The organism is Burkholderia sp. S171, from assembly GCF_009766085.1.
Lineage (GTDB): Bacteria > Pseudomonadota > Gammaproteobacteria > Burkholderiales > Burkholderiaceae > Caballeronia.
Window position 1 is genome coordinate 130185 of sequence record NZ_LMUF01000030.1, and the last position, 115343, is coordinate 245527.

The window sequence follows — 115343 nt, forward strand, 5'->3', positions numbered from 1 at the left end:
CGCGCGGCGGGCAGATCGCCGAGCCCGAGCGCGCGGGCGATCGGCGCGATGTGATCCCGCAGGCTTTTAGCGCCCAGTGAGAACCACAGCAGCGCGACATGCACGGCGCATGCGGCGGCGAACGGCAGCGCGCTCACGAGAATCCAGCTCACTATTACCGGCGGCACGACGGCCAGCAGCCACGCGAGAATGCCCGCCGGCCGCGCCCGGAAACCCGTATTCATCTTTGCTTCGATACGCGTGGCAAGCCGCCCGAACGCGACCAGCGGATGCCGTGTGTTTGGCTCGCCGAAGATCCGGTCGATCACGACGCCCGCAATGGCGAGCATCGCCGTGACGTAAAAGGAGAGCAGCAGCATGTCAGCCTTTGAGTACGAGCGGCAGGCCGGCAACCATCATGGTCACCTGCGTGCTCGCGGCGGCGACGCGCTGGTTGAGCCGGCCGAGTTCATCGACGTAAAGGCGCGTCACCGATCCCATTGGCACCACGCCCAAGCCGATCTCGTTGCTCACTATGATTACCTTGCCGCGCACGTTTGAAAGCGCGGCGTCGAAGTCGCTGAAGGCTTGCAGCGGCGGGCCGTCGGGCACGCTGACATCGGCGGGGAACAGCAGGTTGGCGAGCCATAACGTCAGGCAGTCGATCAGCACGACGTGACCTTCGCGATCCAGTTCGCGCAGCACGCCGCCCAGATCGAGCGGTGCTTCGACAATCGCCCAATGCGCCGGCCGGCGTTCGCGATGCTGCTCCACGCGCGCGGCAAATTCGGCATCGCCAATACGCGCCGTCGCCACGTAGGTGACGGGCAAGCCGCTGTCGGCGGCCAGCCGTTCGGCAAACGCGCTCTTGCCCGAGCGCGCGCCGCCGAGAATGAAGGTAAGGTCGGGTGAAGTCATCGCAATATTGTACCGGCGGGCGCTACCATAGCGGCTTCCCAGAGAAACGATGGCGACGGAAACCCCATGCAATTTGCACCGCGCGGCACGCTGATGATCCAGGGCACGACCTCCGATGCCGGCAAGAGCACGCTGGTAGCAGGCTTGTGCCGGCTCGCGCGGCGCGGCGGCGTAAGGGTAGCGCCGTTCAAGCCGCAGAACATGGCGCTAAATAGCGCGGTGACCGTGGACGGCGGAGAGATTGGCCGCGCTCAGGCGCTGCAGGCAATTGCGGCGGGCGCGGACGCGGAAATCGACTTTAATCCGGTGCTGCTCAAGCCGACCAGCGATCGCGGCGCGCAAGTGATCATCCACGGTCACGCGCATGCCAATCTGGATGCCCGCGCGTATCACGCGTACAAAACCATCGCCTTCGAGGCCGTTCTCGCCTCGTACGCCCGGCTTCAGCAGCGTTTTGACGCGATTATCGTGGAAGGGGCGGGAAGCCCGGCCGAGGTGAACCTGCGGGACCGCGATATCGCCAATATGGGGTTCGCCGAGCGCGTGGATTGCCCGGTGGTGTTGGTCGCGGATATCGACCGGGGAGGCGTGTTCGCCCATTTGCTGGGGACGCTGGCGTGTTTATCGGAGACCGAAAGAGCGCGGATTCGCGGCTTCGTGATCAACCGTTTTCGTGGCGATATCAGTTTGCTGCAGCCCGGTCTCGACTGGCTTGAAGCGCAGACCGGCAAGCCAGTGCTCGGCGTAGTGCCTTATTTGCATGGCCTGACGCTGGACGCCGAGGACATGCTGCCGAGCCAGTTGCACACGCGGGGCGTGGCCGGCGGCGAGGTGCTGAAGGTGATCGTGCCGGCGTTGCCGCGCATCAGCAATCACACGGATTTCGATGCGTTGCGGGCACACCCGCAGGTGGATTTCTCTTACGTGCGCGCGGGAGTAGCGCCGCCGCCAGCCGATCTGATCGTGCTGCCGGGGTCGAAAAGCGTGCAGCGGGATCTGGCGTGGTTACGTGAAAACGGCTGGGATCGCGCGATCGAGCGGCATCTCCGATACGGCGGCAAGGTACTGGGTATTTGCGGCGGCATGCAGATGCTCGGCCGCACGGTGGATGACCCGCAGGGGTTCGAAGGGCCAGCGGGCTGTGTGAACGGCCTGGGGCTGCTAGATCTCGACACCACGCTCACTGCGGACAAGTTGCTCGACAACGTGACCGGCCGGTTGACCTTAAGCGCTGGCCTCAACCCAGCGCCCGTGCGGGGCTACGAGATACACATGGGCCGCACGACGGGCGCAGCGCTCGCCCGGCCGGCCGTGATGCTCGACGGCGAGCGTCCTGACGGCGCAATTTCCGCCGATAACCAGATCGCCGCGACCTATCTGCACGGCATCTTCGATACCCCGGAAGCTTGCGCGGCGCTGCTCGAATGGTCGGGTTTGCGCGATGCCGAGGCGCTCGATTACCCGGCGCTGCGGGAGGCCTCGCTGGACCGTCTCGCCGATACGCTTGGGCAAGCGCTGGATCTTGACGCCATCGGTTCGATGTTCGCCTGAAGGCGGCTGGGCAGGGCGACAACAACGGCCGGGTACACCATACCTACCCGGTAGAAGCGCCAAGCCCACGTTTGCCGCACGCTCAAGCCTGCTTCCCCGGCACAGCTTCAATACAAAATCAGCTGCGTGCATCGAAACAACGCGATAGTTTTACCCTCGCCATTCGTCACGATCGCGTCCCATACATGCGTGCTGCGGCCCAGATGGACCGCTGTCGCCTTGGCCGTGATGACCCCGTTGCGCGCCGTGCCTAGGTGGTTGCTCTTCAGTTCAACGGTCGTGAAATTCTTCGCGCCCTCGGGCAGATGGGCGATGCAGGCGTAGCCGCAGCAGGTATCGGCGAGGCCTACCACGGTCGCCGCATGCAGGAAGCCGTTCGGCGCAAGCACCTCGGGCCGAACGGTCAGTTTGCCGGTCAGCGTGCCGCTTTCCAGCGATACGAGTTCCACGCCAAGCAATTCCGGCAGGCAGCCGCGCTGGCGTTCCCGCAGGGAGTCAAGGGTAATTTCTGGGCGTAGTGTGGCCATGTTGCGGAGTCCTTGAAGTTAACGTTGAAGTTGAAGTTGAGCGGCGTTGTCGACGCGCATGGATTGAAATAGGCAAATCCGATAGTATCAACGGCTCGAACTTTTCACTTAATGCAGCGCTTACAGCACGCCGGGGATGTCGGGCGTCGAGCGCGGCCGACAACGCGTGGATTGAACCTATGACGGTGATCGTGGTGGCGAATCCGAAGGGCGGCGTGGGCAAGAGCACGCTGTCTACGAATCTGGCGGGTTATTTTGCGGCGAACGGCGAGTGGGTCGCGCTCGCGGACCTGGACAAGCAGCAGTCGGCCCATGGCTGGCTGGGCTTGCGCCCGGACACGCTGCCGAAAATAGAAGAATGGAAAACCGATGTCGATGCGCCGTCGAAGCCGCCGAAAGGTCTTGAGAAGGCGGTTATCGACACGCCTGCCGGGATTCACGGCACCCGTCTTGCGCTGGCGCTGGAACTGGCGGACAAGGTGATCGTGCCGTTGCAGCCGTCCATGTTCGATATTCTCGCCACGCAGGAATTTCTCGTTCGGCTGCAAAAAGAGAAGGCGATCCGCAAGGGCACGATCGAAGTCGGCGTGGTGGGTATGCGGGTGGATGCGCGGACGAAATCAGCGGATCAACTGCATCGGTTCGTGGAAGGGCTTGATCTGCCGGTGCTGGGTTTTATCCGCGATACACAGAACTACGTGCAGGTCGCGGCGCACGGGCTCACCATCTGGGACGTTGCCAAAAGCCGGGTGGAGAAGGATATCGAGCAGTGGCAGCCGATTATTGAATGGGTGTCGAAGAAGTAGCCGTACAAGTAGAAGCAGGCGACGCTCCGGCCATGAAAAAACGCCGGTTGGCTTCATTTCCATGAAGCCAACCGGCGTTTTTTTGCGTTTTCGCAGCGGACTCAACCCGATTCAGGTCCAGTTTTGCGTCGGCACGTGGTCGCGGTTTCCCTTGATACGGTTCTTTTCGTCGACGAACACGAGATCCGGCTTCCAGCCCGCCTTCAGTTCCGCTTCTTCGACCAGCGCGAACGCCGCAATGATCACCAGGTCGCCCAGTTGCGCCCGGCGTGCCGCCGATCCATTCAGCGAAATCATGCCGCTGCCGCGCTCGCCCTTGATGGCATAGGTCGTCAGGCGCTCGCCGTTGTTCACGTTCCAGATATCGATCTGCTCGTTTTCGACCAGATTCGCGGCTTCCAGCAAATCCTCGTCGATGGCGCACGAGCCTTCGTAATGCAATTCGCAATGTGTGACCGTGGCGCGGTGAATCTTCGATTTCAAAAGCGTTCGCTGCATGCGTCTCTCTCTAAATTTTCGCTCAAATTTCCAGATTATCGATCAAGCGCGTGTTGCCCAGCTTGGCGGCGGCCAGCACGACGAGCGGGGTCGCGGTATCGGCCGGGCCGGGCGGCAGCAAGTCCACACGCCTTCTCACCGCGATGTAATCGGGCTGCCAGCCACGCTGCGCCAACGATTCCACGGCTTCTTTTTCTATCGATGCAAAGTCGCGATTGCCGGCCAGCACCGCATCGCGTACGCGATTCAGCGCTTTTGCCAAAACCGGCGCTTCGGCGCGCTCGGCCGTTTGCAGGAAGCGATTGCGCGAGCTGAGCGCCAGGCCGTCGGCGTCGCGCACGGTTTCAGCCGCGATGATCTCGGTGGGCAGCGCAAACTGATGGCACATCTGCCGCACGATCATCAGCTGTTGATAGTCCTTCTTGCCGAAGACGGCCACGCGCGGCTGCACGCACGACATCAGCTTCATCACGACCGTACACACGCCCTGGAAGAAACCCGGCCGGAATTCGCCTTCCAGGATGTCGCCCAGATTGGTTGGCGGATGAACCCGGTATTGCTGCGGCTCCGGATAAAGGTCGGCTTCGGTCGGCGCGAACAGCACGTACACGTTCTCGGACTGCAGCTTTTCGATGTCGTCTTGCAGCGTGCGCGGATATTTATCGAAATCTTCGTTCGGTCCGAACTGCAACCGGTTCACGAAAATGCTGGCAACCACCGGGTCGCCATGCTGGCGCGCCAGCCGCATGAGCGACAGGTGGCCTTCGTGCAGGTTGCCCATGGTCGGTACAAAGGCGGTTCGGTTCTGGCCGCGCAACTGGTCGCGCAGTTCATGGATCGAGCTGATGACTTTCATCTAGCAGGTGTCTCCTGGCGGGCAGCTTTGAAAACGCTGCTCCAAGGGGAAAGAAAGGGGAAGGGCGCTGCGCGGCTTATGCGCAACCTATACACCACGGATGGCTTAAGCCGGCGAATACGCGAGTCTCACGTAGATAGGCGCATACGGCTCGGCCTGAGTGATTTCAATCAGCGCTTCACGCGACAATTCCAGCATCGCGATGAAATTCACCACGACGACGGGCACGCCGCGTGACGCGTCGAAGAGATCGCCGAATTCCATGAAGCGGGCGTTCTGCAGGCGCCGCAGGATTGTGCTCATATGTTCCCGCACCGACAATTCCTCGCGCGAGATCTTGTGATGCTCGACCAGCCGGGCGCGTTTGATGACGTCGGCCCAAGCGGCGCGCAGGTCGTTTGCATCGACGTCGGGGAAGCGTTGCGCGGAGCTCTGCTCGACGTACACCTCTGCCCGGAGGAAGTCGCGGCCCAGTTGCGGCAGGTGGTCCAGGCGCTGCGCCGCGAGCTTCATCTGCTCGTATTCCAGCAAGCGCCGCACGAGTTCGGCGCGCGGATCTTCCGCTTCCTCGCCCGTATCCGCCTTTTTCACCGGCAGCAGCATGCGCGACTTGATCTCGATCAGCATGGCCGCCATCAACAGATATTCCGCCGCGAGTTCCAGGTTGGATTCGCGAATCTGGTCGACGTAGCCGAGGTACTGGCGCGTGACGTCGGCCATCGGGATGTCGAGGACGTTGAAATTCTGCTTGCGGATCAGGTACAGCAGCAAATCCAGCGGACCTTCGAACGCTTCAAGAAAAATCTCAAGGGCGTCCGGCGGGATATACAGGTCGGTTGGGAGCTTCCAGAGCGGCTCGCCGTACAGATGCGCAAACGCCACGCCGTCAATCGTGTTCGGCGTGGAGTCGGTCGCGGGCGCGGCTAGCGCCGCGGCGCGATCATCCTTGCCCGAGTGTCCTGGGTGTCCCGAAGGATGTCCCAGGCGCTCCGGAGCTTGCGGCGCCTCGCGGGCGGCACTCACGTTCAGAAATTCTGGTAATAGACGTAGGGCGTTTGATCGACTCGCGATGTCTTGGCGTCCGAGCGCTCGTCGAGGTCAATAGGCTGCTTGTCCCACAGCAGCGCGCGGCCCTGGCGCTGTTCGGCTTCGAGCGACGGCTTCTGCTCTTTCATCTGATTGATGAACTGGGTGATGTCCGACAGGTACATGATTCGACTTCCGTTGGCTCAGAGCGATTCGAAAACGGGCGCGGCGGAGGCTCAAGCGCGTTGCCGCCATGACTTGCCGCCGTGATTCATCGCAATTTTACCGCAAGCATCCGGGAGCGGAGCGGTTAACCCGCTCGAAGGTCGCGGATAAGCGAAGACATCGGCCGAGCGGTCTACTAAAGCGGCCGGATAGACAAGGGCAAAACCTTGTCAATTATTGATGCAAGCAAGGAACAAGCACGGTAGCGAGTCGTCCAAGGCGCACCTCCGGCATTTTTAGGGGCGGGTGAGCGAAGCGGGGCGACGGTCGGGTTGAACGTTGTCCGATCGGCTAACCCGGCGGTTTTTGGGACAGCCAGCCGCGTCAGTGTGGTGAAATAGCGCCTGCCGGACCAACGCTCGGCGTTTCTAAGCAATGCGCCAGCACCGGGCGCCGGCCGTCCCGTGGCACCCACGCAATCCCATTAATTCAACCCCGGAGGTCACGTTTGGCGGGGCGCCTGTTTGATCCGCTGCGCTTCAAGCGCGGGCAAGCCGATGACCGGCGGCTGACGCCGCCGGTCATCGCGTCGTCGAAGGCGCCTTCCCGTGCGTGGTGGTGGACATCCGTGCGCCGTGTCGTCTGGTCGTTCCACGCGCTGGCGTTGTTCGCCGTGGCCCAGCCGGCGCACGCGAAATACGACGTGGATATCGACGCGCCGCGCAGCGTCCGGGCGCTGTTGAAAGACCACCTCGATCTGTCGCGCTTCAAGAAACGTGATGACATCAGCGACGAACAGTTTGACTTCCTGGTCACGGCCACGCCGCAGGAAGTTCGCGATCTCGTCGCGACCGATGGTTATTTCACGCCGATCGTGCGTACCGACGTAAAGCATGACGGCGATAAAAAATCCGTCACCATCAGTGTCGATCCCGGTCCGCAGACCAAGGTAGCTTCCGTTTCGCTGACGTTCAAGGGCGCAATCACGACCGAGGACCCCGCGCAGGAAAACACCGCGCGCATCGCGTTTTCGGTCAAGGAAGGCGATCCGTTCTCGCAAAGCGCGTGGGACGACGCGAAGAACGCCGCGCTCAAAGCGCTGCAGGCTCGCCGTTATCTCGGCGCAAAAATCTCGCAGTCGAAGGCGCGCGTGAATCCGCGGACGCACATAGCGGATTTGTCGGTGACATTTGATAGCGGCCCGACCTTCACGTTCGGCCCGCTCGATATCAGCGGCGTGCGGCGTTATCCGGAAAAGATCATTCACAGCGTGAACCGGATCAACCCCGGCGACACCTACGACGTCGCGCGCGTGAACGAGTTGCAGCGCCAGTTGCAGAACACGCCGTACTACGCGTCGGTGGCTATCGACGCGGACAACGACGTCACCAAGCCGAATGAAACGCCGATGCACCTGAAGGTCAGCGAGTATCCGTACAACAGCGTGCGTTATGGCGTGGGTTACGCGACAGATACCGGTCCGCACATCCAGGGCGCTTACAGTTACCTCGATACCTTCGGCAAGGCTTATCCGTTCACGATCTCCGGCCGTCTGGACCAGACCCAGCAATACGGCCAGCTGCAGCTCGCGATGCCGCCGGACGGCCGCACGTGGGTGAACAGCGTGCTGGCTTCGTACACGAACACGAACGTATCCGACACGCGTATTTACAGCGCGCGCGTGGGCGTGCAGCGCACGCGCTCGCTGCAGAACATCGACACCACGTTTTCGCTGCTGCTCTACGCCGACCGTCTGACGCAGAATCTTGGGCCGCCGACCTCCAGCCGTGCGCTCGTGCCGTCGTGGCAATGGGTGCGGCGCAATGTGGACGATCCGCTGTTTCCGCGTTCGGGCAACCTGATTCGGGCGGAAGCGGATGTCGCGGTGAAGGGCATCCTCACCGATCAAACCTTCGGCCGCGTTTATACGAACCTGCTGCAATACCTGCCGCTGGGCAAGCGCGACCTGTTCGTGTTCCGCGCTGAGTTCGGCGGGGTGTTCACGGCGGGCAGTTCGAGCGGCATTCCCGCGTCGCTGCTGTTCCGGGCGGGCGGTGCAAATTCGGTGCGCGGTTATGGTTATCAGGCTATTGGTAATGACGTCGATGGCTCCGTCTTGCCGACCAAGTACCTGATGACCGGCAGCACGGAGTACCAGCACTGGTTTTCCCACGATTGGGGCGGCGCGGTGTTCTTCGATATAGGCACCGCCGCCGATACCTGGAAAGAGCGCGTATTCGAGCCGGGCACGGGTTTGGGCGTGCGTTGGCGCAGTCCGGTCGGGCCGGTGAACATTGATATTGCATATGGCTTCAAGAACCGGGACATCCGCCCGTACCTGACGCTCGGGATCGCCTTTTGATGAATTTGCATAGAGTATTTGTTCAAGCATGACCGACCAGAACGGGCACTCTCCCGCAGACCAACCGGACCCTTCCGAGGACCGGGGGAACGGCGCGTCTGAAAACGGGACGCGAGATCCAAAGCCACGGCGCGGCGGCTTGCGGCGGCTGGCCAAATGGCTCGGCGGGTTCGTGCTGGTGGTCGTGCTGTGCTTCGCGCTCGGCGTCGCGATGATCCTGTACGCGCTCAACAGCGAGCGGGGGACGCGCTACGTTTGGCAGGCGGCGACGTCGCTGCTCGGCGGCCAGCTGAGCGGCACGCTCGACGGCGGCGCGATCGCCACCGGCCTGCGGTTGCGCAACGTGCACTGGACAAGTCTCGACGGCAAAGGAACGGATATTGCCGTAGACAGCGTGTCCGGCCGATGGGAACTGACCCGCGCGCCATTGCGTTTCACCATCGATTATTTGCATGTCGGTACGGTCGATGCACGTATTGCGCCCTCACCGAAAGACACCAGCAAGACCGAGTTGCCGCAGGATTTGCGCTTGCCGATCCAGCTTGCCATCAGCGACGTCACGCTTGACAAGCTGCGCCTCCACGAAGGCGCGACAACCACCGAGTTCTCGCGGCTCGCGCTGGACGGACATAGCGACGGCCGTCATCACGAGGCGCGCATCCAGCGTCTCGATACCCCCTTCGGCGCAATCACGGCCGCATTGAAACTCGATGGCGGCGCGCGCCCGTTCCCGCTAACTGGCGATGCCGGTTACTCGGGCGAGGTCAGCGGCGAGGCCGTGCAAGTGGCCGCGCATCTGACGGGATCGCTGGAAAACCTGGCCGCCGATATCAACGCCAGCGGTTTGAAGCTCAAGGGGCAGGCGCACGTCGAGGCTGCGCCGTTCGGCGACGTGCCGCTCAAGCGCGCACTGGTGACCATCGATCACGTCAATCCGCAGGCGTTCAGCCCGAGCGCGCCGTTCGCCGATCTCGCCGTGCGTGCCGAACTGAAGCCCGATCCGGCTACGCCGAACGCGCTGGTGGTGACCGGTCCGGTATCGATCGTGAACGCGAAGCCCGGTTCCGTCGACAAGCAACTGCTCCCTTTGATCGATGCCAATGCGAACGTGAAACTCGATGCATCGGCGCAAATTATCTCTGACCTGAACGTGCGGTTATTGAAGGACGCCACGATTACCGGTGGCGGAACGCTCAAGGGCGGGACGGGCCAATTCGATTTGAAGGTCGCGAAACTTGATCTGAACGCGATCGAATCGACCATCCGGCCTACGCAGTTTGCCGGGCCGATCGGCATCCATCTTGCCGGCGATACACAAACGATCACGCTAGACCTCAACGACCCGAAAGCGGCGCTCCACGCGCAGGGCAAGGTCACGCTCGACGCCAAACAAACCGCGTTTGATGGCGTGAAACTGAGCGTAGGGAAAGGCCGTATCGAACTGAGCGGCGCGCTTCAAAAGGACATACATTCGAGCTACGACCTGAAGGCAAAGCTCATCGATTTCAATCCGCTGCTGCTGACCGATGAACTGGTCGCGAAGCCTCCGCCGAAGGGATCCAAGGCGAAGCCAGCGGCGAAATCCCGGACCATCGAAGCGCGCGTGAACGGCGCGCTTTCCGCGACGGGCGTACTCGCGCCCACGCTCACCACCAAGGCGCAGTTCAAGCTCGGCGACAGCGTCTACGACAACCTTCCGCTCACCGGCGCAGGAACGATCCAGGTCGTGGGAACGCGCATCCTGCCGAGCACGGCGACGCTTTCGATTGCGGGCAATGACGTCGATCTCAACGGCAGTTTTGGCGCGCCGGGCGATCGCTTGCGTTTTCGTATCGATGCACCGCAACTCGAGCGGCTGGGCTTCGGACTGGCAGGGCTCATCAAAGCCGACGGCGATGTCACCGGTTCGTTCGCGCATCCGAATCTGGCGGCTAACTATCAGGCCGACAGCGTGGTCTTCGGCGCGAACCGCGTTGGCCATGCAGAAGGCCGGGCGGAAGCCCGCGACGGGGCGAACGGCGCGCTGGTGTTCACCCTTCAGGCCCGCGATGTCAGCGCCGACGGCGTCGATCTCGCGAGCCTCGACGCGAACCTGAACGGCACGCGCGCGAACCATACGCTCAACGCGACCGCTGTCGGCAAGGTGCAAGGCAACGCGGTCAACCTGACGCTGGCCGCGAACGGCCGCCTGACCGATGCCCGCGACGGCGCGCATTGGGACGGTACGGTCACGCGCTTGTCGAACAAGGGCACGCCGAACGTGAATCTCGACGCCCCGGTGACTGTGAGCTATGCGCCGAATCACGTGGCGCTGGGCGCGACGCGCTTATCGGCGGAAGGCGCCGTGCTCGACTTGAAATCGTTCGCGCTCGATGGCGGGCGCATCAGCTCGGCCGGCCAGTTGACGAACCTCTCGGTGGCGCGGCTGCTCGAAATCCGTCAGGAACTGGAGGGCGGACCGCCGCCCGCCAAGACCGATCTCGTTTTCGATGGCGACTGGAACTTCGCGCTCGGCGCCACCGCAACAGGCTACGCGCAACTGAAGCGGCGTTCCGGCGATGTCTCCATCGACGCCGCCCGCGGCGTGGCGGCGCTCGGCATCACGGATATCACCGCCCGCGCGGACTTTACCGGCGGCAATCGGCTCAACGCGACGGTGCACGCGCAGGCAACGCGGATCGGCGTGATCGATGCCAATGTCCACACGAACCTGGTGGCGCGCGACGGCGTGCTCACGGTCGCCGACGAAGCGCCGCTGAGCGGCGCGATTGACGCGAGCGTTCCGGCGCTGCGCACGACCGGCGGGCTGTTCGGCCCGGCTTATCTGCTCGATGGCCGCCTTGGGCTGAAGCTGACCATCGCGGGGATCGTTGCGAAACCGACGTTGTCCGGCATGCTCACCGGTGACGCGTTGTCGGTCACGGTCATCGATCAGGGCGTGCAGTTGAAGGACGGCGTGATCCGGATTGCGTTGTCGGAGAATCTTGTCGATCTTCAGCAGGTCGAGTTTCACGGCGCGAGCGGCACGTTGCGCGCAACCGGCAAGGTGCGGCTGGATCAGCAGCAGCCGGACCTGACGGCCAGCATTATTGCTGACAAGCTCGAGCTGTTTGCATCGCCTGACCGGCAGTTGCAGTTGTCGGGCAGTGCGTCCGTGGCAAACGCGGGTCTGCAGGGTGGCATGGCGATCGACGGCAAGTTCACCGTCGATCACGCTCTCTTCGATTTACCCGAGCAATCGGCGCCGTCGCTGGGTGACGACGTCGTGATCGTGCGTCCCGACGGCACGGTGAAGGGCGAGGATCAGAAGGTGGTCGCGACGGGTGACAAGCCCGTGGGGGCGTTTGCGCCGCGCGCGAATATCGATATCAATCTCGGCCAGAAATTCCGCTTCCGTGGCGCGGGAGCGGACCTTGGACTAGCCGGGACCGTTACGGCAATGAGCGCGCCGAACATGCCGCTGCGGGCCGTCGGCAACGTGCGCGTGACGCCGGGTTCCACGTACACGGCGTTTGGACGGAAGCTGGGAATCGAAAACGGCTTTTTCACGTTCAACGGACCAGTCACGAATCCTGGCATCAACATTCTGGCGATGCGGCGCAATCAGGAAATCGAGGCCGGCGTGCAAGTGACGGGCACCGTGCAGTCGCCGATAGCCAAGCTGGTTTCAGAGCCGAACGTGCCGGATAACGAGAAGTTATCGTGGCTGCTGTTCGGGCATGGCACGGATCAGGGCAACAACATTGGTCAGCAGAGCGCGATGACGAATGCGCTCGCATTGCTGGGAAGTTCGCAGGGCAAGCGGATTGCGCAGACGTTCGGGCTGGATGAGTTTTCTATCGGGACGAGCGAGGTTGGGCTGACCGATCCGCAAGTCGTGATGTTGTCGAAGGCGATCAATGAACGGCTCGTGCTTGGCTATGAGCAGGGTCTGCAATCGGCAAGCAACGCGATCAAGGCGACGCTGAGCCTGTCGCGGTTCTGGTCGATATCGGCGTATGGCGGCACGTTCCAGGGCATGGATCTGCTTTACACGCGGCGATTCGATTCGTGGTCGCGAAGGAACGGGCCGACGGAGGGGAAGTAGGTCGCAGAACGCATGAACGTTAAAAAAGGCCGTTTCCAACGTGAGTTGGAAACGGCCTTTTGGTCTTGCGTCCGGGCGTGGCGATCAATCGCTCGCCCAGACTTTACTTCACGCGCATGCCCGGCTTTGCGCCGCTATGCGGTTCAAGAATATACAAGCCGGGTTCGGCTTTCTCGTTGTCGGCGGAAGCGGCCAGCACCATGCCCTCCGACAGCCCGAACTTCATCTTGCGCGGCGCCAGGTTGGCGACCATTACCGTGAACTTCCCGATCAGGTCCTGCGGCTGATACGCCGACTTGATACCGGAGAACACGTTGCGGGTTTTTTCCTCGCCGACATCCAGCGTCAGTTGCAGCAGTTTGTCCGATCCTTCGACCGCCGTGCAATTCACGATCTTCGCGATTCGCAGATCGATCTTGGCGAAGTCATCGATGGAAATCACGCCTTCGGCTTCCGGCTCTTTCACCTTCGCTGCCTTCTTCGACGAGGACGCGGACGATGAAGCAGCCGCGGGCGCGGCAGCAACCGCTTGCCCCGGCGCGACCGATTCCCGGTTCGCCGCGATCAGCGCTTCAACCTGCTTCGGATCGACGCGCGTCATCAAGTGCTTGTACGCGTTGATCGGCTGCGAAGAACTGAGCGGCACGGAGACATCTGCCCAGACGAGCGGCGCGATGCCTAAGAACCCTTCCACCGATTCCGCGAGCAAAGGCAGCACCGGCTTTAACGCCAGCGACAGCAAGCGGAATGCTTCCAGGCTCACGCTGCACGTTTCATGCAGGGCTGCCGGGTTGGTTTCGTCCTTGGCTTGGTCCCAGGGCTTCGCGGTATCGACAAACGCGTTGACGGTATCGGCGAGATCCATGGTCGTGCGCAACGCCCGCCCGTATTCCCGCGCTTCGTACAGCGCGGAGATTTGCGGCACGGCGGCGCGCAGTTGCAGCAGCAGCGGATGATCCATTGCGCTGTCCAGCACGCGGCCTTCGAAACGCTTGATCAGGAATCCCGCCGCCCGGCTCGCGATATTCACGTACTTGCCGACCAGATCGCTGTTCACGCGCGCCTGGAAATCTTCCAGATTCAGGTCGATGTCTTCCATCGTGTGGTTCAGCTTCGCGGCGAAGTAGTAGCGCAGCCACTCGGGATTGATCCCGGTATCGATCACGCTTTTTGCCGTGATGAACGTGCCGCGCGACTTGGACATCTTCATGCCGTCGACGGTGAGAAAGCCGTGCGCGAACACGTTTGTCGGCGTGCGATGGCCGGAAAATTCGAGCATCGCAGGCCAGAACAACGTATGGAAGTACAGGATGTCCTTGCCGATAAAGTGATACTGCTCCGTCTTCGATCCCGGCCGGATCCATTCCTCGAAATCGAGGCCGCGCGCATCCGCCAGATTCTTGAAGCTGGCGTAATAACCGACTGGCGCGTCCACCCACACATAGAAATATTTGCCTGGCGCACCGGGGATTTCGAAACCGAAATACGGCGAGTCGCGCGAAATATCCCAGTCGGCGAGTTTGGCATCGCCCTTATCGCCGAGCCATTCGCGCATCTTGTTCGTGGCTTCCTGCTGCGCGAGTCCGCCGACCCAGCCGCGCAGGAAATCTTCGCAACGCGGGTCGGAGAGCCGGAAGAAATAGTGCGTCGAGGTCTTGCGCACCGGTGTCGCGCCCGACACCACCGAATACGGGTTGATGAGATCGAGCGGCTGGTACGTAGATCCGCAGACTTCACAGTTGTCGCCGTACTGATCTTTCGCGCCGCATTTCGGGCATTCGCCCTTGACGAAGCGGTCCGGCAGGAACATTTCCTTGACCGGATCGTAGGCTTGCTCAATATCGCGCGCGTCGATCAGCCCGGCCGCCATCAGCGACTCGTAAATCGATTCGCACAGCACGCGGTTTTCTTCGGCGTCGGTGGAGTAGTAGTTATCGAACGAGATGCCGAAGCTGTCGAAATCGCGTTTGTGCTCTTTCCCCACGCGCTCGATCAACTGCTTCGGCGTGATGCCTTCCTGCTCGGCGCGCAGCATGATGGGGGTGCCGTGGGTATCGTCGGCGCCGACGTAGTAGACCTCGTGACCGTGCATTCGCAGCGAGCGCACCCAGATATCGGTCTGGATGTACTCGACCATATGGCCGATATGAATCTGACCGTTCGCGTACGGGAGCGCGGACGTGACGAGAATCCGGCGATGGCCAGGGGTGGTTGACGCCGCTGCGGAAACGGATGGTGACGAGGTGGGTGCTGACATAAGGCGCTGGCCCTGCGGTTGAAGAATTCAGTGAATGCGTGAAAAAGCGAATCACGATTCTAACAGCCAAGGGTCTTTCGTTCGCACCCGGACACGGGGGGCGGGGCGGTGGAAAGGGCGGCCGGGTTGGCCGGGGCGTGCCTCGCCAAAATTTAGACGAAAAAAAACCGGGGCGATTAGCGGCCCCGGAGCAACAACGACAAGAGGAGAATGGCACGTGGCGGCAAAGCCAGCCACCTACCGTTAAGACAGACACGGACTGCTAGGGCAAAGTTTCAAATATTTTTCGTGTCCGCGTTTTTCTTGCGAAACGAATTGAATCTCTGACCTCGTTTACAGCGTCATTCCCTCTTGTAAATCCACCGTCTTACTGAACCTGACCCGGCTGCGCGGTCGCGCGCAGGTAGATTTCCACGCGACGATTCTGCGCACGGCCGGCTTCAGTGCTGTTGTCAGCAATTGGCTGGGTCTGTCCCATGCCTTGTGCCGACAGACGCTGACCTGCTACGCCGTGGCCAGCCAGATACGAAGCCACGCTTTGTGCACGATTTTGCGACAGCGTCTGGTTATAAGCCGGCTGGCCGGTGCTATCCGTATGTCCAATCACTTGCGCGATCAGCTCAGGATGCTGCGTGAGCGTTTGCGTAACCTGGTCGAGCACCGGTGCGAAACCAGGCTTGATTGCGTAGCTGTTGGTGTCGAACGAAATTGCGTTCGGAATGTTGACCTTCAGCGAACCGTCCGGCTGTTCCGTCACCTGCGTGCCCGTGCCCTTCGTTGCGCCGGTCAGCTTGCCCTTGATGGCCTGCCAGTTGTAGCCGGTGATGCCGCCCGCCGCCGCGCCTACGCCTGCGCCGATGGCCGCACCCTTGCCGCCGCCGAAGATTGCGCCAAGCGCTGCGCCCGACGCCGCGCCAATGCCCGTGCCAACGGCGGCGTTATTGCCTTGCTGGGTTGCGCAGCCGGCGACAAGCGCGCCCGCAATAGCGATTACGGTCAAGCGGGTCATCATTTTCGAGTTCATGTGTTCATTCTCCAGGATACCAATTCAGACAAAGCCGGCACCAACCGCCAGAAGGCCCCCGTAGGGTCTTCCGGCGCGTCGTAACGGCTGCCACTACAATACGGCCAAGGATTCAAGCGATTATAACGATGCGTCCCCGAATCATGGCAGCGTCGGATAGTGCATCGCGCAGTGCTGCGACGCAACGTGGTGCAACAATTCCTTTCAATTTCATACTTTGCGTGCGGAACATTCGATCCGCTAGAGCAAAAAGCGTTCCCCTGGAGTTTCGATGAGTCTTGATCGCGCCCAGATCGATACCGCGCTCAGCGGTTTGATCGATCCGAATACCAGCCGCACTTTTGCGGACACGAAAAGCATCCGCAGCGTGGCCGTGGACGGGGCAAACGTCAGCGTGAACATCGTGCTGGGTTATCCGGCGAAGAGCCAGTTCGACACTATCCGCACGCTGGTCGCGAACGCCGTCGCCGGCGTGCCGGGCGTGGCTGGCGTAGAGGTCACGGTGGCCTCGCAGGTGGTCGCGCACGCGGTCCAGCGCGGCGTAAAGCTGCTGCCGAACGTGAAGAACATCATTGCGGTCGCGTCGGGCAAGGGCGGGGTCGGCAAGAGCACGACCGCCGTGAACCTGGCGCTGGCGCTGGCAGCGGAAGGCGCGTCGGTTGGCATGCTGGACGCGGATATCTACGGCCCGTCACTGCCCATGATGCTTGGCATCACCGGCCGGCCGGAATCGCCCGACAACACGTCGATGAACCCCATGGTGGGCCACGGCATCCAGGCCAACTCGATCGGTTTCCTGATCGAACAGGACAACCCCATGGTATGGCGCGGTCCCATGGTCACGTCCGCGCTCGAACAATTGCTGCGCCAGACCAACTGGAAAGACCTCGACTACCTGGTCGTCGACATGCCGCCCGGCACCGGCGATATCCAGCTCACGCTCTCGCAGAAAGTGCCGGTCACGGGCGCGGTGATCGTCACCACGCCGCAGGACATCGCGTTGCTGGATGCCAAGAAGGGCCTGAAGATGTTCGAGAAAGTGGGCATCCCGATCCTGGGTATCGTGGAGAACATGAGCACGCATATCTGCTCGAATTGCGGCCACGAGGAACATATTTTCGGGGCGGGCGGGGGCGAGCGGATGTCGAAGGAATACGGCGTGCCGGTGCTCGGCCATTTGCCGCTCGATATCGCGATCCGCGAGAAGACCGATGCAGGCCAGCCGACAGTGATCTCGGAGCCGGACAGCAAGATTGCCGAGGCTTACCGGTCGATCGCGCGCAAGGTCGCCATTTCGATTGCCGAACGCCAGCGCGACATGACGTCGATGTTCCCGAGCATCGTAGTGCAAAACACTTAGAGAGCAGCGGGGCACGGGCGATTTTAGCGGCGCGTGTCGCGGTATCATGTCGCCTTGATTGGCGCGGCCAGGTGAACACACGGGGTGGTCGCGGGTCGCCATGAGGATCGCATGAAACAAAGATTCGACGGGCCTGAATCGCGTAGCCTGCCTGCCGCGAGACACCCGGTCCTGAGCCTGATACTGAGTTTAAGCGCTGCTGCAAGCACGACTGCCAGCGTGTTGGCCAGTGTCATGCTGCTCGGCGGCTGCGGCCTTCTGTTCCAGAACCACGAAAAACGTGCCGACGCCACGTTGCAGCCTACCGGCGGCAATACGGTGACCGGGACGGTCACGTTCATCGAACGTGCAGACGGCGTCCAGGTGTCTTACAACCTGTCGGGCATGCCACCCAACAGCGAGCACGCACTGCAGATTCATGAACGCGGCGATTGCATCATCCCGGCATCGGCCGACGTCGGTCCCGTATTCGCGCCCGCGTCCGAACGCAATGACTCGGGTTCCAAGGTCGAAGGCGACCTGGCCAGCATTCGCGCCGACGCGAACGGTACGGCGACGGGTTTCATCGTTGCGCCGGACGTGTCGCTCGACGGCGTGCGTTCGGTGTTGTCGCGGGCCATCGTGCTTCATCGCGACGCCGCCGACACCTACGCCATCGTGCCGCACGGCGCCGGCCCCGCGCTCGCGTGCGGTGTGATCCGGCAGTGATCGCTCATCTTTCAATGAAATCAGGCTGTTGGGGCGCGCGACCCGGCCTGTTGGCATAGCTGCCTTGTGCAGCCGGCCGTGCAGCCGGCGCATCAAGTAAAATACGCGCTTCTCGTCTGGTCTGGCTGGCTTCGGCGTACTTCTGCATTCATCCCGAGTCTCCGGCCACGCCCCGTTTCAAGCCCGGCGGCCCCTCTAAAGCCGCCTCTTTCGTTGGGTAGCGTTCCCTATGAGCATCAAGTCCGACAAGTGGATCCGGCGCATGGCCGAAGCGCACAACATGATCGAGCCGTTCGTGCGCGACCAGGTGCGAGTGTCCGAAGACGGCCGCAAGATCGTGAGTTATGGCACGTCCAGCTACGGTTATGACATTCGTGTGGCAGACGAATTCAAGATCTTCACCAACATCAATTCGACGATTGTCGACCCGAAGAATTTCGACGAGAAATCGTTCGTCGACTTCAAGGGCGACGTCTGCATCATCCCGCCGAACTCTTTCGCGCTTGCGCGGACGGTCGAATATTTCCGGATTCCGCGCTCGTGCCTGACGGTTTGTCTCGGCAAATCCACGTACGCGCGCTGCGGGATCATTGTGAACGTGACGCCGTTCGAGCCCGAATGGGAAGGGTATGTGACGCTCGAATTCTCGAATACGACACCTTTGCCTGCCAAAATCTACGCGAACGAAGGCGTGGCGCAGGTTCTCTTCTTTGAAAGCGATGAGATTTGCGAGACCTCATACGCCGATCGTGGAGGCAAGTATCAGGGGCAAATCGGCGTAACGCTGCCGAAAACCTGACGTTTCTTGACTGTTAGAAACGTCATTGCAACGCTTTTTGAAAGACCGCTGGACTCGAGCACGCACAACTCGGTCAGCGGTCGTTCCATTTGGAGATTCGCCGCATGAAGTTCCGTTTTCCCGTCGTCATCATCGACGAAGATTTTCGCTCCGAGAATATCTCGGGTTCCGGCATCCGAGCGCTTGCTGAGGCGATCCAGGGTGAAGGCGTCGAGGTGCTCGGACTGACGAGTTACGGCGATTTGACGTCGTTCGCGCAGCAATCGAGCCGCGCGTCGTGCTTCATCCTGTCGATCGATGACGACGAATTGCTGCCGTATGTAGACAACGTCGTGGTGGCCGAAGGCGATACGCCGGAGCTGGCCTCCGCGATCGTCGCGTTGCGCGCGTTCGTGCAGGCAGTGCGACGACGCAATGCGGATATCCCGATTTTTCTGTACGGTGAAACGCGCACCTCGCGGCACTTGCCCAACGACATCCTGCGCGAGCTGCACGGTTTCATTCACATGTTCGAGGACACGCCGGAGTTCGTCGCGCGCCACATTATCCGCGAGGCGAAGGTTTACCTCGATGCGCTGGCGCCGCCGTTCTTCAAGGAACTCGTGCAGTACGCCGAAGAGGGTTCGTACTCGTGGCATTGCCCGGGGCATTCGGGTGGCGTTGCGTTCCTGAAGAATCCGCTTGGGCAGATGTTCCACCAGTTCTTCGGCGAGAACATGTTGCGGGCGGACGTCTGCAATGCCGTCGATGAACTCGGCCAGTTGCTCGACCACACGGGACCCATCGCGGCGTCCGAGCGCAACGCGGCGCGCATTTTCAGCGCGGATCATTTGTTCTTCGTGACCAATGGCACGTCGACGTCGAACAAGATTGTCTGGCACGCGACCGTTGCGCCTGGCGATATCGTCCTGGTCGACCGTAATTGCCACAAGTCGATCCTGCACGCGATCACGATGACCGGGTCCATTCCCGTGTTCCTGACGCCGACGCGCAATCATTTCGGCCTGATCGGACCCATTCCGCGCGACGAGTTCAAGCCGGAAAACATCCGCAGGAAGATTGAAGCCAATCCGTTTGCGCGCGAGGCGCTCGCTAAAAATCCGAACGTGAAGCCTCGTATTCTGACGATCACGCAGAGTACGTATGACGGTATCGTCTACAACGTCGAGATGATCAAGGACCTGCTTGGCGACATGCTCGACACGCTTCACTTCGACGAAGCCTGGTTGCCGCACGCCGAGTTCCACGAGTTTTACCAGGACATGCACGCCATTGGCGCGGGCCGCCCGCGTACGGGCGCGCTGGTGTTCGCCACGCACTCCACGCACAAGCTGCTGGCGGGGATTTCGCAGGCATCGCAGATCGTGGTTCAGGACTCCGAGAACAGCACGTTCGATAAACACCGGTTCAACGAGGCGTATCTGATGCATACGTCGACCAGCCCGCAATACGCGATCATCGCGTCCTGCGACGTGGCCGCGGCCATGATGGAGCCGCCGGGTGGCACGGCGCTGGTAGAGGAGTCGATTGCGGAAGCGCTCGATTTCCGCCGCGCCATGCGCAAGGTCGACGACGAATACGGCGACGAATGGTTCTTCAAGGTATGGGGGCCGGAAGCGCTGGCGGAAGAGGGCATTGGCGATCGTGAAGAATGGGTGCTGAAACCGAACGATCGCTGGCACGGTTTTGGGCCGCTTGCCGAAGGTTTCAACATGCTCGATCCGATCAAGGCGACCATCATCACGCCCGGACTCGACGTGGATGGCGAGTTTGGCGAGACGGGAATTCCGGCCGCGATCGTGACGAAATATCTGGCGGAGCACGGGATTATCGTGGAGAAGACCGGGCTGTATTCGTTCTTCATCATGTTCACGATCGGCATTACGAAGGGTCGCTGGAACTCGATGGTGACCGAATTGCAGCAGTTCAAGGACGACTACGATAACAACCAGCCGTTGTGGCGTGTGCTGCCTGATTTTATTGCGCAGCATCCGTCTTATGAGCGTATGGGATTACGGGATCTTTGCGGGCAGATTCATAGCGTTTATCGGGCCAATAATATCGCTCGACTGACCACCGAGATGTATCTTTCCAGCATGGAACCGGCCATGAAGCCGTCCGAAGCGTATGCAAAGCTGGTTCATCGCGAGATCGATCGCGTGCCTATTGATGAACTCGAAGGGCGCGTGACCAGCATTCTGTTGACGCCGTATCCGCCGGGCATTCCGTTGCTGATTCCGGGCGAGCGGTTCAACAAGACGATCGTCGATTATTTGCGTTTTGCACGGGAGTTCAACGAACGCTTCCCGGGCTTCCATACGGATATCCACGGGTTGGTCGGCGAGATGATCAATGGGCGTATTGAGTATTTCGTCGATTGCGTGAAGCTTGAGCGCTGAATCTGACGGCGTAAGAAGGTAGGAATGACAAAGGCCCGCATTCGCGGGCCTTTGTCATTCTGTGGTGCCCGGTTTGCTCCGGCGCTTAGGTAACGATAAACCGGCGCTCTGTCACGCCGGGCTCCGGCAGTGCCTTGGGTGGTCGCGTGAAGTCGGGATCGGCGGCCATATCGTGGAGTGCGTTTTCCAGCGACTCGCATAGTGCCGTCAACGCCAGGTCATTTTCTTCCAGACCGAACGGATCTTCGATCTGCGCCGCGATTGCCTCCAGCGACATGAACGCGTACGCGACCAACAGCGCGAACAAGGGTGTGAGCAAACCCGCTCCATCGACAAGACCGAACGGCAGCATCACGCAGAACAGATAGATGGTCCGGTGGATCATCACCGAGTACGAGAACGGCAGAGGCGTCGATGCCAGCCGTTCGCACCCGCCGATCACCCCTGACAACTCGTTCAGATTTTGCTCAAATGCGAGCACGCCGTAACCGTCGAGCGCGCCTTCGCGAGCACGCGTGCTTGACCATTCGCCGAGCCATCGAAGGATCAAGGCCGAGCGGTATTGCGCTTGAACGACGCGCTGATAAAGCGTGGACGGAAGGCGCGTGGCGAGATCAGGGAGCGGATCGGTTCGGCGCATTTCGTGGCGCAGTGCGTGACCCAGTGCGCCGATTCCCGCGATGAACTCGCGCGTGTCTTCAGGTTTTACGCCGCGCGGCAATGTCAGTGCCTGCCGCGCTATCGAGCGGCCGTGAATCAACAGCGAGCCCCACAGCTTTCGGCCCTCCCACCAGCGCTCATAACTCGCGCTATTGCGAAAGCCGAGGAACACAGCGAGCGCGATGCCGACCAACGCGAAGGGTGGCGTGCCGAGCCCGACCGGATAATTCCGCACATGGTCGTGCATCACGATCGCCGCGACAGACAATATGAAGATCAATGCGAGGCGCGGCAACAGCTGCGGCAGCACGGACCCGCGCCAGACGAACAGCATGCGAAACCAGTTGAGTTTGGGACGGATGATCATGGGCGCGGGTATAGGATGGACAGGGAATTATCCGGGAAATGCTTCGTTCGCTGTCGGGATGTGTCGATCAGTCACGTTGTCCAGCGTGACCAAGTAAGCCGGGAAAAAGGCCGGCAAGAAAATCCGAGCGCTAGGACTGCCCATTCAGTTAACCGGCTAAGCGAATTCCGGCCGATTAACGGTCAGCCACTTCTGGACATCATCGAGAAGCGCCGTTGCGCTCGACATGCATTCGCGCACGGCGGCATCGGTGACGAGATCGCCCGAATAATCGGAAAGATTGCGCTGTTTCCGTAGCGCGTCGAGCACGATCATCCGGTCGGTCGACAAGCCGATGGTGAGCGTCAACGACTGAATGGCGGTCTGGTGATGTCCCGGCCGGCTGGTCAGCGTCCGGAAGCCGTTGGCGTTGAGAGCCAGCATGGACAACTGCATGATGGCTTTATAGGCGGCATCGAAGCGATTCTCCGGGCTCAGCGCGTCGAGTCGCGCGTCCAGCAAATTGCGCTGCGCTGCGACGAGCAGGCGCGCGATTGTCTCGCGGTTCGGCGTTATTGAATCAAGGCTGATCCCCAACAAGTTTTGCAAGGTCATGCTCGTTACCCACCACGTAGATCTTCGGCTTGTCCATCAAATCCAGCACGAACCCGTCCTTGCGTTCGACACTGGCGCGCCATTCCTTTGCCGACATCACTTTGGGATTGATCTCGCGTCCCAGCGTGGCTTGCGCTGCGTACACCTGTCTGACAATCTCGGCAAAGCTGATTTCACCAATGATCATCACGTCGATATCGCTGTGCGCCGTTTCCTCTCCTCGCGCGACCGATCCGAACACGAAGGCGACGTCGATGAACGTGGCACATGGCGCGATCGAATTGGCGATAACGTCGCTTAGCCCGGAGGTTTTCCGCATGATGCTGGCTAGCTCATCGTAAATCGGCGACGCGCGATTAGCCATATAGACCAATTGGTTAGCGCGCCGCTCGGCGACGAGAATGCCGGCCTCGGCGAGCTTGCTGAGCTCTTTGTGAAGCGTGCCGGCGGCGGTGCCGGTCAGACGAGCGATCTCGCGGACATGGAAGGACTCGTCTGGCCGAAGCAACAGGAGTCCAAGAACACGCCGGCGATAGCTATTGAAGAGCGTTTCGGATGGGGAACGTAGCATGATTGGCTACGATCGTAGTCGATTCAGCTACGATATTCAAGAAGATGCGGGAGCGTGTTATTACCCCAACGCCGCCCGAGCCGCCTTCGCTGCCGCCCGAACCTGCTCCGGCGCGGTTCCACCCGCGTGATTCCGGCTCGCAACTGAGCCTTCCAGCGTCAAATATTCAAACACATCCTCACCAATCAAACGCGCCACGTTCGGCAATTCCGCGCGCATTTCATCGAGCGTCAGATCGGCCAGATCGCAGCCACGGTCCACGCAGATCCGCACGGCCAGCGCCACCGCTTCGTGTGCATCGCGGAACGGCAGGCCGCGTTTCACCAGATAGTCCGCAAGATCGGTGGCCGTCGAGAAACCCTGCAGCGCGGCTGCACGCATGGCGTCCGGCTTCACCGTAATGCCCGCTGCCATTTCGGCAAAGATACGGAGGGTATCGGAGACGGTATCGACGGTATCGAACAGCGGTTCCTTGTCTTCCTGATTGTCCTTGTTGTACGCGAGCGGCTGGCCCTTCATCAGCGTCAGCAAAGCAATCAGATGCCCGTTCACGCGACCCGTCTTGCCGCGCGCCAGTTCGGGCACGTCGGGGTTCTTCTTCTGCGGCATGATCGACGAGCCGGTGCAGAAGCGGTCAGCCAAGTCGATAAACCCAACGCGCGGGCTCATCCACAGCACGAGTTCTTCCGAGAACCGCGACACGTGCGTCATGATCAGCGCGGCAGCCGCGGTGAATTCGATGGCGAAGTCGCGATCCGACACGGCGTCGAGCGAGTTCGCGCAGATGCCGTCGAAGCCGAGCGTCTTGGCCACAGCGTGACGATCGATCGGATAACTCGTTCCAGCGAGCGCGGCAGCGCCAAGCGGCAAGCGGTTCACGCGCTTGCGGCAATCGAGCAACCGCTCGCTGTCGCGGCTGAACATTTCCACATAAGCCAGCAGGTGATGGCCGAACGTCACCGGTTGCGCGACTTGCAGGTGGGTGAAGCCGGGCATGATCGTTTCGGCGTTTTGCTCGGCGATATCGATCAAAGCGCGGCGCAGTTCGACCAGCAGGTCGCTAATGCGGTCGATTTCGCCACGCAGCCACAGGCGGATGTCGGTCGCGACCTGATCGTTGCGCGAACGGCCGGTATGCAGGCGTTTGCCGGCATCGCCTATCAGCGCCGTCAGCCGCGCTTCAATATTCAGGTGGACGTCTTCCAGATCGAGTTTCCACTCGAATTCACCGCGTTCAATCTCACCGCGGATCTGCGTCATGCCTTGTTGGATGGACTGAAAATCCGCATCGGCGATGATCTTTTGCGCAGCCAGCATGGCGGCATGGGCCAGCGATCCCTCGATATCGACAAGCGCGAGGCGTTTGTCGAAGAACACCGATGACGTGTAGCGCTTGACCAGATCGGACATCGGTTCGTTGAAGCGAGCCGACCAGGCTTCGCCTTTTTTGTGCAATTGGGACGTCATAGTGATGTTCGTAAGATAGAAACCCGCGGAACTGGCGATTTTACAGGCAATGAGAACGAGCAACCATCGAACGGCGGGAAGGGGACCGCACAGCACGATCGTCGCCGAGCCACGCGCGACTTAACCGCCGGCCACAAAAGAAAAGGGACGCCTCGCGACGCCCCTTTCCACCCAAGCCCAAACGACAACCGTCAAGCTGCCGGAATCACCTTACCCGTATAGACGACCGGGCCGGTCGGCCCATTCGGATTAGGCGATCCGCCCACAGGTTCCACGGACACCGCCAACATTGGATACGCATCCACAGAAGCCGCCTTGAAGCGCGCGGTTCCCCCGACTGGCAGAACGCCAAGCGAAACCGGGTGCCCTGCCTTGGGGAGGCCCCAGAGCTGCATGGACTTGTCCGATGGATCCGACGAACCGCTCAAGCGGCGCACGGTCACTTCGGAAGTCCGGTCGTCCCACGTCACCAGCATCCTTGCGTTCGATTTGTCATCGGCAAGCGTCGCCACATAACCAATCCGCGGTTCTTGCGCGACTTGCGGCGCGGGCACGGGGGCAGGCACGGGCGCGACGGTAGACAACTCGCGAATGGAAACGACCAACGCAATAGCCGCAATGGCCGTGGCGGCGATCGACCAGCCGCGCCAGAACGAGAGGTTCTCGAACCAGTTGGGCTTGGGCCGCGCAACAGGACGAGCGGGCGCCGGAACCGGTGGAACCGGGCGAGCCGCAGTGGCATCGCGCCGGGCGTTCACCAGATTCAAGCGCCGCTCGATAGCCGGCCAGATCTCCGGCGGCGGAGCGACCGCGGCCCCAAGCTCGGTCATCGCCGTTAACCGCAAACGCCAGGTTTCCACGGCCAGGCGAATCGCCGGATCGTGCTGCGAAATAGTTTCAAACCGTCTGCGCGACCCCCCGCGCAGCACGCCGAGCGTGTACTCGGCGGCAAGCTGGTCTACCAGGCCTGCGTGTCGATGCAGATCCATCACAGACCTCCCAGGCACGTTTTAAGTTTTTCGAGGCCGCGCCGAATCCACGACTTCACTGTGCCAAGCGGTACTTTCAAGACATCGGCCACTTCGCTGTGGCTCTGATCACGCAGATAGGCCAGCGCCACGGCTTGGCGCTGATTGGCTTCGAGCCGACCCATGCAGATGGCGAGTTGCCGTGCTTCCTGGCTCATCAACATCTGCTCGGAGGGATCTGCCTCATTTGCCGGCAAGGTATCGTCCAACGCATCGCTCCATTCTGTTTCGGCGCTTGCCCCGTTGGCCTTTTGCCGCCGCAAATAATCGAGGGCCCGGTTGCGGACAATCGCCGCCATCCAGGTCATCGGCGCGGACAGGCCGGCTTTGTAGTCGCCCGCGTATCGCCAGATATTGACGAACGCGTCCTGCAAAACCTCTTCGGCCCACTCACGCTTCACCAATATACGAAGCGCGAGGCCAAACAGTTTCGAGGAAGTTAAATCGTAGAGCGCGCGCAACGCGGCGGCGTCTTCGCTGGCGACACGATCGAGCAGTTGCACGAGGGTGTCGGGGGTCGGGTCGTGCGGGAGTGTTGTTGTCATGGGACCGGTCGGGTGGGCGGCGCGATTGATCTTACCGAAATAATCAGAGCAAACCGCACTGGTTTTTTTGCATCCGGATGCATCCGTTTCGCTTTTACCTACGTAACAACGGATACGAGCTCTGCGGCGCGCGAAACAATCAGCGCTGCACGCAGCTCACCATGTGTCCCCGTTCTCCTCCGGCCCTGCCGGGGAGATACGGCTTTGCCCGGCCGGATAGGTCGGGCATTTTTTTTGCGGCTATCAGTTGGGAATTCCCGCCGCGTCGGCACCCACGAGCATCACGAGTTTCAAATCCTCCCGATGCGCCGGCTTGAACGTAATCTGGTCGAACACCAGACGCCCGCGGGTTGGATGATGGAATTCCCGCGTACCGCCTTCCCGTTCACCGACGTCTTGCGACGCCCAGAAACGCGTGAACGCATCGCTGGCGGCGCTGAGTGAATCGATGAGTGCTCGCGTGGGCGCATCGTTCAGATGGCGGATCGAATCCGCCCGGAACTCCGCCACCAGTCTTCGCGCACGCGTCTCCCAATCTACGATCAAGCTCTGCGCGCCCGGCGCTGTAAAAGTGAAGCTGAGCAGATTACGGTCCTGAACGCCGTCCAGCCAGCCGACGAACAATTCCGCCGCCTGCGCATTCCAGCGCAAGGCGTTCCACTGCCGGTCGAGGACGTAGGCGGGCGCATCGATCAGTTCCACCGATTTCAGCAGCGCTGCCGGCGCGTCCTGCGCCGCTGGATCGGGTTCGGCGGGGTCCCGCTGGGCGGCCAGTTCAAACAGATAGGCTCGTTCGGCCCGTGATAACTGCAACGCCACGGCGATGCGCGCAAGCGCGTCGGCCGAAGCGGACACGGGCCGTCCCTGTTCGATCCACGTGTACCAGGTCGGACTGACGCCGCACAGTTGGGCGACTTCTTCCCGTCGCAGGCCGGGCGTCCGGCGGCGCGGGCCGGGCGGCAAGCCAACGGCCATGGGCGACAGCCGCTCCCGATGCGCGCGGATGAAGTCGCCAAGCGCGCGCGCCGGCGTGGCGTCGAGTGGGGGCGCGGCGTCGGTTTTGCTGGCAGCGGCGGCAGTGGATAACAAGGGCATGAGGCTCAATACGCGCTTTGGAAAGTCCGACAGCGGCTCGGGTAGTTTACATACCAGAATAACCGCCCGACGTGTACCGGTACAAGAGGGCGCCATTGTAGCGTTGCGGCCGGCAAGAAAATACTGACGAAAACCTGTAGCGATGGTGAGATGCGATGACCAAGCTACCCAGACGGCCAAGAATGCCGCGGCGCTTCCGAAATCTGCCCATAACGCTACCTCGCTGCGGAAGCACGCAGCGCATCGAGTGCCCCTGTGGCGATGTAACGAAAAAAGCCGGCTGTGAACTACACAGGCCGGCTTTTTGATGAAGCTCATCACGTCACTACCGCTGCATCACCCCGTATTACGCAACCCCGCGGCAATCCCGTTGATCGTCAAATGAATCCCGCGCCCGAGCCGCACATTGTCATCCCCGGCTCGATGGCGTTTCAGCAACTCCACCTGCAAGTGATTCAGCGGATCGAGATACGGGAAGCGGTTTTTAATCGATCGTGCGAGCAGCGGGTTATTCGCCAGCCGCTCAGTATTCCCGGTAATCTCCGACAACACGCTAGACGTCCGCTCCCATTCCGCCACGATCCGGCCGAACACGTGCTTGCGGAGCTTTTTATCGGTGACAAGTTGCGCGTAACGCGATGCCACCGCGATATCCGTCTTCGCCAGCACCATGTCCATGTTCGACAGCAGATTCGCGAAGAACGGCCAGGTCTTGTGCATTTTCTTGAGCGTGCCGAGACGGCGCGCGCGCTCGGCGGCATCGGGCGATGCATCCAGAAACTCGGTCACCGCGCTACCAAAGCCATACCAGCCCGTGAGAAGCAGGCGGCATTGACCCCACGAGAAACCCCACGGAATCGCACGCAGATCTTCGATTTTGCGTTGCTTTGGATCCTGCAGTTTCCGCGATGCCGGGCGGCTGCCAATGTTCAGTTCGGCGATCTCCGAGATCGGCGTCGATTCGAAGAAATACTCCTTGAAGCCGGGCGTTTCATAAACCAGCGCGCGATACGCGGCCATCGCCGAATCCGACAGCGTCTGCATGGTGGCTTCGAACAGCGGCAACTGCGCCGGCGTGTTCTCGTGCGGCAGAAGCGACGCTTCGAGCGTGGCGGCCACCACGAGTTCGAGATTGCGACGCCCGATCTCCGCATTGCCGAACTTGCTCGCGATCACTTCGCCTTGCTCGGTCGTGCGGATCTGGCCATCGACGGTACCCGGCGGTTGCGACAAGATCGCCTGATAGGTCGGGCCGCCTCCGCGTCCAACCGTGCCCCCACGGCCATGAAAGAGCCGCAGCGTAGTCTTGTGCTGCTTGAACAAGGCGACCAGCGCCAATTCCGCCCGGTACAGCTCCCAGTTCGACGTGAGGAAACCACCGTCCTTGTTGCTGTCGGAGTAACCGAGCATCACTTCCTGCTCGCCGCCTTGCAGTTCGACCAGCTTGCTCACGCCTGGCAGCGCGAAAAAATCGCCCATGATGTGCGGCGCATTGCGCAAGTCCGCGATGGTTTCGAACAGCGGGATCACCATCAGGCCATCGTGCGCGGGGTCTTTGGCATGTCCCAGCCGTCCCTGCAGCAAGCCCGTTTCCTTTTGCAGCAACATCACTTCCAGCAAATCGCTGACCGTTTCCGTGTGCGAAATGATGTAGTTGCGCACCGCGCGCGTCCCGAATTTCTCACGCGTCACGCGCGCCGTTTCCAGCACACCGAGTTCGCTCTTGGCGAGATCGGAGTAATCGAAATAAGGCAGGCGCAACGGCCGCGGTTGTGCCAGCTCGCTCAGCAGCAACGCGATCTTGTCGGCCTCCGGCAGCGCTGAGTAATCGTCCTGGACGCCCGCCCGCGCGAGCAGTTCCGCGATCACCGCTTCATGGATATCCGAGCTTTGACGCAAGTCGATGCTCGCCAGATGGAAGCCGAACACCTCAGCGGCGCGCGCCAGCGGCGACAAACGCGGTGCGGATAAATACTCGCCGTGATGCGCGGCCAGCGATTCGATCAGCACGTTGAGATCGGCTGCAAATTCCGCCGCCGATGCATACGGTTTCGCCGGATGACGGCTACGCGCCGCGACCAGGCCACGCCCGAGCCGCTCATCGGCGCTCGCCACCAGCCGTGCATACACGCCGATCAGCGCGCGCCGGTAGGGTTCATCGATACGATGCGGCGACGAATCTGGCGAAGCATCGGCAAGCGTCGTCAGTGCGTCGCTCGCGCCGGCCAGCAAATGCGACACAGACAACTCTGCGCCCAACTTGTGAACCTGCTCGAGATAATGTTCAAAGATCACCGTGGCCTGGCGCGTGATGGCGTGCACGAGCGTGGGCGCGGTGACGTTCGGGTTCCCGTCGCGATCCCCGCCAATCCAGCTGCCCATTTGCAGGAATGGCGGCAGACGCGCGGGCAGGCCGTGCTCGGCCAGTGCGGCTTCAATATCGGCGTAAAGCGCGGGGATTTCTTCGAGAAACGTCGCGTGGTAATACGAGAGCGCGTTTTCGATTTCATCGGCAACGGTCAGGCGGGCGTCGCGCAGCATCCGCGTTTGCCAGAGCGACGTAACGCGCGAGCGCAGCATGGCTTCGTTGTGCGCCCGTTCGCGCGCGGTCAGTTCCTGATCACGCTCGGCCAGGAGCCGTGCGACCTCGTGCTGCGCATCCAGAATGCTCTTGCGCGAGACTTCAGTCGGGTGGGCGGTCAGCACGGGAACGATGAGCGCGTCATCGAAGAATTTTTGCAGCGTCGCTTTCGCTGATTTCGCATTTGAGCTCGCCTTCAGGCGTTCGATGGCATAGGCCATCGTGCCGGCCTGCGGCGTGGAACCGGCAAGCGCGTGAATCCGGCGACGCCGGTTGTGATGCCGGTCCTCCGCGATATTCGCAAGATGCGAGAAGTAGCTGAACGCGCGCACGACGCTCACCGTCTGCTCGGGCGAGAGCGATTTCAAGCGCTTTTCGAGCGTCTGCGATGCCTCGTTGTCTTCTTCGCGACGAAACTTCACAGCCGTCTGACGAATCGTTTCCACGACATCGAACACCTCATCGCCTTCCTGCTCGCGCACCACGTCGCCAAGCAGGCGGCCGAGATAGCGGATGTCTTCGAAGAGCGGATGGTCCTTGGTGTCGCGCGCGCGAGAAGGGGCCTTGGGGGCTTTGCCATTCTTCACGATTTCCGCGGGCGCGGCAGCAGCGGCGGGGGCGGCAGCGCGGCCGTTCGTCACACGTTTAGGGGTCCCGGCCGCAGCCGTTTTTTTCACGGCGGTGGCGGTTTTGGACGCCTTGGCGACGGTGGCCGCGCGACTACGAACGGCAGGCGCCTTGGCGGGCGCGGCGGAAGAAGCATCCTTCGATACAGCGTTGCGGCGGGGGCGGGCGTTGCGCGCCGATCCGGGAGACGTCACGTTGAATTCCTCTTGAAAGCCAGAGACAGGATACCGAGGGGGCCGAGCGCCAGAAAACGAAAAGGCGCGAGACCGCCGGCCGGTGCGACGTTCGACTGCTTTGCCATGCCTCACTACACCGTAGCGGATGAAACCTGAGATTGCGAAGGCGTCCTGCCGCGGCCACGCGATAAAATGCGGCCCCGGCGATGCCGCGCGATGCGGCACGCCCTTGCTGTCTCCGTCCTGCCGCTTTGCTCGAAGCCACGCGCCGTGGCGCTCCGGCGCGAGGTCCGACTGTAATTAGGCAATGGCGTGCGTGCTACCATTGTTTGTTATCCATCCCGTCATCCGATTGACTCTGCAATGAACTCCGAGACGCCTTCCACGCCACCGCCCGACAGTCTGGTCATTGCCTCGCGGGAAAGCCGTCTAGCCATGTGGCAGGCTGAGCACGTGCGGTTTGCGCTGCACAAATTATATCCATCTTGCGACGTCAAAATCCTCGGAATGACGACACGCGGCGATCAGATTCTCGACCGGACCTTATCGAAGGTCGGCGGCAAGGGCCTGTTCGTCAAGGAACTGGAAGCTGCGCTCGCCGACGGCCGCGCCGACCTGGCCGTGCATTCGCTCAAAGACGTGCCCATGGAACTGCCTGACGGTTTCACGCTGAGCACGATTCTTGAACGCGAAGATCCCCGCGATGCCTTCGTCTCGCCGCACTATGCGTCGCTCGAGGAGCTGCCTGAGGGCAGCATCGTGGGGACGTCCAGCCTGCGCCGCGAAGCCATGTTGCGCATGCAATTCCCTCATCTCGATGTCCGTCCGTTGCGCGGTAACCTCGATACCCGGCTAGGCAAACTTGATCGCGGTGATTACGCGGCAATCATCCTTGCTGCTGCCGGGTTGAAACGCCTTGGCCTCGAATCACGGATCCGCGCCAGTTTGCCGGTCGAAATCAGCCTGCCGGCTGCAGGGCAAGGTGCGCTGGGTATCGAGATCCGCGCCGGCCGCGACAATCTCGCCGCGTGGCTCGCACCCTTGCATCATCATGCAACGGCCGCAGCGGTCGAAGCTGAACGGATGGTGTCGCGCTCGCTCGGCGGCAGTTGCGAAGTGCCGCTCGCCGCCTATGCCGACTGGCGCGACGGCGTGCTGCATCTGCGCGGGTGTGTATCGACTGTCGACGGCACGCGGGTCCTGCGCGCAGAAGGCTCGGCCGCGGCCGCTGATGTACAGGCCGCGCTGGATCTCGGCAGTCGCGTGTCGGCCGAACTTGAGGCGCAAGGCGCAATGGATATCGTCCGTGAGTTGAGCACCGCGAGCGGCGCGCATCTTCCTCCCGCTGCTCCCGCTGCTCCCGTTCCTCCCGCTGCCTCGCCTGCCGACTGATGGCGAGCGCTCAAGGATCTGCCCATTCATCGGCTGGACGGCCAACGCCACGACCAGTCGTTGTAGTCACGCGTCCTTTGGGCCAGTCGGTCGCGTTGCTCGCGCTGCTTGCTCGCGCTGGTTTCGAGTCGATCGAGTTTCCGCTCATCGATATCGGCACGGTGACCGATGCCGCGCCGCTGCACGCCGCGCTCGGCGAGCTTTACGCGCCCGCACCGCTTGGCTTTGCGCTGGTGGTGTTCGTGTCGCCGAACGCAATCGATCACGCGTTTGCCGCGCTCAGTTCAGCGTGGCCTACGCAAATACCGGTGGGCGTAGTCGGCCCCGGCAGCGTGGCGGCGCTCGCCCGGCAAGGCGTGACGGCACCCGCCTATACGATCATCAGCCCGGCGGCCGGCGCGACGGTGACCGAAACACCCACGGACCCTCGTTACGATTCCGAGGCGTTGCATGCGGCTATCGAAGCGCATTTCGGCGCCGATGGTCTCAAGGACAAACGTGTACTGATCGTGCGCGGCGACGGCGGCCGTGAGTGGCTGGCGGACGCGCTCAGTGCTGCGGGCGCGAACGTGGAGAAGGTCGCGGCGTACCGGCGCATCGTGCCGGAACCATCCATGCGCGACTGGGAACGCATTCACGCATTGCTCGCTGGCGAGCCGCACGCGTGGCTGCTGACGAGCTCGGAAGGCGTGCGCAATCTCGAAGAGCTTGCCCGCGAGCATCTCACCGTCGATGAAACCCTCACGCTCAAGCACGTGCCACTCGTCACGCCGCATCCGCGTATTGCCGAAGCCTCGCGGCAAGCGGGTTTTGATAGGATTACGGTGTCCGGCGCCGGCGATGAGCGTATCGTCCAGGCGCTTGCCGGCATCTTCGCTGCAGCATCGGAACCGACCGCGAATCAACGAAAAGCCGAACAAGAACCCGGCGCGCAGGTTGCAAAAGCGCCGGAACATGGATACAAGGCCTCGACGGCAGCGCCGTTCAGCCAATCCAGTCAAACCAACCAGGAGTCCGCGCCGACGGATTCCAGGCCGGCTTCAAACCCGGCTCACCAACCGGCTCAATCACGCATGACTGATTCGATCGATTCAAGTAAAACCGCCCCGCAGTCCGCTACGTCGACTTCGTCGCCGTCGTCGAACCCGCCGAACACACCGTTCACGCCCTACGAGTCTCAGCCAAAACAGCGTGGCGGCGGCGCGGGCACTGCGCTGCTGTGGCTGGTGCTGCTGATTGTCGTGGTGGTCGCGGGCGTGGGCGGATTCATGCTCAACCGCAAGTTCGATCAGCGCGACGCGCAACTCGCGCAACGTTTGCAAGCGAGCGACGCGCAAACGGCCGCGTTGCGTGCACAGGCCGATCAGGCCGCCAGTTCGGTGTCGGTGATCAACACGCAGATCATCCAGTTCCAGGGCAAACTCACCGACGCGCAAGCGCAAAGCCAGGCGCTGCAACAGCAATACCAGGATCTGGCGAGCAATCGCGATGACTGGACGCTCGCCGAAGTCGAGCAGATCCTGTCGAGCGCGAGCCAGCAGTTGCAGCTCACCGGCAACGTCCAGCTCGCGCTGTTCGCGCTGCAAAGCGCGGATACGCGCCTGGCCGCCACAACGGGTCCGCAGATCGTGACGATCCGCAAGGCCATCGCGCAGGACATGGATAAGCTGCACGCAACGCCGTCCACGGATCTCACCGGGCTGGCCATCAAGCTCGATACAGCAATCGATCAGATCGACTCCCTGCCGTTGGCGGGCGAAGCGCCGATCACGCCGGCCACCGCCCACGCCGATACCCCGCGCGACACCGCCTCCATTGCAGCCGCGACCGGCCAGCCAGTTTGGAAAGTGTGGTTGCAGCAGATTGCCAGCGGTATCGGGCAACAGTTGTCGAGCTTGGTGACGGTGCGTCGTATCGATAACGCCGACGCGATGCTTGCATCGCCGGATCAAGGTTATTTCGTGCGCGAAAACGTGAAGCTGCGCTTGTTGTCGGCGCGGTTGTCGTTGTTGTCACGCAGTGAACCCGCGCTCAAGTCGGATCTTCATGCAGCGGACACGGCAATCGGCCGCTATTTCGATCAGTCGTCGGGCAAGGTCAAGGCCGTTCATACGCTCTTGCAGCAGGTCGATCAGGCGTCGCTCGCGGTCACCGTGCCTGATCTCAACGCGAGTCTCGCGGCAGTCCACCAGTTCAAGCGAGGCGGATGATGACGATGCGCGGACTCATCTGGTTTGTACTGCTGTTCGCAGCAGCTGCGGGCCTGGCGCTCGTCGGCGTCTTCGACGGCGGGCAAGTGCTGCTGGTCATGCCGCCTTATCGGGTGGATATATCGCTGAATCTGTTCGTGGTGGCGCTGGTCGTGTCGTTCATCGTGATCTACACCGTGCTTCGCGCCGTTCGCAGCGTGCTGAAAATGCCGCAGCGCGTGTCGGCGTACCGGACCCGTTCGCGGCTCGCGAAGGCAAATGCCGCGTTGCGCGATGCCATCGGCCATTTGTATGCGGGACGTTTTTCCAAGGCGGAGAAGTCCGCACGCGATTCCCTGATCGCCGATGAAAACGCGGGCGCGGCAGGACTGATCGGTGCGAAGGCGGCGCATGAGATGAACGAATATGCCCGTCGCGACGAATGGCTCGCCAAGGTGCAGGACAGCGACTGGCAGGACGCACGGTTGATGGCCACCGCCGACATGCGCGCCGATGGCCGCGATGCGGACGGCGCGCTGGTTGCATTGACCGAGATGCAGGCGCAGGGCGGCCGGCGGCTGCATGCGCAGCAGATTGCGTTGCGCGCGCAGCAGCAGTTGAAGAACTGGGGCGAAGTGCTGAAGCTCGTCAAGACGCTGGAGAAACGCGAGGCGCTGCATCCGGCGGTCGCGGTGCGCTTGCGTCAGGTTGCGTCGGAGAATTTGCTGCGTGACCGCCGTCATAACCCGGACGCGTTGCTGGAGTTCTGGCAGTCGTTATCGGCGACTGAGCGGCAATCGCCTCGTCTTGCGGATCTTGCTGCCGAACTGCTGATCGCGCTGGATCGAAGGAACGACGCACGGAAGATCGTTGAGGAAGCGTTGAATCACAACTGGGACGCGCGCTTGTTGCGGCGGTATCCGGATTGCGCGTCACCCGGCGACGCATTGCCGTTGATTCAGCGCGCCGAAGCGTGGCAGAAGGAGCGCACCGAAGACGCGGACCTGATGTTCACGCTTGGGCGGTTGTGTCTGCATCAGCAGTTGTGGGGCAAGGCGCAGGCGTTCCTGGAGTCGGCATTGAAGCTCGCGGACAACGAACCGTTGAAGATTCGCACGCATCGGGCGCTGGCTCGTTTGCACGAACAACTCGGCGATAGCGAAAAGGCGAGCCTGCATTATCGCGAGAGTGCGTTGGCAATGAACGTGGTTTGAGTTTTACGGGCTTTAAGAAAACCGCGGGCTTCTTTTCTAAAAGAAGCCCGCGGTTTTTTATTGCGGCATCGAGCGGCGGCCAACCGCGTTCGTTTTACGCGCCGCCGCGCCCGGATGCGGCACGCTCGGCGCCACCGGCAATGCAATCAGCGCGGTGTCGTCGGTAGGCGAGAGCAGCGTGTTGAGCGAGAGCACATCGCTATCGGTCAGGCTGGCCGCGGATGCCTTCAGCTTCAGCGAATTGATCAGCGTGTCGTAGCGCGCTTTCGCGAGATCGCGTCGTGCCGAAAAGAGCTGGTCCTGCGCGTTGAGCACATCGATATTGATCCGCACGCCCACCTGATACCCCAGCAGATTCGATTCAAGCGACGTCCGCGCGGATTGTTCTGCGGTTTGGAGCGCGCGGACCTGTGCGAGTCCACTCGATACCCCAAGAAACGCCTGTCTCGCCGATAACGCCGCCGACCGCCGCGCCGCGTCCAGGTCCGCTGCCGCCTTGTCTTCCAGCGCCAGCGTCTGGCGCACGCGGCTTTGCGTGGCGCCCCCTTCGTACAACGGAATGGTGAGCTGAACGCCGACGGTCGCGTTGGAGTAATACGCGCCGTAATTGCCCAGTTCGGCTGTGGCCGCCGGTACCTCTGGCGAGAGCGTATTCGCGCCGCTGCCAAAACCGCCGCCGAAATTTCCACCGAAGTTGCCGGCACCTGCCGCGCCCAGACTGTTTTTCCCGTAGCTTGCGATCAGATCGAGCGTCGGATAGTGGCCGGCCTTCGCCTTCAATGTCTCGCGCTGCGAGTTCGCCACCGCCAGTTGCTTGAGCACGACCTGATAGTTCGCGTCGCGTGCCATGTCGACCCATTGCTGCATGTCGGCGGGAACAGGCGGCGGCAGCGTCACGCCCTGCGCCAGACCGTCCACGCGCGTCACCGGATGCCCGACGATCTGCTCCAGTGCCGCCAGCTTTACCTCAAGGTCGTTCTGCGCCGCAATTTGCTGCGAGATCGCCTGATCGTATTTGGCTTGGGCTTCGTTGGTATCGGTGATGGTCGACTGGCCGACATCGAACGAGCGTTTCGCCGATTCCAGCTGCTCGGCAATCGATGCCTTTTGCGAGCGCACGATTGCCACGCTGTCCTGCGCGGAAAGGGCGTCGAAGTACGCCTGGCCGAGCCGCACGATCAGGTCCTGACGGGCGGCTGCGAACTGCGCCTGCGCGGACGTCAGGGCAATCTGGCCTTGTTGATACCCTTGCCAGCTCGCGACGTTGATGAGCGGTTGCGTCAGCGAAACGGTGTAACCGTTGCTATTGCCCGTCGATGCCGGGAAGCCGCCGCCAAGTTCCGTGCGCTGCTCGCTGGCAGTCACCGACGCCGAGAGTTGCGGCAACAGTTTCGCGCGGGCTTGCGGCAATTGCTCGCTGTCGGCGGTGAGGCCGGCACGCGCGCTCTGAAGCTGCGCGTCGGTTTCAAGCGCTTCGTCGTAGAGCTGATTGAGACTCACGGCCGAAGCCGGCGAGCACGCAAACCCGGTGCCAAGACTGCATAGCGCAAGTGCGAACATCGGGCGCATGCGATTCGTCCGGGACCGGTGATCGGATTGGGGTAGAACGACTAAAACGACAGCGGCCGGATTAGTACGTGGGAACGGCCGGGTCGACCTGACGCGACCATGCATCAATGCCGCCGAACAGGTTGAACACCTGCGTAAAGCCGCGCGATTCCAGGAACATGCCGACTTGCGCGCTACGGGCGCCGTGATGACAGATGCAGACGACCTGCGCTTCGTCGTCCAGTTCTTCGCTGCGGGCGGGGATATCGCGCATCGGGATGGCGACAATGTTGGCGAGCTTGGCGGTTTCGATTTCCCACGGTTCGCGGACGTCGAGCAGGACAGGGGCGGGACGCGATGTATCGGCGAGCCATTCGGCCAGTTCGGGTGCGGACAGATTTTGCATGGGATTCCGGTGAAAATGGTGAGCGACGGCGAGCCGGGCGGCCCGCCGGTGCTACCCGCACACACAAAGGTGCAGCTTGCAGCGTGATGCTTCGGACTCGTCGCGTAACGCCATGGGCGCCAGCGCGAGTCCGAACGTAAAACCTAGCCGTGTCAGAACTTGAAGCGCGACGGATGCACGGCGTTCTTGAGCGGCGGGATCAGCGTTTCGAAAATATCGGCGACGCGGAATTGCTTTTCGTCCACGCGCGTAATGATCTGCGCCTTCATGACCGGCGCGCCGCCGACAAACGCCGCCAGCCGGCCGCCGATCTTCAACTGATCGAGGAATTCCTGCGGCATGACTGGCAGGCCGCCCGAGACGCAGATCACGTCGTAGGGCTCGCCTTCTTTCCAGCCCAGCGCGCCGTCACCGAGCACGACCTGCGCATTCGACACGCCGTTCGCCGCCAGGTTTTCTGCAGCCAGCTTCGCGAGTTCGGGCTCGATTTCGACGCTAGTGACCGAACGGCCGCGTGCCGCGAGTAGAGCCGCCATGTAACCCGAACCAGCACCGATCTCCAGCACGATTTCGTGCTTTTTCACGGCCAGTTCCTGCAGCACCCGCGCTTCGACTCGCGGAAACAGCATGTGTTGGCCGGCGGGCAGCGGAATTTCGAGATCCGCGAACGCGATGTTGCGATACGCGGCCGGAACGAAATTTTCACGCTTGACGATCGACAGCAGGTTCAGGACGTCCTGGTCCAGCACATCCCAGGGACGGATCTGCTGTTCGATCATGTTGAAACGCGCTTGCTCGATGTTCATGTTCAGTCTGCGGGTCGATCGACCGTTGAGGTGGAGTTGACGTAACGAGTTAACGTAAATGCAAGTAAATGCAATGCCGGAAATAAGGCGAAAATCGAGGACAGATTGTAGCAAATAGCCGGCGGCTTTCGCTGGCGCGTGTGGGCGGGGCCGGCGTTGCGATCCTGCAGCGAGCACGGGTCAGTGCGGTAAACGCACGTCCAGCTTGAGCGTGACCAGCCGTGCGATTAATGTGAACCCGGTCGATATCAGCACGTTGTACACCCCTTCCAGCCCTAGCCAGTCGAGTCCGAGATACAGCCAGCAACCCGCGAACGCACATACCGCATACGGGCGCGAATCGCGCAGGATCAACGGCACCTCGTTACAGAGCACGTCCCGCATGATGCCGCCGAATACCCCCGTCACCACGCCCATCATGGCCGCCGTGAACGCGGGCATTCCCGCATCGAGTGCAATTGACGTCCCGGAAATGCTGAATAGACCTAGCCCGATGGCGTCGGCGATCAGCAACGCCCGCTGATCGAACAGGCGGGTGGTCGTGCGCAGCAGGAAAGGCGCAAAAATCGCCATGATGAAGATGACGATCACATAGTCCTGATGCTGGACCCAGTAAAACGGCCGGCGCGACAGCAGCACATCGCGCATCGTGCCGCCGCCAAAAGCGGTGGCAAGCGCCACCAGAAAGGCCCCGACGGCATCCAGCCGGCGCTTTCTCGCTTCGATCAACCCGGAAATCGCATACGCGAAGATCGCGAACGCTTCCATGATCGAGATAGCCAGCGTGAGCCTGGGATGCACGGTCACAGCTCCTTTCGCTGGTCGCGCCGGTGGTCGGAGTCGTGATCTCTGTGAGGCACGTGATCCCGGTCTTGCGGATGACTGTGATGCTGCGGCGAGCTGCCCGGCTGGAGCAGCACCAGCACGGCGCCCGCGCCGCCATCGTGCGGCCGCGCCTGACAGAATGCGATCACTTCCTCTTTCTGCACGAGCCACGCGCGCACTTTGCCCTTGAGCACCGGTTCGCGTCCGATCGACCCAAGTCCCTTGCCGTGAATCACGCGCAGGCAGCGCAGCCCGCGTTTCACAGACTCGCGGATAAATTCCGACAGTGCCTCACGCGCTTCCTCGCGCCGCATGCCGTGCAGGTCGAGTTGCGCCTGCACGATCCATGCGCCGCGCCGCAGTTTGCGCACCACTTCCTGACGCACGCCGTGGCGGCAATAGGAGAGGGAGTCGTCGGTATCGAGCAGGCTTTCGGGATCGAATTCGTCGGAGAGCGCTTCGTGCAGGACCGCTTCTTCATCCAGACGCGTCTGCAACGGCAGCGGTGACGGCGGCACGCGCGGCAGCGGCATGCGGGGCGGGACTTTCAGCGGTTCCACTTCGCCGATCGAACGACGGAACACATCCGCGTCCGCCACGGCTTCCCGCTCGGCCAGCACGGCCGCGGCGCGCTGTATCTTGCGTTTGGCCGCAGTGGCCTCAAGCGAGCTGCGCAACGCGCCGAGTCCGGCGAGGCCGTCGCGTTTCAAGGCTGCCGACAATGCTTCCGGCGTCGGCGCAGCGGCCTTCGGCGCAGCGGCGGCAGCGCCCGGCGCGGCGTCGCGCGGGCGTTTCGGCTTGGGTTCGTTCGGATGGGGCAGGTTCTTGGGCATTGCACGGCGGAAGAAAATGCACGGCGGCGGAACATGGTTCAGCCGCTATCGGAAACCCTTTTTAACATGGGAAGAGGAAAAATCGGCGGGGCGGGCGTTTTCTGACCCATTTTCATCCGGCGACGACCGCGCTCAAAATGAAAACGCCGGCCGATCCAGGGGATCGTAACCGGCGTTCTTTGTAATCGGCATACCAACACGGCAATACCGACGCGTATTCGAGCGGCGCAGAAATTCTTGTTACTCAGACGCCGCCTCTTTCGCCGCTTACCGCTCCGCTTCGGCGCTCATCGAGTGCACGGCGGGGTTTTCGTCGATGCTTTCAAGATAGCGCTGCGCATCGAGTGCGGCCATACAGCCCGTGCCGGCACTGGTGACAGCCTGGCGATAGATATGATCCTGCACGTCGCCGGCGGCGAACACGCCCGGAATGCTCGTGCCCGTCGCGTTGCCTTGCAGGCCGCCGTGCGTGATGATGTAGCCGTTTTTCATCTCGAGCTGGCCGACGAACAGGTCCGTATTCGGCTTGTGGCCGATCGCGACAAACACGCCTTGCAGCGCTACGTCGCTGGTCGTGCCGGTGTCGGTGCATTTGATGCGCAAGCCGGTCACGCCGGAAGCATCGCCCGTGACTTCGTCCAGCACGTGGTTCCACTTGATGTCGACCAAGCCTTCCTTTTCCTTCGCGAGCAAGCGGTCGATCAGGATCGGCTCGGCGCGAAACTTGTCGCGCCGATGAACTACCGTCACCTTCTTGGCGATACCCGACAGGTACAGCGCCTCTTCCACGGCCGTGTTGCCGCCGCCGATCACGGCGACTTCGCCGTTCTTGTAGAAGAAACCGTCGCAGGTTGCGCAAGCAGACACGCCCTTGCCCATGAACGCTTCTTCCGACGGCACGCCCAGATATTGCGCCGATGCACCCGTCGCAATGATCAGCGAGTCGCAGGTGTACTCGCCCGAGTCGCCGATCAGGCGGATAGGCCGTTCGGTCAGCTTGGCGGTGTGGATGTGATCGAAGACAATCTCAGTGTTGAAGCGCTCGGCGTGCTCCAGCAAACGCTGCATCAGTTCCGGGCCTTGCACGCCCAATGGGTCGCCGGGCCAGTTTTCGACGTCGGTGGTGGTCATGAGTTGACCGCCCTGCGCCAAGCCCGTGATCAGCAACGGCGACAGGTTGGCACGCGCCGCGTAGACAGCGGCGGTGTAGCCGGCGGGGCCGGAACCGAGAATCAGCACTTTTGCGTGTTTGGGCGAAGACATGAGAGCAATCCGTTGTGGTTAGGGCCGAACCGTTGATCCGCGGTGATCCGCCTTGATCTGATAAACGATTCATATCGGCTTGAGCGCGCGGACGGTGGAAAGTCGCTCGTGGCGGCGAACCGCATGCCACGCACTGCTGCCGATGACCTGTAGTTAGGTGCGAATTCGTCATTATAAAGGGGCTAAAGAACGCTCGCCGAATGATCCTTTCAATCGCAGCCATAGCGCGCTCCAACGCTCGCAGCGTGTAACTCGTGTGTTACAGGGTGAAACCGCAGACCATTTTTGCTCGATCATCGCAACGCAGCGTTTACAATGCGTCATTAAACCTGTCGACCCGACGCACGCCGTGTGGCGGGTCAGAAAGCCTTACGGATCAATGGCAAAAGCTACCTATTCTGCAAGCGCGCAGGCATTGCCGCACCGCATGTCGCGCCTTTTCACCGAGATTCGATGGATCCTGCAGGTCGCGCTCGGCGTGTTCCTGCTCATGGCGCTGGTGAGCTACAGCCGCCACGATCCAAGCTGGACCCACGCCGCCCAAGTCGACCAGATCGCCAACTGGGCCGGCCGCGTGGGCGCGTGGACAGCAGACATCCTGCTGCTTTTGTTCGGCTTGTCCGCTTACTGGTGGGTCGTGTTGCTGGTGCGGCGGATCATCGCGAATTATCGGCGGATCACGAATCACGAGGCGGCAGATGAAGCGCCGGCGAAAGATCGCACGTGGCTGGCCGAGGCGTTCGCGTTCGTACTGGTGCTGGTTTCCAGCGACGGGATTGAAGCGTTGCGGATGTGGTCGCTCAAGGTGCAGGTGCCCCGCGCGCCGGGCGGCGTGATCGGTGAGGCGGTTGCGCACGGCGTGTCCCATGCGCTGGGTTTCACCGGCGCGACGTTGTTCCTGCTGATCGCGCTGGCGATCGGTTTGTCGCTGTATTTCAACTTCTCCTGGCTGTCCGTCTGCGAAAAAACCGGCGACGCCATCATGGCGACCATCACGGGCGCAAGAATGCGCCGTGAAGCCGGCCGCGACCGCAAGCTGGGCGAAGTGGCGGCTGAGAAACGCGAAGGCAAGGTCGTGCGCGGGCGCGTGAAGATCGAGGAACAAGAGCCGGTGATGATCGTGCCGCCAGTCACCCCGGCTAAATCGGCACGTGTGGAGAAGGAAAAGCAGGTGCCGCTTTTCACCGATCTCCCCGGTGACTCCACGCTGCCGCCGCTCGCTTTGCTCGACGCCGCGCCGGAAGTGAAGGAAACCATTTCCGCCGACACACTCGAATACACGTCACGGCTGATCGAGAAAAAGCTGAAGGATTTCGGCGTCGAAGTGTCCGTGGTTGCCGCGTACCCGGGCCCAGTCGTGACGCGCTACGAAATCGAGCCAGCAACTGGAGTGAAGGGCTCGCAGATCGTCGGGCTGGCGAAGGATCTGGCGCGTTCGCTGTCGCTGGTCTCCATTCGGGTGGTCGAGACCATTCCGGGCAAGAATTTCATGGCGCTGGAATTGCCGAATCAGCGCCGCCAGACCGTGCGCCTGTCCGAGATCCTCGGTTCGCAGGTTTATGCCGATGCCGCTTCGCCTCTGACCATGGGGCTGGGCAAGGATATTGGCGGCAAGCCAATATGCGCCGACCTCGCGAAGATGCCCCACTTGTTGGTGGCGGGCACCACGGGCTCGGGCAAGTCGGTGGGGATCAACGCGATGATCCTGTCGCTGTTGTACAAAGCCACCGCCGACGAAGTACGCATGATCCTTATCGACCCGAAGATGCTCGAAATGAGTGTCTACGAAGGCATTCCGCATTTGCTCTGTCCGGTCGTCACCGACATGCGGCAGGCCGGCAACGCGCTCAACTGGGCGGTGGCCGAAATGGAACGCCGTTACAAGCTGATGAGCAAGATGGGCGTGCGTAATCTGGCGGGCTTCAACAACAAGATCGACGAAGCCACCAAGCGCGAGGAGAAGATTCCGAATCCGTTTAGTCTCACGCCGGAAGAACCGGAACCGCTTAACCGCTTGCCGACCATCGTGGTCGTGATCGACGAACTCGCCGACCTGATGATGGTGGTCGGCAAAAAGGTGGAAGAGTTGATCGCGCGGATTGCGCAGAAAGCGCGCGCGGCCGGGATTCACCTGATTCTCGCTACGCAGCGGCCATCGGTGGACGTGATCACCGGGTTGATCAAAGCCAACGTGCCCACGCGGATGGCGTTCCAGGTGTCGTCGAAGATTGATTCGCGGACCATCCTCGATCAGCAGGGCGCGGAATCCTTGCTCGGCATGGGCGACATGCTTTATCTGCCGCCGGGATCAGGGTTGCCCGTGCGTGTGCACGGCGCGTTTGTATCGGATGAAGAAGTGCATCGCGTGGTGGCCAAGCTCAAGGAGCACGGCGAGCCGAACTACATTGAAGGCATTCTCGAGGGCGGCGTGCTGGGCGATGGCGAGGACGGTGCGCCAGGCGCTGCAGGCGCGGGCGGAGAAGGCGAAGCCGATCCTCTCTACGACCAGGCCGTCGAAATCGTGATCAAGAACCGCCGCGCGTCGATCTCGCTTGTGCAGCGGCATCTGCGGATCGGTTATAACCGGGCAGCAAGGCTGCTCGAGCAAATGGAAAATTCGGGACTCGTTTCGTCGATGTCCTCGAACGGCAATCGCGAAATCCTCACGCCGGCGCGTGAAACCGAATAAGGTTATCTGGAGAGTTTTTATATGCAGTCAGTTTTGAGATCGGCTTTGAGAGCAACGTTGCGGTCGAGTAGCCGCACAGTCAAAGCCGTCGTTTTCGGCGCTTCCATGTTGCTGGCGTCGCAGGCTTTCGCAAGCGGTACCGAGCAATTGAAGGCGTTTATTGCGCAGGTTCACGCGGCGCACGGCAACTTTGTCCAGCGTGAGGTGAAGGCGCCGAGTAAAGCGGCGGCATCGGCTACGCAGGGCATGGCGTCGCGGCTCGGCGGCACGTCGAGCGGTACGTTCACGTTCGCGCGGCCGGGCAAGTTCATCTGGTCGTACGACAAACCGTACGCGCAAGTGCTGCAGGCTGACGGCGACAAGCTCTACGTCTACGACAAAGACCTGAACCAGGTCACCATCCGGGCGCTGGGCAATGCGCTGGGCGCGAGTCCGGCTGCAATTCTCTTCGGCAGCAACGACCTCGACAAGAATTTCACGTCGCGCGACGCGGGCGTGAAGGATGGCATCGACTGGCTGGAACTGACGCCGAAAGCGCAGGACACGCAATTCCAGCAGGTGGGTATCGGCTTCAAGAACGGCAATCTCGAAGCGATGGAACTGCACGACGTGTTCGGCAATGTCACCTTGCTGACGTTCTCGAATATCGAGAAGAATCCGCCGCTGAAGGCCGATCAGTTCAAGTTCATCGTGCCGAAGGGCGCGGATGTGATCAACGGCTGACGTAGTAAAGGTGGATCAGGCAGGCTTGCAAGGCAGGCGAGGGGATCTGATGGTCATCACGCTTGAACCCCTCGCCCAACGCTACATAATTCACCGCGTGATTCTGCGCTCGCCCGGCCGAGTGAATCTACACTCGATTCAGCGACTGAATCTAAGCTCAATTCACCGCTTAAAATTCCGCTCCAGTCAGCGACCGACTTAACGCTCGACTGACCGGCTGAATTTACTCTCGATTCACCCACTACGTCGCTGACGACTGTTGCTGCTCCCGGCGGCCGCCCACCAACGCCAGATACGCCAGCGCCCCCACCACAAGCGCAGGCAGCGTGGCGCCGAGAGTCGGCAGCCACTGATTGATCGCGTGATACGCCGCGATTCCCAGCGCCCACGCAACAAACCCGCTTACGTGCCAACCGCCGGAGAACCCGTAAGGTCCGCGCGGATCGGTGAGCGCGGCGATGTCAACGCGACGTTTTCGCACGATAAAGTGATCCACCAGCACCACGCCGAATAGCGGCGCGAACACCGAGCCGATCAGCAGCAGGAAGTTCTGGTACTTGCCCATCTGCACGAGCAGTGCGATCAGCGTGCACAACGCGCCGAACGCTGCCGACAGCAACGGCACGCTGGCCTTCGCCCAGAACGTGCCGGTGGAAACGGCGGCCGAATGAATATCGGCGAAAGCGTTGTCGATTTCATCGATGAGAATCAGCAGCAGCGCAATCCCGCCCGCCGCCTGGGCCAGCGCGACGGTCAGCAGCGCATCGCCGCCGCCGGCCGCGAGGCCGTAGAACGCGCCCAACGCATAAAACCAGATGTTCGCGATTCCATATCCGAACAGCGTGCCGCGGAACGTGCCGCCCGCGCTGTTCCCGAAACGCGTGTAATCGGCGATCAGCGGCAGCCACGACAGTGGCATCGCGACCACTAGGTCGATACCCGCGCCGAACGGCATGTCACCCGTGCCGGGGCGGTTCATCAGCGCGCCAAAGTCTTGTTTCGACAGCAGATTCCACGTCAGCCAGCCCGCGCCCCCGAGCAGCAGCCAGATCCCCCACGTGCGCAAGAAGCGCCGGACGAAGGACAACGGTCCGGTGATCGCGAGCGTTGTCGCCAGCACGCCGAAGATCAAGGTCCAGATCAGCGGCATGGAGAGGCCGAATGATTGTTTGGCGAGGGCATCGGCGGAATCGCGCATGACGATGATTTCGAACGAGCCCCAGCCGACCAGTTGCACCGCGTTGATGACCGCGGGCACGGACGCGCCGCGCAGCCCCAGGGTAGGGCGCAGCGACGACATGGCCGCCAGGCCCGTGTCCGTGCCGATCACGCCCGCGAGCGCCAGCAAGACCACGCCAATCACCGTACCGATCACGATGGCCGCGAGCGCGTGCGGCAGCGACATGCCCGGTACGAGCAGCGCCCCGGCCTGCGCCACCAGCAAGCCGATACCGAGCGAAAACCACAACGCGAAGGCGTCCGATGTGCCGAACGCCCGGCGCGCGGCGGGGACCGGCAGAAGCGGCGCGTAAGTCGATGCGCCGGTTTCGCCGGCCGTGGCTGTCGTGTTCTCCGTCGTGTTCCCGGTAGTGTTTCCTTGTCCCATTCGCGTTTCGTCCTTATTTGTAGGGCTTGGCCCGGTTCATGCGCGTTTCTTCGGTTCGTCCGCGGCTGTCATAATTGCCAAATTGCGTCACCCGTTGCGGCTCGATTCGCGTTTTTTCGAGGCGAAACGTTCATTTTGAAGCAACGCCAGCGTCCGTCTCGAAAAGCGCACGATTATCGCTGTCTTTGCGCAAATTGCACCACCCGACCTATTTGGAAACCCTCCAGAGCGCCATGTTCGAAGAAAACCGTGCCAATGTTCCGCTTGCCGAGCGTCTGCGCCCTCGCACTATCGACGAGGTTATCGGCCAGAAACACCTGCTCGGCGCCAGTAAGCCGCTGCGTGTCGCGTTCGAGTCCGGCGAAGCGCATTCCATGATCCTCTGGGGGCCGCCGGGCGTGGGCAAGACCACGCTCGCGCGCTTGATGGCGGCGGCGTTTCACGCGGAATTCATCTCGCTGTCGGCGGTGCTGTCGGGCGTGAAGGACATTCGCGAGGCGGTCGAACTGGCGCAGATTCATCGGGCGAACGGGCATCAGACGCTGGTGTTTGTTGACGAAGTGCATCGCTTCAACAAAAGTCAGCAAGACGCATTCTTGCCGCACGTGGAGTCGGGCCTGTTCGTGTTCGTGGGCGCGACGACCGAGAATCCATCGTTCGAGGTGAACAGTGCGTTGCTGTCGCGGGCGGCTGTTTACGTGCTGAAAAGCCTCGAAGCGAGCGAGCTCACGGAGTTGCTGGACCGGGCGCAAGGCGAACTGGGCGGCCTCACATTTACCGATGAAGCCCGCGACGCGCTGATCGGTTCCGCCGATGGCGACGGCCGCAAGCTGCTCAACAATCTCGAGATCGTCGCGCGGGCGGCGGCGCAGCAGAAGTCGACGCATATCGACGGCGCGTTGCTGGGCAGCGCGCTTGCCGAGAATTTGCGTCGTTTCGACAAAGGCGGCGACGCGTTCTACGACCAGATCAGCGCGTTGCATAAATCGGTGCGCGGCAGTAATCCGGACGCGACGCTTTACTGGTTTTGTCGAATGCTGGATGGCGGCGCTGATCCGCGTTATCTGGCGCGGCGCATCGTGCGCATGGCATGGGAAGACATCGGTCTCGCCGATCCGCGCGCGGGGCGGATCGCGCTCGATGCCGCCGAGACCTACGAGCGGCTGGGCACGCCGGAAGGTGAACTGGCCTTGGCGCAGGCGTTGATTTATCTGGCGGTCGCGCCGAAATCGAATGCGGGCTACAAGGCCTATAACGAGGCGCGGCGGTTTGTCGGCAAGGATCAGTCGCGCGGGGTGCCGGTGCACTTGCGAAACGCGCCCACAAAGCTGATGAAGGAGTTGGGCTACGGGCATGAATATCGTTATGCCCACGATGAACCCGATGCGTTCGCGGCGGGGGAAACGTATCTGCCGGACGGCATGCGCCACCCGCACTGGTACGAGCCGACGCCGCGCGGCCTGGAGGGCAAGATCGGCGAGAAGATGGCGAGGCTGGCCGAGATGGACGCGCAATGGCGGCGCGAGAACAAAGGCGAGAAGAAGTGATCGCCGCCGCGTGGAGCGACATTGTTTATAAATAGCGTAGTGATCAATTCCAAGACAGGTTTTTCTGGAACGGAAAACGCCTCGAACGTCAGGCCGAACGGCTAACGCGGTCAAAGCGCGCCAATAACCCTTCGGTGCTGAGCTAAAATCGCGGATTCGTACTTACTAAGAACCGGCCCTGCCATGCTCGACATTCAACTTCTGCGCAAAGACCCCGACGCTGTCGCCCAGCGCCTGGCCCAGCGCGGCTACACCCTCGACGTCGCTGCGTTCGCGGCACTGGAAACCGAACGTCGCGAGATCCAGACGCGGACCGAAGAACTGCAGATGCGGCGCAACACGTTGTCGAAGCAGATCGGTGGAATGAAAGGCCGTGGCGAAGACACTGCTGCCGTGATGGCGGAAGTGGGCGGGATTGGCGACACCATGAAGGCGTCGTCGGCGCAACTCGATGACATCCAGAAACGCCTCGCCGATCTGATGCTCGGCGTACCGAATCTGCCGCACGAAAGCGTGCCGGTTGGCCGCGACGAGACGGAAAACGTAGAGCTGCGCCGCTGGGGCACGCCGCGTTCGTTCGATTTCGAGGTAAAGGATCACGTCGATGTAGGCGCGCCGCTCGGGCTCGACTTCGAGACTGGCGCCAAGCTTTCCGGCGCGCGCTTTACGCTACTGCGCGGTCAGATCGCACGGCTGCATCGCGCGCTTGCCCAGTTCATGATCGACACGCACACCGAGCAGCACGGCTACACGGAGGCGTACACGCCGTATATCGTGAATCCGGAGATTTTGGTCGGCACGGGGCAGTTGCCCAAATTCGCTGACGACATGTTCCGGGTGGAGAAGGGCGGCGAGGAAAATACGGTCACGCAATATCTGATTTCGACTTCTGAGATTTCGCTGACGAACACGGTGCGCGAAAGTATTCTCGAAGCCGCTGCGTTGCCGGTGAAGCTCACCGCGCATTCACCCTGCTTCCGCTCGGAAGCGGGCTCGTATGGCCGCGACACGCGTGGCCTGATCCGCCAGCATCAGTTCGATAAAGTGGAAATGGTGCAGGTCGTATCGCCGGAAAAATCGTATGAGACGCTCGACGAAATGGTTGGGCATGCCGAAGCAATCCTGCAGACGCTCGAACTGCCGTATCGTGTGATTACGCTGTGCACCGGCGACATGGGATTTTCGGCAACGAAGACATTCGACCTGGAAGTCTGGCTGCCGGCGCAGAATACTTATCGTGAGATCTCGAGCTGCTCGAACACTGAAGCATTCCAGGCTCGCCGGATGCAGGCGCGTTTCCGGAACGCGCAGGGCAAGCCCGAATTTGTTCATACGTTGAACGGGTCGGGACTGGCGGTCGGGCGCACGCTCGTTGCGGTGCTTGAGAACTTCCAGAATGCGGATGGATCGGTGACGGTGCCGGCGGTTTTGCGGCCGTACATGCGTGGTGTCGAAAAACTGGAAGTGCCGAAAGCGGAATAAGCGGCGGATTGAGCCGGCGTGTTGTAACCGGCTCACAAAAAGGGGGTTGGAAATCGATTCCGAGTCGTCTATAATCTTTCTCTTCGCCGAGCATCGACCCGCTCAGCGAAGGCCGCAAAAGGCTGTAATAGCCTGCTAAACGGTTGCAGTAAATGGAAAGGTGGCAGAGTGGTCGAATGCGCTGGACTCGAAATCCAGTGTACGTTTAGGCGTACCGTGAGTTCGAATCTCACCCTTTCCGCCAAATACAAAAACCCCCGCTGATCGCAAGATCAGCGGGGGTTTTGCCTTTCTAACGCCGTGCAATCTGCTGAGGGCCTCTCTGCCCCGTGCGTTTTCGTTAGCACTTCGGCAGCAAGCGTTCTATATCGAAGGTCGACTTGCCGTCGGGATTTTTGCCGGCCGAACTCCGCGACAGGTTATTCGATGTCCTGCAGGCCCAGTTGTCCGGTTTCTCGAGACTGGGCGTCTGCCGGCTCGACCCATCGTCGGTGCCGGATGCGGGTATTGGGCCGGTTTCGGGCTGGGACGTCCCCATAATCGAGGGCGGCCGATACACATGCACAGGCGCCACAGACAGCGGGACGGGAGTGTCGGCGAACGGAGCGGCGGGGTCAGTCGCTTGCGCATCTGCGATAAAGCAAAGCGATCCAGCAGCCACGGCTGTTGTCAGCAAGCGCATGCGGACTTTGAGAGCGAAGTGGTTCATGCGTGTACTTCCGTTGTGAGAATCCGGTGGCGGCTACGGTGGGAATATCCAGGGAAAGGGGGCGTGTTCCGTAAAATGAAAACGCGATGTCACTTTTTATCTCTGCGCGCCGCAGCGTTATATCGATATCCGATTCAAATCGTTAATTCGTTGCATTCGATTAAATTAACCGCCTGAGTGTTCTATTGGTCATCGTTGCAAATAAAGAACAAAATCATAGTGACATCCTTCTCTTTTGGCTGTTCTGAAATGAAAGGTTATCAATAATAACGCCAGGGCAGTTAATTAGGATCGCTCTTATTGGTTCTGTACGCCGCTGCAATTTAGTCTTTCGTTTCGTTGCGAGATTCAGATCAATAAAAATTATGTGAAATCAAATTCACAATGAATGTGCACGAAAGTGGCAATTAACGTTGCTTTCCGATTTAATGTTATGCATCAATCCCCATGTCCAACTTTAAGAAACTTTTCGCCACATTGGTCATCGCCCTGACCGGCATTTCGTGCGCTCAAGCAAGCGAGTTTGCTGGCCCCTATGCCGGTATCAAGCTGGGGGAGAACTGGTCTGACGCGTCTGGCGTTATCAACAAACCGTCCCATGCCACGTTTTTTCCTGGCTTGACTGCAGGCTACGGGTTCGACGTAAAGCAGTTCGTGATCGGCGCAGAAGTGTTCGCCGATTTCCATCACGGTTCGACCACCTATAAAGACGCCGGTATCGATCTCAAGGTCGGAATGCCATTCAATACGATCATGCCCTACGCGCGTTTAGGCATGACGGGAACCTGGCCTAATGCGCGCCTTCATGGCGGCGTGGGCGTTGAATATAAGTTCATGAAGCAATTAAGCGTCGCAGCTGAATGGACCGCTGATTCAGACAGTCATGAAGGAACCAAGCGCAGTAATAACAGCGTCACCGTCGGAGTTCACTACTACTTTTGATGATTTAAGGTTTGGTTTAATGGTATTAAAAAATCCCCGGCGAATCATTATTCGCCGGGGATTTTATTTGGCTCATGCCAATCAAAATTCAGGTTGTACAGCGCGCTATATCGAAGCGCATTTCCGGCTCGGGCAATCCGCCATAATCTTCGGAAGATTTTTGCACCTTCACCGTCGACCCGTATTGCGATGGCGTGAGCGTGACCAGCCATGCGTTCGGGCCAACCAGCAATTCCGAGGCGCTACCCAGCTTTGACGTCGACACCGAAGGGAGTTTGTCCTCGAGGCAATTCAGCACGTCACGAGGCTGGCGGTGCGACGACACATAGATCACCGGACTCGATGCGCGAAGTTCAGGGACGCTCGCGGAACTACACGCAGCAAGCGCAAGCACAGCCGCAAACAAGGATGTGAACGGGACAACTCGGCGTGAAGGCATAAGCAATGGCGTCAGTAGAAACAGGGCAAGAAACTAGGCAACATCAGGACAGAAACAGCCGCAAATCAGGGGCCAAAACAACCGTCGCACCTCACGCTAAGCAAACTGAATCAAGCCGGACCAAGCCTAAAGCATGACGTTGCTGAGCTGCAAGGCAATCGAACACGCCATCGGAGAAAGGCCGAAAAAAGAGCAGAAAAGCGTCCGATGCTATCATCGCCGGCATCCTGAAATAATGCGTCAGCGATACATCGATATCGCGCGCCGACACACCAACGCTCCATGGCCATTACACTCAAGTCGCCTGCCGACATCGAAAAACTGCGTATTTCCGGGCGCTTGGCCGCAGAAGTCCTCGCGATGATCGGCGAGCATGTGCAGCCGGGCATCACCACCGAAGAGCTGGATGCGATCTGCAGCCGGTTCATTGTCGAAGAACTGAAGGCGATCCCGGCGAACGTGGGATACATGGGTTTTACGAAGACCATTTGCACGTCGGTGAATCACGTGGTCTGTCACGGTATTCCCAGCCCTCGGGCGCTGAAGGACGGCGACATCATCAATATCGACGTCGCGATCATCAAGGACGGTTATTTCGGCGATACCAGCCGCATGTACTACGCGGGCACGCCGAGCCGTGAGGCCAAACGGCTGTGCGACACGACGTATGAAGCAATGGTCGCCGGCATTCGGGCGGTGCGTCCGGGCGCGACGCTGGGCGACGTGGGTTATGCGATCCAGACCGTGTCGAACCGTGAAGGCTATTCGATCGTGCGCGAGTATTGCGGACACGGCATTGGCCGCGTGTATCACGAGGATCCGCAGGTGCTGCATTACGGACAACCGGGGGCCGGATTGCGTTTGAAGCCCGGGCTGGTTTTCACCATTGAGCCAATGGTCAATGCGGGCCGCGCTGCAACGCAGCAATCGCGTGATGGCTGGACGGTGACGACGAAAGACCGGTCGCTGTCGGCGCAATGGGAACATATGGTCGTGGTGACCGACGACGGCTTCGAATTACTGACACCGTGGCCTGACGGCACCGGCGAATACGCAGCGCCCTAATGCACGCTGAAGCACCGCAAAGCGCCATAAACGAGCGGGTGGTGGGCCGGGAGATCCACGGTGAGGGCGCTTCGTGCATCGACTGCAATAATGATTTGACTCGTTCGCCTGTTCGGTTGAAGCTATTAAATAGACCAAGCCGGCTTAAGAAAGCTTAAGAAGCTTGTGAAAGCTTGAGAGAAAAACACCCGCATGAGTCCTTCACTAACTGTTCGCAGGATCACCGCGCATCAAGGTGCAGTCCTGCGCGAGCTTCGCACGGCCTCATTGCGCGAGGCGCCTTACGCGTTCGGTGAGACGCTGGAGGAGGCCTTGTCCGCCGACGTCGCGAGCTTCGACGAAACGGCCGACCGCCACGCGAATTCACCCGTTACCGCGTCGTTTATCCTGTATACCGAAGGTCATCCAGCGGGTTTGGTCGGTGCGTTTATCGATGAAGCGGCTGAGCCGCGCGCATTCGTCTACGCGTTGTGGGTGGCTCCTGCTGTGAGGCATCTGCGGGGTGGCGAGTTGCTCGTGAATGCCGCTACGCAATGGCTCGCGGAGCGGCGTGTGCACGACGTCTTTGCCTGGGTCGCGGACGAAAACCGCAACGCCATGCGTTTCTACGAGCGCCTGGGCTTTGGTCCTACCGGTGAACGGCGCCGGATTCCAGCGCATCCCGAGGAATATGAAACGCTGCTCGTGCGCCGCGTGATCGATCAAACGAGCGATCAAATGAGCGATCACGTGACCTGAGCGCATGACTTGAGCATCTGATCCGCCAGCATTCGTCGCGGCGGGATTGGCCACGGCTCGCGTGGCTTGGTCCGCCCCGGCTCATCTCGCCGTCCCCTGTCTCGCTTATCTCGTTTCACATCATGCTGCCTGCGGTCGGGCGGCAATCTGAAATTTTCCGTTTGCTTGCGCTCACGCCTGTAAAATACGCAAAATTTTTGGCTTTACCTATGTCGCTCAAAAAAACGCCCTTTTTCGAATTGCGCAGCGGCTCTGTCGACACGCTTTTGTTTGTCGTCAAGACTACCGACCTCGACGCGCTGCGAACGGAACTCACGCGGCGCTTCGAAGCGACTCCCGAGTTTTTCGCGAACGATACCGTCGCCATCGACGTGCGCCGTCTGGCTGCCGACGAGCGGATATCGATCAGCGAACTCGCCGCGTTGCTCGACAGCGTACGCATGCGCCCGATCGGTGTAGTTGCATCGGGGGACCAGGCATGGGCGTCTGAAGGCGCTCTGCCGTTGCTTGAAGCACGCGACCGGCGCGGTGCGCCAAAGCCGTCGGTGGACGCGGGCGTCGAGAACACCGAGGCCGCCGCTGTGATCGAAGCGGCCGTGGCGCAAACGCCTGCGCCCAGCGCACCGCTGCCGAAGACGACTATCATCGACCGGCCGTTGCGGTCGGGCCAGCAGGTGTATGCGAAGGGCGATCTGGTCGTGCTGGGGCTGGTGAGCTACGGCGCGGAAGTGATCGCGGAAGGCAACATTCATATCTACGCGCCGTTGCGTGGCCGGGCGCTCGCGGGCGTGCACGGCAACCTCGACGCACGCATTTTCTGCACGTGTCTGGAGCCGGAACTGATCTCCATTGCCGGCATCTACAGGACGATGGAAACGCCGCTCGGCCCCGACGTTTTGGGCAAACCGGTGCAGATCTGGCTCGACGAAGAAAAACTGATGATCGAACCGCTGCGTCTGACCTGAGAGGCCTGAGAGGTATCAGCCAGGCGCGCTTGATGGGGACAGCGCGCATCAGGACAGGACGCCAGCGGATTTAATTGACGAACACAAGGTACAGGAATGGCAAAAATCATTGTGGTGACTTCGGGCAAGGGCGGCGTCGGCAAGACGACCACCAGCGCGAGCTTCGCATCGGCCCTCGCGTTGCGGGGGCATAAAACGGCTGTTATCGACTTCGATGTCGGCCTGCGCAATCTCGATCTCATCATGGGCTGCGAACGCCGCGTGGTGTACGACCTCATCAACGTGATCCAGGGCGAAGCGAACCTCAACCAGGCGCTGATCAAGGACAAGAAGTGCGAGAACCTGTTCATCCTGCCGGCCTCGCAAACCCGCGATAAAGACGCGCTGACGCAAGACGGCGTCGAGAAGATTATCAACGACCTGATCGCGATGGACTTCGAATACATCGTCTGCGACTCGCCGGCGGGGATCGAATCGGGCGCGTTGCTCGCCATGCATTTCGCCGATGAAGCATTGATCGTGACGAATCCGGAAGTGTCGTCCGTGCGTGACTCGGATCGCATTCTCGGCATTCTTTCGTCGAAGACGAAGCGCGCGATTGAAGGCAAGGAGCCGATCAAGGAACATCTGTTGATCACGCGATACAACCCGAAGCGCGTGAGCGAAGGCGAGATGCTCTCGCTGACCGACATCCAGGAAATTTTGCGGATCGAACTGATCGGCGTGATCCCTGAATCGGAAGCGGTTTTGCATGCGTCCAATCAGGGTCTGCCGGCCGTGCACCTCGATGGCACTGATGTAGCTGAAGCCTACAAGGACATCGTTTCGCGCTTTCTCGGCGAAGAAAAGTCCCTGCGCTTCACCGACTATCAGAAGCCAGGTCTGTTGCAACGCATCTTCGGCAACAAGTAAGGGGACGCAATGTCGATTCTTTCGTTTTTGCTGGGCGAGAAAAAGAAGTCCGCTTCGGTCGCGAAGGAACGCTTGCAGTTGATCATCGCGCACGAGCGAGCGGGCGGACATGCGCCCGCCGATTATCTGCCGGCGTTGCAACGAGAACTCGTTGCCGTGATTTCCAAGTATGTGAAGATTTCTAGCGACGATATCCGGGTAAGCCTCGAACGTCAGGATGATCTCGAAGTACTCGAAGTGAAGATCGAAATTCCATCGGTTTGAAGGTGGATGACGGTTTGAACCAGCGCTGAAGGTTTCCTTGGCGCGTAGCATCCAAAGGCCGGAATCGCTTGATTCCGGCCTTTTCACATTCGCGCTTGCACCTTTAAGTCGCATACGTGACTTACATCAATATTCCGTTGCAGTTTAGCCATCGCGGTTACACGAGCGCTGTCGGCTAAACGGTGTCCTCGCGCATTGAGTGTGTATCGCCAGTACAAGGCGACCAACTCAAGAGGCCGATCATGAAAATACGTTTGTTCATTGCCCAAGCGGCTATGGTTCTGGCCGGCGTTGCGGCAGTAGCCGGAAGCGCGTCGGCTGAAGTGATTATCGTGGCGCCGAATGCGCCGCCGCCCATGCGCATTGAATCCGTCCCGCCGGCACGCGTGGGTTACGTGTGGGACAACGGCCACTGGCGCTGGGAACATGGCCAATACGTGTGGAATCCGGGGCATTGGCAAGTCGAACGCGTGGGGTATCACTGGGTGCCGGGACACTGGATCGCACGCGGCGGTGCATGGCGCTGGATGGCCGGACACTGGGCTTGAGCCTGACGGCTGCAATACGTCGCTAGCCTCGCGGGCGGCCCGTTAAACGCCGCCCGAATCCGATGAACCCGTTCAGGAGTTCCACATGAAAACCAGACTATTGATTATTGGCTTCCTCGCAACCTTGCTGGCTGGTTGTATTGTCGTGCCGGCGCATCCGTATGCTTACCATCCGGTGCCACGCATCTACGTTTATTAAGTTTGCCTGAGCTTTATTTGGTGACCGGCTCTTCGTCTTCGACGGGTGTTTCCGGCACTTCGGGCGATGCCCGGGGCACGGGCAAGGGCAGTGGAGTCATGTAGCGCTCAGCCAACGCTTCGTAAAGCGGCGGCGAGAAGAAGCGCGACACCCGGCTCGCAATCAACGCGGTTGCCATGAGCGAAATCACCAGCGCATGACCGTTGATCATTTCCATCACGATCACGAACGACATGATCGGCGATTGCGTGACGGCGGCCAGATAACCCACCATGCCGAGCGCAATCAGCATCGACAACTGCATGTGGCTGAAGACCATATGCAGCACGTTGCCGAAGCCTGCACCAATCGATAACGACGGCGCGAAAATGCCACCCGGAATGCCGGGCAGGTACGAGCCGATCATCGAGACCATCTTGAGCAGCGGATACAGCGGCGAGAGCTGCTCGTGGCCTTCGAGCAGGCCGCGGGCCTCGGCGTAACCGCTGCCGAAGGTCGTGCCGCCCGACACAAGCCCGACCACGGCGATGATCAAGCCGCAGAGCGTGGCGAACACGACCGGGCGTGTTGCGTGCATTTCGCGCAGACGCGCCGGAATCCATTTGGACGTATTGAGCAGCAACCAGCAAAACACGCCGCCCGCGATACCCGTCACGATGGCCGTGAGCAGCACGGCGACCGCCAGCAAACTCGGGAAATGCGCGCTGACCTCGATCGTGCCGAAATAGGTGTAATTGCCGTTCAGGCCGAGCGCCACGATACCCGCGAGGATGATCCCCGTGATCAGCACGCCGCTCGTACGCGCTTCGAAGCTGCGCGTCAGTTCTTCGATCGCGAACACAATGCCGGCGAGCGGCGTGTTGAACGCCGCGGATAACCCCGCCGCCGCGCCAGCCAGCACGAGTTGCCGTTCGATGCGGGCATTTGAGCGGGGAAAGAGCCGTCGCAGGTTGTACATCAATGCTGCGCCGACCTGGACGGTCGGACCTTCGCGGCCGATGGTGAAGCCACCGAGGATCGCGATGAACGAGATCCCCATCTTGGCGATCAGGATGGCTGGCGACAGCAGCCGGGTACCCAGTCCGGGCGGACTGTGCAACACGGCGATAACCTGTGGGATGCCGCTGCCTTCCGAGCCCCGAAAGAACTTTCGCGTGAGCCAGACGGACAACGCGGCCACTGCCGGCGTCAGGATCAGCGGCAACCAGACATGGTCGTGCTGAACGGCGCGAAACGCGTTATAGCCCCAGTCGATGAGCTTCGCGTACAACACCGCGATTAGTCCGACCGCGATTGCGCCAACCCAGAATATGCCGTAGCGGTACCAGAGGCTGCGCGCACGTCGAAGCGTAAATCGGGGGAGAGAGCGTAAAGCGCGAATCATGTGCAGTGAGCCATGCGACCGGCTGTCGGCAAAGGAGTGATTATACCGAGTTGTCGCAATAATCCAGCCGATTGGTGCCTGCGATTTCCACCTTGAACGGGCTTTGGAAAAGAAAATGGGGCGCGGCTCTGAGCCGACGCCCCAAAACACTCTCGTCGGGGTGGCGAGAGCGGAGAGAAGAACGTAATTAACAAGTAATGTTTTATTCAGGTTTTTGAATGACACGCAAACGTTTCAACGATAACCCAGGGTGTTTGAAAGTTTTATCGATTACTGTATTAGGCGGGACGTGAAGCGCTTACTGAAGCTCAGGTTGTCATTACTTCGAAAGCGACTACGGCGGCGATGGCGCCCGCATTTGCAATCAGCGCCTGCAGCACGATCCCGCGCCAGCTTGTCGTCCGGAAACGCACGGCCAGCATGAGTGCGGTGAAAAGCGCAATGGCGATTATTGCAACAACATCAGCACTTTGAAGATGAATGCGCATGACGCTGGCCTCACGAATGTTCAGACTTTGTTGAGTGTTTGTTGAGTATAGGCACCGCGTGCCGGTACGCAAGTTGCGCCAAAATAGTCAATGGCCCGGTGCTTGCATTTATCTAATGATCTGATGGGAATTTTCCGGGCGCTGTCCGTACTAACCCGAGTTGGCGTTTTCCCGCGCAGGGCAAGCCTTATCGACGGAGCTGCATTTATGAATTCCCCGAATCGCCGTTCTCTCGAAGTGGATTTTTTCCGGGGACTCGTGCTGCTGGTGATTGCCGTCGATCACATTTCGGGAAGCGTCTTATCCAAATTTACACTCCACAGTTACGCGTTCTGCGATTCCGCAGAGGTTTTCGTGTTCCTCGGGGGATACGCATCGGCAGCCGCTTATACAACGCTGGCATCGAACCGGAGTCACGGGGCCGCGCGCCGGCGCTTCCTGAAGCGTAGCTGGGAGATTTATCGGGCGTACCTTTTCACGGCCGTGATGATGCTGTTGGGCGGCGCGTTGCTGATGTGGCTGCGCATCGACACCCCGATGATGCAGATCACCGAATGGCCGTCGTTCCTGGCGCGACCGCTGGGGCTGACGTTTGATGTCGCGACGCTGCGGCATCAGCCGTATTTATCGGCCGTATTGCCCATGTACGCCATGTTCGCGCTCGCCGTGCCGTTCGTGGTGCCGCTGGCCGAACGCAAGCCGGTGGTCGCGCTGTTCGGCAGTCTTGGCGTATGGCTTTTTGCATCGTCGCTCGCGCAATGGCTACCCTCGGCGTACGCGGAAGGGTGGTCCTTTAATCCATTCGCGTGGCAACTGATGTTTGCGCTCGGTATTTTGGCGCGCGTGCAGCCGATCCCCGCCGAGTTTCACGATTCGAAAACCGCTCGCTGGATGACCCGAGCGGCAATTGCCGTGTTCCTGACGTTTGCGTTCGCGAAGCTGTTCCTGGAGACGCAAGCACCGCCCGGATACATGAAGCAGAACCTGGCGAGCCTGCGCATTGTGAGTTTCGTGGTGATCGCGTGGCTGTTCGCTCAGGCGGTGCACGCCGGATGGATCAAGGCGCTGGCGAAGAGCTTGCCGAGCGTGGTTAACATCGGCAAGCAGGGGTTGGTATGTTTTATTGCTGGCGCGTGCATGTCGCTGGTTATCGACACAGCGTTGCGAGTCGTGTCGCTCGGGCAATACCAGTGGATAGCGGGGCTGAGCGGCGACGCCATCGCGATTGGCAGCCTGATCTGGCTGGCAGCGTTCTGGCGTGACCGTAAGGAGGCGCGGCTGGAGATGCAGCGGACGCGTCAGCCGAAACATCCGGCAGTTCCGGCGCATGCTTCTAACCGGCGTGACCGATGAGAGAGTGAGTGCGAAACATGCGCGCCGATGAGCTTTACAAGTCTCGCCGGCACGCAAACGCGCTACGAAAGCTTGATGTCCCGCGTTTCCCGCATACACAACACGCCGAGCAGGCTGATCGCTGCCGCGACCGATACATACCCGCCGACCCACGCCAGACCGCCGCGATTCGCCAGCAATTGCGCGATGTACGGCGCCACCGACGCCCCCAGGATCCCGCCCACGTTATACGCGACACCCGCGCCGGTGTAGCGCACGTTGGTCGGGAACAACTCGGGCAGCAACGCGCCCATCGGGGCGAAAGTCACGCCCATCAAGAACAGTTCGATGGTGAGAAACAGCGCGACCGCGTAGGTGTTGCCGCTGCCAAGCAGCGGGGCCATGGTGAAGCCGGACAGAATAGCCGCGATACACCCCACGATCAGCACCGGGCGGCGGCCGAATTTATCGCTGGCTAATGCGGAAAGCGGTGTCGCGATCGCCATGAAAATCACCGCGAAACACAGCAGGCCGAGGAATTTCTCGCGCGTGAAATGCAGCGTCGAGACGCCATACGAGAGCGAGAAAACCGTCGAGATATAGAACAGCGTATAGCAGACGATCATCGCGATCGCGCCGAGCATCGTTGGCTTCAGGTACTGGCCGAACAGCGTCGCGATAGGCACGCGCACGCGTTCCTTTTTCTCGATAGCCTCACGGAACGCCGGCGTTTCCGCAATTTTCAGACGCACATAGAGTCCCAGCGCCACCAGCACCGCGCTGACGAGGAACGGCACGCGCCAGCCCCAGCTACGGAATTGTTCATCGGTGAGCGAGAGCGCCAGCCCGAAGAACAATCCATTCGATGCCAGGAAACCCACCGACGGCCCGAGTTGCGGGAACATGCCGAACCAGCCGCGCTTGTTCTGCGGCGCGTACTCGGTGGCGAGAAGCGCTGCACCGCCCCATTCGCCGCCGAGCCCGATGCCCTGACCGAAGCGCAGGACGCACAGCAGCACCGGCGCGAGGCTGCCGATGCTTGCATAGCCCGGCACGAAGCCGATCAGCGTGGTCGACACGCCCATCACGAGCAGCGACGCGACGAGCGTTGATTTTCGTCCGATGCGGTCACCGAAATGGCCGAAGATAAACGAGCCGATCGGCCGCGCGATGAACGCGATACCAAACGTCACGAACGCCGACAGCGCTTGCGCGGCGGGCGAGCTATGCGGGAAAAAGACCGGGCCGATAACCAGTGCAGCGGCGGTCGCGTAGACATAGAAATCGTAGAACTCGATCGCCGTGCCGATAAAACTCGCGAAGATCACGCGGGAAGTGCTCATTTTCGCGTCGCTTGTGGGCGATGCGGGTAAGGAGCCCGAGGGTGAGCCCGATGGTGAGGCTGATGACATGGCGTCTCCGGTTCGCCCTTCGTGTCGCGTCCATGAATGGGAACGCGCGTCGGGACACTTTGTATTGAATGCGCAGCGTGTAGCGTACAACGTGCAACGGGCGCTGGGCGCTCGAGGCGGTGTAGGGCGATAAAACGAACGGCGTTGGACTGCGCGCGGTATGTCGCGGAGTCGGACGGTCAGGCGCGTCGATCAAGCGCTGGATGGGCGACGACGACGGCTTTGCCGGCATGGCCGGCGTGGGGTATCGAAAATTATAACGACCGTGCGCCGCGGCCGGCAAGGAAACCGTATTGCTGAGTGCACCAATAGTTCCGCTGGTTCCGTTTAATCGATGGTGGTTGCTTGTGGTGAATGGACGCTGCGTAGCTGGAACTGGCCGTTATCGTTGAAGAGCCAGTCTTCGAACAAATCGAGGTGGCCGTTGCCGTCGAGCAGGCGCGCGGGCGGTGTAGGCAAGGGCGATGAGCGTCGCAGCGACGCGAGAGCGGTGGCTTCGGCTTCGTCGTCGCCATTGGTCCGGTAGACCGTTGACCGGATCACGCGGCCGTTGCGGTCCACGGTGAACGCGACCACGACGAGCGAGCGCAGCATCGCTTGCGGCGTGCCCTTGAGTACCAGCGACGGATTGTGATCAAAGATGTGTTGCGCGACGCGTACCTTGTACTGGTCGAGCGTCGCGCCGCTCACGGCGGCGGCCGGTTTGGGTTCGAGCGCGCTGGGCGGCGGGGTGATCGTGCAGGCGGCGATGGCTGCCGCGATCGATAAGGTCAGCGCGATGCGCGCGATTTTCAAACATGAGGTCATGGCAGGCGAGGCTCCACGAATTCGTTGCACTCATACTTAACAATACGCGGCGGGTCCGGGTCTTGCTGCCCCATTTTGCATGTCCACAGCATTTTGATGCGCAAGGAGAGAACCATGAGCAGCGATTCTACTGATCTGAAAAAACCGAAGCCCGCCGAGCATAGCGATAACGAGGCAAGCAAGATGCCCGAGCGCGCCGATGACGACCGCAAACAGGCTCCAAGCGATAAGCCCGGAAAGAAGCCAGGAGAGGGCGAGCCGGATGTGGGGTGAGGTTTGGTGGCGTGTTTGGGTACGCTAGCCCCGCATCGGTGACGACGCGGGGTTTTTTATTGAGCTAGATTTAATTTTCGTACTAACAAAAAATGACGTTGCTTTTGAGTTTATGTTAGTACAATAATTGGATGGGAATTATCTACGACAGCGCGAAGCGCGACAAAACCTTTAGTGAACGCGGACTGGACTTTGAGCTTGCTGCCGAGGTTTTTGCGGGCTTGACGCTGACGCAACAAGACTTGCGCTCCGATTACGGGGAACAACGATTCACGACTGCGGGCTGGTTACACGGCCGGATTGTCGTGTTGGTTTGGACACCCCGCGGCGCGGACCGCCGCATCATAAGCATGAGGAAAGCAAATGACCGCGAAACTAAAAGACTCACCCCGCATTTGGGTTGATCCCGACGATGCGCCCGAAATCACCAATGACTGGATCGCTGGCGCGGAGTTACGCGCCGGTGGGAAGGTGGTTCGGCGGGGGCGCCCTCCAGGCAGCACGAAGACACCGACCACTGTCCGCCTGGACAACGAAGTGCTCGAAGCGTTTCGCGCAACCGGACCGCGTTGGCAATCGCGCCTGAACGCTGCGCTCGCCGACTGGCTGAAGACCCACTCGCCAGACGAACTGCCGGTGTGATGCGCCTCACTCCGATCTTTGTATATACAAAAAGCCTAGTCCAGAGCGAATTTTGTATATACAATTTGATCGATGCAAGTCTCCTTCGATGTGAATAAGAGCGCCCGTAACATCGCTGAACGCAGTTTATCGTTCGAACGGGCTGCAGAATTCAATTTCGAGACAGCGTTGATCGGCACTGACGACCGGCGTGTTTATAGCGAAGTACGGTACGTCGCTTTGGGTTATCTCGACGAACGCTTGCATGTTCTCTGTTTCACTGAAACCCATGATGGAATCCGTGTAATCAGTTTTCGGAAGGCTAATTCGAGAGAGGTGAATCACTATGCCAGCACGTAAGCCCATGATTGATGAGAGTGGAGAAGTACGCGAACTGACGGCCGCGGACGTCAAAACGTTCAAGCGCGGAGGCGCTGCATTACCCGCATCGCTGCGGGCGAAGACGGGCGTTCGCGGTCCTCAAAAGGCGCCAACGAAGATTCCGCTATCGCTTCGACTTTCGCCGCAGGTCGTGGAGGCGTTTCGCGCGTCGGGTGAGGGGTGGCAGACGCGAATCGACGTGGTTCTGGCCGACTGGCTCAAGACCCATTCGCCGGACGAACTGGCGGTGTGAATGGCTTGGTGCGGGGGCGGGGAATTTGAAGCAGAGGGTTGCAGACAAGCCGGGGTGCTGTTTTTGGCGGAAGCGGTGAGATTCGAACTCACGGACGAGTCACCCCGTCGCTAGTTTTCAAGACTAGTGCCTTAAACCGCTCGGCCACGCTTCCACGCTTTACAGACAAACTTCACACACAGCAACACCGGGAAAAGTGCGCTCAAACCGCGCCGCACCTCTCCGGCAAGGCGCGTATTGTAGCGCAACTTTCTCTCGCGTCCAGCACGCGAAACCGACTCACCCTTCCAGCGACCGGGTTGCCCGCAAACCGGGAAACAATCGCATCCATAGCAACGCAACGGCGATCGTACCTACGCCGCCAATCAGCACCGCAGGCACTGCGCCGAACAATCCCGCCGTCATCCCCGACTCGAACTCACCCAACTGATTCGATGTTCCGATAAACAGCGAATTGATGGCGCCCACACGACCGCGCATGTCGTCGGGCGTTTGAAGTTGAACGAGCGACAGGCGCACGACGACGCTGATCACATCGGAGGCGCCTAGCGCGGCCAGCGCGATCAGCGAAACGTACAGGTTCCGCGATAACCCGAACACAATCGTCGCAATGCCAAACGCGATCACGCCGCCGAACAACGCCGTCCCCGCCCGCCTTCGCAACGGAAAATGCGCGAGATAAATCGATCCGGCCAGCGCGCCAACCGCAGGCGCCGCGCGCAGGACGCCGAGCGCCCACGGGCCGGCATGCAAGATATCGCGGGCGAAAACGGGCAGCAATGCCGTTGCGCCGCCCAGCAATACCGCAAACAGATCCAGCGATAACGCCCCCAGGATCACCGGCTTGCGTCGAATGAAGGCGATACCGGAGAAGAGCGATTCGAAGGTCAGCGGCGTGCGCATGCGCACCACTTGTTCGATCTTTATCGATGACAACACCACCGACGCCCCGATGAACGCCACCGCCACCGCGCCATATACCGTAAGCGCCCCGAGGCCGTAGAGCAGACCACCCATTGCCGGTCCGAGGATCTGCGCTGTCTGGTTCGCCGACGTCGACCACGCGGTCGCGTACTGCAATTGGGCGCGTGGAATCAGGTTGGGCAAGAGTGCGGCCATCGATGGCGACTCGAACGCGCGTGCCGATCCGGCAATTGCCGCGATCAAATAGATCAGCCCCTGGCTGGGGACCCCGCGCCACGTCGCCACGCACAGCGTCAACGCGGCCACGCCTTGAATCGCCTGACAGATGAACGCGATCGTGCGCCGGTCGTAGCGGTCGGCGACATGGCCCACCACCAACGTGAGCATGAACATCGGCAGGAATTGCGAGAGGCCGACGAGCCCGAGCGCGAACGCACTGTGCGTGATCGAGTAGATCTGCCAGCCGATTGCGACCGACATCATCTGGAACGCAACCGATGACATCACCCGTGCGCTCCAGAAGAGCGCGAAAGGCCGGTGCCGCATAACGGAACCGGCGGTCAGACTAGGGGCGGGCGCGTCCAATTTAACGTTCTTCCTTGATTTTTATCGACGGCGTGTCCCTGAGAAAGAGCGCCTGCAGATCATTGAGAAAATCCTGTCCGCGCTGCGTTGGCGCAATGCGTTCAATGTCCCGCGTGATCAAGCCACGACGTTCCGCTTCGACCAGTCCCGTTTCGATTGCTGACATCGCGAGTCCAGTTCGTTCGTTAAACGAATGCACCGGAAATCCTTCCACGAGCCGCAACGTGTTGAGCATGAATTCGAACGGCAGGTCGCGTGGTCCAACCTCATGCTCTTCCTGCACTGCGGCGCCGCCGAGCGCTTCATCCATGTACGTTCCCGGATGTTTGTAACGCACCTGGCGCACGATTTTCTGCGGAAACGACAGCTTCGTATGTGCGCCCGCACCAATGCCGAGATAGTCGCCAAAGCGCCAGTAGTTCAGGTTGTGCTGGCTCTTCCTGTGCGGCTTCGCATAAGCCGACACCTCGTAGCGCTCATACCCCGCTGAAGCCGTGCGCTCGTGAATCCAGTCCTGCATGTCGGCGGACGCGTCGTCGTCAGGAACGGGCGGCGGGTACTTGGCGAACATGGTGTTCGGTTCGAGCGTCAGGTGATATAGCGACAAATGCGGCGGCGCGAAACTGATAGCCGTTTCAATATCCGCCCGGCATTCGTCGAGCGTCTGCTTGGGCAGGGCGAACATCAGGTCGAGATTGAAGTTATCGAAGTTCTTTGCCGCTATTTCCACCGCCTGGCGCGCTTGCGTTGCATCGTGAATCCGGCCGAGCGCCTTCAAATGCTGCTCATTGAAACTTTGGATACCTATCGATAAACGGTTCACGCCGCTTGCCCGGAACTGCGCAAACTTCGCGGCTTCGAACGTGCCGGGGTTGGCTTCGAGCGTGATTTCGGCATCGGCGTCGAGCGGCAGCAGCGCGCGGGCATCGGAGAGCAGGCGGTCCAGTCCTTTCGCCGACAGCAAACTCGGCGTCCCTCCGCCGATAAAAATAGTGTGCACCTGGCGGCCCCAGACCATCGGCAACGCGCGCTCGAGATCGGCGCGTAGTGCATCGAGATATCGATCCTCGGGAAACGTCTCGCCCTTCCATTCGTGCGAGTTGAAATCGCAATACGGGCATTTGCGCACGCACCACGGGAAGTGCACGTACAACGCCAGCGGCGGCAGCGACGTCAGCCGGATACTGCCCGGCGACGTGAACGCCTTGATCACGTTGATCGCCTGAGGACCGCTCGAACTGGCCGTCACGATATTTCCTTCAATCGCGCCAGCAGATGCCGAAGTGCAATCGCCCGATGGCTGTTGGCGTTTTTCACGGCGGGATCGAGTTCGGCGGCGGTTTGTCCGAGCGACGGCACGAGGAAATGCGCGTCATAGCCAAAGCCGTTCGCTCCGCGCGGGGTATCGATGACTTCGCCGTGCCAGCGGCCTTCCGCAATCAGCGGTTCGGGATCTTCGGCATGACGCACCAGCACGAGGACGGAGAAGAAATACGCGCGCCGATCTGATTCACTAGCCAGATCCTTCGCGAGACGCGCGTTGTTCGCGGCGTCGCTTTTCTCGCCGCCGTTGAGCAATTGCGCATAGCGGGCCGAATACACGCCCGGTGCGCCGCGCAACGCATGCACGCAGAGGCCAGAGTCGTCGGCCAGCGCCGGCAATCCGGTCGCCGCCGATGCATGGCGCGCCTTCGCCAGCGCATTCTCGATAAACGTCACATGCGGTTCCTCGGCCTCGGACACACCCAGCTCGCCTTGCGTCACGAGGTCGATGCCCGCGGTGCTCAGCAGTGCTGCGAACTCGCGCAATTTCCCGGGGTTATTGGAGGCAAGAACGACGCGTCCCAAGGCGCTAACCGCAGAAGAATCAGACACTGAGCAACTCCAGCGCGACCTTCTGCTTCGCAATCAATGTTTCAATACCACTTTGCGCCAGATCCATCAGCGCGTTCATTTCGGCGCGTGTGAACGGTACGCCTTCGGCCGTTCCCTGTACTTCCACGAAACCGCCTGCGCCGGTCATCACGACGTTCATGTCGGTGTCGCACTGCGAGTCTTCGTCGTAGTCGAGATCGAGCACCGGCTGGCCGTTGTACACGCCCACCGAAATTGCCGCGACGAATTGATTGATCGGCGATTCCGCGATTTTGCCGGCGGCCAGCAGCTTGGTGACGGCATCGTGGGCCGCGACAAACGCGCCCGTAATGCTGGCCGTGCGCGTGCCGCCATCGGCCTGGATCACATCGCAGTCGATGTGCAGCGTGCGCGCGCCCAGCTTGTTCAGATCGAAGACGGAACGCAGCGCGCGCCCGATCAACCGCTGGATTTCCTGCGTGCGTCCAGTTTGCTTGCCGCGTGCGGCTTCGCGGTCGTTACGGGTGTTCGTGGCGCGCGGCAGCATGCCGTATTCGGCGGTGAGCCAGCCTTGATCGCGGCCGCGCAGGAATTCGGGCACGCGCTCGGAAATGCTCGCGGTGCAGATCACTTTGGTATCGCCGAATTCGACGAGAACCGCCCCTTCCGCATGCTTCGTGTAGTGCCGCGTGATGCGCACATCGCGCAATTGGTCTGCGCTACGGCCGCTCGGGCGGTTAAACGGGGCGGACGGGTTCAGCGTGGAGTCGGTCATGGAGGAGGCAAAGTGAAAGAAACGCAGTGAAAGGAGCTTCGGCGCACGGTAAAAAAAGCGTAAAAAAACGCGCCAAGGTTCGAATTTTATCCGCAATCGGAGTGAGCGTCCGTCGCGCCTTTCCGGGTTCATCCCGCGTTGATCCGCGCGCGCCGCGTTGCGGCATTGCGTTTCCCCGGGCGGGATCGGCAAAAATGGGATAATGCCAGCTTCCTCGCCCGGCCAACATTGCCTGCCATTTCGCGCAGCTTCACGCCGGGCGTTTCGAAGCGAACTGGCCGTGCCGCGCGAGTAGCGAGCAGTAAGCAACACGCGAGCAACACGCGAGCCGCCACGGCCTTCAATTACGGACGCGACAATGATCTACAGCATGACAGGCTACGCCAGCGCGACGCGCGAAGTAGCGTCGGACGGCGCGGGCGCCAATGGCTCGGGCGTGGGGGTATCGGTGGAATTGCGCACGGTGAATTCGCGCTTCCTCGACATGAATTTCCGCATGCCCGAAGACGTGCGCGTCTGCGAGCCGCAATTGCGCGAAATGCTGATGAACAAGCTCTCGCGCGGCAAGGTCGATATCCGCATCAACCTGAATCGCGCAGAGCAGACGACCATTGCAGGCGTGCTCAATCGCGATGCGCTGTCGCAACTCGCCGCGCTCGAACGCTCGGTGCTGGATATTTTCCCCGATGCCGAGCGCATGCGCACCGGTGAAATCCTGCGCTGGCCGGGCATTTTGTCGGAGAGCGGCGTGTCGGCGGAAACGCTGCGCGACGCGGTTCTGGCATGCGGCAAGCAGGCGATTGCCGAACTCATCGATGTCCGCGCCCGTGAAGGCGCCGCGCTTAGCTCCGTGCTGATCGCGAACGTGACGGAAATGGAAGCGATCGTGGCCAAGGTCACGCCGCTCGTGCCGGAACTGATCACGAAGCATCAGCAGAAGATTGTCGAGCGTTTGCAGGACGCGCTTGGGATTGCGTCGCCGGAAGGCACGCAAACCAGTATTCCACGCGAGGAAATCGCGGAACGGATTCGCCAGGAAGTGACTATTTACGGCATCCGTATCGACATCACCGAGGAATTGCAGCGTCTCTCCGCGCATCTGGCGGAAACGCGCCACGTACTGCAAAAGGGCGGCAAAGTGGGCAAGCGGCTCGACTTCATGATGCAGGAGCTGAATCGCGAAGCGAACACGCTCGGGTCGAAGGCGGCGGCGAAAGAACTCGCGGATTCGTCGATGACGCTCAAATTGCTCATCGAACAGATGCGCGAGCAAGTGCAAAACCTGGAGTAACGCCGCCATGAACGACGCACAACGCAACACCTACGCCGGGGTCTATCCGGGCAACCTGTTCATGGTCGTGGCGCCGTCGGGCGCGGGCAAGTCGACGCTGGTCAACGCGCTGCTCGCGCAGGATCAGGCAATCCGGCTGTCCGTGTCGTACACCACGCGCGAACCGCGTCCGGGCGAGCAAAACGGCGTTCAATACCATTTCGCTTCCGTCGATGACTTCATGGCGCGCCACGCCGCCGGCGAGTTCCTCGAAAGCGCGGAAGTGCACGGCAACTACTACGCCACGTCGCGCGTGTGGATTGAAGAGCAGATGAAAAGCGGCCACGACGTGCTGCTTGAAATCGATTGGCAAGGCGCGCAACAGGTCAAGAAACGCTTTCGCAATGCGGTGGAAATCTTCATCCTGCCGCCGTCACTGGATGCGCTGGAAGAGCGCCTGAAGAAGCGTGGCCAGGACTCGCCGAACGTCATCGTGCGGCGTTTGCTGGCCGCCGGCAGCGAGATGGCGCATGCGCCGGAAGCGGAATATGTGCTGATCAACGAGAACTTCGAGCGCGCTCTCGGCGAATTGCAGTGTCTCGTTGCGGCCACACGGCTACGTTTCGGTTCACAGTACGCCCGTCATACGCAGTTGTTTGTCGAGTTAGGCATACACTCGCCGCACGCCGAGTGAACGGGGCTTTCCGGTCACATAAGGTAGAATGAAGAACATATCGAGAAGGAATCAACCATGGCCCGCATCACCGTCGAAGACTGTCTGAAAATGATCCCCAATCGCTTCGAGCTCGCGCTCGCAGCAACGTATCGCGCGCGCCAGCTCGCTCAAGGCCATACGCCGAAGATCGAAAGCCGCGACAAACCGACTGTTGTTGCGCTGCGCGAAATCGCAGCCGGTCAGGTCGGCGTTGAGATGTTGAAGAAGGTTCCGGTCTGATTACGGGTCCGGACGTCTACGCGCATTGTCACTAACCGCGTCAGCAAACCACGGAGGCGGCCATGAATCCTGTTCCATCGTCCGTCTCTGTGGACCCGCATAACGACGTTCTTAGCACCGAGCCTCATTCCGGGGCACATGCTGAAAACCACGCGCACGATCATGACAACGCTCATGATGCCGACTCGCCCTCGGCGGCGCGCAAGTACATCGACGCAGTTCTCGAACAATCGTTTCGCCATCTGTTCGGGCCGACTGCCACACCGGAAAAGCCGCGCCGCCACGACGTCGTTTCCATTGCGAAACTGACCACCGAGCTGGCCGCGTACCTTTCGCCGGAAGAAATCAAGCAGGTCAAGCTGGCTTTCCATTTCAGCGATGAAGCCCATCTTGGGCAATATCGTCAAAGTGGCGAGCCGTACATCACGCATCCGGTTGCGGTCGCGGAAATCTGCGCCAGCTGGAAACTCGACGATCAATCGATCATGGCGGCGTTGCTGCATGACGTGATCGAAGATCAGGGCGTGACGAAGACCGAAATCGCGGAACGCTTCGGGCCGAAGGTTGCAGAACTGGTCGATGGCTTGTCGAAGCTGGACAAGATGGAGTTCCGCAATCGCGAGGAAGCGCAGGCGGAAAATTTCCGCAAGATGCTGCTCGCCATGGCGCGCGACGTCCGCGTGATCCTCGTCAAGCTGGCGGACCGGTTGCACAACATGCGCACGCTGGGTGCGGTGCCACCGGAGAAACGGCGTCGCGTGGCGCGTGAAACCATCGACATTTATGCGCCTATTGCGCATCGGCTTGGGTTGAACAACACGTATCGCGAACTTCAGGACCTGAGCTTCGCGAACTTCAATCCGCATCGGTACGCCACGCTCGAGCGCGCCGTGAAGGCTGCTCGCGGCAACCGGCGCGAAGTGGTGGGCAAGATCCTTGAAGCGGTCCAGCGCACCATTGCGGACGCGAAAATCAAGGCCGACGTGACCGGCCGCGAGAAAACCATTTTCAGCATTTACAAGAAGATGCGCGACAAGCAGTTGTCGTTCTCGCAAGTGCTCGACGTCTACGGCTTTCGCGTGGTCGTGGATACGGCGCTCGAATGTTATACGTGCATCGGCGCGCTGCACGCGCTCTACAAACCGGTGCCGGGCAAGTTCAAGGATTACATCGCCATTCCCAAGGTGAACGGCTATCAGTCGTTGCACACCACGCTCGTGGGCCCGTTTGGTGCGCCAATCGAGTTCCAGATCCGCACGCGCAAGATGCACGAAATCGCGGAAGCGGGCGTGGCAGCACATTGGCTCTACAAGAATGGCGGCGCGGATCTGAACGATGTGCAAAAGCGCGCGCACCAATGGCTAAAGTCGCTGCTCGACATTCAAAGCGAAGCCGGCGATTCCAGCGAATTCCTGGAACACGTCAAGATCGACCTGTTCCCCGATGCGGTCTACGTGTTCACGCCCAAGTCGAAGATCATGCCGCTGCCGCGCGGTGCGACGGCGCTGGATTTTGCGTATTCCATTCACAGCGACCTTGGCAATCAATGCGTCGCGGTGAAGATCAATAACGAGTTGCTGCCACTGCGCACGGAGTTGAAAAGCGGCGATATCGTGGAAGTAATCACGGCGCCTTATTCGAAGCCGAACCCTGCGTGGCTTGGTTTTGTGCGTACCGGCAAGGCGCGCTCGGCCATTCGTCACTATCTCAAGACCATGCGGTTAAACGAGTCAGTGCAACTGGGCGAACGGCTCGTCGATCAATGCCTCAAGAGCTATGGCCTGGCGTTGTCGGAAGTGACGCCGGAAGCTTGGGAAAAGCTGGCGCAATGGACGGGCAACAAGAGCCGTCAGGAAATTTTCGCGGATATCGGCCTTGGCCGGCGCGTGGCCGCCGTCATGGCGAAGCGCATTGAAGTGCTGATGACCGGTCGCGACGACGACGATTCCCCGCGCGAGAATTTCAGCACGAATACTGCGCCGCCGGTGGTGATCACGGGCACGGAAGGCATGTCGGTGCAGCTGTCTGCCTGCTGCCGCCCGATCCCCGGCGACGACATCATGGGTTACATCGGCATTGGGCTGGGCATGGCGATTCACACCACCGAATGCCGTGTGGCCCAGCGCATTCACAAGCGCGATCCGGGCCGATGGATTGACGTGGCCTGGGCGCCGCAGCCGGGCCGTCTATTCGATGTCGCCATCAAGGTGCTCGTCAGCACGTCGAAGGGCGTATTCGCCCGCGTAGCGGCTGATATTACGTCCGCCGATGCCAACATTGTCCACATCGCCATGGACGAGGACGTGACGCAGGAATCTACCGTGCTGCGTTTCGTCATCCAGGTCAGCGATCGCGTGCACCTGGCGAACGTCATGCGGCGCGTGCGCACGAACCCGGACGTGATGCGCATCGCGCGCGAGCGGCCGAGTGACGAGCCGCATCATCGCAATACCGAAGGCGGCATGCGGATCGATCGCGAACGCGGCGATTATTAAAGCCTGGCGTTCGCCTCTTGGCGAAAGCGGCCGGCGGAATTGAGTCTGGGTCTGAACTCGATCCGCCACCGCTGAAAAGCGACCTGCGTGCCTGTACCCATTCTGCGTACACAGGGGGCACTTATGAAAACATCAGAACTGGAAGGCGCCGAACTCGACTATTGGGTCGCGCGCGGTTTGCACGACTTCATCCGCGAAATTCATTTCACCGATGGCGGCCAGACGCTGTCCATCCGCGGCAATGACCGTGGCCGGGCATGGGACGGGCGTTTCCTGCCGTCGACATCGTGGGAAGCGGCATCAGTCGTACTGGAGCGCGCATGCCGGCTGGAGATGAACGACCACGGACGGGGCGAAGTCGTGTGCGCGGCGATATTCGGCAAGGCCGGCGCGGAAGTGGAGGGGCGCGGACCGTCGTTACGTATCGCATTGCTGCGAGCGTTTCTGCTGCATGCGTTCGGAGACACGGTGGACGATGAGTTTCCGCATCGTTCGCAAATGCTGCTGGGGGAACGGGCTGAACTGCTGGGTGAGCAGAGCGCGGTGGCGACAGTTGAAGATGCACCGCTGCCGGATGGACGTATCGGCGATATTGGGTCGACTGCGCGGCAGTAAGGGCGTTTGTTGGGCCTCACGCGCTGTTCGTAGGAAAGCTTGTTTCTCGCGTTCGCCGAAAACCGTGCGCCGCATAAGACCGGCGTGCGGATTTCGCTTGCGCAAACGCCCGCACAAACAAAAAGGGCCTTCCGTGAGGAAGGCCCTTCTAAAACTGGTGCGGCTGGCAGGATTCGAACCCACGACCCCTTGGTTCGTAGCCAAGTACTCTATCCATCTGAGCTACAGCCGCGCATGAAACAGGGTAATACAAAAAGCTGATGCGGGAAACGCTTGCGTGAAACAAAAAACTAAAACGCTTTGAAGAAGTGGTGCGGCTGGCAGGATTCGAACCCACGACCCCTTGGTTCGTAGCCAAGTACTCTATCCATCTGAGCTACAGCCGCACGCGAGACCAAGAGTATAGCCAAGCTCTCCCAAAAAAGGAAGGGTTACGCCGCGATTTATGTAATACCGATCGCCTTCGTGTTACCGTGCATAGGAGCTATCTCGCTCCTCTTCACGTTATTTTGAGCGGTTTGCACCATGAACAAAGCATTTGTAAAGGAATCGGACGAGAGCGACGAAGATCTCGACCTCGAGCAACCCGCGGGCGTCCCACCCGGCACCAAGAACTACATCACTCCAGCGGGACATCAGCGTCTGCGCGACGAGTTGCTGCATTTGCTGGACGTCGAGCGGCCGGATGTCGTGAAACTGCTTTCCTGGGCGGCGTCCAATGGCGACCGATCGGAGAACGGTGATTACATTTACGGTAAGCGGCGCCTGCGCGAGATTGACCGGAGGATTCGCTTCCTGACCAAGCGGCTCGACAAGGCGGAAGTGGTGGACAGCAGCCTGCAGGAAAACGTCGACCAGGTGTTTTTCGGCGCAACGGTGGATTACGCCGGCGACGATGGAGAAGTGCACACGGTGAGAATCGTAGGCGTGGACGAAGTGAATCTGGATGTCGGGCACGTGAGCTGGATCTCGCCGATCGCCCGTGCCTTGCTCAAGGCCAAGGTCGGCGACACGGTCACGCTGCACACGCCCGCAGGCGTGCAGCAGATCGATATCCTCGATGTACGTTATCCGGCGAAGGCCTGAAGCGCTTCATCTGAAGCTGTAAGGCCAGAAACCTCAAGAACCTCAAGACGAAAAAAAGGCGCCGCAAGCGGCGCCTTTTTCACATCGGTACAACCTTGAACAAGACTTAGAAGCGGTGGCGAATGCCAACCGTTGCCGAGACTTGGTTCGGGGTCGACGACATGCCTACGCCGTTGATCGGAGCGCCAATGCCGCTGTCGCCCAGGTCAAGCGCGTGAACGTATTCGCCTTGCAGGTACACGTCCGTGCGCTTCGACAGCGAATAAGCTGTTTGCAGGCTGAACTGATGGAACGACGGCTTTTCGCCATCGAGACGAGCATCGGTGTACGTGTACGCGCCTGCCAGGCTCAGGGCCGGGGTCAGTGCATAGTGGGCGTTCAGCTCATAGTTGTTGAAGCGAGCGTAGTTGCCAATCGCGATGTTGCCCGTGTTGCCAACCGTAGCACCGTTGATGCTTGCTGCATCTTCAAGCTTGGTTTGCGTGAACACGAAACCAACCGTTGCCGGGCCGAACGCGTAGTTCAAGCCAGCGCCGAACGTGCGTTGCAGACCTGCGTTGAACGTGTTGTCGCCAGCAACAGCACCGTTGGCGTTGTTGATTGCGCCAGCCGTGATGTTGTTGTTCAGTTGCAAGTAAGCTGCAGCAATGTTCAACGGGCCGTAGTTATACGACGCGCCAACGCTGTACGAGCGGTTGTTCGCGAAACCATCAGCCTGGTTCGAGAAACCATACAACGCGCCGAACTTGAAGCCGGCGTAGTTCGCGCTCTGGTACTTGACCGAGTTGTTGATACGGAACGAGTTGTCGAGGTTGTCGTTGTCGAACGGGTGAGCGAACTGCGTGCCACCGTATTGCGTGCCGGTCAGAGCCAACGGGCCGAGATAGTCGACCACGGAGTCATACTGACGACCCAACGTGACGGTACCAAACTGGTTGCTCGACAAACCAACGAAGGCTTGACGGCCGAATTCGCGACCTTGCTGGCCGAGCGTACCGTTCGCAATGCTGAAGCCGTTTTCCAACGTGAAGATTGCCTTCAGGCCACCGCCGAGGTCTTCAGAGCCGCGCAGGCCCCAACGGCTGCCGTTCACCGCGCCGCTCGTCATCTTGAAGTTATGTGAACCGTTTTGATTGTTCGTGTACGTCAGGCCAGCATCGATCAAACCGTACAACGTCACGCTGCTTTGAGCATGAGCGGCGGTTGCAAATACGCCCGACAGGGCGGCGACCATGAGAGTCTTTTTCATCTTTGTAACTCCGAGAGCAGTTTGGGTCTGACAACCCAGGCTTGAAGGAAACCTTCACTCGACGCGCTGCGAGAGGCGCAGTCAGGTGATTTCGTGTGCCAACAGAAGACACAGTCGTTTCCGGACCAGACGAAGTGTAAAGACGGTGTTACAGAGGTGGCATTCCGATTTACGCAATAAAGTATTCTGCGATCGGCAATGATTAAGAAACGCAATCTAAGCCTTTACTGGCAAGGCTTTGCGGGGGAATGGCGGGGGCGAGTGCGGAGTGTCAACAGGGCTTCGTTGCGCAATTGCGACATGCGCTATCGTTAAAATACAACGCCAATAATCCTAAATGTCGATTGTTGACGGAACAGCAATAGATGATTGCAAGATCTGTTGATGATTGGGAGATAGCGTGCCGCTATACTTGGTTCACTGCTTTCCGAAGCAGACTTTTTCGTTGACGGAAAAGATCTCCAAACTTTGTCGGCGCGACTTCCCAGTCGCGCTTTTTTTTGCCTGAACGGACTCAATGTCCGGAGCCTGCGCCAGGCACTGTTCGCTTAGAGAGCCGCTTCCAACGCTTCTTCTGGCATAGCTTCAGCTTCATTACCAACTTCGAGTAATTCCGATCCGTCGGTGCTATCGAACGTTAGCGGACTCGATATTGTCCAGTCTTCCATCACATAACGGCGTGCATCCATTGGCGAGGACAAGAGGTTCTGCCAATGATCGCCATGCCATGCCGGGTCGAAATCCAGAGCTGAATGCGATTCCACTACTGCCTGGGGCGCTACTAACGTCCTGATCCAGGAAAACATGCTTTTGAGTTCGGTCGTCACAACAATGACCTCCTTTAAAGTGCTTGCAGTACGCTCTTATGATGCCAATAGCGCATTTCGGTAACAAGGCTCGTATACGCTTACGATTCGACTAAATTAGTTACAAGCTAAGTAAATATTTCCTATTTGTCGATATCGACGGTTTAATCCGGAATTATTACGACCGGTTGTTCTCTTTTCATCCGTCGTAATTCGAACGCGCAGGTGGACAAAGATTGGAAGCGCCTCTCTTGCGTCCAGCTGGCTTGGTGGCGGCGAACGGCCTGCAACCACCGGCGCTTGAATTGCGGTGAGCTAAAATGCGCAATCGATCCGCCTTTCCTGCTCGGATCGCGTCCATTCCTCTTTTAGCGGTCAGCGCTGTGCTCCCAATCGTTACTCATAGTCTTAGTCCAGAAACGCTGGTTTTCGTCGATCTCGAAACCACGGGCGGTACCTTCGGCGCGGATCGCATCACTGAAATCGGCGTGGTCGAAGTCGGACCAGCCGGCGTGACGCAGTGGAGTTCGCTCGTCAATCCGCAGCAGCCCATTCCATTCTTTATCCAGCAGCTCACGGGTATCAGCGATTCGATGGTGCGCAACGCGCCGACGTTCGAATCGATTGCGCATGATTTGCTGGCGCGTCTCGAAGGGCGGCTGTTTATTGCCCACAACGCGCGGTTCGATCACGGCTTCCTGCGTAGCGAGTTCAAGCGAATTGGCATGAAGTTCCAGCCCGACGTCTTGTGCACGGTCCAGTTGTCGCGCGCCATCTATCCGGCGGAACGTCGGCATGGGCTTGATGCGCTGATCGAACGGCACGCGCTCGTGCCTGCTGCACGCCATCGCGCACTGGCCGACGCCGATCTGCTCTGGCAATTCTGGCAGCATCTGCATCGCGCATTTTCCGCCGATGTCGTGCATGGCTATATAGGACAGGTTGCCCGGCGTTTCCGGCTTGCCGGCGATATCGACGAGGACACCATCGAGCAGATTCCGGCCGGCTGCGGCATCTACGTGTTTTATGGTCAGGGCGATGTGCCGCTGTATGTTGGACGAAGCGTGCGCTTGCGCCAGCGCGTGCGTGCGCATTTGTCGGGTGTGAAACGTTCGGCGAAAGATCTGCGGCTCGCGGAACTCATCCGGCGTGTGGAGTGGACCGCGACAGGCGGCGAGATTGGCGCGATGCTGGTGGAAGGGCGCTCGGTTGCACGGTTGCGTCCTGCGCATAACCGGCTGTCCAAAGCGCGCCGCGATGACCCGAGCCACGCACCCTGGACGTATCCTGGCGCCATTGCGATACAGGAAACGGATACGACGACCAGCGCGCGGGTGTGGCACGTTGTGGATGCCTGGCAGTATTTCGGCATGGCTGGCTCGCTCGACGAAGCCGCGCAACTGCGCGCGGCAGCGCCTGAGGCATGCTTCGAGTTATCGACGTATCGAATTCTTAGCGAACGTTTGTCGCGCGGACTGACAATCGTGCCGCTTGCCGCCGCCGCGTGCCTGTCAGGCGAGCCGGTCTAGCCGACCGCGCCCACACCACCCGATGCGCACACGTGCGACAACGCTCGCGAGAGCGGTGCGTTCTGGGCGGAATCGTAGCGGGTGAGATGTTTCCAGCGCGCGATGCTGTCGGCCAGCCGTAGCGGGCAGTCGTTGGCATGGCGCAACGGCTCCACGCCAGCCAGCGCGGAGAGTAACGCGTTGGTCACGCTATCGAGCTTCGGCCGGGTATCGCGGGCGAGGTCCGGTGGCGTCCCTTCGGGCGCATGCGACTTCCGCCAATTATCGAAGAGGGCGTTCTGCACGTCCTTGCTCGCCTCAATCTGATCACGAAAGAAAAGCTGCGCAAACGCTGGATCGATGCCGGCGGATTTCGCGCGGCTATCGATAACGGCCAGCAACGCAGCTTCACGGGGTTGATCGGTGATGGGCTCGTGATGCGCCCATTTCCAGCGCGCGACCGGCTCGGCGAGCGCCAGCCGTTGTGACGACAACGCAATGAGATTGGTGAAGGGCGTGTCGTCACCATCAGCGAGAGCCGCCGAGGAACACGCGGTGACGGCAATAACGAAGGCAGCCACGGAAGCCATGGCGCGGAGAACTTGCGGAAGGGAATGGCGAAACATGAATACGGGAACCAGAGCGAGAAAGCCGCAGCTTAACGTATGACGTGTGTGACGGGCAGGGAGCGCGTAGGGTGATACTGAGGTGATCGTGAAACGTGCCACGTTCGTGGCCTTATAAGTGAAACCGGTCGTGCTATTAATACCCGCGTGCGAATCCGTCGCTGCTGCAAAGGCACGCTGCGACGATCAAGCGTACGGAAACCGCGGCTTGCACACCATCTGCAAACACCTTGGGCGTACTGCGCATTTCAACAATTACTTCGGGTCGCACAGGTTACGTTGTTCGTCGAAGAATGCCCGCACGTGTTCGGGCAACTCAGCGAGGAATTCAACCCCGACCGGTTCTTGATCCGGACATTGCACCTTGTCGGGCGTCGGGATTTTCGTCGGCTTGGCGTCCATCATTTTCTCTCCTTGTATAGGTCGATTATCAATCTCGACTCTGGCTTCGCGCTAGCGTCGAATGCGCGGCTGATGCATTTCCATGTTTCTGTGTTGCTTTAACGGAACACCCTTGGCGTGACTTAAGGCTGTGATAATTTATCGTTCAGCAGCCTATATTTTTTCGCGGCCCGGAATCCGTCTCCGACTCATTCTCCGATCACTTCCACTGATTAACTCGTCTTCCGCTTATTGCTGACTTCGCCGATACCTGATGGCAGTGGCGGCAAATATTTCGCAAGTCACTTCAAACCACGGCTGCCTGCCCGGCCGCTTCTGTGTTTGAAAACGCGAGACGTTGCTCAAAAGCGAGTTTCCTAATAGTGATAACGGCACGAATCACTTGTGGTTGACCGTTTTATTCATCTTTAAAAAAATTTAACGTTTTGCTATGTCTGAAAGCGCACGTATTCACGCAAACGAATGTTCGCAAATCACGCGAAAAGAAAGCATCGGGGAAACGACGGGAAGTTTATGAATTACGCTCACTTAAAGTTTCACTTTAAGTACATGAACTTACCGATTGATCCTGAAGATAATTTTGAGACGAGGCTGAAAAATTAAAAAACCCGCGAAGCCTGGAGGCGACGCGGGTTTCTTGAAATGAAGCTTGGTGCCGGAAAGAGGAATCGAACCCCCGACCTTCGCATTACGAATGCGCTGCTCTACCGTCTGAGCTATTCCGGCATCAGAGAAACGAGATTATAAGGACCTTCCGGCGAGTTTGGCAACACCCTACGATCAATTAATTTCCGAGTGATAGCGCGTGACGCGATCGACCTCGTTTTTCGATCCGAGAAACACCGGCACACGCTGATGCAGGTTGGTCGGAACGATGTCGAGGATGCGCTGTTCGCCATCCGTCGCAGCGCCGCCGGCCTGTTCGACGATGAACGCCATCGGGTTCGCTTCGTACAGCAGGCGCAGCTTGCCCGGACGATCGGGCGTGCGTTTGTCGGCGGGGTACATGAACACGCCGCCACGGTTCAGGATGCGGTGCACGTCGGCGACCATCGACGCGATCCAGCGCATGTTGAAATCTTCCTTGCGCGGGCCGTCTATGCCATCGTTCAATTCATTCACGTATTTTTGGACCGGCTCGTACCAGTGACGGCTGTTCGATGCGTTGATTGCATACTCGTGGGTGTCGGCGGGAATCTGCATATTGCTGTGCGTGAGCACCCACGATCCGAGTTCGCGGTCGAGCGTGAAGCAGTTCACGCCGTAGCCCGTGGTCAGCACGAACACGGTCTGCGGACCATAGACCGCATACCCGGCCGCAACCTGCGCCGAACCCGGCTGCATGAACGCCTCTTCGCTCGGCTCCATGCCGTCCGGGCATCGAAGCACTGAAAAGATCGTGCCGATAGACACATTCACGTCGATATTCGACGAGCCGTCGAGCGGATCGAACGTGAGCAGGTAGTTGCCCTTCGGATAGCGGTTCGGAATGGGGAAGATCTTTTCCATTTCTTCCGATGCCATCGCGGCCAGGTTGCCGCCCCATTCGTTGGCTTCGAGCAGGATTTCGTTCGAGAGAATATCGAGTTTCTTCTGCACTTCGCCTTGAACGTTCTCGCTGCCGGCAGTACCCAGCGCTTCACCTAACGCGCCCTTGCTCACCTGATAGCCGATCTGTTTGCATGCGCGTGCGATCACTTCGATCAACAGCCGAAGGTCCGCGGGAAGGTTTTGATGTTCCCGCTGCTGCTCGATCAGATACTTGGTCAGCGTCGTGCGGCGGGAAATAGATGAGGGGGTCGACATTGCGTTGGGCTCCAGGAGCGTAGGACGAATGCCTCAGATTCTACCCGCTCGGAATGTGTCTCCCTATGTCACAGGATATGTCACAGGAATGTGCGCGCCTCGCGCTGCTGGTTTTCTCAACGGTCGAGCGTAAAAAAACCGGCGCCGCAGCGCCGGTTTCCTTGAAGCGAGATGGAATATTGAACGCTTAGCCGAGCGCTTTTTCCACAATCTCGCGCACATCGCGTGATTTCACCTTCGACGCCACCTGTTCCAGCGCGGCGTGCGCCTTCTCGCGCAAGGCGGGCGTGTACCGGCGCCATTGTTCGAGCGTGCGAGCAAGGCGCGCAGCCACCTGAGGGTTCATTGCGTCGAGTGCCACGACCTGTTCGGCCCAGAACGCGTACCCGGAACCATCTGCGGCGTGGAACTGCGCTGGATTCGCACCGCAGAAGCTGAAAATCAGCGAGCGGGCGCGATTCGGATTCTTCAGCGTGAACGCCGGGTGCTGCATCAGCTTGCGCACGATGTCGAGCACGTTGCGCTTCGGTCCGCCGCGTTGCGTGGCTTGCAACGAGAACCATTTGTCGATGACAAGTGGCTCTTTCTCGAAGCGTTGATAAAAGTCGCTGAGCGCGGCATCGGCGACGCTGGTATCGACGGAACCTGACGCGCCTGCCGTCAGCAATGCGGACAAAGCCGCCGACCGGTCCGTCATGTTGTTCGCGGCGTTGTACTGAGCGCTTGCCAGTTCAATGGCGCGGGCGGGGTCGTCGAGCTGGCTCAGGTAGGCGAGGGCCAGATTCTTCAGCCCGCGCTTGCCGGCGTCGTCCGGCGTCGCGCGATATTCGCCCGGCGTGCGGTTCGCCTCGTACACGGCGAGCCAACGGTCGCGCAGGCCCGTGGCGAGGCGGCGGCTAACGAACACGCGTGCCGCGTGAACGGCGGCGGGGTCCGACACAGCCATCTGCTCTGCAAGATATCCCTCCGACGGCAACATCAGCGCCAGTTCCTGGAATGCCGGCGTGAGCGTGTTGTCGTCGAGTACCTGAGCGAATGCGGACACCACTTGGTCGTCGAGCGTCAGTTCCTCACCTTTCGATGCCCGATCCGCCAGCGCAAGCAGTTCGCGCGTGGCGAGGCGCTGACCGGCTTCCCATCGATTGAACGGGTCGCTGTCATGGGCCAGCAAAAACGCGAGCTGCTCGTTGGTGTAGTCGTAATCAACCACTACCGGTGCCGAGAAATTGCGCAACAACGAGGGCAACGGCTCTTCGGTGACATCGGAGAACGTGAAGGTTTGTTCCTGTTCGGTGAACTCCAGCACGCGCGTGGTGCCTTGCGGTTCTTTTTCACCATCGAGCTTCAATGGCAGGTCCGCGCCGCTCTTGCCGATCAGACCGACCGAGAACGGAATCAACAGCGGACCCTTTTGGGTCGCGCGCGCGGCTTCGGACGCTTCGCCGTAGCCTTGCGTGAGCGTCAGCGTGTAACGCTTCGCGGCCGCGTCGTAGCGCGTGCGTACCGTGACCCGGGGCGTGCCCGCCTGGCTGTACCAGCGCTCGAATTGCGCCAGGTCGCGGCCGTTTGCGTCGGCCATTGCGTGGCGGAAGTCGTCGCAGGTGACGGCTTGGCCGTCATGGCGCTCGAAATACAGGTCCATGCCGCGCCGAAAGCCGTCACGCCCGAGCAGCGTCTGATACATGCGCACGACTTCCGAGCCTTTTTCGTAGACGGTCATCGTGTAGAAGTTGTTGATCTCCACGTAGCTTTCCGGGCGTACCGGGTGCGCCATCGGACCCGCGTCCTCGGCGAACTGCATCTGGCGCAGCACGCGAACATCGTCAATCCGCTTGGTGGCGCGGGCCGCGTCGCTGGCCGCGCCCGGTTCGAGTCCGGCGGCCATGTCGGCGGAGAATTCCTGGTCGCGGAACACGGTCAGGCCTTCCTTCAGGCTCAACTGGAACCAGTCGCGGCAGGTCACGCGATTGCCTGTCCAGTTGTGGAAGTACTCATGGCCGACCACCGCTTCAATGTTGCCGAAATCCACGTCCGTAGCCGTTTCAGGATTCGCGAGCACGTACTTCGTATTGAAGATGTTCAAGCCCTTGTTTTCCATCGCGCCCATGTTGAAGTCGCTCACGGCAACAATCATGAAGCGGTCGAGGTCGAGCTCCAGCCCAAAGCGGCGTTCGTCCCATTCGATGGAATGAACCAGCGAATCCATCGCGTGTTGGGTCTTGTCGAGATCGTGAGGTTCGACCCAGACCTGCAGCAGTTTTTCCTTCCCCGAACCGGTCTTCATGCGCTGCTCGAGTTTGACGAGCTTGCCGGCCACCAGCGCGAACAGATAGCTTGGTTTCTTGAACGGGTCTTCCCAGCGCGCAAAGTGCCGGCCATTGTCCAGATCGCCTTCTTCGATCAGGTTGCCGTTCGACAACAGCACCGGGTACGCGGTCTTGTCCGCCCGCAGCGTGACCGTGTAGGTCGCCATGACATCGGGGCGATCGAGGAAATAGGTGATGCGCCGAAAGCCCTCGGCCTCGCATTGCGTAAAGAAATTGCCGCCCGATACATACAGGCCCGACAAGGTCGTGTTCGCGGCGGCGTTGCAGACGCTTTCCAGCGTCAATTCGAACGCGTCGGGAATATTGCTCACCGACAAACCGTTCTCGGTAACGCGGACATCCACGTGCGGGCGCCCGTCCAGCGTCGCTCCAATGAACTCCATCTGCTCGCCGAGCAACTCCAGCGTTGATGCGGGCGCGGCGTCCGGGTTGCGGCGCAGGCGCATGGTGTTGCGCACTACCGTGCGTTCGGGGACGAGGTCGAATTCGAGCGCGACGGTTTCAATCAGGAAGGCGGGCGGCGTGTAGTCGGCGCGGCGGATTACGGCAGGTGCGGTCGAGTTGGACATGACGGTTCTGATTGAGGTGAGCGGGTGCCTTTGCTTCCAGGCGGCCTTGTGTCGGACCATTGTACAAAGGCTCGCGGGATTGTGCGCTCGATTCAGGGTCGGCCGAATGGCCTGTTTCCCGAACTTCACCTACCTGCGACGGTCTTTAAACAGGTGGAATCAGGCGGTTTTCGTATGGTGCATGCGACACTTCACGGCTGCTGGTTTGCACATGACATCGAAACAAAAATCAACAAGACAAATGAGGTCGGCCATGACGTTGGGACGGTTGTACGGGGAATGGAAGGGCGCGGTGCGCGTGGTGCTGATAGCGGGTTTCGCCTTGCTCGGGGGATGTACAACCTATGTTCAGACGCAGGTGGCGGCGTTCTCGGACTGGTCCGGGACCGACGCCACGCGGACCTATGCGTTCGTGCGCTCGGCGCCGCAGCAGAACAGCATTGAGCAACAGACGTATGAAGTGCTCGCCGCAAACGAGCTCGCTAGCCATTCGTTCAAGCAAGTGCCGGACGCTAGCGCGCGTTATCTCGTGGAATTGTCGTATTCCATTCGCGGCGACATGGTCACCGTGCGCCAGCCCGTTTATTACGATCCATGGCCCATGTACGGCGGCTGGTACGGCCGGCCGTACGGATGGGGTGCATACGGCGGCTGGGGCGGATTGGATATGGGACCGGCAGGTTACGTCGACCAAAGCTATCCGATCTTCGTCCATTCGCTGCAGATCCGCATGACCGAGCGCGAAAACGGGCGCGAAGTGTACAAAGTGACCGCAAGCAATTCGGGAGGCGAATCGTCGCTGGTCCGGGCCATGCCTTATCTGATCCGCAGCGCGCTCGCGGACTTTCCGTTGGGCAACGGAACCGTGCGCAGGGTGAAAATCCCGCTCGACAAGACGGGCGGTATCGGCAATGAAGCGCCAGCTGCAACGGCCACGAGCGTTAAGCCTCCTGCGCCAGCGCTCGTTCCGGGGCCAGTTCTCGTGCAGTAGCCAATGATCCAACGCGGCTTTCTGGCTCGAATCGAGAAAAATTTACCGTTGCGGAGGATGGCGACCTGATTCGGCCGCTGCCTTATTTCGGTCCCAGAAACGCTCGAATTGCAATCAAAAATCACCTTTCTTACAGGCATATGGCGAGGCGCCGTTGTATGCAATTAAATTCGAAACGAGATATATTTCGAGCATGAACAAACCCCGCAACGCCCAACCACATGCGCTTCCTGAGCCCGCAACCTGGGATGCGCGGCTCGCCCGGCGTCTCGTTACACCGCTCATCGGCACCCCGATTACACCGAATCACCTGACCACTCTGCGACTGTTGATTGGCATTGTCGGCGCGTATTACCTGTCGGTCGGCAGCTTCTGGTCATGTAGCCTTGGCGCCTTGCTGATTGCGCTCTCGAATTTCGTCGACCATACGGACGGCGAACTCGCGCGAATCAGCGGTCAAACGAGCAAAATCGGTCATTTTTACGATCTTGCGTGCGACTCCTTGGTCACCGTGCTGCTTTTCGTGGGTCTCGGGTTTTATGTGAGCGTGCATCACCCGGCCATGATCGTGTCAGCTGAATGGCTGGGCGGGATCGCGGGCGTTGCCGTCGCGCTGATCTTTTTCCTGCGCATGCGGATTGAATCAATGGCTGGCAAGAGCGGCACGAAGCAGGCCGCCATGGCGGGATTCGAGACCGAAGACGTCTTGTATTTGCTGCCGGTGGTGACGCTGCTCAACGGCATGACGCCGTTTCTGGTGGCTGCCTCTATTGGCGCTCCGCTGTTTGCCGTCTGGGTGGTATTTGATTATCAGCGGGCACTGCGGCGTTTCGCCCGGGCCACGTCGGGTAACAAAGACGCTGATGGTCAAGATCAAGATTTGCAGGCTGTTCAATGAATTCATCCGTCGATTCCTTATCTCCCCGCGCGGTTGGCGGCAAGCCCGCTGAGCGTAAGAGCCTCCACGCGCTCGACGAAACGCTGGCCGCGCATCTGCAGCACCTGTCGCCCGAGCGACAAACCGCGAAGCTGCACCAAACGTTCGATGACCAGGGCGCGTTCCTGTACCTCGACGACTTTCTTCCGCGCGAGTTCACCGAGAAGCTGGTCGCCGCTGTCCATGCCGTCACACCCGCCATCAACCGCAATTATTTGCCGGGACACAAGCAGGGCGGCAGCGTCAGCCGTCACGCAATTGACGAGCTCGCGCCGTTCATTGCCGAGTTGTACCGGTCTCCGGCGCTGATCAGCTGGTTGGAGAAGATCAGCGGCGACACGCTCCAGGAGTCGCCCGCCGACGATCCGCACGCCTACGCGTTGTATTTTTATACGAAAGCGGGCGATCACATTGGCTGGCACTACGACACCTCGTACTACGAAGGCCGCCGCTACACGCTGCTGCTTGGTGTAATGGACGATTCGTCGTGCCGTCTCGACTACGAACTGCACACTCGCACGCCGGAGATTCCCGATCAACCGGGTTCGGTGCAGATTCCGCCGGGCGGCCTGGTTTTCTTCGATGGCGACAAGCTGCGTCATCGCATCACGCCTGCGCGCGCTGGCGAATTCCGCGTCTCGCTGACATTCGAGTACGTGACGAATCCGAACATGCGGCCGTGGCAGCGTTTCATCTCGAACATGAAGGACTCGATCGCTTACTTCGGCTTCGGGCAGGTTTTCCGCCGCAAAGGCGGGAAGAACGGCGCAGCATGAGCCGCGCCGGAACGGTCCTCCTGTCGCTCGGCGTGGTGTTGTTCATCGCGCTGCTTGGCTGGCAGGGCTTCGGTTCCGTCGCGACGGCGCTTGCCGCCGCCGGCTGGGGCCTGCTCGCGGTGGCGGCATTCCATCTGCTGCCTGTCGTGATCGACGCGCTGGCTATCGAAACGCTCTTTCCCCGCAATGAACACGATGTGACCTTCCGCGACGCGCTGTTCGCGCGCTGGACCGGTGAATCGGTGAATAGCCTGATGCCGGCCGGACAGATCGGCGGTCCGATGCTGATGGTGCGCTATCTCTCGCAGCGCGGCATGCGGGCGCGCGATGCCGCGGCAGTTATCACTGTCAGCACGACCATGCAATCCATCGGGCAAATGATCTTCGCGATGATCGGTCTCGCGTTGCTGAGCAGCTATGCGTCGGGCGTGGGCATGCTGTTGCCGGTGCTTATCGTGATCGTGGCGTGCTCGCTGATGGTCGTCGGCTTTTTCTTCGCGCAGCGCAAGGGTTTGTTCGCCCGCGCAACGCGTTTTGCTTCGCAATTTGCTGCGCGCTTTTCGAAGAAGCGCGACTGGTCGTCGCTGGTGTCGCGCGCGGAAGCGGTGGACACCGCGGTGCTTGATCTCTACAGAAAGCCCGGCCCAGTAGCGGCGAGTTTTGCACTGAGTTTGCTTGGCTGGATCGTGGGTACCGGCGAGGTGTGGCTTGCGTTGCATTTGCTGGGCTCGCCGGTCGGCTGGGCCGAAGCGCTGATGCTGGAAAGTCTCGGCCAGGCCATTCGGGGCGCGGCGTTCTTCATTCCCGGTTCGCTAGGCGTGCAGGAGGGCGGCTACTTGCTGCTCGCGCGTCTTATCGGCTTGCCGCCGGAGGCCGCGCTCGCGCTCTCGTTAGCGAAGCGCGCGCGGGAATTACTGCTCGGTTTGCCGGGTATCGTTTATCTGCATTTCGCTGAAAAGGGCTGGCAGCGCCGTCGTCTCGCGCGCGTGCCGGAAATCGAATAAAGCATCACCGATAGGATCAACATGCGCGCAATTATTCTTGCCGCCGGGATGGGTTTGCGCCTGGTTCAGCCGGAAGGGCAGCAAAAGCCGAAGTGCCTGCTGCGTTTCGGCGAGTCGTCGCTGCTCGAACGCCATCTGCAATTGCTGAAGACGGCGGGCGTTGACGAAATCGTCTTCGTGCTCGGCTTCAAGCATGAGCAGGTGGAAGCGGAGCTCGCCGAGATCGACTGGAAACCGCATACGGAAGTGGTCGTGAACCGCGAGTTTTCGCTCGGCAGCGTGTTGTCCGTGCATACGGCGGCGGAAGCACTGACCCGTGGCGGCGACGTGCTGCTGATGGACGCCGACGTGCTCTACGACGAACGTATTCTTGAGCCGCTGGTGGCGGGCGCGGGGCCGCTGAATCGCTTGTTGATCGACCGTGATTTTGAAGCCGGCGATGAACCCGTGAAGCTGTGCGTCGCGAATGGCGTGCCGGTGGAATTGCGCAAGCAAGTGCTGGCGGATTTGCAATTCGACGTGATCGGCGAGTCGGTGGGATTTTTCCGCTTCGACGAAACGGCGGCGCGGCGTCTGGCCGAACTCGTCGCGGGATATGTCGCGACGGGCCGTGCCAACTTGCCGCACGAGGAAGCCGTGCGTGATCTGCTGCTGGAACGCAGCCAGGTATTCGACGTGGCCGACGTAACCGGCGCGCCATGGATAGAAATCGATTTTCAGAACGACGTTAAACGCGCGGCCGACGAAGTCTTGCCGCAACTGCGTCAGCTTGCAGGAGCTCTACGATGAATGCACCGTATCAACTACCAGCGGCCTATGCCCGAAGCCTTCGCCTGCGCGAGATGCTGCAGAGCAATCAGCTCGAATTCCTGATGGAAGCGCACAACGGCTTGTCCGCGCGCATTGTGAAGGAAGCCGGTTTCAAGGCGATTTGGGGATCGGGTCTCACGATCTCCGCGCAGTACGGCGTACGCGACAACAACGAAGCGAGTTGGACCCAGGTGGTCGACACGCTCGAGTTCATGGCGGACGCGAGTGACCTGCCTATCCTGCTGGACGGCGACACCGGTTACGGCAACTTCAACAACGTCCGTCGGCTGGTGAAGAAGCTGGAGCAGCGCGGCATTGCCGGCGTATGTATTGAAGACAAGCAGTTTCCGAAGACCAATAGTTTCCTTAACGGCGAGCGTCAGCCGCTCGCCGAGATGGACGAATTCTGCGGCAAGATCAAGGCTGGCAAGGACTCGCAAAGTGATCCGAATTTCTCCATCGTTGCGCGCGTGGAAGCGTTGATCGCGGGCTGGGGCATGGAAGAAGCGTTGAAGCGCGCCGAGGCTTATCGCCAGGCCGGTGCGGACGCTATCCTGATCCACAGCAAGCTGTCCAAGCCCGATGAAATCCTCACGTTCGCGCGCGAGTGGGCCGGTCGCGGTCCGCTCGTGATCGTGCCAACCAAGTACTACAGCACGCCGACCGATGTGTTCCGCCAGGCCGGCATCAGCACGGTGATCTGGGCGAACCATTTGCTGCGCGGCGCCGCGTCGACCATGCAGGCGATCGCGAAGGAAATCCACAGCAGCGAGACGCTCGTGAACGTGGAAGACCGCGTGGCCACGGTGAACGAAATCTTCCGTCTGCAAGACGCCGAAGAATATTCGACCGCTGAGAGCGTGTATCTGTCGTCGGCGAGTGCATCGCGTAATGCCGTCGTGCTGGCGGCAAGCCGGGGCGCAGGCCTCGAAGCCGTTACCGCCGATAAACCCAAGGTCATGCTGCCTCTCGCAGGCAAGCCGCTGCTGCGCCGTCTGGTTGAGGCGTTCAAGAAAGAAGGGATCAATGACATTACGGTGGTGGGTGGTTATCGCGCCGATGCCATCGATACATCTGGCATCCGGCTGGTCGTGAACGAGAAGCACGCGCAAACGGGCGAATTGGCGTCGCTGGCATGCGCGGCGAAATCGTTCACCGCCGACACCGTGATTTCCTACGGCGATCTCTTGTTCCGCAGCTACATTCTTCGCGATCTGGTCGAGACGGACAGTGATTTCTGCGTGGTCGTGGATTCATCGCAGATGCCGGCAGCCGGGGTGGCATCGACGGATTTTGCGTATTGCTCGACTGCTGACGATCGTGCGTTGTTCGGGCAAAAGGTCTGGCTCGAAAGCGTGACGAGCTCGGCGGGTCCGGCAAATTCGAAGACGCCGCAAGGCCGCTGGATGGGCTTGCTGAACGTGCGCGGCGCGGGGCGTGAACGCCTTGTCGCCATGCTCGAAAAACTGCAACAACGCGATGACTTCGACAAGCTCGACATGGCCGCGCTGCTCAACGCGCTGGTGGCCGCGGACGAAAAGATCGAAGTGCAGTACGTGCACGGCCACTGGCGCGGTGTGAACGACCTCGACGAGTTGCGTCAAGCCGGCGATTTCGCCCACGGACAAGCGCCGTACGGATCGAACGGCTCGGGTTCCGCGGAGGCTGGCGCGTGATCGAAGCTGCGCAATTTGTCGAAGCCGCGCGCGAGCGGGGTTTCGATTGGTACGCGGGCGTGCCGTGCTCGTATCTGACGCCGTTTATCAACTACGTGCTGCAGGATGAGTCGCTGAATTACGTGTCGGCGGCCAATGAGGGCGACGCCGTCGCGCTGATCGCGGGCGTGGCGCTGGGCGCGTCGGGCGTGCATCACGCGCGTCGCGGCATTTCGATGATGCAGAACTCCGGGCTCGGCAACGCGGTGAGCCCGCTGACGTCGCTTACGTGGACGTTCAAGCTGCCGCAATTGCTGATCGTCACGTGGCGCGGTCAGCCGGGTGTCGCCGATGAACCTCAGCATGCGCTGATGGGACCGGTTACGCCGGCCATGCTCGACACCATGGAGATTCCGTGGGAGCTGTTCCCTACGGAAGCCGATGCAATCGGACCTGCGCTTGATCGGGCAACCGCTCATATGGACAGTACGGGTCGCCCATACGCGCTGGTGATGCAGAAGGGCAGTGTCGCGCCATACGAGTTGAACAAGAAAGGCTTGAGCGGCGTGCGTCAGCGCGCAGCGAGCGAACGGGCGAAGGTTGAGACGCTCGAAGGCGCAAGCGAACGCGTCTCACGTCACGACGCGTTGCAGCGCGTGATCGCGTACACGCCGAAAGACTCGACGGTTGTGCTGGCATCGACGGGATTTTGCGGTCGGGAGCTCTACGCTATCGATGACCGCGAAAACCAGGTGTATCTGGTTGGATCGATGGGATGCGTGACGCCGATGGCGCTCGGCCTGGCGTTGTCGCGGCCTGACCTGAACGTGGTTGCGCTCGACGGCGACGGCGCCGCGCTGATGCGCATGGGCGTGTTCGCGACGCTCGGCGCTTATGGGCCGTCCAACCTCACGCACTTGCTGCTGGACAACGGCGCGCATGAATCGACCGGCGGTCAGGCGACGGTATCGCAAGGCGTGGAGTTCGCGCGGATCGCTTCGGCGTGCGGGTACGCGCTGGCGCTGGACGGCGATGACATCTTGATCATCGACCGGTTGTTCGACGCGAAGGACGTCGATGGCGTGCGTTTCGCGCGGTTGTCGATCAACACGGGCACGCCGAGCGATTTGCCGCGCCCGTCGATTACGCCGGAAGATGTGCGTCGCCGGTTACAGGCTCATATTGGACGCTAGCGGCCCACCCGGCACGCTGTTCACCCAAAGGCCGCGCCAACCGATGTTGGCGCGGCCTTTGGTTTAGGGAGCGCGTGTTAATCGTGGCTGACCGTGGCTAATTGTGGCGAATCGCGGTTGCAGAAGATCGCGGTGATAAACGGCGCGACGCGATGAATGACGGCGTCGCTGCCGGCCGCGCGGACCTTTTCCCTGACCGAGTCTTCCCCGCCGATCACGACGGCGCCATAAGCCGAATCGGCGATGGGATCACCGCTGCCCTGCTTGAAAATCGCGTCATTCTTCTGATACCCAACGACCGCAAACACACCGAAATCGAACGCCGTGAGATGACTGCCGCGGCTCGGTTTAAACGCGTTGATCGAATTGGATTCCACACGCATTGGCGTGGTTTCTATCGTGTGGTTTTCCTGAAGCGGCGCGATGAACGCATGCGCGCTCGATTTGCAATCGAGTTGGGCGTCCAGCGCGTAAGCCGAAACCTGCGCGGACGATGCTGCAATAAGGATGAATAAGCCGATGCGGACGGCTTGTGCGAGTGGCTTCATGTTTCGATCCACGCGTCCGTGAGGGACGCGACGTGAGTACGCACACGGCGTTGCGAAAAGCCTAGACTTTAGCCGGAAGCTGGAAAGTGTGCTTAAACAAGTCCTTAGAGCCCGTCTGGCGGGACGCTGCTGGCGTCGATCGCGTTCGGTTTGCGAAGAAATCCGCCGACGAATAATCCTCAGCGGAATTAAGGTGAACTGTGCGAAGGGGTTTGAGAAACGCTCGAACGCGCTTCGTCGCTAAAGATAGTTAAGCGAAATAAAGGCAAGCAAGCTTCAGCGCCGAAGGCAGCGCGCACGCCGGATTTGCCCGGCGCGTGACTGGACCCCCACCCTCAAGCCCACGCGTCGCTCACTAATCCGGACAGCGAACCACAACCCCTCAAGCCGCTGCCAACTCCGGCACCGGCGTACGCCGCGAGTCTCTCCGATGCACACATTTCCCCGCCGCATACGTCTCGAACACGGCGCGGTCGTCGCCGAGCATGGCGAACGCAAACAGCAGTTCTTCCAGCGATTCCGCCCGCGTCGTCCGGCGCGCGAGCAGGGGCGTACCCGTGGGATCCAGCACAACGAAATCCGCCTCGCTGCCGGGCGCAAGCGTCCCGACTTTGTGGGACATATCGAGCACCTGAGCCGCGCCCGTGGTCGCCAGCCAGAACATGCGCGACGCGGTCAAATGATGCCCCGTCAGGCGCGCGATCTTATGCGCTTCGCCCATGGTTTGCAGCATCGAAAACGTTGTGCCGCCGCCAACGTCGGTTGCAAGCGCCACCGGCATCTTCGCGGCGCCGGCCTTTTCTATGTCGAACAAACCACTGCCGAGGAACAGGTTCGACGTCGGGCAATGTGACGCCACCGCGCCGGTTTCGGCCATGCGCTGGCGGTCGGTATCGTCGAGATAGATGCAATGGCCGTAGACCGCGCGCTGACGCAGCAAGTCATAGTGATCGTAGATATCCAGATAGCTCCGATGCCCCGGAAACAGGCTTTCGACCCACTTGATCTCATCGGTGTTTTCGGCGACGTGGCTCTGGATATACACGTCCTGGTGCTTGCGCGCGAGCACGGCGCAGGCTTCGAGTTGCGCTTCGGTAGAGGTCGGCGCGAAACGCGGCGTCAGCGCGTATTCCTGCCGTCCGCGGCCATGCCAGCGCGCGATGAGTTCGGCGCTGTCGTCGTAACCCGATTGCGCCGTGTCACGCAGATACTCCGGGCAGTTGCGATCCATCAGCACCTTGCCCGCGATCATGCGCAGGTTGCGCGACTCGCTTTCGCTAAAGAGGGCGTCGGCGGATTGCTTGTGGACCGTGCAGTAGACAAGCGCCGTTGTCGTGCCGCAAGCCAGCAGTTCATCGATGAAAAAGCTCGCTGTTTCCCGCGCATACGCCGGGTCTTCGAACTTGCGCTCGGTCGGAAACGTGTACGTGTTCAACCACGGCAGCAGACCCGGCGCAGGTGAGGCGATCATGTCGGTCTGCGGATAGTGAATGTGCGAGTCGATGAAACCCGGCACGATCAACTTGTCCCGCAAGTCTTTCACGATTGCATCGGGCGCGATTGCGTCACGCAACGCCGCATACGCGCCCGCTGCCACCACGCGGCCCTCTTCCACCAGCAACAGGCCGTCGGTTTCATGCACGGCGTTGTCATCGGAAAAAGCGGGGTCGTCGCGGAAAGTGAGAAGCTGTGCGCGGTAAGCGGTCTGAGTCATGGGTGAAACGTCTCCAGTAAAGCGGGTCAACGCCCTTATAGCTGTGTCAATAACAGCAACGACAGCGCGGCGACAATCCACATCGCCGGCTTGATTTCTTTTCTGCGGCCGGTGAACGACTTGATCACGACAAACGCGAGGAACCCGTACGCGATGCCATCGGTGATCGAATACGTCAGCGGGATCAGGATCATGGCGAGGAAGGCGGGAATGGCTTCGTCGAAACGGCCCCATTCAATCTTCGTGATCGATTCCATCATGAACACGCCGACCAGCACCAGCGCGGGCGCGGTTGCAATGGCGGGCACCAGCGAGAGCAGCGGCGAGAGGAACAGGAAGGGCAGGAAACACAAGCCGGCCACGACTGCGACCAACCCCGTGCGGCCACCGGCGGAAATGCCCGCCGCCGATTCTATGTACGCATTCGCCGGGCTCGTGCCGAGCGGCGCGGAGACCAGCGCGGCGAACGAATCGACGATCATCGACTGGCGGATATTGCGCGGGTTGCCGTCTTTATCGTAGAGCTTGCCGGCTTCCGAGATCGCCATGAACGTGGAGAGCGCGTCGAAGAACGACGTGAACAGCATCACGAAAATAAACGGCCAGTAGATCACCTTCAGCGATCCGAGCAGGTCCAGTTGACCGACCGCCGAGAAGTCCGGCGCCGAGAACAAACCGTTCCAGTTCACGAGCGTTTTCGTGGCGATCGCGGCTGGCCAGTAAGCGGTGCCGTCGCCCCAGAAGCGGCCGATGGGAATCGCCATCACGGTCGTGAAAATGATGCCGATCATCAACGCGCCGGTTACCTTTCGTGCAACCAAAATTGTGGTCAGCGCGAGGCCGATCAGGAACGTGATCACCACTGGATTCAGCGATGCCGAATGCACGATCGTCACCGGATCGCTGATCACAAACTTCGCGTTGACCAATCCGATCAGGCTGATAAACAGTCCGATGCCACATGAAACCGCGTGACGCAGGTTCGCCGGAATAGCATCGACGACCAGCTTGCGCGCATTGAACGCCGCGAGCACTGCGAAGATCACGCCGGCCCAGAATACGCAGCCGAGTGCGGTTTGCCACGGCATCTTGCCGCTATGAACCATCACGAACGCGAACAGCGCGTTCATGCCCATGCCGGGCGCGACGAGTACCGGATTGCGAGCGTAGAGTCCCATCGCGCAACTGCCGAGGAAACTGACGATCACGGTAGCCGTTAGCGCAGCAGGGAAGGGCACGCCGGCCTGCGACAGAATCCCGGGATTGACGACGATGATGTACATCGCCGTGAGGAAGGTCGTGATGCCCGCAACAATCTCGGTCTTCGTGCGCGAACCCGCCGCACGGATGCCGAAGAAACGCTCGAGCGTGGTTGTGTCGTTGGTAATCGTAGCCATGACGTTCTCGCTCACGCCGCCGTGTGCCAGTAGGCGTCGAGTTTTGCGACCATCGCTTCGCGTTCGGCATCCGTTACGAACGACGCTTCCAGGCTGTTTTTCAGCAGCGTGTAACACTCGGCGTCATTGAGATTCAAGGCGTCGAGAATCGCGAAATAGTTGGCGTTCACGTAGCCGCCAAAATACGCGGGGTCATCGGAGTTGATCATCACGGCCACGCCCTGATCCAGTAGCGCCTTGAGCGTGTGTTTCGCCATGTCATCGAAAACGCGCAGCTTCAGGTTCGACAGCGGGCAGACGGTGAGCGCCACGCGCGAATCCGCGAGACGAGCGACCAGCGCCGGGTCTTCCATGCTGCGCACGCCATGATCCACGCGATCCACCTTCAACAGGTCAAGCGCTTCGTACACATAAGCCGGCGGACCTTCCTCGCCCGCATGCGCCACGAGCTTCAATCCCTTCTCACGCGCTTTCGCGAACACGCGTTCGAACTTCGAAGGCGGATGGCCGCGCTCGGAAGAATCCAGACCGACACCAATCAGCCTATGCTTGTACTGATCGAACAGGGGCAGCGCTTCGTCGAACGTTTTAAGCGCATCGTCTTCCGGCAGATGGCGCAGGAAACACAGGATCAGCTTGCTCGTCAAACCGCGCCGCTCACCTTCAGCCAGCGCGCTTTCGATACCCGCAACCGCCGTAGCGATCGATACACCGCGTTCGGTATGCGTCTGCGGATCGAAGAAAATTTCGGTGTGCGTGACATGATCGGCCAGCGCACGTTCGACATACGCGAGGGTCATGTCGTGGAAATCGCGCTCGTGCAGCAGCACGCTCGCGCCCGCGTAGTAGATGTCGAGGAACGATTGCAGGTCGGTGAACGCGTAGGCCGCCCGCAATGCGTCGATGGAATCGTACGCGAGCATCACGCCGTTGCGTTTCGCGAGTTCGAAGATCAGCTCGGGCTCGAGCGAACCTTCAATGTGAATGTGGAGTTCGGCCTTGGGCGCGCGGGCGATCTTGTCAGCGAGAGTGGGATTCATGCTTGTCTTGTGCTTTAAAAGGTCTGGATCACGCGGTTTGCGGATGCTGCGCGGAATTGTAGCTGTGCGCGGCGCGTTCCTCGACCTTCTGCAGCAACTGCGCTGCCACCGATACGGCAATCATTTCCGGCGCTTTATCGTCAATGCCGGGCACGCCGATCGGGCACGTCATGCGCCCGATGTGCATGGGGTCTATTCCCCGCGACGCCAACCGGCGTTCGAACTGCATTTTCTTCGTATGCGAGCCGATCATGCCGAAGTAGGCGAAATCGCCGCGCCGGAGAATACGCTCAGCGAGCGCGAGATCGAGCGCGTGGTTGTGCGTCATCACCAAAAAGTAACAATTGGCCGGCGCTTCGTCCACGGCGGATTCCGGGGTCCCGCTGGCGTCCATCGTGACGTTTGGCGGGAGCCGGTCCATGGGCGGGAACGTCTCATCGCGCTCGTCGACCCACACCACGCGACAGGGCAGATTTGCGAGCACCCTGACCAGCGCCGCGCCCACGTGGCCGGCACCGAACAGCACTACTTGAAACTCGCGCAACGCGATGGTTTCGGTCAGCAATGCGCCGCTGTCATCGAAACCCGCGCCATCCCAGAGCAGGCAATCGGGGCCGGCGACGCCCGGTTCCGGATCGGAGATCATCACGCCGTCGGGGATCGGGCCGAAGCCGACGCTGCGCACCGTGGATAGCCCCTGCGCCATGCGTTTGTTCAACGACGTGACCCAGCCGAGATCGCCTATATCCAGCCGCTCGAACGCCAGCACGACTGCGCCGCCGCAGCATTGACCGAGGCTTGGGCCGAGCGCGAAACGCTCGAGCCGACGCATATGCGGACTGCGCGCGCCGTCTTTCAGCACCTGCCGCGCGGTTTCAATCGCTTTCCATTCCAGATGGCCGCCGCCGATGGTGTGGCGTGCATCGTCACGTGTGACGATCATCTTCGTGCCCGCTTCGCGCGGCGCCGAGCCTTCCACGCGCGCGACCGTCACCAGCACGACGGCGTCGCCGTGTGCGAGAAGGTGTTGCAGATCGTGTAGCCAGGCTTGCATCGAATAGGCTCCGGGTTGGTTAGTTGACCAATACTGTTTGAGCGGCATCAGGAGCCGCGACGAGCGCTTTCGCGGCCTGAGCGTCCAGCGCGTTCAGGATCGATTCAGGCGTGGCCGGGGCGCGCAGCACGGGCGCATCGGTTGAATCGGGCGCGACCGATGCCACCGCGGCGCGTATTGCCAGCAATACCGAGAAACCGAGCAGCAACGGCGGTTCGCCCACGGCTTTCGACCGGAACACGGTCGGCTCGACGTTCTGGTTATCGTAGAGCGCGACGTTCATCGCGGCCGGAATGTCGCTCACCGATGGAATCTTGTACGTGGACGGCGCGTGCGTCATCAGGCGGCCGTCACGATTCCACCAGAGCTCTTCCGTCGTGAGCCAGCCCATGCCCTGGACAAAACCGCCTTCCACCTGGCCGATATCGAGCGCCGGATTGATCGACTGTCCCGCGTCGTGGAGGATGTCCGCGCGCAACAGGCGCCACTCGCCGGTGAGCGTGTCCACGACCACTTCCGAGATCGCCGCGCCATACGCGAAGTAGTAGAAGGGCTGGCCGGTCAGCGTTTTCGAATCCCAGTTGACCTTGGGCGTGGCGTAAAAACCATCCGACCACAACTGCACGCGCGACAGATACGCTGCCCCGACCAGTTGGTCGAAGGGCATCTGGCCGCCGTTCGACTCGACCACGCCATCGTGAAAACGCACGTCTTCCGCGCGTCCGCCGAGCTGCTTCGCCGCGAGTTCTGCAAGGCGTCCGCGAATGGTGAGCGCGGCGGCTTCGGCCGCCTTGCCGTTCAGATCGCTGCCGGTGGACGCGGCGGTGGCCGATGTATTCGCGATCTTCGAGGTATCGGTAGCGGTCACGCGCACGCGCGACAACGGCACGCCCAGCGCATTCGCCACGACCTGCGCGACCTTGGTGTTCAAGCCCTGGCCCATCTCGGTGCCGCCATGATTGACGAGCGCGGAGCCGTCTTTATAGACATGCACGAGCGCGCCGGCCTGATTCAGGAACGGCACGTTGAAGGAGATGCCGAACTTGACCGGCGTGAACGCGATGCCCCGCTTGAGCACGGGACTCGTTGCATTGAAGGCGGCGATCGCCTCGCGTCGCTGCAAATATTCACTCGATGCCAGCAGTTCGTCGGTCAGCGGCGCGATGATGTTGTCTTCGACGGTCTGGCCGTAGGGCGTCACGTTGCGCTCGGTGATGCCGTAGTAATTCACGCGGCGGATATCGAGGGGATCGCGCTTAAGACGGTGCGCGATTTCATCCATCATGATTTCCATCACCAGCGCGCCTTGCGGGCCGCCGAAGCCGCGAAACGCCGTGTTCGACTGCGTGTTGGTGCGGCAGCAGAGCGCGGTGATATCGACGTCCTGCAGGTAATACGCGTTGTCGAAGTGACAGACGGCGCGCGTGGCCACCGCGCCCGACAAGTCCGCCGAATAACCCGCGCGCAACGCGATTTCCACGCGCGCGCCTTGCAAGCGGCCGTCGTCATCGAAACCGGCTTCATAGGTGTAGATGGCGTCGTGGCGTTTGCCGGTGATCATGAAGTCATCGTCACGATCCGCGCGCAATTTCACCGGCCGATGCAGCAGGTGCGCCGCCAGCGAAGCGATGCACGCGAAGACGCCCGACTGCGATTCCTTGCCGCCAAAACCGCCACCCATCCGGCGGCATTCGCAGATCACGTTATGCGTCGGCCAGTCGAGCATATGTGCGACCAGATGCTGCATTTCACTTGGATGCTGCGTGGAACTGTAGACGAGCATACCGTCCAGTTCCTTCGGAATGGCGTAGGCCACCTGCCCTTCGAGATAGAACTGCTCCTGCCCGCCAACCTCGAATTCACCTTGTAGCCGATGCGCCGCCGACGCGATTTTTCCGTCCGGATCGCCGCGTTTCAGATGCAGCGGCGGCAGCACGAACTGCTGCTTCGCGCGCGCTTCCCGCGGCGTCAGGGTGGCTTCGCGCGGTTCATATCGGATCACTTCTTCGCTTTTGGCGAGCGCTGCCGCGCGGCGCGCGAGATCGTGCGTTTCCGCGATGACCACGAACACCGGTTGTCCCAGATACAGCACTTCATCTTTAGCGAGGATCGGGTCGTCGTGGAGCACCGGGCCGCAATTGTTCTCGCCGGGGATGTCGTCGGCGGTGAACACGGCGATCACACCGGGCGCAGCCAGAACCAGGTCGAGATTGATCGAGACAATGCGAGCATGCGCATGCCGCGACAGACCAAGCGCCGCGTGCAGCGTGCCGCGCAGCTCGCCGATGTCATCAACGTAAGTCGCTTCGCCGCTTACATGCAGGCCCGCCGACTCGTGCGGCAAGCCAACGCCGATCGATGCGCGCTCCGGTGTGCTCGTGGCGGCTCGCAGTGCGAGTGCGTCGGCGGCAGCACGGTCGATGTGGTGTGGATCGGTACGCTTGTTCATCGCGTGGTCCTTGGGGCTTGGTGCGGTGTCATGTCGCGCATTGCACGTCGAATGCGAACGCGTTGACGTCGCGGAGTGCGAGCGGCGAATCCTCACGGGTCTCGAGGAAGAAACGCCACAGCACATTGCGCGCCACTTTGCTGCGGTACGCGCTTGACGCCCGCATGTCGGTGAGCGGCTGGAAGTCGACGTCCAGCGCGCGCATGGCGGCTTGCACGTTGGCTTCGTTCCACTCTTCGTTCACCAGCACGGCTTCCGCATTCGATGCCCGCTTGGGCGTGGCCGCCATCCCGCCAAACGCGAAACGCGCCGATGTCACGCGGGTGCCGTCGAGCGTCACGGCGAACGCGGCGCACACAGCCGAGATGTCCTGGTCGTAGCGCTTGGAGATCTTGTACGTCCGGAAGCGCAATTTCGCCGATGGCAACGGCACGCGAATCCCCGCGACGAATTCGCCCGTTTCCAACGCGGATTTCTGATATCCGAGATAGAAGGTATCGAGCGGCATCGTGCGGACCTTGGCGGCTTTCTGCAGCACGATTTCCGCATTGAGGGCAATCAGTGCCGGCATGGAATCGCCGATAGGTGAACCGTTCGCCACGTTGCCGCCGAGCGTGCCGGCGTTGCGGATAGGGCGCGATGCAAAGCGCGTCCACAATTCCGCCAGTTCCGGATAAACGGCCGAGAGCGCGCCGTATGAGTCTTCCAGCGAGGCCGCTGCACCGATGCTCAGCCATTGCCCGTCGCGGGTGATCGACTTGAGCTCGTTCACATTGCCGATATACAGGACGTCGCCGAGATTGCGGAATTGCTTGGTGACCCACAGGCCGACGTCGGTGCTGCCGGCCAGGATGCGCGCGTCGGGATGGTCGGCGCGCAAGCGGGCAAATTCGGCGAGCGAGACGGGCGCGAAGAACGTCGGGTGGCCAAATGCAGCGCCGCGCGCGTCGGGTGCCGAGTATTCGAGTGTTTCCTTGCGCTGGATGCTTTGGAGCTGGCGTTTGAGCGCGTCGCGATCAAACGGCGTGCGAGGGTACTCGAACATTTTCTGCGATGCATCCACGATCGGCCGATAGCCCGTGCAGCGGCAGAGATTACCGGAGAGGGCGGCGTTGATTTCGTCGCGGGTGGGCAGGCCGGCATCGGCGGGCTGAGTCTGATACAGCGCCCACATCGACATCACAAAACCGGGTGTGCAGAAGCCGCATTGCGAGCCGTGGCAATCGACCATGGCTTGCTGGACCGGATGCAGCGTGCCGTCCTCGGCGCGCAGGTCTTCAACCGTGAAGAGCGCCCGGCCGTCTAGTGTAGGCATGAACTGGATGCAGGCGTTGACGGCTTTGAGGACGGGTTGGCCGTCCACATCGAGTTCACCGATCACCACCGTGCAGGCACCGCAATCGCCTTCCGCGCATCCCTCTTTGGTACCGGTGCATTGGTCGTGCTCGCGCAAATGCTGGAGCACCGTACGGGAAGCGGGTACGTCGTGCACTTCGCGCAGGGCGTTGCGCTGGAAGAACCGGATGGTTTGCGTTGTCATAAAGAAGTCCAGGACATTGCGGATCGGGCGCGCGTTACGCGAAAATCGGCGTCGGATTCAATAGAAACCGGGCCGAAAGAGCGCACGTGGATCGCCATCCAAAGATAACGATATCACCGCAATATCTCAAAAATATTCCGGCGAACGTATCAAGACTATGTGAAGAGCCGGATGAGGGTCGGCGGAGAAACCGCCAAAACCCGCGCGGAAGGACATTGAGGGGAGGGATTGCGATAAAACGAGAGGGCGAGGACGTGGCTCTGACCGCGTGGTGTCCAAGACCGGCGGATTGGACAATAGCAATGGATGTTCGTGCGCGATGGCGCTGCAGACAGCACGACTGCGCAATAAGCCGTTTTAGGTAGGGCTGAGGCACGGCGGTCCCAGCGTCTGCGGAAAGCGGGTGCAGTTCAGCCAAGGTCTAAGGTCCGAACCGCACGCAATCCGCATTCAACCCGCGCGCAACCGCCGCTTGCTCCACAAACTGCCGGCGACAAACAGGAAGATCACCGCAAACGCGATAAGACCCCATTGCGGAAGCGAGAACCCGAAAATGGGCGGATAGGGCGTCTCGCACAGTCCCGCGACCTTGAAGACCTGGGGCAGCCACTGCGCAGGCGGAAGAGAATCCACGACGGGCTGGAGGGCATCGAACCCGCAGCTGAATCCCGGATGCGCCTGCACATAAACGTGCCGTCCGGCGGCTACCACGCCTCCGAGAGCGGACAGTGCAACCAGCGTTTCAAGCAGCGCGATCCCGCGCCATCCCCGGAACGAAGCGCCGAGCAAGGCAAAGACCGCGATTAGCACGAAAAAGTAGCGTTGAATAATGCAAAGCGGGCAGGGATCTTCACCTTTGATGAACTGAAGATAAAGCGCTCCGCCCACGAGCCCCAGAGAGATCACAGCGAGCAAGACCAGCAATCGTCGTTCGCGGCGAATCCCGCGGTCGTCGTGGTGCATGGTGAAATGATTCAAGGAGTTGTTCATATTTTCCGAATTGTTCGAGAAAAAAACACCTGAAAGCGCATATCCGGCGACGGAATTCTATCGCGATCGCGGTCGCCAGGCGGTTTCAGGCGGGGCATCAGCGGCTCAGCGCGTAGTTTCGAGTACTGCTTCCACGGCGCGACCGATGGAGAGCAGCGCGTCGTCGCCGAACGGCGCCCCGGCCAGCATGAGCCCGACCGGCGCTTCGCCCCGCGGATGGCACGGCAGCGACAACGCGCAACTATCGAGGAAATTGAAAACGGAGGGGTTGCGCAGGATCAGCGCATTGGTCCGGCCAAATGCTTCGTCGTCGTGTTCGAGGTCGGCCACACGCGGCGGCACGACCGGTACGGTCGGACACACAATGGCGTCGAACCGCTGCCACAGCGCGCGCGCCTGCTCGATCATCACGGCGCGTGCCTGCAGCAAGTCGATGTAATCAGCCGCGCTGGCGGGCTGGCCTTTCAGGATCCGCACGCGCACGCGTGGATCGTATTGATCGGCGTGTGCCTGCAGTAGCGGCCGATGCCATGCGTAAGCCTCGACTGACGCAAAGCTGAACCGGTTGATCTCCGCGAGCCGCTCGAGCGGTGCGAAACGCACGTCTTCCACCAGCGCACCGGCTGCCGACAAATGTCCGATTGCAGCGGAGTAGGCGCTCGCGACCGTTTCGTCGACACCGTCCATGACGTAGTTCGTCAACACGCCAAGACGCACGCCGTCCAGCGGCCGGGTCGCGGGCACGCCGGAGTCTCGTCCGGCCAGGATGCGGTCGACAAGCGCGCAGCACGCCACCGACAACCCGATTGGCCCGAACGAGTCGAGCGTGGTGGAAAGCGGCACGCCTCCTTTCGTAGGCACGCGGGCGGCGGTCGGCTTGAAGCCGGTGAGTCCGCAAAGCGCGGCCGGGATGCGAATGGAGCCGCCGGTGTCGGTGCCAAGTGCGATGGCCGCCATGCCGTCGGCCACCGACGCCGCCGCGCCTGATGACGACCCCCCGGCAATCCGCTCGTCGCCCGCCAGATCGCTTCGATACGGCGAGTGCGGCGTTCCGTAGTGCGGGTTCAGCCCGAGCCCGGAGAACGCGAATTCGCTCATGTTGGTGCGCCCGACGATCACGCCGCCCGCCCGCCGCAGCCGGGCAACGGCGACAGCGTCGGCCTTGGCAGGCAGCGCGTCGGCCAGTACACGCGAGCCGGCGCGCGTCACCTGGCCTTCGATATCGAAGAGATCCTTGATCGACACAGGAATGCCCGCCAGCGGCGAGAGGACGATGCCTGCACAGCGCAATGCGTCGTGGGCGTCGGCGGCGGCGCGTGCGCGCTCTGCATCGACGTGCAGGAAGGCAACGGCTCCCTGCCCCGAAGGGTCTGCAATGCGTTCGAGCGCCTGCTCCACCAGCTCGCGGCTGGTGGTTTTGCCGTCACGGAGCGCGGCGGCGAGTTGTGCGAGAGGCGCGAACTGAGGCGAAGTGATGGGCATGATGTCGAGAGAAACCGGTGGCTTGACGGGCTACAAATGGAAGGACGAGCGTTTTTCACAGAGCGCGAATGCGGCACGGTGAACGAGCCCGTTCGTACCGTTGCGTTGTTGCATTGCCATGCTGGAAGCCGCAATAAACGCCTGAAGTAACTTGCCCAAAAGTGGCTGTCATTCTAAGCCAGCCCAGTAATAAATACTCGACGCGGCGCGCGTAACGCTTGATAAACCGGGCTCCTCGGCCATTCGGCTGATAGCGCCGTTACTGCTTCTTGCCTCAAGCTTGGTGAGTCCCCGCAGGCGGTCTTTTGCGGTGGAAAGCAACAGTTCTGTAAAAACCCAAGCGTTTGGGTTTACTTGCGCACAGCTAACGGATAGAGTGACTACATGCCAACGATTTTCCGCATCGGCGCTGCCCGCGTCGTGATTTATTTAAACGACCATCAACCAGCTCACGTGCATGTGCTTGATGGCAAGCAACACGCCATCTTCAATCTGCACTGTCCGGCTGGACCGCCGACCTTGCAAAAGAATCACGGCTTTTCGCACGTTGATGCCAATACCTTCGCCCGCCGGATGCAAAACGTAGTCGGCTCGCTGTGCACTGAATGGAAAACACTTCATGACTGCTTTTGTTGATATCACCGAACACGAGATGCGCGAAGCCGAAGAGCGGATGAGCACGCACATTGCCGAGCATCCGGTCGCCCTGTCCGCCTCGTTTAATCCGGTAGACGGCAGGGTGGCTATCGAACTGTCGAATGGCACATTGTTCGCCATTCCCGCGCGAATCATTCAGGGTTTGGAAAATGCTTCGGACAGCGACCTGAAAACGATCGAAATCACGGCGTCCGGCACAGGTCTGTATTTCCCTATTGTCGACGCCGACATGCTCGTAGCGCCGTTACTTGCCGGTGTGCTGGGGTCGCGATCCTTCATGGCCAAGCGATTGGGCAAGGAGGGCGGGGCCAGCCGCAGCGAATCCAAAGCGGCCGCCGCCCGCGCAAATGGCGCGCGCGGCGGCCGGCCCCGCAAGATCGAGGTGGAAAGCGAGGAGCGTGAGGGTGGTGGGGCGCTCGGGAAGAAATAGCCCGGGAGATAACAACGCAATCCCGAACTCAACCCCGAACGCGACTGCGCGCGTGTATCTGCCTCACGCGGCGCAGCGATGCATTCAAGGCACGCGATCCACCTCGGCGGGAATCTCTCGGGAACCTTCGGGAGGTGCAATGAGCGCATTCCCCTTTGCGCCGCGCCGCCATCTTCTCGTCACCCACGCGCCGAAGTCATCAAGGACCGTATAAGCCACGGGCACGACCACGAGCGTCAACAAAGACGAGGTGATTACGCCGCCAATCACCGTCTGGCCAAGCGGTCCCCGTTGCTCGCCGCCTTCGCCCAGACCCAGCGCGAGCGGCAGCATGCCGAAGATCATCGCGAGCGTGGTCATCAGGATTGGGCGCAGCCTGACGCGTGCTGCTTCCAGCAGCGCGTCGGTGCGGGTCATCGGGTGGCCTTTTCCCGTCGCGTCGAGCAGGGTGCCGCGCCGTGCCTGGTTCGCGAAGTCGACGAGCAGGATCGCGTTCTTCGTGACAAGGCCCATCAGCATGATGAAGCCAATGATCGAGAACATGTTGAGCGTGCTCCCGAACAGCAGCAACGCGAGCAGCACGCCCACCAGCGTGAGCGGCAGGGCCGTCATGATCGCGAGCGGTTGCAGGAAGCTGCCGAATTGCGACGCGAGGATCATGTAGATAAAGATCACGGCGAGCACCAGCGCCTGGACCGCATAGATGAACGACTCGTTCATGCTTTTTGTCGAGCCGCCGAAACGGTATCGGTAGCCCGCGGGAAGGTGCATCTCGTCGAGGGTTTTCTTCACATCGGCGGCGACTTCGCCCGGCGAGCGTCCCATGACGTTCGCCGAAATCTCGACCTCCCGCGACAAATCCCGTCGGCCGATCACATCCGGCCCGGTCGTCTCGGTGATCGCGGCAACCTGTCGCAAGGGCACGAGTACCGGCGCGCCGTTGGCGTCGGTGCGGCTAGTGGCAATCATCAACTTCGACAGGTCAGAAACGTTTCGGCGTTGTGCCGAGGGCAAACGCACGCTCACGTCGTAATCCTGATCGTCGGGCGCGCGCCAGGTGCTGATTGCGTCGCCGGACAGCAGCGGGCGCAGCGCCTGACCGATTTCTGCTACGCCCACGCCCAGGTCCGACGCGAGTTCGCGACGGACGTCGATGGCAACAATGGGTTTATCGTCCTTCAGGCTCGCGTCCAGATCGACCAGACCGGGAATCTTCCGCAAGCGCTGCTGTGCTTCGGCGGACAGACGCCGGAGTTCGTCCAGGTTGTCGCCTTGCAGGCTGAACTGCACGGCCTTGCTCGACCCTGCGCCGTCGGGCATGCCGATCTCGGTCACTACGATCCCGGCAATGCTCTGCAGGCGCGTGCGGAACACCTGATTCAGTTCCAGCACGCCGCGGGTGCGTTCGCGGCGCTCTTTCAGGCGCACGGTGATTAGCGCGTTGTTCTTGCCCTGCGCGTTGCCGGAGTTGATCGTCGCGTAGCTGTAGCGAACCTCGGGGTATTGGGCGAGCGCGGCTTCGACCTGCCGGACTTTCTCGGCGGTTGCGTCCAGGGATGTTCCCACGGGCGTGTTCAAGCCAATCTGCGTCGTGGAAAAATCGGCGTTCGGTACGAATTCGGTGCCGATAAGCGGCACGAGGAACAGGCTGCCGACAAAGGTCGCGGCCGCGACCGAGAGGGTGATGATGCGGTGCCTGAGCGACCAGCCGAGCAGCCGCTGATAGAACCGCGCGAGCCGTTCGACGCCGCGCTCGAAGAAGGCGAGCAAACGCGCGAGATGGCGCGTGCCGCGCACGTGCAGTGCGGGATCGGGCCAGATCGACGAGAGCATGGGGTCGAGCGTGAACGAGACGAACATCGAGATCAGCACGGCGGCCGCGACCGTCACGCCGAACTGGTGAAAGAACCGGCCGATGATGCCGCTCATGAACCCGACCGGCAGGAACACAGCGACTATCGAAAACGTCGTGGCGAGTACGGCGAGGGCAATTTCCTTCGTGCCATCGAGCGCGGCCGTCCGGTGATCCGAACCAAGCTGAACATGCCGGACGATGTTTTCGCGCACCACGATTGCATCGTCTATCAGCAAGCCCACGCACAGAGACAACGCCATCAGCGTGATAACGTTGATCGTGAAACCCGCTGCGAACATGAACGCAAACGTGCCGATCAACGCGATCGGCAGCGTGAGCCCGGTGATCACGGTGCTGCGCCACGAGCCGAGGAACAGGAACACGATCGCGATGGTCAGCAGCGCGCCCTCGAGCAACGTGCCCTTGACTTCGTTCACGCTGTTTTCGATATCGAGCGACGAGTCGTCGGTGATATCCAGCTTGACGCCCGGTGGCAGCGCCTTTCGCAGCGCTTCCACTTCGGCCCGGATGCCATGCGCCACGTCGACCGTGTTCTCGCCCTGCGCCTTGACCACCGATAAAAACAGCGCGCGGTTCCCGTTCAGCAGCGCCATGCTGTCGGGCTCTTCCTGCCCGTCGACCACTTGCGCCACCTGATCCAGCGTGACGGCATGTCCTGCATTCGACGCGCCCCGGCGCGCGACAATAATGCGTTTGAAGTCATCGGGCGTCTGGAAGCGGCCCTTCACCTGGACGGTCTGTTCAATCCCTGCCGATGTCAGCGGCCCGGCTGGAATCTCCTGATTCTCGTTCTGCACGGCGCGAATGACTTGGTCTACGCCAACAGAGAGTGCCTGCAGCTTGTCCGGACTGACATCAATACGAACCTGCCGTTTCACGCCGCCCACAATGCTCACCGAGCCCACGCCGCGCACTGTTTCCAGGCGCTTGCGCACGATCTGGTCGGCGGCGGTCGTCAAGTCGCGCGTGCTCAGCGCTGAGCCTGGGCCGTTGGATACGGCGACCGTGACGATCGGCATGTCGGCCGGGTCATAGCGCAACACGCGCGGTTCCTTCACGCCGTCGCGCAGGTCGGGCCTGATCAGCGCCACTTTGTCGCGGACGTCCTGCGCGGCCTGCATGACGTTGACCGAGAGATCAAACTGGACGATCACGACCGACAAAGCGTCGTAGGAGTGCGATGAAATCTCGTCGATACCGCTGATCGTGTTAACCGCTTCCTCGATCTTGCGCGTGACGTCGGATTCCACCGACTCCGGCGATGCCCCCGGATACGCTGTCTGGACGACGACCACGGGAAACGTGATATCCGGAAACTGATCGACCTTCAGGCGCTCGTATGAGAACAGGCCGATCACGAGAAACGCCGCCATCATCATGGCGGCGAACACGGGATTATTGATGCTGACGCGCGTGAACCACATGGCTTGCGGCTCCGCTATTGAGCAGCGGGCGAGGAAGCCGCTGCGGCCGCCGTGGCTGCCGTCGGTAAAGCGGCGGACGAGACTAATCCAACCATACGCACCGTGCTGCCGATGCGCAACGCGCCGAGGTTATTCTTCACGACCTGCTGGCCTTCCTTGAGCGGCGGGTCGACAAGCTGGGTCCAGCTCGCGCCTTCGGCGTCGCCGGTGGCGGCTGTGGTGACGGGGATTTCCGCAAGCTTGCCGCCGGAGAGTGCATAGACGCTGTGGCTCGCGCCGTCCGTGCGCACCGCAGATGCCGGTACCACCAGCGCGTTCGGGGCGCTGCCCACCGTCACGCTGCCCGTACCAAACATGCCCACGCGCAATGTGGCAGCCGGATTAGGCACCTGGATATAGATCATGATCGAGCGTGAGCCCGGCTGCGCGGCGGGATTGATGCGTGTGACGGTAGCGATGACGGGTGATTCGACGCCATCGAACCGAATCAGCACGGGCTGGCCGATCCGAACGCGGCCGATTTCTCCCACGGGCACCGGAGCTTCGAGTTCAAGCTGGGTCAGGTCGACGACATCGAACAATTTGCTGTCGACGGCCACCCGTTCGCCCGGTTCAATGCTGCGCGATGCTATCTGACCGCTGAACGGTGCCCGCACGATGGTGTCCGCCACCGACAAATTCGATGACGCCAGCGCAGCGCGCGCGGCCGCGAGATTGGCGGCGGCGATGGCGTACTGGCTTTGCGCGGTATCGAAGGCATTCTTTGAGATGAAGCCCTTTTCGACAAGCACGCGATTGTTCTCGAGGGTTTGTTTCGCGATATCCAACTGGCCGGCCATGGCGGCCATCTGTCCGCGTGATTGCTCGGCGCGGGCGGTGTAGTCGCGGGCGTCGATGGACGCGAGTATTTGTCCTGCCTTGACGGTATCGCCTTCGCGCGCGCGTACATCGAGAGCCAAGCCTGCCACTTTCGCCTTGACGGCAGCTTGCGTGACGGCACGGAGCGACCCGGTGAGCGGCAGCGTTTCGGACAGTGTGTGACGGGTCAGCGCGGCGAGGTCACCCGGAGTGAATTCGATGACGGACTCGTCCGTGGAGGAAGTTGTTGTTGCCGGGGCACTTGCACCTGCGCTCGCGCGTTTTCTGAGCGTGTGAGTGACGCTGAGCGCCAGCACGATGATGACGACAATTGCCGCGAGAAAGACGTTCCGTTTTTTCGATGAATGCATTGCTTGTCAGTGGAGCGTAAGGCACGCCGCACGATAGCGCATTTACGGCTGGGCGGCGTCAAAGTTGCCAAAGGTAGCGCGCGTAATCAGCCGACCGACCGCGGCGATGGATCAGATTGTCCGTGAAAATCGCTGTGGGGCGTTGGCGGCGAGATTCCCGACAAGATACCGGTCGAAGATCATGGCCACGTTACGCACGAGCAGGCGCCCGGCGGGGAGCACGTCAATCCCATCGTGGTTCACCTTGACGAGTCCATCGGCTTCAAGCGATTTCAAGCGCTCCAGCTCACCGGCAAAAGCAATCTCAAATCGAATCCCATAAGCCGCTTCGAACGCATCAAAGCGCAGTGAAAACTGGCACATGATTTCAGTGATGACGTCGCGTCGCAGACGATCATCGGCGCTTAGCCGCACGCCTCGTGCAATAGCAAGTTCGCCGCGATCGATCGCAGCGGCGTAACCGGCCATGTCCTTGGCGTTCTGCGAGTAGACATCGCCGACCTTGCCGATCGAAGAAACCCCCAACCCGATCAGATCGCAATCCGCCTGGGTGCTGTAACCCTGAAAATTTCGATGCAGCGTACCCGCTCGCTGCGCAACGGCGAGTTCATCGTGTGGCAGGGCGAAATGATCCATGCCGATGTACACATATCCGGCCTCAGTCAGTTTCTCGATAACCCGTTCAAGTATCGCCAGACGCACGGCTGGCGAGGGCAAGGTGGCTTCATCCATCTGCCGCTGCATCTTGAAAACAGCCGGCATATGCGCATAGCCGAACACGGAGAGCCGGTCGGGAGCGAGCGTGATAATGGTGTCGAGCGTGCGGCTAAAGCTCTCCACGTTCTGATGCGGCAAGCCATAGATCAGGTCGACGCTGACCGACTTAAAACCCTCAGCCCGTGCCGCCGACATGACCCTCTGCGTGGTTTCGAGCGGCTGTACGCGATTGATCGCTTGCTGCACGCGCAGATCAAAGTCCTGCACGCCGAAACTCAGCCGGTTGAAACCCAAGTCGCGCAATACGCCGATAGTTTCCGCCGATGCCTCGCGCGGATCGACTTCGATCGAATACTCAGCCTGCGCGTCGGGCAGCAGGCGAAACGACTCAGCGGTCGCGGCCATCAGCTCGGCCATTTCATCGTGGGATAAAAACGTCGGCGTGCCACCGCCCCAATGCAATTGCGAGACCGGCCGGGTGGTATCGAAACATGCTGCCTGCAACACGAGTTCACGTTTTAGCCGATCAAGATACGGACGCGCGTGCGCACGATTTTTTGTAGCGATCTTGTTGCAGCCGCAATAGAAGCAGACGGTGTCGCAGAATGGAATATGGAAGTACAACGAAAGATCCGCCGACGCCGCTCCCGGGTCTGCCGCGGCCCGATGGTAATGGGCGGGATCGAAGGTGTCGGTGAATTGGACGGCGGTGGGATACGACGTATAGCGCGGACCGGCCGCGTCGTATTTTGTGAGCAGATCGGGGCGGAAGAGGGACATTGCGGACAGACTTGAGGAAAGTGCTCCGAGTCTAGCCGACCCGTTCCCCTGATTCTTGCGTGATAACGCCGCACAGAACGCCGCAGCCGCGCGGTGGCACAATGCCGGGTTGCCTAATGAGTCGAAGTCACGGAACACCCGAACCGATGTCTGCCGCCCTCCGCCCGAATTCTGCCCACGCATGCCGCGAAAGCTGCGGTGCCTGCTGTATCGCGCCGTCGATTTCGAGCGCGATTCCTGGCATGCCCGACGGTAAGCCGGCCGGCGTGCGCTGCGTCCAGCTTGGGGCGGATCTGCGCTGCGGGATCTTCGGCGATCCGCGCAGGCCGGCCTGCTGCTCGGGCTTGCAGCCATCGGAATCCATGTGCGGCGACACGCGTGCTTACGCGCTGGCCTGGCTCACGCAACTCGAAATCGATACGCAACCTGAGCGCGCCTAGCCGGTCGAATGCTCATCGTTCACGTTCAAATCTAGGTTCAAGTCATTGGAGAATTTCGCATGACTCAAGCCGTTGCGCCGAAGCGGCGCCGGTTCCTGCTTGTTGCCCTCGGCGGCGCGGGCGCGGTGGCGCTGGGAACCCAGGGATGCGCCGCATCGATATTTCCGTTCATCCCCGATCACTACACGTTCAGCCAGGCGCAGGTCCAGGACGCTGTGCAGCGCAAGTTTCCGCTGCAACGCACGGCCTCGCAGATTTTCGATGTCACGTTGAATAACCCGGTAGTGGGCCTTGCGCCCGATCGGAACCGGATAACCGTGCGTCTGGACGCGCGGCTTGCCACGCCATTCATGCCGAATCCAGTCACCGGCGTGTTTACTCTTTCCAGTCAACTGGCTTACGACGCAGCTAGCCATTCGGTCATCCTGGTGTCGCCGACTGTCGATAACGCGCAGGTCTCCGGCGACGCCGCGCAATACAGCCAGCAGATCAACGCGGTCGGCGCGGTCATGGCGACGCAGTTCCTGGACCGTTACCCCATCTACACATTCAAGCCAGAACAATTACAGTTTGCCGGTGTTAATTACGAACCCGGTACAATCACCGTCCTTACAAACGGCATACGCGTTCAGATCGTCGAGAAGTAGTTTTTCCGGCGCAATCCAGGACCCGCGTGCCCGAACGATTGGCTGGCGACAGCCAGACTATGCCAAAAGGGCGGAGCGATGGACTGGATTCTGTTTTGCAAAGCGCTGATTCTGGGTGTGGTGGAGGGTTTGACCGAGTTTTTGCCGGTATCGAGCACGGGGCACCTGATCGTTGCCGGCAGTCTGCTGAATTTCACGAACGCACAGGCCAAGACCTTCGATGTCGTGATCCAGTTCGGCGCGATCCTCGCGATTGTCTGGGAATACCGGCGCAAGATTGGCTCGGTCGTGGCCGGCTTGCCCACCCAGCCCAAGGCGCGCCGGTTCGCGCTGAACGTGATCATCGCGACCATTCCCGCGGTTGTGCTTGGCTTGCTGTTCGAAAAGCACATCAAGGCCGTTTTGTTCGCGCCGGTGCCGGTCTCGGTGGCGCTGATTGTGGGCGGAGTTGTGATCCTGTGGGCGGAAGCGCGGCATCGCGAGCGCAACGTCGCGCCGCGGGTGACGTCGGTGGACGATCTCTCTTACGCCGATGCCTTCAAAGTCGGCCTCGCCCAATGCTTCGCGTTGATCCCGGGCACGTCGCGCTCAGGGTCGACGATTATCGGCGGGATGTTGTTCGGGCTGGAACGTAAAGTCGCCACCGAGTTTTCCTTCTTCCTCGCGATTCCCATTATTTTCGGCGCCACGCTTTACGAGCTTGCGAAGGAGTGGCGCACGTTGTCGGTCGACTCGGTGGGCTTGTTTATCGTCGGGCTCCTGGCAGCGTTTATCAGCGCATTCGTGTGTATTCGATGGCTGTTGCGCTACGTCGCTACGCATGATTTCACGGCGTTCGCGTGGTATCGGATCGGCTTCGGACTGCTGATCCTGATCGTCGGATATAGCGGTGGGTTGAGTTGGGCGGACTGATGATTCGCGGTTTTTAGAGCCGTTTCCAATGCGGTGGTGCTGCCTGAAAGTTAAGAGGATCAAAGTCCGCAAGCGCATACAAAACAGGCCGTTCCAACGTGGGTTGGAACGGCCTGTTTTGCGTTGATCAGACTGACTATTCTATTGAGCCGCGGTTCAGCGGCGCTTGAACACCAGATCCCACACGCCGTGACCGAGCTTTAATCCACGCCGCTCGAACTTGGTCACGGGACGGTAATCGGGACGCTCGGCGTAATCCGAGCCGGCGGTGTTTTCCAGCGCCGGTTCTGCGGACAACACCTCAAGCATCTGTTCGGCATAGTTCTGCCAGTCAGTCGCGAGGTGCAAATACCCGCCCGGCTTGATCCTGGACACGAGCTGCGCCACGAACTTCGGCTGGATCAGGCGCCGTTTATGGTGACGCGCCTTGTGCCACGGATCGGGGAAATAGATATGGACGCCATCGAGGCTGTCCGCCGCGATCATGTGTTCCAGCACTTCCACGGCGTCGTGCTGGACGACGCGAATGTTCGTTAATTCTTGTTCGCCGATCAGCTTCAGCAACGCGCCGACGCCCGGCGCATGGACCTCGATGCCGAGAAAATCGTCGGCGGGCCGTGCCGACGCAATTTCCGCGGTCGTCCCGCCCATGCCGAAGCCGATCTCCAGCACACGCGGTGCTTGGCGGCCGAACGCCGCGTCCCAGTCGAGTGGTTGCGGCGCGTAGGGCACGACGAAGCGCGGCCCTAATTCATCGAACGCGCGACGCTGTCCTGTGGACACCCGTCCCGCACGCGTGACGAAGCTGCGAATCCGCCGATGTCGAAGCGTGCCGGCCGCGTCCGCGCCGTCTTTGGCTTCGGCGCTTTCGTCGCTATCGTTGGTCTCGTCTTGGTCGGGGGTGGGGTCGTGGATCATCGAAAAAGGACGCGGGTTTTTGAGGTTGAGCGGAGGTTGCGGCAAACAAGCAAACAAACGCGAGGCAAACCTGGCGCTGCTGTAAATCAAAAAGCCGCCTTTTCGAAGGCGGCTTTTTGTGAACGAAAACTGGAGCGGGCGATGGGAATCGAACCCACGGCTCTAGCTTGGGAAGCTAGGGTATTGCCATTATACGACGCCCGCAGAGACCGCGATTTTACGCGGAATACTCCGTCTACCGCAACTTTACGCGGATCGACGGAGATTGAACCTGAAATCACACCCCAAACATGGTCATGGTCACGGCCAGTCGCGTCACAACCATTAGCAGCACCTGAACGATCACGAACAGCAGGATAGGCGACAAATCGATACCGCCCATGCGCGGCAACACGCGCCGCAGCGGCTCGAGAAAGGGCGCCGTGAGTTGGTACAGCAGCGGCATGGCCGGGGATTGCGGGTTGAGCCACGACAGCAAGGCCATCAGGATCGTCATCCAGATGATGAGATTCAGCGCCCATTTGATCACAGTGATTACCGCGACCAGCAGCAGCGTAGGCAGCATGGGCACGAGCCCGGCGGGATCGACGCCCGCGACCAGCACCAGCAGGATCACGAATACCACCGCAGCAAGGAAGGCCGCGACAATGCTTGCCCAGTCGATAGTTTTTGCCGCCGGCAGGATCTTGCGCAACGGCAAGACGAGCCAGTTCGTGGCTTGCATCACCGCGTTGGACACGGGGTTATACGGCGGCATGCGGACGACCTGCATCCAGGCGCGCAGCAGCAGCGCAGCGCCAAACAGCGTGAAAACTGTGTTGAGTAGAAAACGGGCGATCTCGCCGAACATCTCAAATCCTTTTCAAGGCAAAAGCGCGGCGCTCATGGCCGCGCGGAGTGTTACAAGGGCCAAGCAAAGCCGCAACGGAAACGCGCGGCCTCTTCAAACGATTCAGCGACTTACCGTCAGTCAGCCCGCCGCGCGAACGTCGCTGATCTGCACGACCGGCGGAACACCATCAGGGTAGTAATTGACGATGTCCGCGGAGAAGGCTTTCCCATGGGGCGAGACCGCGGCCGTGAAGGCATCGACGGAATCGAACAGCAGGTGGCCCGCTGCTATATAAGTAGGCGAAGAACCTGGCGCGCCGCCCGCGAGGCCCGCATCCGCCGACCAGCCCTTCAATGCATTGCCAAGCAGGCCTGCAACCCAGGGCATATGGCTCGTGCAGTAGTAGTCGATATCGAAGGGCGCATTCTCACGATACGGATAAAAAAAGCTCACTTTGATCATTGTTCGTTCTCGTAGCTGGAATGGGTTGGCGTCGAGGGTGGCGGCCGAAGCCGGAACTTCGCTGGATTCAACGCACGGTCCGGTTCTGAACCAGGGGCGCGCTCGTTGCTCGTTTGTTCCGCTTCCTGCCGGCGTCCGGCGCGATGGCCGAACCCCTCGGCGGCTTTGCCACACTGGCACGCCGGGCATCACGATAGCATGGCTTGATGGCGCCTTGTGCCGCTTGGCGTACGCCGGCACACGTGTGCCCCCATACGGTCGGCTATGCGTGTCGGATCGAGACAATCAATCGTCGCTCGGCCCGGTCCCGTTCAACACGAGTTCGATGGCGTGCGACATCGCGTCCAGTGCTTGCGCGGGCGGTGGCGACGCCCGCCGTTTCGCCAGCGTGACCGCGCGCCGCGTGAGCAGTGCATAGAGCGCGGCATGATCGCCGCCAAGGTCTTGCAGAAGCGCCAGCTGCTTGATCACAATACTCGCATCGCCACGTGACACCGGGCCGGCAAGCGCACCCGGCAAACCCTTTTCACGCGCGGTTTCGATAGTGCCGGCGAGCATCGGCAGGACTGCGCGCAATGCGTCGTCCTCGGCGAACCCCAACTCTTTCCAGAGCGTCACCGTCTCCGACAGCGAGCACAGCGCAAAGCTGGCCGCGTAGTGCGCGGCGGCGTGGTAGAGCAGGCGGCCGCCCGGCGGGATGGATAGCGGATGGCAACCCAGCGCCTGGACCAACGCGGTCAGCGTGTCGTGCAAGGACCCGCTCGCTTCAATCGTCACGGAACAGCCTGCAATGCGTGTCTGGTCGCTCGGCAGCCCCCCGAACAGGAACAACGGATGGAATCCACCGATGTCCGCGCCCTGCGCCCGGGCTGCGGCTAGGACATCGACAGGTGTGGCGCCGCTGCAATGCACGACCGCCTTTGCATCGGCGCGAGGCTGATCTAGCCGCAAAGCGTTCGCCGTCGCACCAATGGAGTCGTCGGGAACGGTTAAAAAGATGATATCGGCGTGTTGTGCGACCTCGCTGGCGTCATCGGCGACCAGACATGCCGGCAATTCGCTTGCGAATGCATGTGCCGATGCCGCCGATCGGCTCGATATGGCGGTGACCGGGTAGCCCGCGCGCGACCAGACGGCTGCCAGGCAGCGCGCGAGACGCCCCGCGCCGACGAAGCCCAAACGGGGCATCGTGGAAAAAGGCATGGTTGTTGCTCCATAAGATTTGTTGCGATGCGCGGATTCGCGTTCGCGCCGCACGAAGAAGTATCGCGCAACGGCGTTGGCGCCATAAAACAGCGC

103 protein-coding genes and 6 tRNA genes (1 of these 109 only partly in view) are annotated in these 115343 nt (G+C 60.9%); 48 read left to right on the plus strand and 61 right to left on the minus strand.

Features of this window, described 5'->3' with window-relative positions; all coding sequences use genetic code 11:
• Positions 1-359, minus strand: the start of a protein-coding gene (gene cbiB, locus GSQ93_RS14490) for an adenosylcobinamide-phosphate synthase CbiB (RefSeq protein WP_158936373.1). It extends 583 nt beyond the left edge of the window; 359 of the gene's 942 nt are visible here — the first part of the coding sequence; its start codon is at positions 357-359; the stop codon falls past the left edge of the window.
• Between the two features lies 1 nt (position 360).
• Complete coding sequence (cobU, locus tag GSQ93_RS14495) at positions 361-897, minus strand: bifunctional adenosylcobinamide kinase/adenosylcobinamide-phosphate guanylyltransferase (protein WP_158936374.1); 537 nt, start codon at positions 895-897, stop codon at positions 361-363.
• A gap of 66 nt (positions 898-963) precedes the next feature.
• Here cobU and GSQ93_RS14500 point away from each other — a divergent pair, with 66 nt between their 5' ends.
• Entirely contained in the window at positions 964-2448 is a 1485-nt protein-coding gene (locus GSQ93_RS14500; RefSeq protein ID WP_158936375.1) for a cobyric acid synthase, read from the plus strand.
• A gap of 107 nt (positions 2449-2555) precedes the next feature.
• On the opposite strand, the gene GSQ93_RS14505 is transcribed toward GSQ93_RS14500, so the two are convergent.
• Positions 2556-2975 carry a PaaI family thioesterase gene (locus GSQ93_RS14505; protein ID WP_158936376.1) on the minus strand — a complete coding sequence of 140 codons (420 nt, stop codon included), beginning with the start codon at positions 2973-2975 and terminating at the stop codon, positions 2556-2558.
• A gap of 179 nt (positions 2976-3154) precedes the next feature.
• Here GSQ93_RS14505 and GSQ93_RS14510 point away from each other — a divergent pair, with 179 nt between their 5' ends.
• Positions 3155-3781, plus strand: a complete 627-nt coding sequence (locus tag GSQ93_RS14510) for a ParA family protein (protein ID WP_158936377.1) — start codon at positions 3155-3157, stop codon at positions 3779-3781.
• A 111-nt stretch (positions 3782-3892) separates the two neighbouring features.
• Here GSQ93_RS14510 and panD read toward each other — a convergent pair whose 3' ends face one another.
• From panD to GSQ93_RS14530, 4 genes are all read right to left on the minus strand, one after another.
• Positions 3893-4279, minus strand: a complete 387-nt coding sequence (gene panD, locus GSQ93_RS14515) for an aspartate 1-decarboxylase (protein WP_158936378.1) — start codon at positions 4277-4279, stop codon at positions 3893-3895.
• Between the two features lie 22 nt (positions 4280-4301).
• Complete coding sequence (gene panC, locus GSQ93_RS14520) at positions 4302-5135, minus strand: pantoate--beta-alanine ligase (protein ID WP_158936379.1); 834 nt, start codon at positions 5133-5135, stop codon at positions 4302-4304.
• 105 nt (positions 5136-5240) lie between these two features.
• A complete protein-coding gene (locus GSQ93_RS14525) occupies positions 5241-6119 on the minus strand; it encodes a ScpA family protein (RefSeq protein ID WP_158936831.1) in 879 nt (292 codons plus the stop codon).
• Positions 6120-6160: 41 nt separating this feature from the next.
• Positions 6161-6349, minus strand: a complete 189-nt coding sequence (locus tag GSQ93_RS14530; protein ID WP_174254629.1) for a DUF3460 family protein — start codon at positions 6347-6349, stop codon at positions 6161-6163.
• A gap of 605 nt (positions 6350-6954) precedes the next feature.
• Here GSQ93_RS14530 and GSQ93_RS14535 point away from each other — a divergent pair.
• Both GSQ93_RS14535 and GSQ93_RS14540 read left to right on the plus strand, forming a co-directional pair.
• Positions 6955-8688, plus strand: coding sequence for an autotransporter assembly complex family protein (locus GSQ93_RS14535; RefSeq protein WP_254073905.1), 1734 nt, complete (start codon positions 6955-6957; stop codon positions 8686-8688).
• A gap of 28 nt (positions 8689-8716) precedes the next feature.
• The gene (locus GSQ93_RS14540; RefSeq protein WP_158936381.1) at positions 8717-12775 is read left to right on the plus strand and encodes a translocation/assembly module TamB domain-containing protein; all 4059 of its coding nucleotides are present in this window, start codon (positions 8717-8719) and stop codon (positions 12773-12775) included.
• 103 nt (positions 12776-12878) lie between these two features.
• Here GSQ93_RS14540 and metG read toward each other — a convergent pair whose 3' ends face one another.
• Together metG and GSQ93_RS14550 are read right to left on the minus strand one after the other, a co-directional pair.
• Positions 12879-15032, minus strand: coding sequence for a methionine--tRNA ligase (gene metG / locus GSQ93_RS14545; protein ID WP_158936382.1), 2154 nt, complete (start codon positions 15030-15032; stop codon positions 12879-12881).
• 367 nt (positions 15033-15399) lie between these two features.
• Entirely contained in the window at positions 15400-16056 is a 657-nt protein-coding gene (locus GSQ93_RS14550; RefSeq protein ID WP_158936383.1) for an OmpA family protein, read from the minus strand.
• A 271-nt stretch (positions 16057-16327) separates the two neighbouring features.
• Between GSQ93_RS14550 and apbC the strand changes: the two genes are divergently transcribed.
• The 4 genes from apbC (at position 16328) to GSQ93_RS14570 (ending at position 21322) form a co-directional block, all read left to right on the plus strand.
• A complete protein-coding gene (gene apbC, locus GSQ93_RS14555) occupies positions 16328-17416 on the plus strand; it encodes an iron-sulfur cluster carrier protein ApbC (protein WP_158936384.1) in 1089 nt (362 codons plus the stop codon).
• Between the two features lie 234 nt (positions 17417-17650).
• Positions 17651-18124, plus strand: coding sequence for a superoxide dismutase family protein (locus GSQ93_RS14560; protein WP_254073906.1), 474 nt, complete (start codon positions 17651-17653; stop codon positions 18122-18124).
• Positions 18125-18353: 229 nt separating this feature from the next.
• Complete coding sequence (gene dcd / locus GSQ93_RS14565; protein ID WP_089163519.1) at positions 18354-18923, plus strand: dCTP deaminase; 570 nt, start codon at positions 18354-18356, stop codon at positions 18921-18923.
• Positions 18924-19027: 104 nt separating this feature from the next.
• Complete coding sequence (locus GSQ93_RS14570; RefSeq protein WP_158936386.1) at positions 19028-21322, plus strand: arginine/lysine/ornithine decarboxylase; 2295 nt, start codon at positions 19028-19030, stop codon at positions 21320-21322.
• Between the two features lie 85 nt (positions 21323-21407).
• Here the strand turns inward: GSQ93_RS14570 and GSQ93_RS14575 are convergent, their stop codons facing one another.
• The 8 genes from GSQ93_RS14575 to ppc all read right to left on the minus strand — a co-directional run bounded on the left by GSQ93_RS14575 (position 21408) and on the right by ppc (position 31051).
• Positions 21408-22349 (minus strand): bestrophin family protein, encoded by a 942-nt coding sequence (locus tag GSQ93_RS14575; protein ID WP_158936387.1) that lies wholly within the window; start codon positions 22347-22349, stop codon positions 21408-21410.
• 156 nt (positions 22350-22505) lie between these two features.
• Positions 22506-22943, minus strand: a complete 438-nt coding sequence (locus GSQ93_RS14580; RefSeq protein WP_158936388.1) for a DNA-binding protein — start codon at positions 22941-22943, stop codon at positions 22506-22508.
• Entirely contained in the window at positions 22909-23514 is a 606-nt protein-coding gene (locus GSQ93_RS14585; RefSeq protein WP_158936389.1) for a nucleotidyltransferase domain-containing protein, read from the minus strand. The genes GSQ93_RS14580 and GSQ93_RS14585 overlap by 35 nt, the downstream gene beginning before the upstream one ends.
• Before the next feature lie 60 nt (positions 23515-23574).
• The gene (argH, locus tag GSQ93_RS14590; protein ID WP_158936390.1) at positions 23575-24981 is read right to left on the minus strand and encodes an argininosuccinate lyase; all 1407 of its coding nucleotides are present in this window, start codon (positions 24979-24981) and stop codon (positions 23575-23577) included.
• A 191-nt stretch (positions 24982-25172) separates the two neighbouring features.
• On the minus strand, positions 25173-25970 hold the full coding sequence (locus GSQ93_RS14595) for an anti-sigma factor (RefSeq protein ID WP_158936391.1): 798 nt from the start codon (positions 25968-25970) through the stop codon (positions 25173-25175).
• Complete coding sequence (locus GSQ93_RS14600; RefSeq protein ID WP_089163524.1) at positions 25970-26554, minus strand: sigma-70 family RNA polymerase sigma factor; 585 nt, start codon at positions 26552-26554, stop codon at positions 25970-25972. Before GSQ93_RS14600 ends, GSQ93_RS14595 begins: the two co-directional genes overlap by 1 nt.
• Positions 26555-26797: 243 nt before the next feature.
• Positions 26798-27649: a helix-turn-helix transcriptional regulator gene (locus GSQ93_RS14605; RefSeq protein WP_158936392.1), complete on the minus strand. Its 852-nt coding sequence runs from the start codon at positions 27647-27649 to the stop codon at positions 26798-26800.
• Between the two features lie 336 nt (positions 27650-27985).
• Complete coding sequence (ppc, locus tag GSQ93_RS14610; protein ID WP_158936393.1) at positions 27986-31051, minus strand: phosphoenolpyruvate carboxylase; 3066 nt, start codon at positions 31049-31051, stop codon at positions 27986-27988.
• A gap of 345 nt (positions 31052-31396) precedes the next feature.
• On the opposite strand from ppc, the gene hemC reads away from it, so the two are divergent.
• Genes hemC through GSQ93_RS14625 form a run of 3 tightly spaced genes read left to right on the plus strand, consistent with a single transcriptional unit; the run spans position 31397 to position 35828 of the window.
• Entirely contained in the window at positions 31397-32425 is a 1029-nt protein-coding gene (gene hemC, locus GSQ93_RS14615; RefSeq protein ID WP_158936394.1) for a hydroxymethylbilane synthase, read from the plus strand.
• The gene (gene hemDX / locus GSQ93_RS14620) at positions 32425-34635 is read left to right on the plus strand and encodes a fused uroporphyrinogen-III synthase HemD/membrane protein HemX (protein ID WP_158936395.1); all 2211 of its coding nucleotides are present in this window, start codon (positions 32425-32427) and stop codon (positions 34633-34635) included. The genes hemC and hemDX overlap by 1 nt, the downstream gene beginning before the upstream one ends.
• Positions 34635-35828 carry a heme biosynthesis protein HemY gene (locus GSQ93_RS14625; protein WP_174254631.1) on the plus strand — a complete coding sequence of 398 codons (1194 nt, stop codon included), beginning with the start codon at positions 34635-34637 and terminating at the stop codon, positions 35826-35828. Before hemDX ends, GSQ93_RS14625 begins: the two co-directional genes overlap by 1 nt.
• A gap of 57 nt (positions 35829-35885) precedes the next feature.
• Here GSQ93_RS14625 and GSQ93_RS14630 read toward each other — a convergent pair whose 3' ends face one another.
• The 6 genes from GSQ93_RS14630 to trxB form a co-directional block, all read right to left on the minus strand.
• On the minus strand, positions 35886-37397 hold the full coding sequence (locus tag GSQ93_RS14630; RefSeq protein WP_158936397.1) for a TolC family outer membrane protein: 1512 nt from the start codon (positions 37395-37397) through the stop codon (positions 35886-35888).
• A gap of 61 nt (positions 37398-37458) precedes the next feature.
• Positions 37459-37782 (minus strand): rhodanese-like domain-containing protein, encoded by a 324-nt coding sequence (locus GSQ93_RS14635; protein ID WP_158936398.1) that lies wholly within the window; start codon positions 37780-37782, stop codon positions 37459-37461.
• A gap of 152 nt (positions 37783-37934) precedes the next feature.
• Complete coding sequence (locus GSQ93_RS14640; protein WP_158936399.1) at positions 37935-38588, minus strand: protein-L-isoaspartate O-methyltransferase; 654 nt, start codon at positions 38586-38588, stop codon at positions 37935-37937.
• A 180-nt stretch (positions 38589-38768) separates the two neighbouring features.
• Positions 38769-39389, minus strand: a complete 621-nt coding sequence (locus tag GSQ93_RS14645; protein WP_158936400.1) for a trimeric intracellular cation channel family protein — start codon at positions 39387-39389, stop codon at positions 38769-38771.
• Between the two features lie 2 nt (positions 39390-39391).
• A complete protein-coding gene (locus GSQ93_RS14650; protein ID WP_158936401.1) occupies positions 39392-40246 on the minus strand; it encodes a Smr/MutS family protein in 855 nt (284 codons plus the stop codon).
• 267 nt (positions 40247-40513) lie between these two features.
• Entirely contained in the window at positions 40514-41509 is a 996-nt protein-coding gene (trxB, locus tag GSQ93_RS14655; RefSeq protein ID WP_158936402.1) for a thioredoxin-disulfide reductase, read from the minus strand.
• A gap of 379 nt (positions 41510-41888) precedes the next feature.
• On the opposite strand from trxB, the gene GSQ93_RS14660 reads away from it, so the two are divergent.
• The gene (locus tag GSQ93_RS14660; protein WP_158936403.1) at positions 41889-44198 is read left to right on the plus strand and encodes a DNA translocase FtsK; all 2310 of its coding nucleotides are present in this window, start codon (positions 41889-41891) and stop codon (positions 44196-44198) included.
• A 21-nt stretch (positions 44199-44219) separates the two neighbouring features.
• Positions 44220-44921 (plus strand): outer membrane lipoprotein chaperone LolA, encoded by a 702-nt coding sequence (gene lolA / locus GSQ93_RS14665; protein WP_158936404.1) that lies wholly within the window; start codon positions 44220-44222, stop codon positions 44919-44921.
• A gap of 241 nt (positions 44922-45162) precedes the next feature.
• Here the strand turns inward: lolA and cytX are convergent, their stop codons facing one another.
• Positions 45163-46527 carry a putative hydroxymethylpyrimidine transporter CytX gene (gene cytX / locus GSQ93_RS14670; protein WP_158936405.1) on the minus strand — a complete coding sequence of 455 codons (1365 nt, stop codon included), beginning with the start codon at positions 46525-46527 and terminating at the stop codon, positions 45163-45165.
• Between the two features lie 233 nt (positions 46528-46760).
• Between cytX and GSQ93_RS14675 the strand changes: the two genes are divergently transcribed.
• From GSQ93_RS14675 to GSQ93_RS14685, 3 genes are all read left to right on the plus strand, one after another.
• Positions 46761-48074: a replication-associated recombination protein A gene (locus GSQ93_RS14675; RefSeq protein ID WP_158936406.1), complete on the plus strand. Its 1314-nt coding sequence runs from the start codon at positions 46761-46763 to the stop codon at positions 48072-48074.
• Positions 48075-48257: 183 nt separating this feature from the next.
• Positions 48258-49556, plus strand: a complete 1299-nt coding sequence (gene serS, locus GSQ93_RS14680; RefSeq protein WP_158936407.1) for a serine--tRNA ligase — start codon at positions 48258-48260, stop codon at positions 49554-49556.
• Between the two features lie 154 nt (positions 49557-49710).
• Positions 49711-49800: transfer RNA gene (locus GSQ93_RS14685), tRNA-Ser, on the plus strand.
• A gap of 96 nt (positions 49801-49896) precedes the next feature.
• Here the strand turns inward: GSQ93_RS14685 and GSQ93_RS14690 are convergent.
• Positions 49897-50265 (minus strand): hypothetical protein, encoded by a 369-nt coding sequence (locus GSQ93_RS14690; protein WP_158936408.1) that lies wholly within the window; start codon positions 50263-50265, stop codon positions 49897-49899.
• A gap of 447 nt (positions 50266-50712) precedes the next feature.
• On the opposite strand from GSQ93_RS14690, the gene GSQ93_RS14695 reads away from it, so the two are divergent.
• Positions 50713-51207 (plus strand): outer membrane beta-barrel protein, encoded by a 495-nt coding sequence (locus GSQ93_RS14695; RefSeq protein ID WP_158936409.1) that lies wholly within the window; start codon positions 50713-50715, stop codon positions 51205-51207.
• Positions 51208-51295: 88 nt separating this feature from the next.
• Here GSQ93_RS14695 and GSQ93_RS14700 read toward each other — a convergent pair whose 3' ends face one another.
• Positions 51296-51646: a hypothetical protein gene (locus tag GSQ93_RS14700; protein WP_158936410.1), complete on the minus strand. Its 351-nt coding sequence runs from the start codon at positions 51644-51646 to the stop codon at positions 51296-51298.
• Positions 51647-51928: 282 nt separating this feature from the next.
• Here GSQ93_RS14700 and map point away from each other — a divergent pair, with 282 nt between their 5' ends.
• The 6 genes from map to GSQ93_RS14730 all read left to right on the plus strand — a co-directional run bounded on the left by map (position 51929) and on the right by GSQ93_RS14730 (position 56138).
• Positions 51929-52711, plus strand: coding sequence for a type I methionyl aminopeptidase (gene map / locus GSQ93_RS14705; protein ID WP_158936411.1), 783 nt, complete (start codon positions 51929-51931; stop codon positions 52709-52711).
• Positions 52712-52903: 192 nt separating this feature from the next.
• The gene (locus GSQ93_RS14710; protein WP_158936412.1) at positions 52904-53449 is read left to right on the plus strand and encodes a GNAT family N-acetyltransferase; all 546 of its coding nucleotides are present in this window, start codon (positions 52904-52906) and stop codon (positions 53447-53449) included.
• A gap of 209 nt (positions 53450-53658) precedes the next feature.
• A complete protein-coding gene (gene minC, locus GSQ93_RS14715) occupies positions 53659-54414 on the plus strand; it encodes a septum site-determining protein MinC (protein WP_158936413.1) in 756 nt (251 codons plus the stop codon).
• A gap of 96 nt (positions 54415-54510) precedes the next feature.
• Complete coding sequence (gene minD, locus GSQ93_RS14720) at positions 54511-55326, plus strand: septum site-determining protein MinD (protein WP_031359135.1); 816 nt, start codon at positions 54511-54513, stop codon at positions 55324-55326.
• 9 nt (positions 55327-55335) lie between these two features.
• Positions 55336-55590: a cell division topological specificity factor MinE gene (gene minE, locus GSQ93_RS14725; RefSeq protein ID WP_031359136.1), complete on the plus strand. Its 255-nt coding sequence runs from the start codon at positions 55336-55338 to the stop codon at positions 55588-55590.
• Positions 55591-55865: 275 nt separating this feature from the next.
• Complete coding sequence (locus GSQ93_RS14730; protein WP_367889758.1) at positions 55866-56138, plus strand: YXWGXW repeat-containing protein; 273 nt, start codon at positions 55866-55868, stop codon at positions 56136-56138.
• 212 nt (positions 56139-56350) lie between these two features.
• Here the strand turns inward: GSQ93_RS14730 and GSQ93_RS14735 are convergent, their stop codons facing one another.
• Together GSQ93_RS14735 and GSQ93_RS14740 are read right to left on the minus strand one after the other, a co-directional pair.
• A complete protein-coding gene (locus GSQ93_RS14735; protein WP_158936415.1) occupies positions 56351-57721 on the minus strand; it encodes a chloride channel protein in 1371 nt (456 codons plus the stop codon).
• 308 nt (positions 57722-58029) lie between these two features.
• Entirely contained in the window at positions 58030-58209 is a 180-nt protein-coding gene (locus GSQ93_RS14740; RefSeq protein WP_062080859.1) for a hypothetical protein, read from the minus strand.
• Between the two features lie 207 nt (positions 58210-58416).
• Here GSQ93_RS14740 and GSQ93_RS14745 point away from each other — a divergent pair, with 207 nt between their 5' ends.
• Entirely contained in the window at positions 58417-59562 is a 1146-nt protein-coding gene (locus tag GSQ93_RS14745; RefSeq protein ID WP_158936416.1) for an OpgC domain-containing protein, read from the plus strand.
• 62 nt (positions 59563-59624) lie between these two features.
• Here GSQ93_RS14745 and GSQ93_RS14750 read toward each other — a convergent pair whose 3' ends face one another.
• Together GSQ93_RS14750 and GSQ93_RS14755 are read right to left on the minus strand one after the other, a co-directional pair.
• Positions 59625-60884, minus strand: a complete 1260-nt coding sequence (locus GSQ93_RS14750) for an MFS transporter (protein WP_254073877.1) — start codon at positions 60882-60884, stop codon at positions 59625-59627.
• 396 nt (positions 60885-61280) lie between these two features.
• Complete coding sequence (locus GSQ93_RS14755) at positions 61281-61760, minus strand: TonB family protein (protein ID WP_158936418.1); 480 nt, start codon at positions 61758-61760, stop codon at positions 61281-61283.
• Positions 61761-61874: 114 nt separating this feature from the next.
• On the opposite strand from GSQ93_RS14755, the gene GSQ93_RS37620 reads away from it, so the two are divergent.
• The 5 genes from GSQ93_RS37620 to GSQ93_RS14775 all read left to right on the plus strand — a co-directional run bounded on the left by GSQ93_RS37620 (position 61875) and on the right by GSQ93_RS14775 (position 63288).
• A complete protein-coding gene (locus GSQ93_RS37620; RefSeq protein WP_174254621.1) occupies positions 61875-62033 on the plus strand; it encodes a hypothetical protein in 159 nt (52 codons plus the stop codon).
• A gap of 131 nt (positions 62034-62164) precedes the next feature.
• Positions 62165-62437 (plus strand): BrnT family toxin, encoded by a 273-nt coding sequence (locus tag GSQ93_RS14760; protein ID WP_158936419.1) that lies wholly within the window; start codon positions 62165-62167, stop codon positions 62435-62437.
• Entirely contained in the window at positions 62397-62675 is a 279-nt protein-coding gene (locus tag GSQ93_RS14765) for a BrnA antitoxin family protein (RefSeq protein WP_158936420.1), read from the plus strand. Before GSQ93_RS14760 ends, GSQ93_RS14765 begins: the two co-directional genes overlap by 41 nt.
• A gap of 72 nt (positions 62676-62747) precedes the next feature.
• On the plus strand, positions 62748-63014 hold the full coding sequence (locus GSQ93_RS14770; protein WP_158936421.1) for a BrnT family toxin: 267 nt from the start codon (positions 62748-62750) through the stop codon (positions 63012-63014).
• Positions 63001-63288: a BrnA antitoxin family protein gene (locus GSQ93_RS14775; protein WP_158936422.1), complete on the plus strand. Its 288-nt coding sequence runs from the start codon at positions 63001-63003 to the stop codon at positions 63286-63288. Before GSQ93_RS14770 ends, GSQ93_RS14775 begins: the two co-directional genes overlap by 14 nt.
• A 64-nt stretch (positions 63289-63352) precedes the next feature.
• On the opposite strand, the gene GSQ93_RS14780 is transcribed toward GSQ93_RS14775, so the two are convergent.
• The 5 genes from GSQ93_RS14780 to rph form a co-directional block, all read right to left on the minus strand.
• Positions 63353-63442 (minus strand) — tRNA-Ser (locus tag GSQ93_RS14780).
• Positions 63443-63567: 125 nt separating this feature from the next.
• Positions 63568-64758 (minus strand): MFS transporter, encoded by a 1191-nt coding sequence (locus GSQ93_RS14785; RefSeq protein ID WP_158936423.1) that lies wholly within the window; start codon positions 64756-64758, stop codon positions 63568-63570.
• A 40-nt stretch (positions 64759-64798) separates the two neighbouring features.
• On the minus strand, positions 64799-66046 hold the full coding sequence (gene hemW, locus GSQ93_RS14790) for a radical SAM family heme chaperone HemW (protein WP_254073878.1): 1248 nt from the start codon (positions 66044-66046) through the stop codon (positions 64799-64801).
• On the minus strand, positions 66043-66672 hold the full coding sequence (gene rdgB / locus GSQ93_RS14795) for an RdgB/HAM1 family non-canonical purine NTP pyrophosphatase (protein WP_158936424.1): 630 nt from the start codon (positions 66670-66672) through the stop codon (positions 66043-66045). The genes hemW and rdgB overlap by 4 nt, the downstream gene beginning before the upstream one ends.
• Entirely contained in the window at positions 66665-67411 is a 747-nt protein-coding gene (gene rph / locus GSQ93_RS14800; RefSeq protein ID WP_254073907.1) for a ribonuclease PH, read from the minus strand. Before rph ends, rdgB begins: the two co-directional genes overlap by 8 nt.
• A 373-nt stretch (positions 67412-67784) precedes the next feature.
• On the opposite strand from rph, the gene GSQ93_RS14805 reads away from it, so the two are divergent.
• The 5 genes from GSQ93_RS14805 to GSQ93_RS14825 all read left to right on the plus strand — a co-directional run bounded on the left by GSQ93_RS14805 (position 67785) and on the right by GSQ93_RS14825 (position 72761).
• Entirely contained in the window at positions 67785-68717 is a 933-nt protein-coding gene (locus tag GSQ93_RS14805) for a YicC/YloC family endoribonuclease (RefSeq protein ID WP_158936426.1), read from the plus strand.
• A 7-nt stretch (positions 68718-68724) separates the two neighbouring features.
• The gene (gmk, locus tag GSQ93_RS14810) at positions 68725-69390 is read left to right on the plus strand and encodes a guanylate kinase (RefSeq protein WP_158936427.1); all 666 of its coding nucleotides are present in this window, start codon (positions 68725-68727) and stop codon (positions 69388-69390) included.
• A 57-nt stretch (positions 69391-69447) separates the two neighbouring features.
• A complete protein-coding gene (gene rpoZ, locus GSQ93_RS14815; protein ID WP_031359151.1) occupies positions 69448-69651 on the plus strand; it encodes a DNA-directed RNA polymerase subunit omega in 204 nt (67 codons plus the stop codon).
• A gap of 62 nt (positions 69652-69713) precedes the next feature.
• Positions 69714-72146, plus strand: coding sequence for a bifunctional (p)ppGpp synthetase/guanosine-3',5'-bis(diphosphate) 3'-pyrophosphohydrolase (locus GSQ93_RS14820; RefSeq protein ID WP_158936428.1), 2433 nt, complete (start codon positions 69714-69716; stop codon positions 72144-72146).
• Positions 72147-72269: 123 nt separating this feature from the next.
• Positions 72270-72761, plus strand: coding sequence for a phage protein NinX family protein (locus GSQ93_RS14825; RefSeq protein ID WP_158936429.1), 492 nt, complete (start codon positions 72270-72272; stop codon positions 72759-72761).
• 155 nt (positions 72762-72916) lie between these two features.
• Here the strand turns inward: GSQ93_RS14825 and GSQ93_RS14830 are convergent.
• A tRNA-Arg gene (locus tag GSQ93_RS14830) sits at positions 72917-72993 on the minus strand.
• A gap of 77 nt (positions 72994-73070) precedes the next feature.
• A tRNA-Arg gene (locus tag GSQ93_RS14835) sits at positions 73071-73147 on the minus strand.
• 139 nt (positions 73148-73286) lie between these two features.
• Between GSQ93_RS14835 and greB the strand changes: the two genes are divergently transcribed.
• On the plus strand, positions 73287-73847 hold the full coding sequence (gene greB, locus GSQ93_RS14840; protein WP_158936430.1) for a transcription elongation factor GreB: 561 nt from the start codon (positions 73287-73289) through the stop codon (positions 73845-73847).
• A 106-nt stretch (positions 73848-73953) separates the two neighbouring features.
• Here greB and GSQ93_RS14845 read toward each other — a convergent pair whose 3' ends face one another.
• Together GSQ93_RS14845 and GSQ93_RS14850 are read right to left on the minus strand one after the other, a co-directional pair.
• Positions 73954-75096, minus strand: a complete 1143-nt coding sequence (locus GSQ93_RS14845) for a porin (protein ID WP_089166193.1) — start codon at positions 75094-75096, stop codon at positions 73954-73956.
• A gap of 548 nt (positions 75097-75644) precedes the next feature.
• Positions 75645-75902: a hypothetical protein gene (locus tag GSQ93_RS14850; protein WP_254073908.1), complete on the minus strand. Its 258-nt coding sequence runs from the start codon at positions 75900-75902 to the stop codon at positions 75645-75647.
• 320 nt (positions 75903-76222) lie between these two features.
• Here GSQ93_RS14850 and GSQ93_RS14855 point away from each other — a divergent pair, with 320 nt between their 5' ends.
• Complete coding sequence (locus GSQ93_RS14855) at positions 76223-77431, plus strand: exonuclease domain-containing protein (protein ID WP_158936432.1); 1209 nt, start codon at positions 76223-76225, stop codon at positions 77429-77431.
• Here the strand turns inward: GSQ93_RS14855 and GSQ93_RS14860 are convergent.
• The 5 genes from GSQ93_RS14860 to pepN form a co-directional block, all read right to left on the minus strand.
• Entirely contained in the window at positions 77428-78000 is a 573-nt protein-coding gene (locus tag GSQ93_RS14860; protein WP_158936433.1) for a chorismate mutase, read from the minus strand. The genes GSQ93_RS14855 and GSQ93_RS14860 overlap by 4 nt on opposite strands.
• Positions 78001-78291: 291 nt before the next feature.
• Positions 78292-78441 carry a hypothetical protein gene (locus GSQ93_RS14865; RefSeq protein WP_158936434.1) on the minus strand — a complete coding sequence of 50 codons (150 nt, stop codon included), beginning with the start codon at positions 78439-78441 and terminating at the stop codon, positions 78292-78294.
• 647 nt (positions 78442-79088) lie between these two features.
• Positions 79089-79164 (minus strand) — tRNA-Thr (locus GSQ93_RS14870).
• A gap of 54 nt (positions 79165-79218) precedes the next feature.
• Positions 79219-80244, minus strand: coding sequence for a class 1 fructose-bisphosphatase (locus GSQ93_RS14875; RefSeq protein ID WP_158936435.1), 1026 nt, complete (start codon positions 80242-80244; stop codon positions 79219-79221).
• Positions 80245-80431: 187 nt separating this feature from the next.
• Positions 80432-83140: an aminopeptidase N gene (gene pepN / locus GSQ93_RS14880; RefSeq protein ID WP_158936436.1), complete on the minus strand. Its 2709-nt coding sequence runs from the start codon at positions 83138-83140 to the stop codon at positions 80432-80434.
• Between the two features lie 253 nt (positions 83141-83393).
• Between pepN and GSQ93_RS14885 the strand changes: the two genes are divergently transcribed.
• The 7 genes from GSQ93_RS14885 to aepY all read left to right on the plus strand — a co-directional run bounded on the left by GSQ93_RS14885 (position 83394) and on the right by aepY (position 90506).
• The gene (locus GSQ93_RS14885; protein WP_158936437.1) at positions 83394-84131 is read left to right on the plus strand and encodes a DUF4136 domain-containing protein; all 738 of its coding nucleotides are present in this window, start codon (positions 83394-83396) and stop codon (positions 84129-84131) included.
• Positions 84132-84324: 193 nt separating this feature from the next.
• Positions 84325-85029: a CDP-alcohol phosphatidyltransferase family protein gene (locus tag GSQ93_RS14890; protein ID WP_158936438.1), complete on the plus strand. Its 705-nt coding sequence runs from the start codon at positions 84325-84327 to the stop codon at positions 85027-85029.
• Positions 85026-85844 (plus strand): 2OG-Fe(II) oxygenase, encoded by an 819-nt coding sequence (locus GSQ93_RS14895; protein ID WP_158936439.1) that lies wholly within the window; start codon positions 85026-85028, stop codon positions 85842-85844. Before GSQ93_RS14890 ends, GSQ93_RS14895 begins: the two co-directional genes overlap by 4 nt.
• Entirely contained in the window at positions 85841-86848 is a 1008-nt protein-coding gene (locus GSQ93_RS14900; RefSeq protein ID WP_158936440.1) for a flippase-like domain-containing protein, read from the plus strand. The genes GSQ93_RS14895 and GSQ93_RS14900 overlap by 4 nt, the downstream gene beginning before the upstream one ends.
• Before the next feature lie 21 nt (positions 86849-86869).
• Positions 86870-87637, plus strand: coding sequence for an NTP transferase domain-containing protein (locus GSQ93_RS14905; protein ID WP_158936441.1), 768 nt, complete (start codon positions 86870-86872; stop codon positions 87635-87637).
• On the plus strand, positions 87634-89334 hold the full coding sequence (gene aepX / locus GSQ93_RS14910; protein ID WP_158936442.1) for a phosphoenolpyruvate mutase: 1701 nt from the start codon (positions 87634-87636) through the stop codon (positions 89332-89334). The genes GSQ93_RS14905 and aepX overlap by 4 nt, the downstream gene beginning before the upstream one ends.
• Positions 89331-90506, plus strand: coding sequence for a phosphonopyruvate decarboxylase (gene aepY, locus GSQ93_RS14915; protein WP_158936443.1), 1176 nt, complete (start codon positions 89331-89333; stop codon positions 90504-90506). Before aepX ends, aepY begins: the two co-directional genes overlap by 4 nt.
• Positions 90507-90583: 77 nt before the next feature.
• Here aepY and GSQ93_RS14920 read toward each other — a convergent pair whose 3' ends face one another.
• The 9 genes from GSQ93_RS14920 to GSQ93_RS14960 all read right to left on the minus strand — a co-directional run bounded on the left by GSQ93_RS14920 (position 90584) and on the right by GSQ93_RS14960 (position 102720).
• Positions 90584-91054, minus strand: coding sequence for a hypothetical protein (locus tag GSQ93_RS14920; RefSeq protein WP_158936444.1), 471 nt, complete (start codon positions 91052-91054; stop codon positions 90584-90586).
• 382 nt (positions 91055-91436) lie between these two features.
• Positions 91437-92768, minus strand: a complete 1332-nt coding sequence (gene guaD, locus GSQ93_RS14925; protein WP_158936445.1) for a guanine deaminase — start codon at positions 92766-92768, stop codon at positions 91437-91439.
• A 35-nt stretch (positions 92769-92803) separates the two neighbouring features.
• Entirely contained in the window at positions 92804-94165 is a 1362-nt protein-coding gene (locus tag GSQ93_RS14930) for an NCS2 family permease (RefSeq protein WP_158936446.1), read from the minus strand.
• 11 nt (positions 94166-94176) lie between these two features.
• The gene (locus GSQ93_RS14935) at positions 94177-95205 is read right to left on the minus strand and encodes an adenosine deaminase (protein ID WP_158936447.1); all 1029 of its coding nucleotides are present in this window, start codon (positions 95203-95205) and stop codon (positions 94177-94179) included.
• A 28-nt stretch (positions 95206-95233) separates the two neighbouring features.
• The gene (gene xdhC, locus GSQ93_RS14940) at positions 95234-96259 is read right to left on the minus strand and encodes a xanthine dehydrogenase accessory protein XdhC (protein ID WP_158936448.1); all 1026 of its coding nucleotides are present in this window, start codon (positions 96257-96259) and stop codon (positions 95234-95236) included.
• Between the two features lie 19 nt (positions 96260-96278).
• Entirely contained in the window at positions 96279-98708 is a 2430-nt protein-coding gene (gene xdhB / locus GSQ93_RS14945; RefSeq protein WP_158936449.1) for a xanthine dehydrogenase molybdopterin binding subunit, read from the minus strand.
• A 28-nt stretch (positions 98709-98736) separates the two neighbouring features.
• Positions 98737-100248, minus strand: coding sequence for a xanthine dehydrogenase small subunit (xdhA, locus tag GSQ93_RS14950; protein ID WP_158936450.1), 1512 nt, complete (start codon positions 100246-100248; stop codon positions 98737-98739).
• 450 nt (positions 100249-100698) lie between these two features.
• Positions 100699-101211: a disulfide bond formation protein B gene (locus GSQ93_RS14955; protein WP_158936834.1), complete on the minus strand. Its 513-nt coding sequence runs from the start codon at positions 101209-101211 to the stop codon at positions 100699-100701.
• A 132-nt stretch (positions 101212-101343) separates the two neighbouring features.
• Entirely contained in the window at positions 101344-102720 is a 1377-nt protein-coding gene (locus tag GSQ93_RS14960) for an amidase (RefSeq protein ID WP_158936451.1), read from the minus strand.
• 384 nt (positions 102721-103104) lie between these two features.
• Here GSQ93_RS14960 and GSQ93_RS14965 point away from each other — a divergent pair, with 384 nt between their 5' ends.
• Together GSQ93_RS14965 and GSQ93_RS14970 are read left to right on the plus strand one after the other, a co-directional pair.
• Positions 103105-103356, plus strand: a complete 252-nt coding sequence (locus GSQ93_RS14965) for a DUF4160 domain-containing protein (RefSeq protein WP_158936452.1) — start codon at positions 103105-103107, stop codon at positions 103354-103356.
• A complete protein-coding gene (locus tag GSQ93_RS14970; protein WP_158936453.1) occupies positions 103340-103807 on the plus strand; it encodes a DUF2442 domain-containing protein in 468 nt (155 codons plus the stop codon). Before GSQ93_RS14965 ends, GSQ93_RS14970 begins: the two co-directional genes overlap by 17 nt.
• An 84-nt stretch (positions 103808-103891) precedes the next feature.
• Here GSQ93_RS14970 and GSQ93_RS14975 read toward each other — a convergent pair whose 3' ends face one another.
• The 3 genes from GSQ93_RS14975 to hemN form a co-directional block, all read right to left on the minus strand.
• Positions 103892-107107 carry an efflux RND transporter permease subunit gene (locus tag GSQ93_RS14975; protein WP_158936454.1) on the minus strand — a complete coding sequence of 1072 codons (3216 nt, stop codon included), beginning with the start codon at positions 107105-107107 and terminating at the stop codon, positions 103892-103894.
• Positions 107108-107121: 14 nt separating this feature from the next.
• Positions 107122-108336, minus strand: a complete 1215-nt coding sequence (locus tag GSQ93_RS14980) for an efflux RND transporter periplasmic adaptor subunit (RefSeq protein ID WP_158936455.1) — start codon at positions 108334-108336, stop codon at positions 107122-107124.
• Positions 108337-108447: 111 nt separating this feature from the next.
• A complete protein-coding gene (gene hemN / locus GSQ93_RS14985) occupies positions 108448-109833 on the minus strand; it encodes an oxygen-independent coproporphyrinogen III oxidase (protein ID WP_158936456.1) in 1386 nt (461 codons plus the stop codon).
• 146 nt (positions 109834-109979) lie between these two features.
• Here hemN and GSQ93_RS14990 point away from each other — a divergent pair, with 146 nt between their 5' ends.
• From GSQ93_RS14990 to GSQ93_RS15000, 3 genes are all read left to right on the plus strand, one after another.
• A complete protein-coding gene (locus GSQ93_RS14990) occupies positions 109980-110273 on the plus strand; it encodes a YkgJ family cysteine cluster protein (protein ID WP_158936457.1) in 294 nt (97 codons plus the stop codon).
• Positions 110274-110332: 59 nt separating this feature from the next.
• Positions 110333-110920: a DUF1439 domain-containing protein gene (locus tag GSQ93_RS14995; RefSeq protein ID WP_158936458.1), complete on the plus strand. Its 588-nt coding sequence runs from the start codon at positions 110333-110335 to the stop codon at positions 110918-110920.
• 78 nt (positions 110921-110998) lie between these two features.
• Positions 110999-111832, plus strand: a complete 834-nt coding sequence (locus GSQ93_RS15000; protein WP_158936459.1) for an undecaprenyl-diphosphate phosphatase — start codon at positions 110999-111001, stop codon at positions 111830-111832.
• A gap of 156 nt (positions 111833-111988) precedes the next feature.
• Here GSQ93_RS15000 and trmB read toward each other — a convergent pair whose 3' ends face one another.
• The 5 genes from trmB to GSQ93_RS15025 form a co-directional block, all read right to left on the minus strand.
• The gene (gene trmB / locus GSQ93_RS15005) at positions 111989-112750 is read right to left on the minus strand and encodes a tRNA (guanosine(46)-N7)-methyltransferase TrmB (RefSeq protein WP_158936460.1); all 762 of its coding nucleotides are present in this window, start codon (positions 112748-112750) and stop codon (positions 111989-111991) included.
• 130 nt (positions 112751-112880) lie between these two features.
• A tRNA-Gly gene (locus GSQ93_RS15010) sits at positions 112881-112954 on the minus strand.
• A gap of 73 nt (positions 112955-113027) precedes the next feature.
• Positions 113028-113600: a YggT family protein gene (locus GSQ93_RS15015; protein WP_158936461.1), complete on the minus strand. Its 573-nt coding sequence runs from the start codon at positions 113598-113600 to the stop codon at positions 113028-113030.
• A 120-nt stretch (positions 113601-113720) separates the two neighbouring features.
• Positions 113721-114044, minus strand: a complete 324-nt coding sequence (locus GSQ93_RS15020; RefSeq protein WP_158936462.1) for an EthD family reductase — start codon at positions 114042-114044, stop codon at positions 113721-113723.
• A 285-nt stretch (positions 114045-114329) separates the two neighbouring features.
• Positions 114330-115247: a Rossmann-like and DUF2520 domain-containing protein gene (locus GSQ93_RS15025; RefSeq protein ID WP_174254623.1), complete on the minus strand. Its 918-nt coding sequence runs from the start codon at positions 115245-115247 to the stop codon at positions 114330-114332.
• Positions 115248-115343: the final 96 nt, after the last annotated feature.

Excerpts from the sequence above, each read along its gene's own strand:
- GSQ93_RS14825 (WP_158936429.1), top strand. The coding sequence starts at position 72,270 with ATGAAAACATCAGAACTGGAAGGCGCCGAACTCGACTATTGGGTCGCG.
- GSQ93_RS14630 (WP_158936397.1), bottom strand. The coding sequence starts at position 37,397 with ATGCGCCCGATGTTCGCACTTGCGCTATGCAGTCTTGGCACCGGGTTT.
- GSQ93_RS14900 (WP_158936440.1), top strand. The coding sequence starts at position 85,841 with ATGAGCCGCGCCGGAACGGTCCTCCTGTCGCTCGGCGTGGTGTTGTTC.
- GSQ93_RS14990 (WP_158936457.1), top strand. The coding sequence starts at position 109,980 with ATGTCTGCCGCCCTCCGCCCGAATTCTGCCCACGCATGCCGCGAAAGC.
- GSQ93_RS14660 (WP_158936403.1), top strand. The coding sequence starts at position 41,889 with ATGGCAAAAGCTACCTATTCTGCAAGCGCGCAGGCATTGCCGCACCGC.
- cytX (WP_158936405.1), bottom strand. The coding sequence starts at position 46,527 with ATGGGACAAGGAAACACTACCGGGAACACGACGGAGAACACGACAGCC.
- GSQ93_RS14500 (WP_158936375.1), top strand. The coding sequence starts at position 964 with ATGCAATTTGCACCGCGCGGCACGCTGATGATCCAGGGCACGACCTCC.
- GSQ93_RS14875 (WP_158936435.1), bottom strand. The coding sequence starts at position 80,244 with ATGTCGACCCCCTCATCTATTTCCCGCCGCACGACGCTGACCAAGTAT.
- GSQ93_RS14860 (WP_158936433.1), bottom strand. The coding sequence starts at position 78,000 with ATGGCTTCCGTGGCTGCCTTCGTTATTGCCGTCACCGCGTGTTCCTCG.
- gmk (WP_158936427.1), top strand. The coding sequence starts at position 68,725 with ATGAACGACGCACAACGCAACACCTACGCCGGGGTCTATCCGGGCAAC.
- dcd (WP_089163519.1), top strand. The coding sequence starts at position 18,354 with ATGAGCATCAAGTCCGACAAGTGGATCCGGCGCATGGCCGAAGCGCAC.
- GSQ93_RS14755 (WP_158936418.1), bottom strand. The coding sequence starts at position 61,760 with ATGACCTCATGTTTGAAAATCGCGCGCATCGCGCTGACCTTATCGATC.
- pepN (WP_158936436.1), bottom strand. The coding sequence starts at position 83,140 with ATGTCCAACTCGACCGCACCTGCCGTAATCCGCCGCGCCGACTACACG.
- panC (WP_158936379.1), bottom strand. The coding sequence starts at position 5,135 with ATGAAAGTCATCAGCTCGATCCATGAACTGCGCGACCAGTTGCGCGGC.
- GSQ93_RS14510 (WP_158936377.1), top strand. The coding sequence starts at position 3,155 with ATGACGGTGATCGTGGTGGCGAATCCGAAGGGCGGCGTGGGCAAGAGC.
- GSQ93_RS14845 (WP_089166193.1), bottom strand. The coding sequence starts at position 75,096 with ATGAAAAAGACTCTCATGGTCGCCGCCCTGTCGGGCGTATTTGCAACC.
- GSQ93_RS14580 (WP_158936388.1), bottom strand. The coding sequence starts at position 22,943 with ATGACCTTGCAAAACTTGTTGGGGATCAGCCTTGATTCAATAACGCCG.
- GSQ93_RS14550 (WP_158936383.1), bottom strand. The coding sequence starts at position 16,056 with ATGAACTCGAAAATGATGACCCGCTTGACCGTAATCGCTATTGCGGGC.
- GSQ93_RS14560 (WP_254073906.1), top strand. The coding sequence starts at position 17,651 with ATGCTGCTCGGCGGCTGCGGCCTTCTGTTCCAGAACCACGAAAAACGT.
- GSQ93_RS14505 (WP_158936376.1), bottom strand. The coding sequence starts at position 2,975 with ATGGCCACACTACGCCCAGAAATTACCCTTGACTCCCTGCGGGAACGC.
- greB (WP_158936430.1), top strand. The coding sequence starts at position 73,287 with ATGAACAAAGCATTTGTAAAGGAATCGGACGAGAGCGACGAAGATCTC.
- GSQ93_RS14700 (WP_158936410.1), bottom strand. The coding sequence starts at position 51,646 with ATGCCTTCACGCCGAGTTGTCCCGTTCACATCCTTGTTTGCGGCTGTG.
- GSQ93_RS14750 (WP_254073877.1), bottom strand. The coding sequence starts at position 60,884 with ATGAGCACTTCCCGCGTGATCTTCGCGAGTTTTATCGGCACGGCGATC.
- GSQ93_RS14855 (WP_158936432.1), top strand. The coding sequence starts at position 76,223 with ATGCGCAATCGATCCGCCTTTCCTGCTCGGATCGCGTCCATTCCTCTT.
- GSQ93_RS14805 (WP_158936426.1), top strand. The coding sequence starts at position 67,785 with ATGATCTACAGCATGACAGGCTACGCCAGCGCGACGCGCGAAGTAGCG.
- trxB (WP_158936402.1), bottom strand. The coding sequence starts at position 41,509 with ATGTCTTCGCCCAAACACGCAAAAGTGCTGATTCTCGGTTCCGGCCCC.
- GSQ93_RS14765 (WP_158936420.1), top strand. The coding sequence starts at position 62,397 with ATGACCGCGAAACTAAAAGACTCACCCCGCATTTGGGTTGATCCCGAC.
- GSQ93_RS15020 (WP_158936462.1), bottom strand. The coding sequence starts at position 114,044 with ATGATCAAAGTGAGCTTTTTTTATCCGTATCGTGAGAATGCGCCCTTC.
- GSQ93_RS14905 (WP_158936441.1), top strand. The coding sequence starts at position 86,870 with ATGCGCGCAATTATTCTTGCCGCCGGGATGGGTTTGCGCCTGGTTCAG.
- GSQ93_RS14935 (WP_158936447.1), bottom strand. The coding sequence starts at position 95,205 with ATGAATCCCACTCTCGCTGACAAGATCGCCCGCGCGCCCAAGGCCGAA.
- GSQ93_RS14730 (WP_367889758.1), top strand. The coding sequence starts at position 55,866 with ATGGTTCTGGCCGGCGTTGCGGCAGTAGCCGGAAGCGCGTCGGCTGAA.
- GSQ93_RS14820 (WP_158936428.1), top strand. The coding sequence starts at position 69,714 with ATGAATCCTGTTCCATCGTCCGTCTCTGTGGACCCGCATAACGACGTT.
- GSQ93_RS14975 (WP_158936454.1), bottom strand. The coding sequence starts at position 107,107 with ATGTGGTTCACGCGCGTCAGCATCAATAATCCCGTGTTCGCCGCCATG.
- GSQ93_RS14570 (WP_158936386.1), top strand. The coding sequence starts at position 19,028 with ATGAAGTTCCGTTTTCCCGTCGTCATCATCGACGAAGATTTTCGCTCC.
- GSQ93_RS14885 (WP_158936437.1), top strand. The coding sequence starts at position 83,394 with ATGACGTTGGGACGGTTGTACGGGGAATGGAAGGGCGCGGTGCGCGTG.
- GSQ93_RS14850 (WP_254073908.1), bottom strand. The coding sequence starts at position 75,902 with ATGTTTTCCTGGATCAGGACGTTAGTAGCGCCCCAGGCAGTAGTGGAA.
- GSQ93_RS14890 (WP_158936438.1), top strand. The coding sequence starts at position 84,325 with ATGAACAAACCCCGCAACGCCCAACCACATGCGCTTCCTGAGCCCGCA.
- hemC (WP_158936394.1), top strand. The coding sequence starts at position 31,397 with ATGAACTCCGAGACGCCTTCCACGCCACCGCCCGACAGTCTGGTCATT.
- GSQ93_RS14740 (WP_062080859.1), bottom strand. The coding sequence starts at position 58,209 with ATGCGCATTCATCTTCAAAGTGCTGATGTTGTTGCAATAATCGCCATT.
- GSQ93_RS14600 (WP_089163524.1), bottom strand. The coding sequence starts at position 26,554 with ATGACAACAACACTCCCGCACGACCCGACCCCCGACACCCTCGTGCAA.
- rpoZ (WP_031359151.1), top strand. The coding sequence starts at position 69,448 with ATGGCCCGCATCACCGTCGAAGACTGTCTGAAAATGATCCCCAATCGC.
- cobU (WP_158936374.1), bottom strand. The coding sequence starts at position 897 with ATGACTTCACCCGACCTTACCTTCATTCTCGGCGGCGCGCGCTCGGGC.
- metG (WP_158936382.1), bottom strand. The coding sequence starts at position 15,032 with ATGTCAGCACCCACCTCGTCACCATCCGTTTCCGCAGCGGCGTCAACC.
- GSQ93_RS14930 (WP_158936446.1), bottom strand. The coding sequence starts at position 94,165 with ATGGCTACGATTACCAACGACACAACCACGCTCGAGCGTTTCTTCGGC.
- GSQ93_RS14690 (WP_158936408.1), bottom strand. The coding sequence starts at position 50,265 with ATGAACCACTTCGCTCTCAAAGTCCGCATGCGCTTGCTGACAACAGCC.
- GSQ93_RS14770 (WP_158936421.1), top strand. The coding sequence starts at position 62,748 with ATGCAAGTCTCCTTCGATGTGAATAAGAGCGCCCGTAACATCGCTGAA.
- xdhC (WP_158936448.1), bottom strand. The coding sequence starts at position 96,259 with ATGCAAGCCTGGCTACACGATCTGCAACACCTTCTCGCACACGGCGAC.
- GSQ93_RS14710 (WP_158936412.1), top strand. The coding sequence starts at position 52,904 with ATGAGTCCTTCACTAACTGTTCGCAGGATCACCGCGCATCAAGGTGCA.
- GSQ93_RS14695 (WP_158936409.1), top strand. The coding sequence starts at position 50,713 with ATGTCCAACTTTAAGAAACTTTTCGCCACATTGGTCATCGCCCTGACC.
- xdhB (WP_158936449.1), bottom strand. The coding sequence starts at position 98,708 with ATGAACAAGCGTACCGATCCACACCACATCGACCGTGCTGCCGCCGAC.
- GSQ93_RS14650 (WP_158936401.1), bottom strand. The coding sequence starts at position 40,246 with ATGCCCAAGAACCTGCCCCATCCGAACGAACCCAAGCCGAAACGCCCG.
- GSQ93_RS14735 (WP_158936415.1), bottom strand. The coding sequence starts at position 57,721 with ATGATTCGCGCTTTACGCTCTCTCCCCCGATTTACGCTTCGACGTGCG.
- GSQ93_RS14920 (WP_158936444.1), bottom strand. The coding sequence starts at position 91,054 with ATGAAGCCACTCGCACAAGCCGTCCGCATCGGCTTATTCATCCTTATT.
- GSQ93_RS14960 (WP_158936451.1), bottom strand. The coding sequence starts at position 102,720 with ATGCCCATCACTTCGCCTCAGTTCGCGCCTCTCGCACAACTCGCCGCC.
- GSQ93_RS14605 (WP_158936392.1), bottom strand. The coding sequence starts at position 27,649 with ATGCCCTTGTTATCCACTGCCGCCGCTGCCAGCAAAACCGACGCCGCG.
- xdhA (WP_158936450.1), bottom strand. The coding sequence starts at position 100,248 with ATGACAACGCAAACCATCCGGTTCTTCCAGCGCAACGCCCTGCGCGAA.
- GSQ93_RS14980 (WP_158936455.1), bottom strand. The coding sequence starts at position 108,336 with ATGCATTCATCGAAAAAACGGAACGTCTTTCTCGCGGCAATTGTCGTC.
- argH (WP_158936390.1), bottom strand. The coding sequence starts at position 24,981 with ATGACGTCCCAATTGCACAAAAAAGGCGAAGCCTGGTCGGCTCGCTTC.
- GSQ93_RS14595 (WP_158936391.1), bottom strand. The coding sequence starts at position 25,970 with ATGGATCTGCATCGACACGCAGGCCTGGTAGACCAGCTTGCCGCCGAG.
- GSQ93_RS14575 (WP_158936387.1), bottom strand. The coding sequence starts at position 22,349 with ATGATCATCCGTCCCAAACTCAACTGGTTTCGCATGCTGTTCGTCTGG.
- GSQ93_RS14635 (WP_158936398.1), bottom strand. The coding sequence starts at position 37,782 with ATGCAAAATCTGTCCGCACCCGAACTGGCCGAATGGCTCGCCGATACA.
- GSQ93_RS14625 (WP_174254631.1), top strand. The coding sequence starts at position 34,635 with ATGACGATGCGCGGACTCATCTGGTTTGTACTGCTGTTCGCAGCAGCT.
- GSQ93_RS14640 (WP_158936399.1), bottom strand. The coding sequence starts at position 38,588 with ATGAACATCGAGCAAGCGCGTTTCAACATGATCGAACAGCAGATCCGT.
- minD (WP_031359135.1), top strand. The coding sequence starts at position 54,511 with ATGGCAAAAATCATTGTGGTGACTTCGGGCAAGGGCGGCGTCGGCAAG.
- GSQ93_RS14585 (WP_158936389.1), bottom strand. The coding sequence starts at position 23,514 with ATGCTACGTTCCCCATCCGAAACGCTCTTCAATAGCTATCGCCGGCGT.
- hemN (WP_158936456.1), bottom strand. The coding sequence starts at position 109,833 with ATGTCCCTCTTCCGCCCCGATCTGCTCACAAAATACGACGCGGCCGGT.
- panD (WP_158936378.1), bottom strand. The coding sequence starts at position 4,279 with ATGCAGCGAACGCTTTTGAAATCGAAGATTCACCGCGCCACGGTCACA.
- GSQ93_RS14965 (WP_158936452.1), top strand. The coding sequence starts at position 103,105 with ATGCCAACGATTTTCCGCATCGGCGCTGCCCGCGTCGTGATTTATTTA.
- GSQ93_RS15025 (WP_174254623.1), bottom strand. The coding sequence starts at position 115,247 with ATGCCTTTTTCCACGATGCCCCGTTTGGGCTTCGTCGGCGCGGGGCGT.
- GSQ93_RS15015 (WP_158936461.1), bottom strand. The coding sequence starts at position 113,600 with ATGTTCGGCGAGATCGCCCGTTTTCTACTCAACACAGTTTTCACGCTG.
- map (WP_158936411.1), top strand. The coding sequence starts at position 51,929 with ATGGCCATTACACTCAAGTCGCCTGCCGACATCGAAAAACTGCGTATT.
- GSQ93_RS14895 (WP_158936439.1), top strand. The coding sequence starts at position 85,026 with ATGAATTCATCCGTCGATTCCTTATCTCCCCGCGCGGTTGGCGGCAAG.
- minC (WP_158936413.1), top strand. The coding sequence starts at position 53,659 with ATGTCGCTCAAAAAAACGCCCTTTTTCGAATTGCGCAGCGGCTCTGTC.
- minE (WP_031359136.1), top strand. The coding sequence starts at position 55,336 with ATGTCGATTCTTTCGTTTTTGCTGGGCGAGAAAAAGAAGTCCGCTTCG.
- aepX (WP_158936442.1), top strand. The coding sequence starts at position 87,634 with ATGAATGCACCGTATCAACTACCAGCGGCCTATGCCCGAAGCCTTCGC.
- GSQ93_RS14540 (WP_158936381.1), top strand. The coding sequence starts at position 8,717 with ATGACCGACCAGAACGGGCACTCTCCCGCAGACCAACCGGACCCTTCC.
- GSQ93_RS37620 (WP_174254621.1), top strand. The coding sequence starts at position 61,875 with ATGAGCAGCGATTCTACTGATCTGAAAAAACCGAAGCCCGCCGAGCAT.
- GSQ93_RS14995 (WP_158936458.1), top strand. The coding sequence starts at position 110,333 with ATGACTCAAGCCGTTGCGCCGAAGCGGCGCCGGTTCCTGCTTGTTGCC.
- GSQ93_RS15000 (WP_158936459.1), top strand. The coding sequence starts at position 110,999 with ATGGACTGGATTCTGTTTTGCAAAGCGCTGATTCTGGGTGTGGTGGAG.
- GSQ93_RS14970 (WP_158936453.1), top strand. The coding sequence starts at position 103,340 with ATGACTGCTTTTGTTGATATCACCGAACACGAGATGCGCGAAGCCGAA.
- guaD (WP_158936445.1), bottom strand. The coding sequence starts at position 92,768 with ATGACTCAGACCGCTTACCGCGCACAGCTTCTCACTTTCCGCGACGAC.
- GSQ93_RS14955 (WP_158936834.1), bottom strand. The coding sequence starts at position 101,211 with ATGCACCACGACGACCGCGGGATTCGCCGCGAACGACGATTGCTGGTC.
- hemDX (WP_158936395.1), top strand. The coding sequence starts at position 32,425 with ATGGCGAGCGCTCAAGGATCTGCCCATTCATCGGCTGGACGGCCAACG.
- GSQ93_RS14865 (WP_158936434.1), bottom strand. The coding sequence starts at position 78,441 with ATGATGGACGCCAAGCCGACGAAAATCCCGACGCCCGACAAGGTGCAA.
- GSQ93_RS14760 (WP_158936419.1), top strand. The coding sequence starts at position 62,165 with ATGGGAATTATCTACGACAGCGCGAAGCGCGACAAAACCTTTAGTGAA.
- GSQ93_RS14675 (WP_158936406.1), top strand. The coding sequence starts at position 46,761 with ATGTTCGAAGAAAACCGTGCCAATGTTCCGCTTGCCGAGCGTCTGCGC.
- lolA (WP_158936404.1), top strand. The coding sequence starts at position 44,220 with ATGCAGTCAGTTTTGAGATCGGCTTTGAGAGCAACGTTGCGGTCGAGT.
- GSQ93_RS14785 (WP_158936423.1), bottom strand. The coding sequence starts at position 64,758 with ATGCGGCACCGGCCTTTCGCGCTCTTCTGGAGCGCACGGGTGATGTCA.
- GSQ93_RS14745 (WP_158936416.1), top strand. The coding sequence starts at position 58,417 with ATGAATTCCCCGAATCGCCGTTCTCTCGAAGTGGATTTTTTCCGGGGA.
- serS (WP_158936407.1), top strand. The coding sequence starts at position 48,258 with ATGCTCGACATTCAACTTCTGCGCAAAGACCCCGACGCTGTCGCCCAG.
- trmB (WP_158936460.1), bottom strand. The coding sequence starts at position 112,750 with ATGATCCACGACCCCACCCCCGACCAAGACGAGACCAACGATAGCGAC.
- apbC (WP_158936384.1), top strand. The coding sequence starts at position 16,328 with ATGAGTCTTGATCGCGCCCAGATCGATACCGCGCTCAGCGGTTTGATC.
- GSQ93_RS14775 (WP_158936422.1), top strand. The coding sequence starts at position 63,001 with ATGCCAGCACGTAAGCCCATGATTGATGAGAGTGGAGAAGTACGCGAA.